We start from the raw sequence: 115343 nt of genomic DNA, 5'->3' as shown, positions 1-115343 counted from the left end.
GAGCACATCGTCGAGCAGCACCTCCTGGCCAATGAACTCATAGAGTTGCTTCATCTCCGCGAGTCGAGGCGGCGAGCCCGTAAAGCGCCGAGCCCATCCGGCGTTGGCGAGTTCGGCGTCCCGCGCACGTCGCACCTCCGAAACCTCCGCGTCCGGCATGCCGACCGCGGGGGTCATCGGCCCCATCTCGCTCATGCCGCCAGCTTCTCCGAACGGCGCTGCGCCAGGATGGCCGCTCCAAGGGCTCCGGTGAACTGCACCAGCCTCTCGGAGGGTACGTTGACCTGATCTCCCAGCCGCTCCTCCATGACGCGCACCATAGTCGAGAAGCGCATGATGCCGCCTACCAGCGTGAACTGCGGCTCCATCTGCACACGCTTCATGAGCCGAACCGAGCGTTCGACGAGGGACTCCATCGCACCGTGCATGATGTCGGCAGGCTGGACACCGTTGCTCAAGTGGTTGATCACCTCCGACTCGGCGAAGACCGCACACACGCCGGAGATCGGGACTGGATGCTTCGCATACTCCACGAGCGGGCCGATCTCCTCGATGCTGTATCCGAGGTAGTGGGCCGTCTTTTCGAGAAAGGCGCCGGTCCCCGCCGCGCACTTGTCGTTCAGCCGGAAGGAGCGGACCCGCCCCCTGTCGTCCAGCCGGATCGCCTTCATGGTCTGACCGCCCACGTCGAGTACAGTGCGCGTACGTGCGAAGAGGTAGCGCGTGCCCCACGCCTGCGCGGTGAGGTCGGTCGCCTGCACGTCTCGAAACGAGACCTGGGTGCGCCCGTACCCGGTGCTCGCGACGAATCGTACGTCACTGCGCCTGCCTCCGGCTTCCTCCAGCGCGAGCTGCAACGCAGCCCGAGCCGCATCGTCGAGCTTGAAGCCTGTCGCGAGAATCCCGGTTGCTGCCAGCCCCCCGGACTCCCCGATCAACACCGCCTTCGTGTAGGTCGATCCGACATCGATCCCAGCGTAGTACTTCAAGTGACGACCTCCCCGGTGAGAGCGTCAACCTGAGCAGCCTCGAGCCGCTCCAGCGCGAGAAGCGCGGCCCCCAGCGCTCCGATGAAGTGCGATTCGTCGCTCACGTTCAGTCGCGTGTGGAGCATATCTTCGAGCACGGCGACCATGGCTTCGTTCTTGGTCACCCCGCCTGTGAACGTGATTTCGCCTTCAATGCCGACGCGGCGTAGCAGCGCGATCGAACGTGACGAGATCGAGCGATGCACGCCGAGCAGGATGTCCTCCATTTTCTTGCCGCGCGCGAGCCATGAGAGCACCTCGGACTCCGCGAAAACGGTGCATGTGGTACTGATCTTCACGGGCCGCTGGCCCCGGAGTGTCATGGGTCCGAGATCATCGAGTTCGAGCTCGAGCGCGGCGGCAGCCGACTGCAGGAATCGTCCAGTGCCGGCCGCGCACTTGTCGTTCATGCAGAAGTCGATCACGTCGCCACCCTTCTGGATGCGGATCGCCTTCGTGTCCTGGCCTCCCATGTCGAGCACCGTCTCGGTCTCGGGGAACATGTGTGCGGCTCCCCGGGCATGGCAGACGATTTCGGTGATCTGCGCGTCACCGAACTCCACGCGATAGCGACCGTACCCCGTACCGATCACGAAACCCACGTCCTCTTCGTGAACGCCGCCGGAAGCCAGGGCTTCCTGAAAGGCATGCTCTGCGACCTGCACGACGTTGGCGCCTGTGGGTAGGAGCGCGCGTCCGATGATGGCCTGCGCTTCGTCGATCACGACTGCCTTGGTCTGCGTGGATCCGACATCCACTCCAGCGGCATAGGACATCAGCGTCCTCCTCGAGCGGCCGGGGCGGGTTTCGCGGCTCCCGCGACGGGGGTCCCGGACGCTTTGCGGATGCGGCGGGACTCGAGTCCCTCGAAGAACGCGTCGATGCGGTTCTTGAGCTGAGCCTCGGACACGACCCGCTTGTCCATCATGTCCGACTCGATGTAGAGGCAGAGCACGTCACGTGCGGCGAGAACGACGCGACGGCTATCGGCCAAGCCGGTGGAGACCGTTCGGCAGCTCTTGACGGGGTGGTATACGACGCCGTCGGCCGCGAAGTCGTCGATCGACTCGAGCAGGAAGCGATCGTGGAAGAGCATGGAGTCGCCCGCCCGCTGCACGCTCAGAAGCACTCCCTCGGCGAGGCTCTCCAACGGGTGATCGAGGTCGTACTCGAAGTCCAGGTTGAGTCCTCCGGAGGCGAACCACGTATACGTGGAGCTGACGAAGACTCCCCCCCACTCGCTGAACATCTGGTAGAAGCGCCGGAAGATCGGATAGCACGGTACACCGACGAAGATCAGCCGGTGCTGGTGTGCTCGACCCACGAGCGGGCTGATCCCGTGCTTCGCCTTGTAGCTCATCTCCTCCACGAGATTCTCGAAGTAGACCGCGCCTTCTTCCGTGCCCCGGAGCGCGTTGGCGACACCTAGGAAGATCGTTCCTTCCATCATCGAGTCGAAGACAGCGGGTCGGCTGCGATTCAATTCCAGGACACGCCGCCAGGCGCGGCCCATGCGATTGGTGTAGTCGAGGACCTCGCGTAGCCGGTCGACATCGAACGCCTTGCCCGTCAACTCTTCCAGGTGACCGATCAACTCCGTGATCTGATACGCGACGTACTGTCCGTCCCGGCGTGCCTCCTCCGGATCGGGAGAACCGGCTCGCTGGGCTGAGCGGCTCCCGGGCACGTCCACGGTCACGATCGGGATGTGGTACATGCGCTCCCAGATTTCGCCCCACTTGAGGTAGGTGTTGCAGGCGTTGGTGAGCACCGCGATCGAAGGCGGTGGGATCGTGCCCATGGGGTGCTCACCATGCCGCAGTTGCAGCGCGTAGTCGGCTTTCAGGTATCCACACACGTCGGGGCTGAATCCGTGGTCTTCGGCGAGGCTCAGGTACTCGTCGGAGCAGCGGCGGACCGCGGTCTGGAGCGAGTTGATCTCCGGGAAGACCGTGTGCAGGTCGAAGGTCCGCAGGATTTCCGCCAAACTCCCCATGACGAAGACGTACGCGGCTTGCTCGCCGTTGGCGGCGGCGGCAGTGAGCTGGTCGTACCAGTCGCGGAAGAGAATGCCGCCGTCTCGGGCCCCACGCCCGAGGAGTTCGTTCGATGGAGTCGCGTTCATTGTCATTCGAATAGAAGATTCTCGACGAAGGTCTCGAGTTGGATCTGCAAGTGATCGAACGAGCTCATGCGCTCTTCGAACTCGGTGACGAAGTGCGGTATGTCCACCTCGTCGAGCATTTGGGAGTAGGCGACCTGCTCGTCGAGACCGGGTTCGCACATCTTCGCGGCGGACACGATCGCGGCCTCGGCATCCGCGTTGCGGATCCGCTCCAGCAGCATCTTTTCCTTGGGCTTCCGGAGATCGTGCTGGACTGGGCTGTATGACGAGTCGTCCAGATAGGCTGTCGCGAGGTTCGCGACCGGGTCTCCCTCGGTGGGCACGTCGGACAGGATCCAGCGGAATCCGATCATGAAGTCGTCGTCGACCACGTAGCAGAACTGCGCGATTTCCCGCAGGAGATCGAGCGGTGGCTGCTCACAGAATCCGCCTTCGAAGACGACGCGGATCTTGTCTTGCCGGTGGCGGTCCCGCCTACGGATCCGCGGCAACACCCACGACAGCAACTCGTTGTGCTCCTCACGTGTGATCAACCCGGCCAAAGCCACAAGCACGTACGCCTCGTGCATCGGGAGAAGCCACGGGGTCTCTCTCTTGACCTGGTACAGCTCGCGCAGGAGGCGCCGGTTCTCGTTGAAGACGTCGAGGGAGTTGCGGAGCTCCTCGCCGGTGACGCCGTGACCCGTGACCTGCTCGAGCTCGGTGAGCACACGATGGTACTCCCCCGTCAGCCACGTCGCGGAGAACGCGGAATTCGGGTTCTGCGGTAGGTACAGGATCCGCGCTGGTTCGGGCCGGTTCCGGCTCCAAATGCCCGCCAGGTTCCGGGCGCCGTCGCAGATCGGATGGGTGATGAACATGTCCATCTCGAGACGACCCGACATGGCGATCTCGAGGGAGCTCCGGAGGATGGAGCACAGGTATGAGCCGAAGCGCGAGTCGGCCAACTCCCGCTCCACGGGCGCCCCCCGGATCTTCACCGGCAGAGCACCGGCGGCGTGCGCGAGCTCTTCGGGGAAATACACCTGGAAGTGACCGAGCACCTTGCCGCCGTTCTCACGCCACCGACGGACCGTCGGGAAGTCGTAGTCCTCCAAGACCTCGCGACACTCGTGTAGGACTTCGTCGAGGCCCGCCTCGAACGGAAGGTCGAGTAGCTGAACGAAAGCGCGGCCATCTCTAGGTTGAGGTGCCTGCTTCATCACGCCCCTTTCCACACGGGCGGACGCTTCTCCGTGAAGGCCGCGAGGCCCTCATGCGCGTCGTCGAGGCGCATGAGGTCGTCGAGATAGAGGCGGTTGGCATTTCGGAGAGCCTCCGCCAGCGACACCTCGAGCCCCTCTACCATGGCACGCTTGGTCAGCCGAAGAACGGGGGGACTGAGATCGGCCAGCTGATGTGCGTATGTGCGCGCGGCCTCGAAGAATCCCTCTTCCGGGTAGACGTGCTGCACGAGGCCCAGACCGAGCCCGTCCCTCCCCGTGAAGGTCCGACCGGTGAGGCAGAGGTCGAGCGCGCGCGCCCGACCCAGCAGGCGGGGCAATACAGCTGCGGCGAAGGGAGGAAAGACACCCAAGCGGATCTCGGGCTGACCGAGCTTTGCGTCCTCCCGAGCGACGATCACGTCACATGCGAGCGCGAGCTCGAGCCCTCCACCCAACGCGGCTCCGTTGAGCGCGGCGATGACTGGGACGTCGAGCTCCATGAGCCCCGTCAGCGCGTGGTGAAGAACGGCGATCATCTGATCCACCCGGTCCGCGGCATGGTCCGCGACATCCACGCCGGCACAAAACGCCTTCCCCTCGCCGGTGATGAGCAACACGGCCGCGTTGGGGTCCCGGCCGACGTCGGAGACCGCGCTAGCGAATTCCTGGAGCATCACGATGTCCAGGACGTTGAGCGGTGGCCGATCCAGAAAGAGTACCCGGAGGGCGCCGTCCTCTTCGAGTCGCATGTGTTGGAAGGTGCGCCCACCGTCCACCTCGGCGGTCATGGTCCGGCCTCGACCCCGACCGGTGCCAGAGCTTCACCACACGCTCCACAGAACTGGAAGCCGGCCGGGAGCCCCTCGGCTCCGCAGGCGGGGCAACAAGCCGCGGGAGGCCCCCACAGGAACTCGCTCGAACCGCGCTCCGCGGCGTCCTGCCGGATCTCCATGTACCGCGGCGGCCGCTTTTGCACGAAGGCCCGCATACCCTCCCAAGGCTCCCGGCTCGTGTAGTGCGTCGAGAGCCAGTCGCGGGCGTGGCCGATGGTCCCGTGCCAGGCAAGATCCTTCCAGAAGTTCACCTGTTGTTTTGTATAGCGGACGCACTCGGGGAACTGAAGTAGAAGCTTCTCTACGAGCTCGCTTACGGTCTGGTCGAGTCGATCCAGGTTGATGGCGTAGCCGTCCTGGCCCTTGCGCGCCTTCTCGATCTCCGCTTCCGTGGCACCCTCGACGAAGTCGCCGTCCTTTGTGACCGACGGCACGACCCGGTTGACCAGACCCCACTCCAAGCACTGCCGCGCGGGGATCTGGCCGTTGAAGAACAACATCTCACGGGCCCGTCGGTCGCCAATCATGATCGGCAGCCACTGGGTCGCGCCGCCTGCTGCGACGCTGCCGACCCGAGTGCCTACCTGACCGATCCAGGCGTGCTCAGCCATCACGGCCAGGTCGCACGCCATCTGAGACTCGTTCCCGCCGCCGACCGCCATCCCGTTCAGGCGCGCGATCACAGGCTTGCCCGAGTTCACGATGCTCTCGATGTACGCCTGGAAGAGCCCCATGTACTTCCAGTAGTCGCGAGGCTTCGTCGTGTAGAGGGCCTCGTACTCCTTCACGTCGCCGCCTGTGCAAAAAGCGCGGTCGCCGGCTCCGGTGTAAACGATGACGCCCACCTCGTCGTCGAAGGACGCGTCCCGGAACGCAGTGGCCAGCTCCTCTAACGCCGGTGTCGAATACGCGTTGTAGTTGTGCGGTCGGTTGAGCGTGATTCGCGCGACCCAATCGCGCTTGTCGTAGAGGATATTCTCAAAAGCGAAGTCATCAGCCGGGCGGGTGTCGAAGAGTCCCATCCTGTCCTCCGTCGTCGGCGGGCGCCGACCTGGTGTTCGAAGGCGCTTCGGGAGCGGTCACGCCTCAGTGCAAAAGTGACATACAGGTCATTCGAGCGATGGCGTTGGTGCATGAACCACTGCACCAACGCCCAGTCTGCCCTTTTTGCCTCGGCGTGGCGGTTCCGCCGGACCCGCCACACGGGCTCCAGTGAACGTTTACCAGCCTGGATCCAACCGCCTCAGAACTGCCGCTCGCTGATTGATGTCCAGGTTGGGGGAGGAGACCAAAGCCCTTGCCTTCCCGGCGAGTTCGCGAGCCGACCAACCGTCTCCTGTCTCCTGCGCCACGATCGCCGCGTCGACGAAGGTCATGGCCGCGCCGTACGTATCACCCGTTGCCTCAGCTTGCTGAGCCGCTTCCTCCAGGTATGCCCGGGATGCGTCGGCATGGCCCAACGCATGGAGTATTTGGGCTTGTTGGAGCAGGCATTCAAAGCGCCGCGCGTCGTCCTCTGTACGCAGCAGCGAGACGAGGCCATGTCTCCAGGCGGCCTCTTCCAGACCCCCCTTGGAGGGAGTGTAGTGGGCCATGGCCGCGTCGTGCTGGCGGTCGAGGTAGGGATACCATCTGGTGGCCTGCTGGTCGACATCCTGACCGGCTACTCCCTGAGCCATGAGCATCGCCAGACCGCAAACGGGGAGTGTCCAGGCGCCGAGTCGGTGTAGGGGTCTCATTCCGTTGCCCTCCAATAGCAGTAGCATGACTGCTTCGGCTGCCCTCAGCCGGAGCAGTGAACGGCTGGTCGTGCACCGGCCCGGAATCGCCGCATGCCGGCGCTCGACAATGGAACGCTACCAATTCCCTTCACGGCACGATCTCGGGAATCTCCCGCGGGCCCGTGTGGGGAATTTCCCCTGCGGATGCCCAACCGTCATCCGTCGGGATTTCCCCCACAGCCGTGCACCGGTGTTTCCCCACAGCGTCGGCGACGCGCCTCGTCTATCCTGACTGACCGATCGCAAGGTCGGCTCTGGGTTGCCTGTTGGCGGGAGGGTCGCAGGCACCCAATCGGCCCGGTGAGGCGAAAGCCTTGCCGGGCCGCAGTTTGTTCCGACGAAGTAGCTCTACGCACGGACGCGGGATGCGTCAACTCGGGGGGGGGCCGGATGGGTGCACCGATCGGTGCACCCATCCTCTCGCATCGTGTTGGAGGATGCCCCTTACTTAGTTGTTCTCTCCTTCATCAGCCGCTACGCGGGCTGTTCTCTCCAGCACGAGCCTGTCGTAGGCCTCTTGCGTGAGGGTCGTGACACCGATCCACATGTGTCCCATCTCGTCCGCCGCCCGGTCGCCCCACGTCACGAAATCATCGGGATGGGGGTTCGTCGGATTGTCCGCAGTGTTGTCGTACCACATGTTGAACTTGAGGACCGTGCCCTTCGGCAGAAGCGGCGCGACATGGTCCGCGTAGATGTAGTTGGTGTGCCAGTTGAACTGGAAGTTGTCGATGACGCTGAACAGCTCCTTCCGTCCGTCCGGGTAGATCGCCTCCATCGACGCCCCCTTCCCCCTCAGGTGGAAGTGGGCTTGGAAGCTCTGGATGCGAACGGGGTCCTGCATGACCCACTCGTTCTCGTACATCGGCGTCGAGTGCGGAGGGATCTCCAGAGTGCGCTGTGGGGCGACGTTGAACATCCTCAGCACCGTCGGGAACTCCGGCTCATAGCCCTCGGGGTAAAGCCAGATTCCCAGAGACACTTGGTCGGCCGGGGCCGCCGTGCCGTTGGGGTAGTAGTGGACCTCGAAGCGGATCTTCCCGTTGGCCTGCAGCAGCTTCCCGGTCCCCTCTTGATATTCCTCACCCACCTTGCCGAGCGCCCACTCGGTCAGCAGTCCGCCAATGCTCTCCTCCTGCACCGCGGTCGCCAGGAAGTGGTGCGTGACCCCACGCCCCAGCGGATAGGAGGGCAGTACCTCCACCGCTCGGACCCAGCGGTCGGTCTTCAGCCCCGTCTCGGCAGTAGGTCGCCACCACTGGTCGTTTCCGTGGGAGGGGACGTCGAACGGGTCGGTCTTGATCACGAGATCGGGCGGCCCGAGCTTCGGGAGCATCAGGAAGTGCTCGCCCGTGGGCCACTCGACCGGTGCCGGCAGGTCGGCCGGATCACCCTCCGGGGCGCCTGCGTCTACCCACTGCACGATGGTCGCGATCTCCTCCTCGGTCAACGACCCGTCATTCTTGAAGTCCTGGATGCCGATGTGCGGGTTCACGTGCCAGGGCGGCATGAGCCGCTGGGACACTTTGTCGCGGATGCGCCGTGCATAGCGCCGAGCGTCTGAATGCGTCATCAGCGACATCGGACCGATGGCACCCTCCTGGTGGCACTGCTGGCAGTTCTCCTGCAGGATTGGGGCGACGTCCCTCGAGAACGTGACCTCACCGCCCTCCTGAGCCAGGACGTCGCCCTGGAATGAGAGCAGCGCGACGGCGGCCAGGAATGGCATCGCCAGCCACCGACTCCACCGCATGCGGGATTCGTCGTTTGTGTTCACTCCGTTCATGATGCTTCTCCTCTTGCGATGGTACCGAGTTAACGCGCGACGGTGACGCGAACGTAGCCGTTGGTCCAACAGCACTGCTCCATGCCTGCGGAAGCCACCCTCGTATCGGTATGACCGGCCCGCACGAACACGACGTAGTTCCCCGGCTCGCTGAACGAGGCGGTGGTCGTTGCCTCGACGCTCCCCTCTGCGATGGCCATCTCCTGTTCCTCGAATGTCACCTCGCCCGGACCGTCGTACTTGAACCAGCGCAGGTTGACCTCCCTCTCATCCTCATCCCATGCCGTGACGGTGAGCGACAACGGCTGACCGACTCTGGCGGCGAGCGGCCCGATCCACACTCCGTTGGGTCCCCTCGACTCCTTCCCTCCCTCCTCGAGAACGACGACCGGAGGATACCGGTCCGTTCCACGGGCGTAGAGGTTATCGGTCTCGTAGCTCGAGATGAGCCCGCCGGGGATCCCGTACCGTTCGCCGTTGGCTTCGAGGGTCCACGTGACACGCTCCTCCGTGCCGAAGTCGGCGGGCACGGTGACCGTGAACAGGCCGTAAGTGCGGCGCGGGATGAAGTGCGTGGGCTGTCCCTGGTCGAAGGTGCCTGGTGAGACGGAGTTGTTGGAACCGGCGGGGATGGTGAGGATCTGCTCCGTATTCCGGTTCATGAAGCCCCACGACAGCGTGTACGTACCATCCGGGTTCTCGTACCAGCCCTCGAATGTAGGACTGACTCCGAGACCCTTCGGCTGCAGACGAGCGGCGGGGTTCTGCTGCGCCTGGAGCGATTCTCCCGCGCCGAGAGCGACTGCCAGGACCAAAACCCCCGCGATGCGTCCCTTGTTCATTGCCCGACTCCTTATCGCGAATTACGGTCCTTCGGGAAGAAGAAACAGTAAGAGACGCGAAAATGCTCTGGGACCGTGAGGTCCGGGAGTCGGGAAGTCTACGCGTCGGGCTGTAGGGGATTTCCCCACACGGCCCTCGCCGACGAGTTGACCACATCGAGCGTGCCCTGGTCGACAGGCCTGTGCGGCTACCGGACCATCAGTCCATCCGTGCTCTCGGAAAGAGGATGTTGTTCTCGAGGTGGATGTGCTCGTGCATGTCGGTCTCGAACTGCTCGAGGCCCACCCAGAGCGCGCGCCACGTGTTGCAGGCGCCTTCGGGAGCAGTGTAGTCGTTGGTCAAGTGTCGCAGCCGTTCGAGTGCCCGACCCGCCGACTCGTGCTCATGCTCCATCACCGACATCGGAGCCGAACTACGCGCTCCCTGCCCGCTCCGGATGAGCGGGAAGAGGATCTGTTCCTCCTTCATCATGTGGGCGTCCAGCTCCGCCTTCAGTTCGACGAACGTCGAGAGGAGCTCGGGCAGCACGTCGGGCATCTTGTCGCCGTGAGCGCGATTCACCTTCCGTGCCATGAGCTCGAGCCGGGGGAGTTCCTCGCTCAGGGGACGGTGATACGCGGTGATGATATGGTCGATGAGGTCGCCCAGCTCCGCGCGGTCCCAACGCACTGAGCAGCTAGGGTCTTCGGTCAGCTCGGCCCGGATCTCATACAGGATCGACTCGACATCGAGGCCCTTGCGTTCGCAGACGTCCTGAAGCGGCCTGCCTCCGCCGCAGCAGAAGTCGATGCCGTGGCGCGCAAAGACTCGCGTGGCCATGGGATGTTCGGCGGCGATTTGCCCGACCTTGGTCTCGTTTGTGATCAGCATATGTGGCTCCATAATTTTTAGTGTCTCTTGAACAGCGTCATGAGCGCTCGTAGTACACGATCCGATGCGGCCTCCATGTCTTCCGTCGCGAACCGCTGCGCGCCACGGGCCCCAATGAGCACATGCACCGTCCCGACGAACGGGACCAACAGGATTTGTGGTTCGATGTCGTTGCGGATGCTCCCCTCGGCCGCGGCCTCACGCAGCGCCTCCAGGATGTAGCCTTTAGATCGGGCTACCACCGCGCGAATCGCGGACACCGCCGCAGGCGGCAGCGTCAGCAGCGCCTCCTCCGAGCGCAACAGCCAGGCCAGACCCGGGTCGGACCCGAGGAGTCGGATTCTCCGCTTGGCCAGTTGCAGCAGTCGTTCCACCGGTGGCGTGGAGTCGTCGGGGTAGGTCGCCTCGATCCTGGCCAACCCCAGACGCACCGCGGCCTCCAGCATTTCTTCCCGTGACGAGAAGTGTCGAAAGAGTCCGCCGGACGTCAGACCGACCTCCGATGCGATCACGTTCATCGTGACCGATGGGAGTCCCCGTTCCCCGATGATTCGGAGGATCGCCTCGGCGATCTCTACTCGCCGTTGGGCTGACGGCTTTCTCACTTGTGTCCGCATCGATGCAATGTAAGTAACTATTTACTTATAACAAGATCCCCTGTGGGACCCGCCCGTCTTGAGGGGGAATTCCCCACGGATCGCACCGGAAATGGCCCGACGGACCGAACCCCTTCCAGGATTTAGGATATGTACATGCGAAATGCACAATCCGATCCGCCACGGCTTCCGCTGCTGTCTCAGACCGCTGAGCACGCGCTGAGGGCGGTCCTTTACCTGGCCCGACACAGAGCCAAAGGGCTGGTGGCGGCGAGCGAGATCGCTCGAGCACTCGGCGCACCAAAGAACTACCTGAGCAAGACGTTGCGGCGTCTCGTTCAGCGAGGGCTACTTAGGAGTGCGCGCGGACCCAAGGGCGGTTTCGAGCTACTCGTTCACCCAGCGTCCCTTCCCGCCTCCAGGGTGCTCGAAGCCGTAGGCGAGTCGGTGCAATCATCGCCGACGTGCCTGCTCGGCGATCACCCCTGCGATCCGAGCGATCCATGCGAAGTGCACGTCCGGTGGATCACGCTCGTCGAGCAGGTCCTCCGGCCCATGGAAGAGACTTCCGTGGCCGACCTCCTGGGCGGCGAATTCGAGGCCGCCCCCAACGAAAAACCCGAGGCCGAACAGCCTCTCGAGGTGATATCACCATGACGAAAAAAACCAAGCGCTCCGGGTCGTTCTGGACGCTTCTCGTCGGACTGACTACTCTGTCCGTACTGCTTCTGAGCTTTGCGCGGGGTGAGGAGCCGGCGGGCACCGCATTTTCCCTGGACGCGCCGAACCTCCCGTCTCTCCGAGGCTCGGAGACCGCTTTTCTCACCGACGCCCCGCTCGTACCGCCTCCCATCACTCGGGACTACGCCACCAGGGTCGTGGTCAAGCTGGAAACCGTGGAGGTGAAGAAAGAGATCGCGCCCGGCGTGGAGTACACGTTCTGGACGTTTGGCGGCTCTGTCCCGGGCAAATTCATCCGAGTCCGCGAGGGCGACGAGGTCGAGTTCCACCTGAGCAACCACCCCACGAGCGTCGCGGCGCACAACATCGACCTGCATGCCGTGACGGGGCCGGGCGGAGGAGCCAAGGCGACCTTCACGGTTCCCGGTCAGGAGACGTCCTTCACGTTCCGCGCCATCAACCCGGGTCTGTACGTCTATCACTGCGCGGTCGCACCGGTCGGCATGCACATCGGGAACGGCATGTACGGCCTCATCCTGGTCGAGCCCAAAGAGGGACTGCCCGAGGTCGACCGTGAGTTCTACGTGATGCAGGGCGAGTTCTACACCGAAGGCAAGACGGGTGAGGCAGGCCACCACGCCTTCGACTACGCCGAGGCCCTCACCGAGATCCCCGACTACGTGCTGTTCAACGGGTCACTGGGATCGATGGTCGGTGACAAGGCTCTTCAGGCCCGACAAGGCGAGCGGATCCGCCTGTTCGTCGGAAACGGCGGGCCGAACCTCGTGTCGTCGTTCCACGTCATCGGGGAGATCTTCGACAACGTCTATGCCGGGGGCGGGACCACGGTGAGCAATAATGTTCAGACCACCCTCATCCCGGCCGGTGGCGCAGCGATCGCCGAGTTCCGCGCCGACGTTCCAGGCACCTACATCATGGTCGATCACTCGATCTTCCGTGCGTTCGACAAGGGTGCGCTCGGGATGATCGAAGTGACGGGAAGCACGACCCCGATCTTCACCGATGGCGCCGACTCCCCGGCCCAGAGCCACTGAGCTCCAGGAAGCCAACCTCAAGAGAATCAACAGGAACATGAAGAACTATCTGCTCATTCCGGCGGTCGCGATCACTTTCGCCGCGTGTGGCGGCGGAGACGCCGGCGACGCCGGCGCTGCGGACGCCGGCGCGGTGTCTCAGCCGGTTGTCGCTCGCCCCGCGGCGCACGCCGCGCCCACCGGCCCGATGACGATGCCCGACTGGTACGGCGTCGACCACACCGCCAGGACCGTGCACTTGACCGTCACCGCCGGCGCGGTTCCCGACAACAACTACTGGAACTTCAACGGCTACATCAATGGCGAGCTGGCGATCACGGTTCCCGAAGGATACACGGTCACGATCGCCCTCGTGAACGAGGACCCCATAATGGCGCACAGCCTCGGCATTTCGCCTGAGCTCGCCAACTTCGCGACGCCCCCAGCGCCCGAGCCTGTCTTCGCAGGTGCCATCACGGAAGACGCGCAGTCGATGATCGACGCGACCATGCCCGGTGAGACGGACACGATCCAGTTCGTGGCAGACACCGCAGGCGAGTACTCGCTGGTCTGTTACATCGCAGGGCACACGACCATCGGCATGTGGCTGTATTTCAACGTGTCGGGGAGTGGGAAGGCTGGAGTTCAGGGCGGCCTGTAGTGCGGGGAGAGAGCGCCGTCCTGACCGGGCGGCGCTCTTGTCGTTGTCGGGGATTCTCCCACGGGTGCCCGCGGATTGATCCCTACAGCGCGCGCGCGTGGCGCTGTGAAGGTTGCTCCGATATTGACTCCGGTCCCGCCCCGCAGTGACCGACGCTCAAAGCACAGCCGAAATGTTTACGAATATGATGCTGGCCACCGGAGTCCTCATCGGCGCGGTGGCCGTCCTCGTCGTAGTCGGCTGCATCGTCTACCACAAGACGGCTGGAGACAGACAAGAGACCGAAAAGGTCTGGCCATGACAGACATCGAGTCGAATCGAGCCGTCCATATTCACCATGGAGCTGGCTGCTAAGGGCTCCTGGATCTCTTGGATGTAAAGGAATCTCCCACAGGTTCGTCGGCGTATCCCCCACTTGCGCTGAGGCGGACTCCCCGACATCGGGCTTGGTCCCGATGGGCAAGAATGGAGGCGACTGGGAGGAACAATGTACAGACAGATCGTGGTGCCTCTCGACGGATCGACGTTCGCCGAGGCCGCTCTCCCTCTCGCTCTGGCCCTGTCGAGGAGGACGGGAGCGAGGCTCCACCTGGTGACCGTCATCGAACCGCTTCGGACGTTCGTGTACGCGGACGTGTACGCGGAGTGGGAGCCGACGGCGAAGGAGTGGAGTGGGGAGTATCTATCTGCCGTCAGCGAGCGCATCTCCGCGCACGCCGGTGGAGCGGTGACCACGGCGCTCCCCACGGGCCACGTCGTAGAGACGCTCCTCACCGAAACCCAAGCCCGTGAAGCCGATGTCGTCGTCATGGCGACGCATGGCCGCGGCGCGCTTTCGCGGGCGTGGCTCGGGTCGGTCGCCGACGGGTTCTTGCATCACGCGGACAGGCCTGTCCTCCTCATACGGCCAAAGGAGGGCGAGCATCCCCCGGCAACGCCGGCAGACGGCTTCGAGACTCTGCTGGTTCCGCTCGACGGCTCTGAGCTGTCCGAGTCCGCGCTTGCTCACGCGATGGAGTTAGGAGAGCTCTTCGGCTCGGCGTACCATCTGACCCGGGTGGTCTCCTACCCCCACGACATCGCTTCGCCGTACCGGCCCCACACCGTGCGAACGAACCAGGACGTTTTGGGCGAGGCGAAGGCGGACTCGGCAGAATACCTGGAGGGACACGCCGAGCGTATGCGTCGACGCGGCCTCCGCGTCACGACGTCCGTTGCCGTCGATGTCCAGGCCGGGCACGGCATTCTCACCGAGGCGGAAGCCGTGGGCTGCGACTCCATCGCCATGGCGACGCACGGACGTACCGGCGTCCGCCGACTCCTTCTCGGGAGCGCAGCGGACAAGGTCCTTCGCGGCACGCATCTCCCACTGCTGCTCTATCGACCCACCAAGATTCCCGCCTGAGGGATGAAGAAAGGAAGGTGATCGTGCTCGCGGTGTGCGATATCATGCAGACGGACGTCGTAACCGTGACGACGTACACAACAGCTCGGGACCTGGCGCGTCTCCTCTCGGACGAGGAGATCAGCGGAGTCCCGGTGCTCGACGGGAGCGGGCACCTGGCGGGCGTGGTCTCGTCGACCGACCTGGTGCGCCTGGCCGCGGAGGACTCGTGCGTCCAGCTCACCGCGTCTGTCCTGCGCACCGAGGTCGAGCGCATTCACGATCCGGACGCGGACGAGGTCGAAGCCCATCCGCACGGGTTCTTTCTCCGGGAGGATTGGCTGTTCGACGGCCGGCGCTTCCTCGATCAACTCCCCGAGAGTGACTTCGACACGGTTCTGGTCCGCGACATCATGACCCCCGTGCCGTTCTCCGTGGAACCGGAGATGCCGCTATCCGAACTGTGTGAGCTCCTGGTGCGTGGACGAATCCACCGGGCCGTGGTCGTCGAGAAAGGACAGCTCCTGGGAATCGTAACGTCGGTAGATGTGCTCCGAGCGGTCGCAGAACACGGGGTGGAGGTGTAGCCCCCGCGTGGAATCGTGACCGCATCGACCCATGACTGGGGGCAGGTCCTCGAGGATCTCGCCCGCTTCGATCGCCCGGGACCGCGCTACACCTCCTATCCCACCGCAGTCGAGTTCCACGAAGGCGTTGGGTGTGAGGAGTACGGGGCTGCGCTCGCCCGCGCCGACGTCGAGCGGGCAGAAGAGCCGCTGAGCTTCTATTCGCACCTCCCGTTCTGCGAGCACCGGTGCCTCTTCTGCGGATGCCATGTCGTCATCACGCCGCACATGCCGGTGGCGAAGAAGTACCTCGAGTACTTGCTGCGGGAGATCGACCTGGTTGCCGAGCGTCTCCCAAATCGCCGCGAGATCGTGCAGATGCACTGGGGGGGAGGTACCCCCACGTACTATGACGCCGAAGACCTCTCGACGTTGTTCGGGAAGATCCGTGAGAACTTCGACTTCTCGCAGGGTGCGGAGATCGCCATCGAGGTCGACCCACGTGTCACCGACGAAGAGCAACTCGCGACGCTGTCGGAGCTGGGGTTCAACCGCTTGAGCCTGGGGGTCCAGGACCTCACACCCGAGGTCCAGGCCGCGATCACGCGCAATCAGACGTTCGAGCAGACCGAGCAGCTCATTGAGGACGCGCGAGGGCACGGCTTCTCCGAGGGCATCAACGTCGACCTGATCTACGGTCTACCGAGACAGGAACTCGCTTCCTTCGGCGAGAGCATCGAACGCGTGATCTCGCTCCGTCCGGACCGCATCGCACTCTACTCGTTCGCGTACGTGCCCTGGATCAAGGGACACCAGAAGAAGATCGACCCGAAGCTGCTGCCGCCCGCCGACGTCAAGGTGCAGCTCTACCTCGAGGGCATGAGGAGATTCCTGGACGCCGGGTACGTCCCCATCGGGATGGACCACTTCGCGCTCCCGGACGACGAGCTCGCCCGCGCAGCGGAAGCCGGGCGGCTCCACAGGAACTTCATGGGCTACTCGGTCATGCCCGCTCCGGACATGATCGCGACCGGCATCTCCGGCATCGGTGAGGTGGGGCACGGCTTCTTTCAGAACCGTAAAAAGCTCTCCACGTACTACGCCGACCTGGACGCCGGCCGCCTTCCCGTCGCGCGAGGATACGCGCTGGACGAGGACGACCGGATCCGCCAGCACGTGATTCGCGAGCTGATGTGCAACTTCCGCGTGGACCGGCTTGAGGTCGAACGCGTCTTCTCCATCGACTTCGCGGACTACTTCGCCTCGGAACTGGACGCCCTGCGCCCGCTCGAGGACGCCGGATTCGTCTCGGTGACCGACACGGACGTGCGCGTGACCTCACCCGGACGCCTTTTCGTGAGGAACGCGTGCATGGAGTTCGACCGGTACCTCAAACGCCCGAAGGCCGAAGCGCCCGTCTTCTCGAGGACGGTCTGACGTGAGCGAGCCCCACGTCGTCGTCGTCGGAGCCGGGATCGCAGGCCTCGCTACCGCGTTCCGGGTCGAGAGGGCCCTCGCCCGAAGGCGGATCGGGGGGTCGGTGACCGTGCTGGAAGCGGCGTCCCGCGCGGGCGGCAACATCCGGTCGGAGTCGGTCGAGGGATTCACCGTGGAGTGGGGTCCCAACGGGTTCCTCGACAACGTCGATGCCACGCTCGAGTTGGCACACGACCTGGGACTGCGGGACGAAGTCCAAAGAGCGGACTCGAAGGCGGCCACGCGGTACCTGTGGCGTGCCGGCTCTCTGCACGAGCTTCCGGGCGGTGCGTTGGCCTTCGTGAGGAGTCCGGTTTTGAGCCTACGCGGACGCCTTCGCGTCCTGCTCGAACCGTTCCAACCGCGAGGACCGATCACGGAAGACGAGTCGGTCCACGCGTTCGGTGTGCGCCGCATCGGCACCGAGGCGGCGCATGTGCTCCTCGACGCGATGGTGTCGGGGACCTTCGCCGGTGATGCGAAGAAGCTCAGTCTTCCGAGCGCGTTCCCGAAGATGCGGGCCATGGAGGTGGAGCACGGAAGCTTGGTCAGGGCCATGATCGCGAGGAAGCGGAGCCGGAGTGGTGGAGGCCCTGCCGGGCCGGGAGGGACGCTGACATCGTTCCGCGGCGGCATGGAGACCCTGCCGCGCGCCCTGCACGAGCACTTCGGTGCCCGGCTACGGCTGAGCACGCGGGTACGAAGAGTGCGACGCGCGGATACCGGCCGATGGACGCTCACCCTATCCGAACATGAGCGCGTCGTGGCCGACCACGTCGTGCTGGCTGTTCCCGCACCCGCTGCTGCCGCGATGACGGCGCACCTCGACCCCGAGCTGGCTGAAGTACTGGGTCGCATGCCGACCGCGGCCGTCGTGGTCGTGGCGCTGGCGTATCGAGAGTCGGACTTGGCCGGGGCGCCCGACGGATTCGGCTTTCTCGTGCCGCGCTGCGAGGGAATCCGGATGCTCGGGTGTTTGCGCGACTCGACAATCTTCCCCGGTCGAGCGCCCGAGGGGAAGGTGCTGCTGCGTGTCATGGTCGGCGGGGCGCTCGATCCCGGGGCGATCGAGCTCACGGACGAGGAGCTCGAGGCCGTGGTGCGCCGTGAGTTGGACACGACCCTGGGGGTGAGGGCCAGCCCCCTGCTGACGCGCGTGATCAGACATCCTCTGGGCATCAGTCAATACACGCTCGGCCATGAGAAGCGGGTAAGGAGGATACGCAACGCGCTCGACACGCATCCCGGCTTGACGGTGGCGGGAAGCTCGTACATGGGTGTGAGCATGAACTCCTGCATCGAGCGTGCGGGCGTCGATGCAGAAGCCGTCGTCGACCACCTCGTCTCGGCCCCGGTCGAGGGCGCAGATATACCAAGCCGCGAACCCGATCTCGTAGGATGACCACGCCCCAGACCAACCGCGGAGGGCCCACCGGCATCGTGATGATGAACCTCGGAGGGCCTAAGACTCTCGACGATGTCGGGCCGTTCTTGATGAAGCTCTTCGAGGACCGGGAAATCATCCAGCTGCCCGTCCAGAACTTCCTGGGTCCCTTCATCGCCAAGCGACGGACACCGTCCGTCCAGAAGCTCTACGAGGAGATCGGTGGCGGCTCTCCGATTCTCGAGTGGACGGAGCTTCAGGGCCGTGCGATGGTCGCGCGCCTCGATCGCATGTCGCCCGAGACCGCCCCTCACCGCTTCTACGTCGCCTTTCGCTACATCGAGCCGCTCAGCGAGACTGCGCTGCTGCGGATGAAGGCGGACGGGGTGCGCCGTGCAGTGGCGTTCACGCAGTATCCCCAGTTCTCGTGTGCGACCACAGGTTCGAGCCTCAATGAGCTCTGGCGTGCGGCCGAGCGGTTGGGGCTCGAAGACGAGTTCGGGTGGAGCGTCATCGATCGCTGGCCGACGCACCCCACTTTCGTCGAAGCGATGACCCAAACCGTGCGTGCGGGCCTAGCGGCCTTCGACCCGCACGAGCGGGACGACGTCGTGATCGTGTTCAGCGCGCACTCGCTCCCCATGAAGGTGATCAATCGGGGAGATCCGTACCCGCAGGAGATCGGCGCCACCGTCCACGAGGTCATGACGCGCCTGGGCTTCTCGCACGAATACCTGCTCTCGTACCAATCCGAGGTCGGTCCCGTAGCCTGGTTGGGCGCGAGCACCGCAAAAGTCATCCGCATGTTGGGCCAGAAGGGACGGAAGAATGTGCTTGCGGTCGGCGTCGCGTTCACCACGGACCACATCGAGACCCTGTCGGAGATCGACATCGAATACCGTGACCTCGGCCGGAAGGTCGGCATTACGAACTTCAAGCGCGCGCCCGCGCTGAACGACGATGCAGTCTTCCTCGACGCACTCGCCGAGATCGTTCACGAGCACCTCCAGCGCGGCGAGGCCTGCACGAAGCAGTACGGCTTCCGATGTCCGGGCTGTGAGAACCCCGAGTGTCGCCGTGTGCTCAACCCGGTCGCCGGGTACGTGCGCCGTCCTCTAGAAGGGAGCGACTGATGGGGATCCTGAAGAGGCGTATGCCGGCGTCGTTGTGGCGAGCTTCGCTGCTGGGCCTCCTGCTCGGCCTCCCATCCGGGATGTCGGGTCAAGAGGTCGCGGTCAGCTCCGGCCGCGTCTCGAGCTGCACACTGCACCGGCGCGGCCTTCGAACGAACTGACGACGATGCGCCTGCGGATCAGGGTCGTAGCGGAACCCGAGTCCACTGTAAGGATCGTCGCCGAGCTGCAGGACGTGCGGACGTGGGGGGAGGAGCGGAGCACTCTGACCGACTACAGCGCCGACAACCTCGACCTCCATCAGGGGTTCTTCGACGTGACCCTGAGCGAGCAATGGTCGGCGCGCATCGGACGGCAGGAGATCTCCTTCGGTGGTGAGCGGCTGATGGGTGCGGTGGATTGGACCCAGCAGGGCCGCTCTTTCGATGCGGTCCGCACTACGCTTCAGATCCCTGATCTCACCGTCGATGTATTCCGAGCCCAACTGACCGAAGAAGCCGTCGACGCGGGGGAGGACTCGGCTCTGCTCGGGATCTACGCGGTGGCATCCAGGAGAAGCCACAACTTGGATGTGTTCGCTTTCTTGGAGCGGTCGCCTGCGGCTGATCTGCGGCAGTGGACTTCCGGCCTGCGTGCCCACGGGCTGCTCGGGCTGTTGGCGTATCGCTTCGAAGGCGCGGCACAGCTCGGTCGGCGATCCGGCGCGCGCGTGCGCGGTTGGATGCTCGGGGTGCGCCTGGGACGTGGGCTGCCGAAGCCGCTCGGCGATGTGTCACTCTGGTACGACCACCTGTCCGGCGACGCCGCCCCTGATGATGGCACCGTGCGGACCTTCGAGACTCTCTTCGCCACGAACCACAAGTTCTACGGCTTCGCCGACCTGTTCCTGAACATCCCTCGGGACACAGGGGGCAGGGGCCTGCGGGACCTGGCGCTGAAGTGGAAGCTCGCTGGTCCGGCCGGGACGAGCATCGGGGTAGATCTCCACGCCTTCCGATTGGCGGAGGCGAAGGGGCTCGGGACGGCGAGGTTTGCCGAGGAGGTCGATGTCACGCTTGGCTATGGAGTCAACTCCTCGCTGCGGTTGACCGCCGGATTCTCGCACGTGTGGGAACGCCTCGGCCTGGGCGAGATCGGCCGAAACGCCGGGCGGCACACCTTCACCTATCTGATGACGAGTGTCGTTTTCTGACAACTCGGCGGTCTACAGCTCCACCCAGACGCCGGCAGGGCCGGCGTTCACGATACGTGTGTCGCCGACCCAGGACTCCTTGGTCCAGCACGAGTGGATGTGGCCGCACACGACCAGGCGTGGCCGTGCGCGCTCGATCGTTTCCAGGACTGCACGGCTGCCGAGGTGGCGCCCGCCTGTCTCGTCGACGTGACCCAAGGGTGGCGAGTGCGTGACCAGGATCGCGCCCTCAGGGCACCCGCTGAGCAGCATCCTGGCGTCGTCCTCACCGAGGTCGAAGCTCCACGAGCCGAAGGGGGTCACGGGGACGCCGCCGCCCAGGCCCCAGAACGACACGCCGTCGATCTCGCACCCGGAGCCGTGAAGAACGTGCGCGTTCGCCCATCCGGCGCAGGCGGCGGCGAGTTCCTCGTCGGACTCCCCGTTTCCCGCTACCAGCACCGTGGGCGGTGCCGCTGCAGCCAGGATGTCCACCGGCTTCTGGAGACCCTCCCGCATCACCGCCAGGTCCCCCGCGCAGACGAGGACATCGGCATCTGCAGAGCACTCGACGACGCTACGGGCTGCGTCGGCATCGCGGTGAATGTCGCTGAAGAGGAGGAGCCGCATGCGGACCTTGCCTGTCAATGGGGGTCGAGCGGCTCGAGGCCCATGCGCCGGCTGTCTTCGGGCGTCACGGGCCGACGACCGGCGAATCCCGCGGTGATCTCGTGCCAGTGGGCTACGGTCGGCTCTGCCCTCATCCAGCAGAGGTAGACCCAGCGGCCGTCCAGGGTCGTCGGGAAGTCCAACAGACCGTGCTCGAGGCCCCCGGACGGGAAGCGAATGCCTCGGGCTAGGATCTCGTCGTTGACCACCTCCTCGATGCGCTTCGTGATCGCGTCGATGGCCGCCCGGTGCCGCAGGAGCTCTGCATGGTCTGGGTTCCCTTCCTCCAGGACCTTCGGTCCCCAGAGCGCGTCGAGGATCTGGAGCTGCTGTTCGTGTTCCTCGAGCTCCCGTCGGAGGCGCTCGACCTCCGCCATGACATCTTCCATCTCAGGGAGGAGTCGGTTGGCTTCGGCAATCGTGAAGGCGTGGCTGTGGAACGGCTCGGTCATGACAGGATGCGACGGCGTTGCGGTGATTCGGGATGACCCCATACGGAGTATGCAACGAGCTTCAAGAAGTGGAAGCAGCGTCCACTCTTGCACGGCAGTGAGGTTGAAGTTGAACTACCAGACCAGGCGCGTCGTGATGAATACGTTCGTCGTCCGGGAGCGGGCCACGGGTGTGGCCAGCCCATCTGTACGCAATCGGGCTTCTCGAGAACCCTGACGTTGGAGAAGTGCAGATGGATCCACGCGGTGTGTGGCGGGAAGTTGTCCTGATCGGGCTGCATCGTGTGGGCGACGAAGTGGAACTCCGTCTCGTTCGAATTCACGAACCCGGTTAGGTCAAGGTCGGACTGGCTCACGACCCCTTCTTTCGGCCATCATCCGTACCGGCCTCACCCCAACGAGCCAGGAACGTCGACACGAATTCCTGGACTCGAGCGGGCTCGACCGTGAGAGGCGCCAGCGTGAGCGCCACTGTCAATGCGACGTGGTACCCTTCCGACCGCGAGGCGAGAGCACGCTCGTACGCGGGGTGGGCTTCGTTGACCCACACGGTCGACTCCACGAGTCGGCCCAGTGCCGGATCGTCGGGGCGGCTCTCGAACCGGAGCGAAAGGCTGTATGTTGCCGGCTTTTTCCGCGTCTTGCTTCCAGGCAGCGAGGCGTCCCCCGTACGGTCAGCCTCAGTGGTCTCGTGCCCTCGTTCCGGCGCGCCGGCCTCGTGGCCGAGTGCCTCGTCGGGGGTCGGCGATGTGCCCTCGGCCGACGGCGTGGCTGCGCCGCGGTCTGCCTTGAGTGCGGGACTGACACCCTTGCCGGGCGATCCCGGTTCACCCAGTGCGAGACGACGTTGACCGCCCGGGCGGCGCTCGACGAGCGTGGCGATCAGCGGAAAGTCTCCCGAGAGATCTGCAAGGACGGACCCCAGGTCCCGCTCCAGCGACCGTGTCCGGGGCCGGCGCGAGGCCGACGGGCGGGGGGCATTCCCCCATTCGACCAGCAGCTGCGCCACCGGCTCCTGAATCGCCTTACGATACGCCAGGAATATCGCGCCCTGCTGGCCGGTACGAATGAAGTCGGCCTTGTTCAGCGTCAGGACTTCCGCGAGCGCGGGCACCTCAATCAGGCCCGTAACGGACGCGGCCTCGCCCGGAGCGAGCCCCAGCCAGTCCCAGCCTCGCTTGATGACCTTGCCCAAGGTGCTGATCGCGATGCCCCTCTCGTGGTCCGCGACGTCGGGATCCTTCAGGACGTAGCCTATGCCGGACGGTTTCCGCTGCCTCCCGAGGCGGATGCGGATGGTCGTTCTGCCGGGCTCCGGCGCCGTGCGCGGCATCTCCCTGCCGTTCACGAGAAAGCGGATCCCGTGTGGGTAGACGGACGCGAGGATCTGGTCGAAGTGCGGATCCAGGAGCGGTCGAAAATGGTCCAGCAGCACACCCTCGATGAAGCCGAGGTCGAGAAGCGGCGACAGCGGGTTCGTCAAGTAGAGTCGCAACGCGGTGCCCGGGGTCGGACCCTGGCCGTCGTCGCCCCCGCCGTGGAGGATCCCTTGTGGGTCAATCCAACGCCATGGCGCCCGGTTCTTCGACGTCAGCCGCCACGAGGTGGCGAGATGGGTCCGCTTGTTGCGGCTCTCCGTGACGACGTCGTCCGAGATCAAGAGCCCCAGCTTGATGCCGACCCCGGCGAATCCGATGCTCCGCCCACGCCGCTTGCTCGTAGACGCCAAATCGTGATAGCGCGACATGGCCGAGCGGCTCATGCCCTTGCCGTCGTCCGTCACCGTGACTGTGCCAGCCACGGGGTCGGTCGAGAGGGCGATTTGGCGCGCGCCCGAGTCGAGCGCGTTCGCCACCATCTCGGTGACGATCGTCTCCTCCAGGGAACCGGGGTACGCGTCGCGGAGGTCCCCGAGGAGGTGCGCCAGGTTTACGCGGGTTTCACCCATGTGGCGACAATACGGGGCAGCTGGGGGACGCGCACGGGCATGCCGATCACGAGACGTGCGGCTCCGCGACTCTTCAAGAGGTATAACCTCACGTGAGGCTCAGCCGCGATCTTCCGCAGAAGCCTGGGCCGCGACCTCCACCCGGCCCCGAGGATGAGCCAGCGCTTCAGCGGCCATCTTCTTCCTGCTCCCAGACTCCACCTCCCGGGAGCTCGATGCGACCACCCAACTGGAGGATCAGCGGGACGCCGTCCACGTAGTCCGCGGCCCGGATGATTCGGCCTCCCTCCATCTCGATAATGGTCACGCCGTTGAGCACCACCTCATTGCCCGAGGCGACCGGGAAACGATCTCCGATGGGGCGGCTCTGGATTGCGGAGAAGATCCATTCGCCGATGGCCCCGGTCGAGCTCGTGTGAACGCGACCGAGGTTCATGTAGACGTCGTCGCCCCACTCGTGCACGGCGGTCAGGTACGCGACGATCTCTTGAATGCCCTGGTACGTCTGCTGGCCGGCGAAGTCGTCATAGGTGGCCTCGGGCCAGAAGAGCTCGAGAATCACCGCGGTGTCTGCGGTCGCGATCGCGGTGGTCAGCAACTGAATCGTGAGCTCGGCTTCTGACGATCCGGACGGGTCGGCACTCGGCGCGCCACAGGACAGCGTCCCGAGTAGCACCGCGAGCGCTAAGAATGTGGCTCTGATCATGACGTTCCGCGTGGCGATGGTCCCAGGACGGCCCTCGGAAAATCTAACGCTGCCACCCCCAGTAGGCTCTATTGCCGTACACAGGCCAAGAGAGGCACGCGGTGGATACGACCATCAGAGCACTTACGCGCTTCGGGCTCGGCGCCCGGATCGGGGAGCCTGAGAGCGTCGGGGACGGTAGACAGTGGCTTCGCGCCCAGCTGGAGCGGCCCCAACCCACGCTCGCGGGTGCGGAACTGGCCGAGATCGCCTCGGTGATCCGGAAGCTGCGGGAGGCGCAGCGCGCGCAGGACCGCGAACAGCTCATGGCAATGCAGCGGCGGGTCCGTGAGATCCAGAGAGGTGAGATGAGCACGATGCTGTCCGCCCGCGTCACCTCGGACACGCCGTATGTCGAGCGCCTGGTTGCGTTCTGGTCGAACCACCTGTGTGTTTCGGTGATGGCCTCGCGGCAGGTCGCCGCGCTCGCGGGGCACTACGAGCGAACTGCCATCCGGCCGCACGTGCTCGGCAACTTCGCCGACATGGTGATGGCGTCGGCGCAGCACCCGGCGATGCTCTTCTATCTCGACAACGTACAATCGATCGGACCGGAGTCCGGTGCGGGCCGACGAAGCGCGCGCGGTAGACGGGCCCGTGGGCTCAACGAGAACTACGCCCGCGAACTGCTGGAGCTGCACACCGTGGGGGTCGGAGGTGGATACAGTCAGCAGGACGTGGAACAGCTCGCGCGTATCCTGACTGGCTGGACCACGACCGGCGCCGGACCGGGGTCCCGAAGCGACGAGCCGCTCGGCTTCATCTTTCGGCCGTTCGTACACGAGCCAGGGGCGAAGACGGTACTGGGCAAGCGCTATCAGCCGGGCGGAATCCGTGAAGGCGAGCAGGCGATCCGTGATCTGTGTGCCCACCCGTCCACGGCGAGCTTCGTGGCGGGAAAGCTCGTCCAGCACTTCGTGGCGGACGCGCCGCCGCCCCGTGCCGTGGACGAGATCGCGGGGGTCTTCCGCGACACCGGCGGCGACCTGGGAGCGGTATCCCTCGCGCTCATAGACCTCGAGGAGGCGTGGAGCCCGAAGTCGAAGAAGTTCAGGACGCCCCAGGACTGGCTCGTGGCGGTCTTCCGGGCGTTCCGCGCGCAGGAAGCCCCTGAGCCGATGGGGCAGCTGCTACGCCAGCTCAGACACGCGCCCTGGGCTCCAGCCGCTCCGAAGGGATACGGCGATATGGAGCGTGAGTGGGCGGATCCCGACTCCCTCATGAACAGGGCCGAACTCGCGCGCAGTCTGGCGCGCCGTTGGGGCAGACGCGGGCTCGACCCGAGCCGACTGCTCGAGGTGGTCGACGTGCCTCCGGGCGACCCGCTCAGGACGTTGCTGGCGGATCGTGACATTCCGGTGCCTGAGCGCCTCGCGCTCGCCGTAGGCGGCCCAGCTTTCCAATGGAGGTGATCATGGATCGCAAGACGTTCATTCGGGGGATGTGCTACGGGGGCATCGCGACCTTCACGCTTCCCATGGTCCGCTTCGCTCAGGTGCCTGGGCGGGGCAAGATGGTGTTCGTCCTGCTGCGGGGCGGCTTCGATGGTCTCGCCGCGCTGGTCCCGATCGGGGACCCCGACTACGCAAACGTCCGAGGCCATATGGCGTTCGGCCCCTCCGACCTCGTCAAGATCGGCGACGAGTTCGGGCTCGCCCCCGGCCTCGCGCCGTTGCGGGCGCTGTGGGACGACCAGGAGCTCGTGGCGTTGCACGCGATGGCGATCCCCTATCGTACTCGGTCCCACTTCGATGGCCAGGCGATTCTGGAGACGGGGCTCGACCGTCCTGACGGTGCATCGGACGGCTGGCTGAACCGACTACTACAGATCATGGACGGAGAGCGTTCGGGCATAGCGGTAGCGGCCGGCATGCCGCGCTCGCTCTCGGGGGAGCACCAGGTGACCTCATGGTCACCCGCAGAGTTGGGCGCCGTGGACGATGCCTACGTCGAGAGGCTGAGTCTGTTGTACCGATCGGATCCCGACCTGCACGAGCGATTCGAGGCCGCGCTACAGATGAAGGACTTGGCACCCGACATGGGGGGGACGCCTGGCCGCGGCCCACGCGGACAAATGGCGCCGATCATGAGCGCCGCCGCGAAGTTCTTGCGCGAACCCGGAGGCCCGAACGTCGCGGCGCTCGAGTTCAGCGGCTGGGACACGCACGCCAATCAGGGTCTGATCGGGGGTCGGCTCGACCGATTGCTCGGCGAATTGGCGCGTGGAGTCCTGACCTTCCGCGAAGAGATGGGCGACGAGTGGGCCAACACCACGGTGGTCATCATGACGGAGTTCGGGCGCACCGCCCGACCGAACGGGACGCGGGGTACCGACCATGGGACCGCAGGCGCGGGCTTCGTGATCGGGCCGAACGTCGCCAGGAGCGCAGTGATCTCCGACTGGCCGGGCCTCGCGGAGCGTTCGCTCTTCGAGAGCCGTGACCTGCGCCCGACCCTCGACACCCGCTCGGTGCTCAAGGGTGTGATCGCGGGGGTTTTCGATCTCACCGCGTCCCAAGCGGATCGGGTGTTCCCGGGCTCCGAGAGCACGCGCGGACTGTACGAGCTGATGGGTTAGGGCTCACACCTCGCCCTCCTCGAGCTCCAATCTGATCCCGGTCTCGGTGATCACCAGCGTCGGCAGGACCGTGCGCACGGACCGACCGGCGAGCGACGCGAGCGCTTCTTCGGTGGTCCCGTAGTCGCGCAGCTGTTCGAGCGTCTTGATGGTTGGGAAGATCATCGGCAGCGTCCCCTCGTCGCTGCGAGCGAGGGCTGCGTCCGGTGTGATCCAAACGGCGTCGGTCATTTCCCGAGGATCCACGATCGGGGTGGCGCCCTCACGAACTTTGGCGGCGAAGAAGCGCGTGTCGTACCGGCGCGGTTCCGGCTCCGGCGTGATCCAATGTGCGAGGTACTCGACCGAGGCGCCGTCGATACGGCATTCGAGCCGTTCGAGCGCCTGTGGGAACGAGATCCGATCCTCCATGAGGTCGTCCCTCGTGGCATCGACTTGTTCGTCTTCTGCCGCGGTCGCGGGCTCCATGCCGCGCACGTCTCGTCCCACCAGGATGCCGGTCTCCTCGAACGCCTCGCGGAGTGCCGCCAGGTAGTAGGCGATTGCGGGTGGGTCCCCGTCGAATAGCCCTAGGCGGTGCGCGGCCCCGTCCGGGGTCAGTCCGTCCAGGAACGCCAAGGTTTCGTCCGCGGCGTCAGTTCCGTCGACTCCCCCGCCGGGGAATACATAGGCTCCCGGGACGAAACCGGCGCTCCGATTTCTGCGCAGGAGAAGGACCTCCACGCCGGCGTCTGCGTCGCGCAGGAGAACGATTGTGGCGGCGGGTCGGGGCTCGACCGGCTGGTCGGGCGGATTCTCGTGAGCGATGCGGTAACCTCAGCTCGAAGGGCATGAAGGTGACCAGTCCGTCGCCGCGAAGTAGCGTGAGATCACCTCGTGCAGCCTGGGATCGTACTCGAGCAGCTCGTCCCGGGTGTCGACGTGGTTGTGGATCCCGTCCTGGGGGCCCTGGTTCGCGTTGAACCACGACTGCACGCCTTCGGCCCAGTACTCCTGCCGACTGATATGCGCGAAGGTGTCGACCCAAAGACCTTCCGCTCGAGCGAGAAGAAAAAGCGAATCGAGCTCGGCGTCGAAACCCGGGTCGATGATATTGATCGCGAGCGCGTGCAGGCTGTGCGCGAACTCGTGCACGAGAATGCTCTCACCCGCGTACCGGTCACTTTCACCACAGAGCAGGTTCTCCTCTCCGATCGTGGTGATCGGATTCTCCGGAGTCGCTGCGAGGCCCCGCGCGCGCGTATTCCAATCGATGTCGGGATCGTCCTGCAGGAAGCGGTGCTCGGGGATGTCCGTCGTCACTTCGTTTCCGGCCATCACCGCCACAAAGGCCTCGGCCTCGACCAAGAGCGGCCAGATGTCGATCCGGGCGGCGATCATCTCTTCCACCACCTCGACCGCGAGTTCGAGCGCTCGGTCCTGCACCTGATGTGAGCCTACGATCGCGACCTGGTTGGTGACGATGATCTTCCGATAGAACTCGTGCATGTCGTATATGCCGAGCAGCGATTCGCGGCAGTACGGACCGATGCAGGGAGCCCGGGGTCCGAGTGTGTCCTCTCCCGGCACGAAGATCCGGGGAGGCGCGACTGCCTCTCCATTGCACGCAAGCGCGAGCCAGATCGGCGCCCACCAGATTGGCGCCCAAAGGCGCGCAGAACGCAGAACGCGGCCGATCCTTCCGGGACGGCCGTCAGCGCTAGTGCCCCGCGGCCATCCCATCTTTTCTCGGGTCCGAACCGGCCGCCCATCCCTCGGCGAGCTTGAGGATCGCTTGGCCACCGCCGAACGCGACACCGTCAGGATCGCATAGTTCGTGGCCGAGCGCTTGGAGGGCTGCCGCGACCTCGGGGTCGAGGTTCTCGATCGCGACCGTGGTGCCGCTGAGGTGACGGAAACGCGCGGCATCGATCGCTTCCTGGGGGTCCATGCCGAACTCGACCATGTTGAGCATGACCTGAACGTGGCCCTGGGGCTGCATGGAACCACCCATGACACCGAAGGAGAGCCAGGGTGCGCCGTCCTTGGTCGCGAACGCCGGGATGATCGTGTGGAAGGGTCGCTTGTTCGGCGCGATCTGGTTGGGATGACCGTCCTCCATCGTGAAGCCCGATCCGCGGTTCTGTAGGACGAGTCCAGTACCCGGCACGACGACTAGCGAGCCGAAGTGTCCGTACAGCGAGTTGATGAACGAGATCACGTTGCCGTACTGGTCCGCCACGGTCAGGTAGATCGTCTCGGAATCCGTAACGAGACGACCAGCGTCCGGACGGTCTGCCGCGGCCGTGGAGTCGATAAGACGTGCTCGACCCGCAAGGTAACCGACGTCGAGCAGCGACTCGGGCTGCACTTCCATGTGGTCGGGGTCGGCGATGTAGCGGGCGAGATCGGCGTGAGCGAGCTTCTTCGCCTCGATCACTGTGTGCAGGTAGTTGGCGGAGTTGTGGCCCATCGCCTGCAGGTCGTACCCCTCCAGCATCTTCAACATCTGGAGCGCGGCGATGCCCTGACCGGCGGGCGGCAGCTCGTACAGCGTATACCCCTTGTAGTCGATGCTCATCGGCTCGACCCAGCGGTAGTCGTGGCGGCGCAGGTCCTCGACGGTGAGGAACCCGCCGAGCTCGTCCAGGCCGGCGACAATCTGTTGTCCGAGCTCACCACCGTAGAAGGTCTCGATGCCGTTCTCTGCGACGCGCGTGAACGTGCGTGCGAGGTCGGGGTTCTTGAACCACTGTCCGGCCTCGGGCGCTTCATCGTCGATCAGAAAAGCGGATGCGGCACCGGTGTCTCCGCGTAGCCCGTCAACCGAGCCCGCCCAGTCGTGCGCGATGATCGGGCTGACAGGGAAGCCTTCGTCCGCAAGGCGTATCGCGGGCTGAAGCGCTTCCGCGACCGTCGTGGTGCCGTAGCTCTCGAGGAGCGCGTTCCAACCGGAGAGCGCGCCGGGCACCGTCACCGAGCGCGCGCCGTTGCCGGGTACACCCTCCGCGCCCTCAGCGATCAGTTGCTGGACGTCGATCTTCGAGCCCGACTTGCCGGTTGCGTCGAGCCCGACGAGGCGGCGTTCGTCGGCATGCCAGAGGATCGCGAACATGTCGCCGCCCATCCCAGTCATGTGCGGCTCGACCACGTTCAGCACCGCAGCCGCGGCCACCGCCGCGTCGATCGCGTTGCCGCCTGCCTCGAGGATATTGAGCGCGGCTCCTGTCGCCAGCGGGTGGCTGGTGGCTGCGGTCCCGCGCGGCGAGTACACGGTCGAGCGTCCCGAGCTCGTCGCCGGACTCGTCAGCCCACTCTGTCCAGGATTATGACCTCGCCGGAGAAGAGATCGTTGAGGCGTTCGACGTCCCGTCGCTCTCCGTGCGGCTCGCCCCAATGAATCGGGATGATCGTTTCGGCTCCGCACGCCTCCGCTGCTCGAGCGGCGTCGTCTACGCCCATCGTGTAGTGGCCGCCGCACGGTAGGAAAGCGACGTCGCATCGGATCCCGAACATCGAGGGAAGGAAGTCGGTGTCCCCGGCGTGGTAGAACGTGGTGTCTCCGACGCTGAAAACGTAGCCGAGCCAGCCGTCGGCGGGAGTGTGGAACTTCTTCTCCACGTTGTGGGCCGGCACCGCGAGCACGTCGAAGCCTTCGAGCTGAAGCATGTCGCCCGGTCGCATGAAATGGTCGGCGTCACCGAGCTGCTTCTTCATCGTCACGGGGGCGATGATCAACGTCTCAGGAGTGCGCACCCTCGCGATGTCGTCCTCCGAGAAGTTGTCGTAGTGGGGATGCGTAAGCAGGACGATGTCCGCCGTGGAATCGTCGGACACGTGGATCGGATCCACGTGGATCTCCAGGCCCGTCCGTCGTATTCGCACGGAAGAGCCACGGAACCAGGTAACGCCGTTGAGCTTGTCGCTCATATGGATCCCGGGCGGTGGCGCAAGGAGGAACGAGGTGCCAACCTAACTGCCCCCGCCGGCGTGAAAAAGTGGCGTGCCACAGAAGACGGTGGCGGCCAGTCTGGCAGCTTTTCATGCGATCGGGGCACGGATTGGTGCGTTGCTGGTGGCAAGGATCCTGCACCTACGCTTGCGCCGCTTCCGCGCATCGACTCCAGGTCGGGCGTCGAAGTGTCGATGCTGATCAATAAAGGGTTGCCTTCGTCGCTGGACGAGGGCGAAGAGGAAGAGAAAGGGCACTCCATGGGCGAGCGATTTACGCTTCCGGTCCTACCACTCCGGGACACAGTCGTATATCCGGGGGTCGCTGTACCCATCTCAGCCGGGAGACCCGGAACCGTCGAGGCCGTCCAGGCAGCCCTGGACGGTGATCGTCGCATGTTCGCCGTTGCCCAGAGAGAAAACGTAGACGATCCCCGTCCTGAGTTCCTGTACAACATCGGAACCGTAGTACGCATCATTCAGACGCACCGGGTGCGTGGGGGCGTCCAGCTTCTGGTACAGGGGGAGGCCCGTGCACAGGCGCTGACGTACCACGATGAGGGGCAGGCGATGTTGCAGGCGGTGCTTCTCGAGATGGTGCACCAAGAGCCGCAGAACCCCGACGATCCCGCCTTCCAGGCACTCGACCGCGAATTGAGGGATCGCGCAGCCGAACTCGGTACTCGACGCGGGGTGCCCGCGGAGGCGCTGAACCAACTCATCCAGGGCGTGGATGAGCCCGGGCCGTTCGCCGACCTCGTCGCGTTCTACCTGGAGCTGGAGACGCCGAGCAAACAGGAGCTTCTGGAGACGCTCGACGACGAGGCTCGCATGCGTGCTTGTCTTCTTGCCGTGGAGCGCGAACTCGCGCGCATAGACGCTCAGGAGGACATCCAGGCGAAGGTGCAGTCGGAGCTGGGCGAACGTCAGCGCGAAATGCTCTTGAGAGAGCAGCTCAAGGCGATCCAAAAAGAGCTCGGCGATGGGGAGGAACGTGACGACGTCGAAGAGATGCGTGAACGCATCGAGGAGCTCGAGTTGAGTGAGGAGCAGCGCTCCGAAGTCGATCGCGAGCTGAGGCGTCTGGAGCGTACGAGCCCGCAGTCCGCGGAGTATCAGGTGATCCGCACCTTCCTGGAGTGGGTGACCGAACTGCCGTGGAGCGAGCGGACCGAAGAGAAGATCAACCTCGCTCGGGCGACGAAGATTCTCGAGGAGGATCACCACGGTCTCGACGACGTGAAGGACCGCATCCTCGAGTTCCTCGCCGTACGCAAGCTCAAGATGGACCGGTCCAACGGAGTTGGTTCCGAGGAGGCTGACGCGGACGCCGAGGCGAGTGGCTCGTCGAGCGCGAACGGAAAGGACGATGTCGAGTCGGACGACGTCGACGACACGCTGACGGGTCGTGGGCCCATTCTACTCTTCGTCGGACCGCCCGGCGTGGGCAAGACATCGATCGCGCGGTCGATCGCACGTGCGCTCGGCCGGAAGTACGTGCGGATCTCGCTGGGTGGCGCGCGCGACGAGGCGGACGTGCGCGGGCACCGGCGCACGTACGTCGGTGCCATGCCGGGCCGCATCATCCAGGGCATGAGACAGGCCAAGACCAAGAACCCGGTCTTCTTGCTCGACGAGGTCGACAAGCTCGGGGTGTCGTTCCAGGGCGACCCGAGCTCCGCCCTCCTGGAGGTGCTCGATCCGGCTCAGAACTCGTCGTTCGTCGATCACTACCTCGGCATCCCGTTCGACCTCTCCGAGGTGCTCTTCATCGCGACGGCGAACTACCTGGACCGGATTCCTGGTCCGCTGCTTGATCGCATGGAACGTGTCGACTTCGCCGGCTACACCGAGCTCGAGAAGCTCCAGATCGCGAAACGCTATCTGCTGCCGCGTCAGCGAAAGGAGAACAGCCTCACCGAGGACGAGCTGCAGATGGAGGACGACGCGGTTCTCAGCGTGGTGCAGAGCTACACGCGCGAGTCCGGTGTGCGGCAGCTCGAGCGGGAGCTCGGCAGATTCGCACGCAAGATCGCGCGCCGGATCGCTGGCGGTAAGCTCGAGAAGATCGGAGCGACCAAGGATGATGTTCGGGAGCTACTCGGCCGGCCCCGGGTCCACCCGGAGCGCATCGCCGACGAGGACACCGTGGGTGTCGCGACGGGCATGTTCTACACACCCATGGGTGGTGACATCATGTTCGTCGAGGCGAGTGTCATGCCCGGTGAGGGCAACGGTGGTCTCATCCTCACCGGCCAGCTCGGCGATGTGATGAAGGAGTCGGGTCGCGCGGCACTCTCCTTCGCGAAAGCGCACTGGAAGCAGCTCGGGATCGCGGAGGACTCGCTGCGGGGCCGTGACGTGCACATCCACGTTCCGGCCGGAGCGATCCCCAAGGACGGTCCGTCGGCGGGTATAACGATGGCGACGGCGCTCGTTTCGGCCGTGTCGGGCCGAAAGGTCCGACGCGGCGTGTCGATGACGGGAGAGCTAACGCTCACCGGACGGGTGCTCCCGATCGGCGGCCTGAAGGAGAAGGTGCTCGGTGCCGTGCGTGCGGGCGTCACCGAAGTCATCCTCCCGATCGACAACGAGGCGGACCTCGAGGACATCCCCGACGAGGTGCGCGAGAGGACGACGTTCCATCTGGCTGAGACGCTCGATGACGTGATCTCCACCGCCCTCGTCGGCGGCAAGAGCACCGCGAAGACGATTGCGCCGACGCCATCCGGGACGAAAAAGGCGACTCGGAAGAAGAAGGCGGGCCCGAAGAAGAAGGCGGGCTCGGCGAAGAAGGCCGCCTCTAGAAAGAGGGCCAAGAAGGACAGCCTCGCTAGCTGACGTGGATCGGCTCGAGCAACTGACGCATCCGTGGGGACGGTACGAGCCAGGTCCCCTGCGCGGTTGGTTCATCCGCCTGTGTCGGTCGATGCCGCCCAGATGGGCTGGCGAGCGGGCTTCCCTGCTGCTACGCCGGGTGGCCCGTGCTGCCCTGGACACTCCGCTGGACACGGAGGTGTGGGGTCTGAGGCTGCGGCTATTCCCGTCGGGCAACCTCGCGGAGGCTCGGATCCTGTTCATGCCGCAGCAGTGGGACTGGCAGGAGCGGGAGCTGTTGGCGCTTCGCGCGAAGGCCGGCTTCGTGTTCGTCGACGTCGGCGCCAATGTCGGGGGATACTCGTTGTGGATGCACAGCGTCCTGGGTAGCGATGTCACGGTCGTCGCGATCGAGCCGGACCCCCAGCTCGTTGCCGGGCTCGAAGCAAACCTGTCCTGGAACGCGTGCGAGAATGTGCGCGTCGTTCGTGCGGCTGTCGGCGTGTCGGAGAGTGAGGGCACGCTGTTCGTGCGCGCCGGAAACCTGGGCGAGAGCAGCCTCGAACGGCCAGACGTGCCTGACTCGGCCATCGTTCGAACGGAGACCGTCGCTGTGCGACCTCTCGCGGCGGTGCTCCAGGCCGAGGGCCTCACCTGTGTCGACGCCCTCAAGATCGACATCGAAGGCATGGAGCTTCCGGTGATGGAGGCATTCTTCGGTGAAGCGCCTGATGGGCTCTGGCCGACGCTCATCATCACCGAGTTCAAGGAGACGGCGCGGCACCGGGATCTGCGCGAACTGCTCGAGCGGAACGGTTACGGAGCGCTGCTCAAGACGAAGTTGAATCTGGTGATGGAACGGCGGCCGAGGGGGCCTACTCGACCCTGATCCGCCCCGCGCCGCCCTCCACACCCTCCACACCCTCCACGACCTCGCCGATCACGGCTGCCACAGGGCTCCGCCCATCCACCAGGTCGAGCAGCAGCGGCTCGACGGCATCGGGGGACACGCACATCAGCAACCCGCCGGAGGTCTGCGCGTCGCCGAGGAGCGTGCGGGTGAAGTCGTCGACGGAGTCGGCGAACGATACGCTATCCGCCAGGTCTTCCAGGTTGCGCGTGGTGCCTCCGGGCACGTGTCCGGCTTCGACCAACTCCCGCGCCCCCGAAATGATGGGGACGTCGGCCGAGCGCAGGGTGGCCGCGACTCCCGACGCTCGCAGCATGTTGTGCAGATGACCGAGAAGACCGAATCCGGTCACGTCGGTTCCGGCGATGACATCGGCGTTTCGCATGGCCTCCGCGGCGCCCGCGTTGAGGGTCACCATGACCTCGACGGCTCTTGTGATCACATCGTCCGGCGCCGCGCCCTGTTTGATCGCCGTAGCGATCACCCCGGAGCCCAGAGGCTTGGTGAGAACAAGGACGTCACCCGGCTTGGCCCCGGCATTCGTGACCATGTGGTCCGGATGCACTTCACCGACCGCCACTAGGCCGTACTTCGGCTCGGCGTCGTCGATCGAGTGGCCGCCCAGAGTGGGAATCCCGACTGATCGGGTCAGGTCACTTCCCCCGCGGAGGATCTCGTCGAGAATGCCGTCCCCGAGGAGCTCCCTTGGAAAGCCGACCAGGTTCAGCGCGAAGAGCGGCGTCGCGCCCATGGCGTAAATGTCCGACAAGGCGTTGGCCGCGGCGATGCGTCCGAAGTCATATGGGTCGTCGACGATGGGCGTGAAAAAGTCGGCCGTCACGACCAGGGCACGGTCGTCGGCTAGACGGTACACGGCAGCATCGTCGCCCGTCGTATGCCCGACGAGCACGTTCGGATCTTCCACCGGCAGGACGTGACGCAGAACCTGCGTCAGTTCGGACATCCCGAGCTTACAAGCTCAACCGGCGCCGTGACTGAGCTGGGACAGCCGAATCTTCGGCCTCTGGTCCCGGGGCTCGTTGGTCATGGCCTCCTCGCGGTTGGGGGTTCATGGAGCATCGAGTGTTGCGGTCGCGCACGTTCGCGGGCAAGATGGGCGCTCACCCTCCCGGGCGCATCCCGACCTTGATGACAAACTCGCGCGACCGGTGTCGGATGTCTCCTGACGGCGGTCTGAAGGCGGGCGACACTTGATTGAGTTCGCGTACTTCCAGTCGTGCAGACCACCCTCGCTTGATGGATATCTCGACGCCGGCTGCGGCTACGAGTGCGAGCACTTGCGACGCGGGCTCAATGAACAGCGGCGCGAGCTCCGCCGTGGAGCGTGTGCCGAGGTCCGACTCGCGCGCGAATCCAAGCGATGCGTAGAGCGCCGCTGGACCGAGTTCGAGTCTTCCGGTAGGCAGGAGCGCGAAGCTCAAGTAGTCGACTCGGGCGGTCTGCGTAGCCGGGCCGCCGCTCGTCTCGGTCTCATAGTCTCCGCCTCGGCGCGCGAGGGAAGCTTCCAGCACGATGTGTAGCCACGAGATCGGCGTGGTCAAGTCGGCGAACGCTCCGAGAACGACGTCGGTGCGGGTCTCCGTGTCGATGTCGTGGCTATGGAGTTGGCGGGACTCGACCTGGCCGACGAAGCCGCCGAAGGTGGCGGTGCCCTGAGCGGCGGCGGGTGGCGCTATTATGAGACCGAGCAGGGGACCGAGCGTGAGCGCGAGACACAGAGGCTTGGGGAGTCGAATGGCTGGCTTGAAGAACACGGGTCGGCACGGCATGCGGATACGATGACCGCGGGAGGAAGGGCGGGCAACAGTCTCGAGTGGAAACCACGACTCCACGCAGGGTACTCATGTGCCCGCTCCCTTGGGATCGGCCAACATCATCCACCGTCGCGTTAGACGAACAAGTTTCGGACCCGTGAGCATACCTACCGTCACCCCCCGCCGACTCCTCGCGGACGAGATCGCCCGAAGCGAATGGGAGATGAACCTCGCGCGCGCGTTGCTGCTCGTTGCCAAGGAGGAGTACCCCCAACTCTCGGTCGAGCTCTACTTGGCCCGCCTGGACCAGCTCGCGGAGGAAGTGAAGGACCGGCTCGCGAATGAGACCGCGCCACTCGTAGTCCTCGACGAGCTGCTCGCCACGCTCTACGTGCGTCGCAAGTTCACGGGGAACCGGAAGGCTTACTACGACCCACGGAACTCCTTCTTGAACGACGTGCTCGATCGCGGACTCGGCATCCCGCTCACGCTGGGAATCGTGACGCTCGAAGTCGGATGGAGGCTCGGTCTGCCGCTCGAGGGTGTGAGTTTCCCCGGCCGCTTTCTCGTCCGCTACAAGGGCGACGCGCTCGACCTCTTGCTCGACCCGTTCGACGGCGGCAAGGTCCGCTTCGAGGACGAGGCCCAGGAGCTTCTCGACGGCGTCTACGGGGGCGTTGTCCAGTTGAAGGATGCGTTCATGCGCAAGGCCACCCGCCGCGACATGCTCGTGCGGCTGCTCACCAACCTGAAGGGGATCTACCTGAACGTTGGGGATCACGCACGGGCCCTGGCGGCGGTAGAGCGAATCCTGCTCGTGACTCCCATGGCTCCGGTGGAGAACCGTTCCCGCGGAGTGCTGCTCGCGCGCATGGGCCGCCACGACGAGGCAGCCGAACAGCTCGAGGAATACCTGCAGGTATCGCCCGCCGCGGCCGACGCCCGGCGAGTCGAGGAGGTCGTACGTGATCTGCGCGCCGGGATCATGCCTTCGGACGACTTGGAGGGAGTGTGACTGCCGAGCGCGTGAGCCCCCTCTGGGATGCGATGGAAGCGGCCGGCGGCGTCCCTGCCGACTACCACGGTCGCCGCCTGATGCGCCACTTCGGTGATCCGGCCGGTTCGTACGAGGCGGCCACGTCGCTTGCGGCGGTCTTCGACCGGAGCCACCGCACACGGCTTGCCGTCACGGGTCGTGCACCCGGCCAGATGCTCGGCGGAATCCTCAGCGGCCGCATGCCCGAGGCGCCCGACGAACACGGCGACGAAGTGCTGGGTGGCGAAGCGACGTACCACGCGGTGCTTACCGTCAAAGGGAGGATGCTCTCCGACCTGTGGGCGATGCTGCGCGGAGACGAAGAGTCGGCGGGCTTCCTGCTCGACGTCCCGGTCGCGGGTGTGTCCGCGCTTCTCGAGAACTTCACGAAGTTCTTACCGCCCCGATTCGCCGTGCTCGAGGACGTGTCCGCCTCCACGGCGATGATCACCGTGGCGGGCCCCGAGTCGGCGACTGTGCTCTCGCGCCTGGCACTCGGCCTGCGGGTTGGTGCCGACGAGCTCTCGGCGTTGCGCGAAGGCGAGTGGCGGCTCACCGGCTCGTCGGTCGTGGATGGCCTCGCGGTCATCAAGACCGAAGAGGTGTGGCCGGAAGCGTACTCGGTCGTAGGACCCGCGGCGTCGGTGACCGCGCTCTGGAAAGCCGTCGTAGCCGACGGCGTCCGTCCGGCAGGTCACGGTGTGTGGTCCACACTGCGGGTCGAAGGCGGGCGCCCGGCATTCGGCAGCGACATGGACGAAACCACCATCCCCATCGAGGCCGGAATCCACGACCGGGCGATCGACTATGACAAGGGGTGCTATACGGGTCAGGAAGTCATCATCCGCATCCGCGACCGTGGGCACGTGAACCGACAGCTGCGGCAGTTGCGGTTGGGGGACGTGCCGACGCCCACCAAGGGGACCGAGCTGCTCGCTGACGGCTCGGACAAGGTCGTGGGGTGGATCACTTCGGCGGTGCAATCGCCGAAGTACGGGGAGACGCTAGCGCTCGCGTACGTCCGACGTGGTGTGGAAACCGTGACGCTGGACGGGAGAGTCATCGCGGTTCCGGCCGCAGGGGACTAGCGGAGCACTACACGCTCGGGACGTCCTTGTCTGCGACTAGGTACTAGGTCGGGTCGCTGCCCTCACATTCCCTCGATCTCCGCCAAGGCAGCCAGGATGTCCTCGTTCTCCGGACGGATCTCGTAGTTCACCTCAGTGAACTTCCAATGGACCCGTCCTTCCCTGTCGATTACATACGCCGTGGGGTGCGGAATAGCACGTCCACGCGGGTCGTCTTGGTTGAAGAGCCCGTACCGGTTGATGATCGCCGCGTCGGGATCCGAGAGCAGAGTGAAGTCGATGACATAACCGTCGGCCTCCTCGGCCACGCGGTCGACCATCATCTGGAGCTGTTCGGGGTCGTCCGAGGACAGCGCGAGGATCTCGGTCGTCTCGCGCTGCTCAGGCGTCAGGAAGTCTTGCAGCTCGCCGAGCTGCTTGGCGCAGAAGGGTCACCAGTGGCCGCGATAGAAGAACAGCACGACGTTCTTCTCCCCGCGAAATTGCGACAGCGTGACAACGGGGCCCGCCAGGGAAGTCGCTGAGAAGTCGGGTGCCATCTGTCCCGCCAACACACGATCGATGTCGGTCGGTGGTAGATCGTGTCCGTCCACCGGACCCAACACGACCTCGTTCACTTCGTCCATCGTGGCCTGTTCCGTCGCCTCATCCCCGCCCTCACACCCAAGCAAAGCGACGACGCCTGCCGCGACGAGGGTCAACGTGTATCGCCTTCGCATCCGGCTCTCCGTGCTCGTGCGTCCAAGTGGACTATCATGATCCTGACACTCTACGCCTGGATCCTGCTGAATGCCAAGGTGCTCCCACCGGTTCCCCGAGCGTTTGACGGATTCGGGCCTCGGGCCGATCTTGGCGTTCCCCCAGTTCTTCCAAAACAATCCAAGGGAGTGGACCATGACCGGTTCGCCCTTCCTCCGAATGAGCCTGCTGCTACTCGCTGCGACCTGGTCGCTACCTGCGGCTTCCGTCGCACAGGACGGCGACATGGCGGTCCTGAACCAATCAACGAACCCGCTGTTGCGCCCGTTCATGTGGAGGTCGATCGGCCCGGTTGGACAGGGCGGCCGCGTCGACGATATCGCGGTCGATCCGACTAACCCGTTCAGGTACTACGTGGGCTTCGCCACCGGCGGGCTGTGGAGGACCACGAACAACGGCACGACGTTCGAGCCGATCTTCGACGAATACGAAACCCACTCTATCGGCGCGATCGGGATCGCGCCTTCGAACACGGACGTGATCTATGTCGGCACGGGGGAATCGAACAACCGCCAGAGCTCTTCGTTCGGGGCCGGCGTCTACAAGTCTACGGATGGGGGAGACTCGTTCACGTACGTGGGGCTTCGTGAGACCCAGTCGATTGCGCGCGTGATCGTGCATCCCACGGACGCGAACACGGTCTGGATCGCGGCCAACGGTCACCTCTTCGGGCCCAACGCGGAGCGTGGGATCTTCAAGACGAGCGATGGGGGTCGGACGTGGAACCACGTTCTGCGCGTCGATGACAACACCGGCGCCACGGACCTGATCATCGACCCGTCGAACCCCCGCAAGCTCTTGGCCGCGACCTACCAGCGCCGTCGGAGCGGATGCTGCTTCGTGGGAGGCGGATCCGGGAGCGGCATCTGGATGTCCACGGACGGCGGCGAGAACTGGAACCGGCTAGAGGGCAATGGTCTGCCCAACGGCACGATGGGTCGGATCGCGCTCGCCACGACACCGGCGGACCCCAACGTCATCTACGCACAGATCGAGGTCGCGGCGGACAAGGAGCGTCCGCTCAGCGACGACGATCGTGCGGCGTGGCAGGCGCTGGCCGAAGAGGACGACCCCCCGCCCGACCACCAATGGAACGGCATCTGGCGTTCGACCGACGGTGGCGAGAGCTGGCAGTTTCGCAGCAACGAGAACGGCCGCCCGATGTATTTCAGTCAGATCCGCGTCTCCCCTGAAGACCCCGACCTGGTGTACACGGTCGATCAGCGGGTCGCGAAGTCACGGGATGGCGGCGAGAGCTGGGAGACGCTCGACGGCTTTGGCCACGTTGACCAGCACGCCATCTGGATCAACCCGAACAACCACGATCACCTGATGATCGGGAACGACGGCTCGATCGATGTCAGCTACGACCAGGGTGAGACGTGGGAGTCACTGCGCAGCTGGGCGATCGGGCAGCCGTATCACGCGTCGGTGAACATGCAGCGCCCCTACCGCGTGTGCACCGGCCTCCAGGACAACGGCACCTGGTGTGGTCCGAGCTCGGTCCGGTCCGGCCCGATCCTCGCGCAGGACTGGTTCCGTGTCGGAGGCGGCGACGGCTTCTACACGCAGCAGGACCCGACCGATGCGAACATCATCTACTCCGAGTCCCAGGGGGGCAACGTGAACCGGTACGACCTCGAGACCGGTGACCAGCAGAGCATCCGTCCACGCGGTCCGGGCGGCCGCGGTGGTCGTGGCGGCGGCCGCGGTGGCTTAGGAGGAGGCCGCGGTCCGAACATCGTTCCCGAACCTCCCGCAGAGACTCAGATTCGCTTCAACTGGAACACGCCCATCGTGCTTTCGCCCCACAACCCGAGCACGGTATACGTGGCGGCGAACCGCTTTTTCATCTCACGCGACCGCGGCAATACGTGGACGATGAGCCCCGACCTCAGCAAGAACGTCGACCGGGATGGGATCGATCTCATGGGCGTGGGGATCGACGTGCCGCGTTGTAGACAGCTCGACCGCGGCATCGACTGCAACCTCTCACGCAACGACGGCGTGTCCCAGTGGAGCACCGGCGTGTCGATCGCCGAGTCCCCGGTTCTGCCCGGGGTCCTCTGGTTGGGGACCGACGACGGCAACATCAACGTCAGTCGTGACGGCGGCGCGACGTGGACCGAGGTAAGTCGAAACCTGCCCGGTGGCACGACGGAGTACTACGTGTCGCGGGTGGAGGCGTCTCACTACGATGCGGCGACCGCGTACGTGTCTGTCGACGGACACCGCTCCGACGATCTCCGACCGTATGTCTACCTCACGCGCGACTACGGTGAGACCTGGGAGAGCATCAGCTCGAACCTGCCCGACTTCGGGAACGTGAACACGGTCCGTCAGGACCCTCGCAACAAGGACATCCTGTACGTCGGCACGGAATTCGGCTTCTTCATCTCGCGCGACGAGGGGCAGGAGTGGACGCGGTTCATGAATGGATTGCCGGTCGTGCGGATCGACGACGTGCTCGTCCATCCCAGGGACAACGACCTCGTGCTCGCGACGCACGGGCGCAGCGTCTACATCATGGACGACATCACTTCGTTGCAGGCCACCACCGGTGAGACCATGGCGAAGGATGTGCACCTCTACGAGCCGCGCGAGTCGGTCCAGTGGAGGAACCGCCGGACGCGGAGCCGGGCCGTCACGGGTGACAAAAACTGGCTGGGCGAGAACGCGCCGACCGGAAGCGCGATCGACTATTGGCTCAACGAGGCGGCCGAGGGCGATGTGAGCATCACTATCGCCAACGCCGTGACCGGCGAGGTCTTCCGGACCATGGAGGGCACGGGGATGGCCGGCCTCAACCGCGTACAGTGGAACCTGCGAGGCGATCCGCCCCCGGGAGGTCGAGGTGGTGGGCGAGGTGGTGGGCGAGGCGGAGGGCGAGGCGGAGGGCGAGGCGGAGGGCGAGGCGGCCGCCAGGGGCCGCAGGCCCAGCCGGGCGTCTACAACGTGACACTCTCTGTGGATGGCGAAGAGTACACGACGTCCGTGCGGGTGCTCGAGGACGACTGGATGAACTAGCGAGCGCCGCTGGGGACCGCGGCGATCGCCGGTTAGCCGTTCACCCAGCGCGTCCGGAGTTCACGCCTCGTCCCGTGCGGTTGCGTCCGGCAGGACTCGTTGATCGCGGATACTCCCAAGACTGGCGCGATCCGATCGCGCCTGGATGCTGGCGACTAATTCCGCCTGGCCGGCTGCCAAGGCCCGGCTCGCAAAAGTTACGCGGTCCCCACGCCAGAACGAGGGGTGCCACGCCAGGATCCGGGCCAATAGGCCCTTACGGGCCCAAAAGGCCTCTGGATCGCGCAGGCGCAAGACCACTGACCCGTAGGCGCCCGGCGAGACTGATGCGACCTCATCCCAACTGATCAACCCGTTGATACTTGGGTTCGTAATTCCTCCAAGACGCTTGTCCGCCGTGATCCCCCAATGGCTCAAGACGAGCGCGGGGCCAGAGTGCGCAAGCCGACGAGCCCACGAAAGGCCCGCGCCGGAAAACAGAGCCGCGCAGAAGGAGCCGAAGAGCCAACCGGGGACCAATCCAGCCGCGAACCTCTGATCTGGGACCGTCAGCGCGATGACGATACCCCCGGCGACCAATGCCAAGGAAAACAGGGTCCAACCGAGACACACGGATCGGTTAAAGTTGTACGCGACGTCGGGAGCGTTCGACATGCCTGGATCGCTCGTGGAGCTCATATGTGACCTCGATGCAAAGCCGGCGCGCTCGAGGAGTGTGAGGCGCGGCTACGTGGGGGGTGGGTCCCCTGACTCGATCACCGCCGTGTCGATCCGGTGGATCACGCGAGCTATGATATCCTCGAACTGCCGCGAACGCTTCCGAGTCAGCCTCGGTGGCGCGGTCGAGTATCTTGCCAACCTCCTAGAGCCCACCTGGCGAGTGGCGCATCCCTAGCGGGGATCTAGCCGAACAATGTATCTCGGCGGAAACCCGGTCAAGAATCGAAACACCACACCAAGGCTATTTTCGCCATTAACGCGATCGTGCTCCTCATCGGTTACTGGCACCGCCAGGTAGGCGCCTTTCACACCATCCAGAGCGACCTGCACATTCGGATTCTCTAAGGCCCGTTTGTACCAAGCTCGGGGCCAGTGGTTCGCTGCCACGAAGAGCTGGCCATTGCTCTCCAGGCGAGCCAGGACTCGGTCGTGCGTCGTGCCATCCTCGTCGGAGGTGGTGATAACTAGCGTACTTTGGCCTGCGGGCTGGAAATACCCGAGCAAGGACTCGAACGCGACGATGATCCCTACATAAGCGAGGAACAAGATCGCGATTAGCTTTACGGCTTTCACTCCGAGACTCCCATTGGGCTCGTATTCTCTCGTGGAATCACGCTTCGCTTACGCACTCGGAACCGATCCGTGCCTCCTGGGAAAGAGCGATCAGGACGCTTGTGACGACCACGAACATGCGGCAGCGCGCGTCACTACGATACTTCTGGTCGTTCGTTGCTCCGCCGCGAGGAGTCCAGGATGCTCAGGACGGGCGTCGGGAACGGCGGCTACAGGAGGAGGCCGGTGGCTAGCTGCCGTCCGACGTGCCGGCTGCCCTCGCCAGCAAGTCGGCCACAATGAGGTCGCCGTGCTCTCGGCCGTTCTCGATGAAGATCTTATTGGCGTTGTGTCCTGCCGCGATCACGCCCGCGATGTAGAGACCGGGCACGTTCGTCCGCATGGTCGCCTTGTCGTGCGTCGGAATGCCCGTCTCCGGGTCGATCTCGACGCCTAGCGTCTGAAGAGGCGTGTGGTCCGCCCGCCACCCGGTCATCGCGACGACGAAGTCATTCTGAATCTCCGTATCGGTGCCGGTGGCCTCGTCACGGACGACGACCGACGAAGAACGAATCTCGGCGACGCGGCTATTCCAATGCACGCCGATCTCGCCTCGCTCCAGGCGATTCGTGATGTCGGGCACGACCCAGGGCTTTACGCCTCGATCGATCTTGTCGAGGAAGTGCACCATCGTGACCCGCGCGCCGTTCCTGTACATGTCGAGCGCGGACTCGACCGCTGAGTTGCCCGCGCCGACGACGAGCACGTCCTGGTCGTGGTAGGCGTAGGGCTCGCGGTAGTAGTGGTGGACCCTGTCGAGATCCTCTCCCGGCACGCCGAGCAGGTTCGGCCGGTCGAAACTTCCGGTGGCGACGACGACCGCGGCGGCGTGGTATGTCTCCTCCGTGCCGTCCGCCTTCCTCGTTTCGAGCGTGAAGTCGCCCTCGCCGCCGTGGATCGCTTCGACCTTCTGGTACTGTCGCACATCGATGTCCCAGTGCTCGACGACCCTACGATAGTACGCGAGCGCCTCCCGACGGGTCGGCTTCGAGTTTGGGATGGTGAACGGGACACCGCCGACCTCCAACATCACCGCGGTGCTGAAGAAGGTCATGTAGTAGGGATAGCCCATGAGCGAGCTCGTAACGCACCCTTTGTCGAAGAGCACACACGATACCCCGGCCTTCTTCGCGGCCGCGCCTGCAGCGATGCCACACGGGCCTGCACCGATGACGATGAGTTGGAATCGCTGGTTCATGCGGGCAGACTACCCCCTTGGCTTGAGCGGTTCCAGCCCGCCCGAGTGGAGTGCTCCTGGCGCGACCCCTGCAACTGCATCCAGTTTTGCCACCTCCGAGAGCTGGTAAGGCCATACGATCACCCAGTGCGCCATGACATCTGCAGAATCCGAGGCACGCAAGTCGTTGAACCGGCTGCGCCGAGCCGCCGAGAAGGCGCGCCGAGAGCTCGATGCTCTCCGGGGAGCACTAAGAAAGGCTGAGGGGAGCGATTTCCCCCTCGGGACGTACGAGAAGGTGGCTGAGTCGCTGAAACACGTTCTCGACTTCACGGACGAAGAGGGTGCTCGGCTTCAGGAGAAGATCCTACACGCCGGCGGCCTCGAGCCCGGCAGAGTGAAACGCGGCGGATGAACAGCGATCACGGAGTGAGATCTTGAGACGCAGCACCTTCGTTCGAGCCGCCGCGGTAGCTGGCGCCGGCACTCTCTTGGCACCGAGCCTGGCATTTGGGCGCAGGCGGGCCGACTTGGTGCTGCGCGGTGCGACGGTGTTCGACGGCACCGGGCGAGGGGGGCGCGAAGTCGACGTGGGCCTCACCGGAGACCGCATCACGGATGTCGGAAAGAACGTCGGCACCGGGGTCATCGAGATCGACCTGCGCGGATTGGCGCTGGCACCGGGCTTCATCGACATCCACTCGCATGCCGACCTCTCTCTGCTCATCAACAACAACGCGGAGAGCCGGATTCGCCAGGGCGTGACGCTGGAGGTCGTCGGTCAGGACGGCGCATCGATAGGGCCCTGGTCCGACGCCGGTTTCGAACAAACACGCGACCAATACCGCGAGCGGTACGGGGTCGAGATCGACTTCCGTGACCCGGCGGGTTTCCTGGACCGCATGGACCGGGAACGCGCCGCGGTCAACCTCGCGACGATGGTCGGGAATGGCGCACTCCGTGGCCTCGTGGTCGGGAACGAGGACCGGCCGGCGACGGACGCGGAACTCTCCCGCATGAAGGAACTGTTGCGCGACCAGATCAACCTTGGGTGTGTCGGCTTCTCATCGGGACTCGAGTACACGCCAAGCGGATTTGCCGACGCGGCGGAGCTCGTGGAGATGGCCGCGGTGCTGGAGGGGACCGGGTACCCGTACGCGACCCACATGAGGAACGAGGACGACCGGCTTCTTGCCGCGATCGAAGAAGCGCTGCACGTCGGCAGGCTGGCAGGAGTGCCGGTGCAGCTGTCGCACCTCAAGGCTCAGGGTCAGCGCAACTACTGGAAGGCCGATGCCGCGTTGCGGCTCATCGAGCAGGCACGTGCGGACGGCGTCGACGTGCACTTCGACCGGTACCCATACACGGCGTACTCGACCGGACTCTCCAACCTCTTTCCAAGCTCCTTCCGCAGCGGCGGCAGTCCGGCGTTTCTGCGTCGGCTGCGTGATCCGGAAACGGCGGGTCGGCTGGAGAAAGCGTGTCGTGAGAAGGTCGCGCTGCTGGGCGACTGGAACTCCGTGCAGATCACGAGCACGAACGACGCGACTTCCTGGGCGCGCGGCCGCCGCCTCGGTGATCTGGCCCGCGAACGAAGCGTGGAGCCCTATGCACTGACGCTCGAGTTGCTCGAAGCGAACGGCGGGCGTGTCGGCATGATCGGTCACGGCATGGATGAGGAGAACACCGCGAAGATTCTGGCGCACCCGCTCGGCATGATCTGCTCGGACGGTGGGGCGTACGCGCCGTACGGCCCGCTCTCCGGCGGCTCGCCCCACCCTCGCGGATACGGGTCGTTCGCTCGCCTGCTCGGCCACTACGTGCGGGACACGAGGGCGCTCTCGCTCGAGTCGGCGATCCACAAGGTGACGGGGATGCCCGCCAGGAAACTGCGCCTGGAGGACAGGGGCGTGATCGGGTTGGGGGCATGCGCGGATCTCGTCGCGTTCGATCCCGGAGCGGTGGCGGATCAGGCCACCTTCGAGGATCCGCACCAGTACGCCGTTGGCATCCCGCTGGTGATCGTGAACGGGGTCGTGACGATTCGGGACGGTGAGCACACCGGAGAGCTCGCGGGACGCGCCGTGCGAGGAACCGGGGGAGCCTGAGTATGTGCGACCCGACTCAGAACCTATACACGTAGTTCATCTTCACCGACCCGCCGCGCGACAACGTGATCAGGTCGCGGTCGTCCAGGATATTCGCGCCGAGGTTCTGCCAGTTGTGGGTATAGACCAGAAAAAGGTCGTTGCCGGGCTTCAAGATCCAGCGGAGGCGCGCAAAGAGACCCACGAGTTGGGTCTGGTCGTCGTAGCGGAGTTGGCCGGTCGTGCTGATCCACGGAGTCGGACTCCAGTCGGTCTCGACCTCGTAAAGGTTCGCGTCGAAGCTCCCCTGCGGGAGTGCCACCTTGTTGATCTGGAGGTTGGTTCCGATGCTGACCCCCGGTCTTGGCCGGAATGTGATCCGGCCTCCGAAGTTAGTGCGGGTACCGTTCCAGAACCCAGACCGGTTGATGCCTCCAAAGACGGAAACCCGCCGCCGGCCCGCGGTCCCGCCTCGAACCGAGTACTCCCAGTTCGTGTATTCGCCGGGTTCGATCGAGATGCCCTCACTCACGTCGTACCCGAAATCCAGATACTCGTAGGTCCGCTTGACGCTGAAGTTGACGTTGTCTCCGCTCTCGAAGCGGACGCCGAGCACGGTGAAGTTCCACTCCCGCTCTTCCAGTACCCCTGTACCCAACTGGGTCTGGTTCCGGAATTGAGCCGAGAAACTCAGGCTGCGGATCCAGTCGATGCTCTCGGGGCGCGGAGAGTAGCCGATCCGAGGCTCCACACGCCGGTAATTCCTTCGAGTAACGAAGCCCAGGGTAGGTCGGTATTCGCTGCCGAACTCTCGATAGGACAGATGGCCGGACCAGACATCGTTTGGGAAGTTGAAGCGAAGGCCCCGCGCCGAAAGGTCACCGAGCGACAGGTTCTCGGTCGGATCTGGGTTCGAGTTCCAGACGGCGAACGCCTCGAGCTCGGCGTTGTTGTTGCCCATGAAACTGCGCGAAGCCATCTGGAGATCGATTCCCGCGGTGTGCCCGATCTCCGGTGTGAACCCGCTCGCGTCCTCCGACGTCGAACGCCGCGTATAGATCGCGCCGATGGCGGACTGCTCGAAGATGCGCCTCTTCACGCGGGCGGCCGTGAATCGCTCCGTGGGCACCAGAGTGTTGCCGTCCAGCTCGTCGAAGTAGGTCTCCTCCCCGGTCCCGATCTGATAGAAACCCACCTCGTACGGCCCCACCTGGCCAGTAACCCGCGTACCGTAGTCGATGGGGATCTGCTGCCCCGATTTGAGCCCGATTTGCCGGGAGAAAAACGGTTGCGGACCGCTGCGCGGCGCGAACGAGAAGACGCCCGATCCCTCCAGGAAGAAATCGCGCCGCTCCGGGAAACGCGTCGGGAAGCGCGTGAGATTCACGCGCCGCTGGTCACTCTCCACCTCCGCGAAGTCGGTGTTCACCGAGAACGACGCGCGCAGGCTGGACGTAACGCTGTAGTTCAGGTCCAGGCTGATGTCGCGCGGGTACGTCGTTGGGGTGGCATTCGTGGGCACGTCGCGCCACCCCACGATCGAGGACGGCACGGCCTCGAGTCCGAGTCCCTGGGACATGCCATGGAGGCCCCTCAGCTCGCCGGCGTACACGGGTCGGCGAAGTCCTTCGTTCCGACGCCACCCGCGCCAGAGGATCTCCTCGTTGCGGCGTCGGATGGTACGCTGGAAGTTGATGCCCCACGTGTCCGAGTTGGGGTCGAAGTTCAGCGTCCGGAACGGGATCCGGATCTCCGCGGACCATCCGTCGGGACGGCGGGCCGTGCGGGCCTCCCAGATGCCGTCCCACGCTTTGCTGGAGCTGCCGCCGCTGAAGCCGCCGCCACCGCCGCCACCGCCGAAGCCGCCTCGGCCGCCGCCACTGCCGCTCATGAGGCCGTCACCCATGAGTCCGGCCGCGTTGATCTCGAAGAAGTAGCCGGTGCGCCCGTCGCGGAACGTGTCGAGGATCCACATGAAGCGATCGTCGGTGCCGAGAGAGGCGTCACGCTCGCGCTGAAAGGCGAGGATGCCTTCCGGGTCGTCATAGATGATCGCCCCGATGTACAGGTTGTCCTCGTCGTAGACGACCCAGACCTCCGTACGCTCGGACGGTTCGCCGCCCTCCACCGGATCCTGTTGCGTGAAGTCCGAGATGGGTACCGCTCTCGACCAGAACTCCTCCACGATCCGGCCGTCGAGCTGGACGTCCGTGCCGTCGGTCAGCCGGTACGCCTCCAGCACGGGAAGCTCGTCCTCGTCCGACGGTTGGGCGGCGGCACTCGACTGTTGGGCGGCGGCAATGGAATACGCACCCGACAGCGCGAGGCATATGGTGGTCACGGCTGGCAGCGCCGTTCGCTTCATTCGGTAGCTCCGGTCACGATTCTCCCCAGGAGCGCGTTCGCACCCGGGGACATCATGCGAGACACGTACGGGTGTGTCGTTGTTGGGCTCCTCCGGGTGCGCGGGGGAAGGGACTCGTACATTTTCGAGCATGACGCTAAGCGAGGGGACGAGCCCGAAGAAGGCCGGGTCGGCTGCGGTCGACTTCGACGCACTGGCGACGGAGTTGGCTGGGCGTTTCTCCGCGGGTGTGGAATCACCGTGGAGCGATACCGACTTCGGGGCCCTCGCGCTCCAGGTCTTCGAGTATCAGTTCGCGCACAACCCGACGTACCGGCGCTATAGTGAGCGACGCGGTGCGACTCCGAAAACGGTGCGAGCGTGGCGGGACGTTCCGCTTGTCCCGACAAGCGCCTTCAAGCATCTGGATCTGGTGGCAGGTGAAGCGCACACGGTGGAAGCTGTGTTCCACACCAGCGGGACCGACACGCAAAGTGGCGCGCCAGGACGGCACCTCATTCCGCGGCTGTCGTTGTACAGGGCGTCGCTGCTTCCGCCCTTCAAGGCGAACTTGCTGCCCGACGCGGACAGGCTCCGGTTCATTTCGCTCATCCCCTCACCTGACGAGCTGCCGCGATCATCGTTGTCGCACATGGTAGGAGCTGCTGCGCAGATCTTCGCGAGCGACGTGCACTGGGTGGTCGACGGCTCGGGTGTGCTCGATCGTGAGCTCCTCACCGGCGCGATACACGACTCGAGCAGGGAGGGTGAAGCGGTCCTACTGCTCGGAACCGCGTTCGCGTTCGTGCATGCGCTCGACCAGGATGCGCTCGGCTCGCTGCCTCCCGGCAGCCGGATCATGGAAACCGGTGGCTTCAAGGGCCTTTCCCGGGAGGTTCCGAGCGTAGAGTTGTACGGGGCTCTCTCGTCGGAGACGAGGGTCACCGTCGACCACATCGTGAACGAGTACGGCATGACGGAGTTGCAGTCCCAGCTCTACACGCCTGTGATGCGCGAATGTGGGCACGGCGCCGGCACGCACGTGTTGCCCCCGTGGATGCGGGTACGCGCGCTCGACCCCTCGACGCTGGAGGAAGTGGAGGAGGGTGCCGAGGGCCTGCTCGCGTTCTTCGACCTGGCGAACGCCGGTTCGGTGTGTCACGTGCTCACCGAGGACGTGGGTTCCGTCAGACGCGGCCGAGTCCGTCTTGCGGGTCGGGTCGTCGGGGCGGAGCCACGCGGCTGTTCGCGGGCGATGGACGACCTCATGGCCGCCTCAGACGTTTCGCGATGAGCCACGTCTTCGACGCATGGGCCCTGCCGCCCGGGGTCGGCCTTCCCGAACGGCCGAGCTTGTCGTTCGAGAGTGGGTCGATACAGGTCCGCTACCTCGACGCCGATCCCGATTGGTTGGCGCGCGTGCTCGACGCGCTCGTTGATTCGCGATCCGGGCTCGTGGATCGGCGCGCCGGCGATCTCTGCGTGAAGCTCGGCGCGGTCGGCGCGCGATTGCTCGACCCTCACGACACGCTCCGGATGAAGGCGCTCGAGTACCTGCCTGCCGATTCGGGGCTGTCGCCCGAGATGGCGACGGTCGTACTCGACGGCATGGCCCGCGACTGGGCGGAGGACCGCCTGCGAGCGCTACTCGACGCGGAGTTCGGCGACGTCGCGTATCTGGATGGCTTCGTCGAGCGGGAGGGTCGGAGCTCCATGGCGATGGGTCCTGGTCTCTGCTTTCAGGTCATCGCGGGTAGCGTGCCCGGCGTTGGGGTATCAGCACTGATCCGGAGCCTGCTCGTAAAGTCACCCACGCTGCTGAAACCGGGTCGGGGTGACTCCGTACTTCCGGTCCTGTTCGCTTCGGCGCTTCAGGAGGTAGACCCGGAGCTCGCCGCCGCCCTCGCTGTAGTGTATTGGCCGGGTGGCAGCGAAGTCCTCGAGAACGTCGCGCTCCTGCGGGCGGATGCGGTCGTCGCATACGGGGGCGACGAGACCGTGGCCGCGCTTCGCGGCCGAGCGCCGGTTACGACCCGCTTCGTCGCGTACCACCATCGCTTCAGCGTCGCCGTCGTGGGAGTCGAGGCACTCGGACAACCTCAGGCCAAGGCAAGCGCTGCGTCTCTCGCGAACGCTGTGGCGATCTTCGACCAACGCGGCTGCGTCTCGCCTCGGGTCGTATACGTCGAGGAGGGTGGAACGGTCAGCCCACGGGCGTTCGCGAGCCTGCTGGCACAAAGCCTCGCTGGCCTGGAACGCGATCTCCCCAGTGGGACACTCGACAGAGCCGAAGCCTCCGCGCTTCACCAGGTCAGGGGAACCGCCGAGCTGATGGTAGCCTCCGAATCCGGGGCGGAGATCCATCACGGAGGTGAGGCCCCCTGGACGGTGATCTTCGATCGTGGGCCCACGGCCATTGCACCGTGCTTGGGCCGGACGGTTCGGGTGGTTCCACTCACGGACTTGGAGCAGCTTCCCGACCTACTAGCTCGTGTGGGCGCACACCTACAGACCGTGGGGACCGCGGGACTCGGAGATCGCGAAAAGGGACTCGCGTCGCGCTTGGGCCGCGCCGGGGTCTCACGGGTGGTACCGCTTAGTGAGATGCCCTTTCCTCCCCCGTGGTGGCATCACGATGGAGGAAGCCCGCTGGGAGATCTGGTGCGGTGGGTCGATCTCGGAAGCGGATGAGGAGGATGAGGAGCTGTGCGCTCTATTCATCCTCCTCGGGCTGTTGCTCAGTCCGCCATATGACCATTTGACGCCCCCCGCGCGGATTCTCTTCAACGCGGACGGTCAGGGTGTCCCCCTCATCGATCCCCAAGTCTTCCCGCATATCCTGGGGAATCGTCACCCGCCCACCGACGCCGACTGTGACATCGGTATAGTAGAGGGTACGAAAGATGGCCATTCAGCCTCCTCGTGTTTCGTTCCAGAGCCACATAAGTTAAGCAAAAGCGCAATGGCTCTGAAGAGAGTCGCCGTGGCCGGCGTACTGCACTGCGAGAGCTGAGAATGGGGCCTCCACCCACCCTGTTCCGTCCCTTCAGATGAGCGTGACCAAATGAGCGACAACGGTTTCGCGGTGAGGCTAGAAGGCGTTACGAAGCGCTTCGGAAAGCACGCCGCGGTCTCCGACTTCGACTTCGAGGTTCCACGAGGCGTGATCTGCGGACTACTTGGCCCGAATGGGTCGGGCAAGACGACGATCCTGCGGATGATCATGGGCATCTTGCACCCGGACGAGGGTCGGGTCAGCCTCTTCGGCTCGGATCCCGACGTCACGCGGCGAACCAAGGTCGGATATCTGCCGGAGGAACGGGGTCTCTATAAGAAGATGAAGGTCCTGGAGTTGCTCATCTTTCTGGCTGAAATCCGGGGTGTGAAGCGGTCGGAGGGTCGGAAGCGCGCCAGTGACTGGCTCGAGCGCCTCGGTCTGACCGCCTGGGCCGACAAACGGGCGGAGGACCTCTCGAAGGGCATGCAGCAGAAGGTCCAGTTCATCGGAACGGTCCTCCACGAGCCTGAGTTGCTCATCCTCGACGAGCCGTTCAGCGGACTCGACCCGATCAACCAGGACGTGCTCGAGGAAATCGTGCGCGATTTCCATGCGAAGGGAACGACGATCCTCTTTTCGACGCACCTCATGCATCAGGCCGAACGGCTGTGTGAGCGGGTCTGCATGATCTCGAACTCGAAGAAGGTCTTGGATGCCGAGCTCAAGGAGCTCAAGGTCGCTGAGCGGAAGGGAGTCGTCGCGGTCGAGTTCGAGGGTCCGGATACGTGGATTCATGGCCCCGAGGTGGATCATGTGGAAGAGGTCGACGGAGCACTCCATCTGATCCTGCGAGATGGGGCTGATCACCAGGCGATTCTGGCACGCGGCGTTCAGTCCGAAGCGCGCATCCTCCGCTTCGACCTCGTCGAGCCGACGCTGCACGAGATCTTCGTACGTCACGCGGGCGCTGACGCCGTCGGTGACGCGGGCATGCCCCTCGGTGCGGGCATGGGTAGCGCGTGATGTGGCACAACGTCTGGGCGGTCATCCGCCGGGAATATTTGCAACGGGTACGCTCGAAGTGGTTCATCATCGTGACGCTTGCGGCCCCGATCTTGATGATCGGGATGATCGTCGTGCCCGCGTTCATCACGGCACGCGGTGATCAGGCCGACCGCAACATCCTGGTCGTGGACGGCTCGAACGTGCTGTACGAGCGACTTGTATCCGACCTCGAGGCCGGCGGCTACACCGTCGCCGAGGAGCGGTGGACGGTCGACGTGATCACCGATCTGCGGCGGCAGGCCTCTGATGGGGACATAGGTGGCTTCCTCGTACTCGACGAGCTGACGCTCGAGACGGGCGAAGCCGTGATGTATACGAACGATCGGCCGTCCACGATCCGTCGCGTGATGCTGCGTAGCGCGATCGTGCGCGCCGCGCTCGAGTACCGGCTAGAAGAGCAGGGTCTCGACGCCGGCGCGATGCTGGCGGGCGGCGAGCTCCGGGTCGAGATGCTCGTCGAAGACGGCTCCGACATGGACGATCCGCAGTTCCTCGTGGCCTACATGGGGACGCTCTTCCTCTACATGGTCATTCTCATTTACGCGGTCTCCGTGATGCGCGCGACGCTGGAAGAGAAGACCACTCGAATGGTGGAAGTGATCATTTCCTCGATGAAGCCGTGGCATCTGATGCTGGGCAAGATTGTCGGTGTGGGCGCGGTGAGCCTCACGCAGATGGCGGTGTGGTTGTGCATGGGAGTCCTCGTCGTCGGCGCGGGCGTTCCCATGTTGATCGCCGCGCGGCCAGAACTGGCATCGCTCGAGAACGTCGTGCAGGTCCTGCCCGGCCTCGCGCTGCTGCTCTTGTTCGTTGGCTTCTTCCTGTTCGGGTTCTTCATGTATTCGGGGCTGTACGCCGCGGTCGGGGCGATGTGCAGCACGGAAGAGGAGGCTCAGCAGGCACAGTTTCCCGTCATGATGTTCCTCATAGTGCCGATCCTTTTCGTCATGCAGGCGATCCAAGATCCGCTGGCACCTCTCGTCACCGGACTCTCGCTCTTCCCGCTCTTCACACCGGTGCTGATGTGGGCGCGCGTGGCCGGGGGAGGTGTTCCGGGATGGCAGGTCGGGCTCTCGTTCGTGCTGATGGGCGCCACCGTCTTCGGCGTGGCGTGGGTGGCAGGTAGGATCTACAAGGTCGGGATCTTGATGGCCGGGAAGAGGCCCAGTCTGCCGGAGCTGTGGCGCTGGGTGAGGGAAGCGTGAGGGGGCCGGGCATGAGCTCGTTTCTGGCGGTCACGCGGCGGGAGTACCTGCAGCGGGTGCGGTCGAAGTGGTTCCTCTTCGCCACGCTCGGCGGGCCCTTGCTCATGGCGGCGATGATCTTCGTACCCGCCTATTTCCAGGCGCGCAGCGCGACCACGGATCGTGACCTGGTCATCGCCGACGCCACGGAGCGCCTTGCGGAGCGGGTCGCGTCGAGGCTCGAGGACGCAGGCTATGCGGTGCGGATCGAGCGCTGGAGCGAAGGTGTGAGAGAGCGGCTCTCTCAACAGGCGATAGACGGCGATTTCGGGGGGTTCATTCTTCTGGACAGCGAAACGCTTCAGACGGGGACGGCGTCTCTCTACACCACGTCGCGGCCGTCGTCTCTACGCCGCCTGATGATGCAGTCGCTCATCACGCGGTCGGTGCTGGAGGCGGCGCTCGAGGTCGATGGGGTCGACGCCGGCGCGTTGCTCGATGGTGGGGACCTGCGCATCGAGTTGCTCAACGGCGATCAAATCTCCGACGACTCGCCGGAATTCCTAATCGGGTTTATCGGCTCCATGATGCTCTACATGGTGATCTTGCTCTGGGCGGTCGCGGTCATGCGTGCCACGCTCGAGGAGAAGACGAGCCGCATCGCCGAGATCATCGTTTCCTCGATGAAGCCGATGTACCTGATGCTCGGAAAGATCGTCGGTGTCGGTGCCGTGGGGCTCACGCAGATGCTCGTGTGGGCCGGGTCGTTGGCGGTCATCCTCGTTGTCGCGCTACCCGCGATCGTTGCGGCCCGCCCGGAGCTTGCGGTGCTGGAGAGAGTCCCTGAGATGCTTCCGGGCCAGGGGGCCTTGGCGCTCTTCGTCGGCTATTTCCTCTTCGGTTTCTTCATCTTTGCCGGCATGTATGCTGCGGTCGGCGCGATGTGCAGCAGCGAAGAGGAGGTGCAGCAGGCTCAGATTCCGGTGCTCTTCTTGATCATCACGCCGATCATGTTCCTCTCCACCGTCATCGAGAACCCGACGAGCACCCTGTCGGTCGGTCTATCCCTCTTTCCGTTCTTCTCGCCGATTCTGATGTGGCCACGCGTGGTCGCCTCGGCAGCACCTGTGTGGCAGATCGCCGTGTCGTTCATCCTCATGCTGGGCGCTCTGTTCGCCGTCGCATGGCTCGCAGGAAGGATCTATAAGGTCGGCATGCTCATGACCGGCAAGCGGCCGACGCTCCCCGAGCTACTGCGATGGGTGAGGGAGGCCTGAAGGACTATGCCTCGTCATCCGGTAGAGCGGACCGGAGCAGCCCTTCCAACTGACGGTCGTCGAAGCTGCGTGCCTTGGCGACTGCCTCCTCATAGCTCTGCTCGATGACGATGACGGTTGTCCTTACTGGCTCCTTCGCGAAGTCGCTCGAGTCGGCGGCGTCGAACCGAAGACGTGCGCGGTAGAGGTCCGGCCGATGGGGGTCATCGTCGAACTCGAGGTATGCGTCCCAGATCCGTCTTCTGTGCGCGATCGTCGCGACATGGAGACCGGGGACAGACCCGGGGGCGGAGCGGTGCTGACCAGGCGTCATACTTAGACCATACGTGCCGTGGTCCCGTGATGGTAGGTCACCCTCGTGCGCGCAGGGTCTTCCGCGCGACCCCGAGCGCTTCGCTCAGCTCGCGAAGCTCCGACTCACCAAGCACTTCCTGCCCGTACCGTGCGCGTAGGTACAGGTCGACAACGCGTTCCGCGGCTCGTCCCGCGGTCGCTCGGCGCTCTCGGACTCTGGCCACCAATGCCAGCGGCGTCAGCCCCGCGGTGATGCCCAGCTCCGCACGCGCGCACGCTTCCCGCAGCTCAAGGTACGCGCGCGTCGCGGGCGCTAGCTCACGGCCGCCACGGCGAGCCCAGAAGAGGCCTGCGACGAGGAGAAGCAGGAGCAGCGCTACACCGAGGGGGCTTCGCCCAGATTCGCCGCCCGCGCCGGTCAGGGAGTCACGCGTCCTGCTTCCCAACAGTCCCGACCAGCGATCGAACATGCCTATCTGATCCTCCAAATCGTAGTTGAGCACCCACTTGCTCCACCGGTGCTGGAGTCCGTCGAAGAAGATCCGCCCCGGCCAGAACCAGGAAGTGAGCTGGGCCGACGATCCGGAGCCGGCGGGCGTCGGGTCGAACATCACCCAACCGTAGCTCGGGAACCAAACCTCGACCCAGGAGTGCGCCTCGTTCTGCGTCACGACCAGATAGTCGCCGAACCGGCTCCACTGACCGCCCAAGAACCCGTTCACATTTCGGGTCTGCACACCGAGTGTGCGTAGCATGACGGCCATCGCAGTGCTGAAATACTCGCAGTGGCCGGCTTGCCGCTCGAAGAGGAAATAGTCGAGCGTCGCCTCGCGCGCGGTGGCGGGCAGCTCACGCGTGTACTCGAAGCTTTGCAGATACCGTTGGATAGCGACCGCCTGGTCGTACTGGTTGTCGATTCCGGCGGTCAAGGAGTCCGCGAGGGCCGCGATGCGTGGGTCGAGATCGTTCGACAGCTGCACGAAGTGCCGGGCGCGGGGGGTATAACCCTCAGCGACCCGTAAGGAATTGGGCCCGGGCGGCTGAGATCGTGAGTATGCGGTATACGAAGGCGGGCCGCGGCCCCAGTAGAGGTGGTCGCCCGCGTTGTCGAAGAGGGCTTGGATCCCGTTCTCCCCTTCGATGTTGATGGCGGGGTGGAGTGCAAAGAGCACACGCACGTCGAGCGGAGCAGCGAAGATCCTCTGCTCGATGAGGCCACCGCTCCACCGTTCCCGATAGAAGCCCGGCAGCGCCGACGGAGGGAGGTCCCTCGAGCGCACCCAACGGATGCCGTCGAAGAGGTCGTACGAGCGACCACGCCAGTGCAGCGAGGCGATGTCCTCCGGCGGACCCTCCGGGAACTCGACCCGGAGCACGATCTCCGGGTTGCCGAGAATCGTCGAGCCGAACTGTCCGAGCGAGATCTGATCACTGAAACCCGCGATGGACGTAGCCAGCGTCTCACCGCGTCCCGCCCATCCCTGAGACACGCGAGGGAACGCGACGAAGACGACGAGCGCCACCATCAGGATCACCCCGGCGAGTGCTCCCGTAGTGGCAACGAGTTCTCGGCTGAGCGGAAGCTCCCGAACCTTGTGGGCCTCGGCCTCCCGGCGCAGGTGCCCGACCATGAGCGTGAGCGTCGCGAGACCGATGTATGCGACAAAGGCGATCAGGAAGACGATACCGGGGCGATACGCGGTGGACGCCAGGATCAGCGCGAAAGAGAGCGCGTAGAGTCGGACATCATTCGGAGCGTCGAGCGACCGCAACGCTTCCGCCGCGAGCAGCAGCAGCAGCAGATCGACGACCGGGATCACCACGTCGTCCTGGATGACGAAGACGTGGATCAGCGCGCGGGCCACGAGCAATACTGCGAGAGGTAAGAAGGCCTTCTCCATGCGCGCGGAGAGGTCGCGATCCGGGTGCCAGAAGAGGGCAGTGGCGAGCGCGAGCGCGGCAAGCGCAGCGGAGATCGGCTCGAAGCCTGCGCCACCCGCGAACGCGAGCAAACCGGTGAGGCCCATGGAGACAGCGAGCCGTCGGTGGAGCAACCTCAGACTCACGCGGCCTCCTCGACGTGCATGTGCGCGTCCCTGCCCACCGCGAAGACGTCGCCGAAGCTGCCGCCGCCCTCGACACAGACGAGGATGCACGACGCAGGATCCACTGGAGGGGCGGGCGCCGGGTTCGTCGGAAGGAAGTCGACCCGAGCCAGAGCATCGAGGATTCGCTCGAGTTGACCGGGGCCCTCGGCGGGCTCGAGGACGACGTCTCCAGCCACGAGCGCTACGGGCCTGGCTTCGGCAATGGCGCGAGCGGCCAGTGACGCAGCGACCTCGACCGCTACCTCGGCCGCGTCCGTCGGTTCTGTCCGCGTATCGAGGCAGATCCAGCGCGTTTCTGCCCCGTCGCGCTCATACTCGCGAATGACGGGTTCAAGCAGCCGTGCGGAAGAACGCCAGTGGATGTCACGGGGGTCGTCGCCGGGTCGGTAGGCTCTCAGGGTACGGTACTCGCCGGTGGTGCCGAGGGCGCCCCGGGCCGAAACGCCGACCCTGGGTGCGCGCCCACCGCCAGGTGACGGTGCGCGCACCGGCCGGTCCGAGCGCGGCCACACGACGACCTCTCCGGCGACCTGGATGTCCCGCTGTTTCACAAACATCCCGAATGGGAACGCCGTCGAGAGCGTCACGGTCCCAAGTGGGTAGATACCGCGCCGCAGGAAGCTGTTCGTCGAACGAGCCTCCGCGGTGCCGCCCGCCGGAACGTACGCCAGGAACGCGCCCTCCGGCAGGCCCTCCTCGAAGATCTCCACCGTGAGGCTCGGTAGCCGCTTCTTGAGGTTGCGCACGTGGTAGCCGAGTCGCATCGGTTGCCCCACCGTGACCGTGCGGGGCAGGTGGCGTTTCACGCGCAGCCCCGAGATCGCTTGCTCGGAGAGCCACCCGCTCACGGCGATGAAGCCGAGCATCGACCCGAGCAGCAGATAGAGCAGGTTATTGCCCGTGTTCATCGCCGCGAAGCCGACCGCCAAGGCGCCGATCGTGAAGGCGAGCCCGCCCGACGTGAAGCTGATGCGCCGCCAGGCCCGGAATTTCCGCCATGTCTCTTTGATCCCAGCGAACAGCGCGGAAGTCAAACCGGAGCCTCCACCTCGTCGAGAATCCCCTCGAGTATCCGGGTTGCCTGTTCGTGCGCGTCCAGGGTGGAGCCGGTGGTGCCCGTGGGCAGAATTCGGTGAGCGAGGCACGGCACGACGAGTTCACGGACATCGTCCGGAACGAGGTACGTGCGGCCCTGAGTCAGCGCGTGGGCCCTGGCCGCGCGGAAGAGGTGGATGTTACCACGCGGGCTCACGCCCATACGCAGTTGAGACGACGTGCGCGTTTTCTCGACGATCGCCATCAGATAGTCGAGGATGGCATCGTCGACTTCGACGTCCTCGACGCGCTCTTGCAGCGCCAGCACCTGTGCCGTGGAGAGAACGGTCTGGAGGCGATCCATGATCGGCTCGGTCGCTGAGGACTCGGTCAGGATGCGCCGTTCCGCTTCGGGACCCGGATACCCGATCGTGATGCGCATCAGAAACCGGTCGAGCTGACTTTCGGGCAGCGGATAGGTGCCGTGATGCTCGAGCGGGTTTTGCGTGGCCATGACCACGAAAGGCTTCGGTAGCTCGTGCGTCTGGTCGTCGATGGTGACGCTGCCCTCCTGCATCGCCTCGAGCAGGCCACTCTGCGTTCGTGGGGGTGCGCGGTTGATCTCGTCCGCGAGCACGACGTTGGTGAAGAGGGGGCCACGACGGGTCTCGAAGTCGGCGGTCTTGGGGTTGTACACCGAGACTCCGATAACGTCGGACGGCAGCAGGTCGGCGGTGAACTGGATACGACGGAAGCCCACGCCCAGCGTCTTGGCGAGCGCATGCGCAAGCGTCGTCTTGCCCACTCCCGGTACGTCCTCGAATAGCACGTGTCCACGCGCCAGCACACAAGCGAGCGCGAGCCGGACGACCTCGCTCTTTCCGTGGAAGACCTTCTCGACTTCCTGCACCAAACGGTCCAGGAGCTCCAACGAGGGTTGGGTCGCCCTCGATGGTGCGGGCGCCGTCGTTTCAGGCATCGGAAGTCACGTAGTGCGGTACCAGGGTCGGGAACGATCCGCCGACCCGCGTTGTCGCGGGCCCAAAGATAGCCCGCATCGGGGGTGTTCGCTCGCCTCGAAAATCAGGTGGGCCAAAGTGGAAAAAGTATAACACCCACGCGGAGAAAAAGGTTTCTCGGAGGGGGTCTCGACCGTCTTGACCCTACCCCGATCGTTCACGTAGCTTCAGGCCGCATTTAGGGCTTGTTCCGATCTGTCACAAGGAGTCGATGGATCGCAGAAGGGCCCTTCCGGCGCCCCTCGTCCGGGGGCGCTCTGCTGCCTTCAGGAACAAGGTCCGCATGAGAAAGCGTTGGCTCATAGGCGGGCTGGCCGGCGTTTTTGTGCTTGCCGGTCTCGCGTTCGTCCAGGGTGGACGTAGCCAGGGCGCAGAGGGAGTCGAGAGTCCGTCCGAGTCCGGGCAGCCCATCGCATTCCCCCACAATCAGCACGCCGGCAGCGAGCCTGGGCAGAACAACATGGACTGCCAATTCTGTCACTTCTCTGCAGAGCGTTCCGTCGCCGCGGGCATCCCGTCCGTCGCGACCTGCTGGGGCTGCCACGTGGCGATTCCCGGCACGAACAATCCGGACGAGGTGGCCAAAATCCAAGGGTATATGGAGCGCGACGAGCCGATTCCGTGGGTCAGGATCTACAAGATCTCGGACCACGCGCACTTCCCGCACATGCGGCACATCAACGCCGGTCTCGAGTGCCAGCAGTGCCATGGTGAGATCCAGGAGATGGAAGTGCTGAGCAAACCGGACGGATGGTGGGTTCCAGTGAAGGAGTTGTTTTTCGGACAAGATCCGGTCTGGGGTGGTGACAACATGGGGTGGTGTGTGGACTGCCACCGGCAGCCGGATGAGAACGGCGAGCCGCAGGCGTCCACGGACTGCGCCGTCTGCCACTACTAGAGGGCGGAGATATCCAACACATGACCGATGGCATCAAGCGGCGTGACTTCCTGAAAGTCCTCGGCGTCTCGGGCGCCGGTGCCACCCTCGCAGGGTGCTCCACCAAGGACGTCGAACGCCTGCTTCCATATGTAGTGGCCCCCGATGAGATCACACCGGGTGTCGCGACCTGGTACACGACGGTATGCGGCGGCTGTTCCGCGCAGTGCGGCATGTGGGTGCGCACGCGCGAGGGTCGCGCGGTAAAGGTAGAGGGCAACCCCAACCACCCCGTCTCTCAAGGCGGTCTCTGCTCCAAGGGTCATGCGACGCTCCAGCACCTCTACAACCCGGATCGCTTCCCCGGCCCGATGATCCGAGAGGGCGGTAGCCTTCGGCAGGGTACGTGGGACGAGGCGGAGCAGTTGCTCGCGGCGCGAATCCGCGCGACCGGCAACGTGATGTTCATCGGTGGTCGCATGGGTCCCTCGATGAACAATCTGGTCGACCAGTTCGTCACGGCGGTGAACGGTACGCGCGTCGAGTACGACGCGGTGTCCGACGCACCGCTTCGAGAGGCGGCCCGCATCGCATACGGCGCGGCGGGACTGCCACGCTACGACATCGCCAACGCGAGGCTGTTGCTGTCGTTCAGCAACGACTTCATCGAGACCGGTTCCTCGCCCGTTGCCCACAACAAGGGTCTCGCTCGGATGAGCGCGGTGGATGCGGCGGGCTCGAAAGGACGCTTCGTATACCTCGGGCCGCGGCTCTCGACGACAGGGCTGAACGCCGACGAGTGGATTCCCATCCGACCGGGCTCCGAGGCTGCGGTCGCGCTCGGCATGGCCTCAGTGATCGCGGATGATGCCAGCGCCGCGGGCCCCTACGCCGACGTACTACGTTCGTACAGCCCGGCGGCGGCGGCTCAGGCAGCAGGCGTCAGCGAGGATTCGATCCGTGAGCTCGCGGAGCGCTTCGCTTCCGAGAGCCCGACGCTCGCACTGGGTCCCGGTGTGGGTGGTCACCATCGGAACGCGACCGCGGCGAACATCGCGGTCATGATCCTGAACGACGTCGCCGGCAACGTCGGTCGTACGGTCCACTATGATGCGGGCGTGACCGCCGCGGCGAGCGCGTATGCGGACATGGAGTCCGCAGTGAGCGCGATGGCCGTCGGCCAGGTCGGCGTCGCGATCGTGCACGGCACGAATCCCGCGTACTCGATGCCGGCCGCGTCCGGCTTCGTGGAAGCGTTCAATCAGGTGACCTTCAAAGTTTCCTTCGCTTCGGCGATGGACGAGACCGCGGGTCTGGCCGACCTGATTCTGCCGGACCGCCACTTCCTCGAGGCGTGGGGCGACTCGATGCCTCGACAGGGCGTGATGGCGCTCCAACAGCCGGTCATGCAGCCGGTTCCGCACTTCGACTCCAAGCAGGCCGGTGACGTGCTGCTAGCGGTGTCCGTGGAGCTGGGCAACGACTTCGGCGCGGCGACGTTCTACGACTTCATGCGCAACCGCCACATGGAGATGCACGACGCGTCCACGGGCGACTTCGAGACCTGGTGGCGCCTGGCGTTGCGCACCGGCGCGGTTGAACAAGAAATGGGATCGACGGCCGCGGCGTCGCAGCTACAGGCACCGGACGCCGCGCTCTCGTTCGACGCACCGACGCTCGATCTCGGTGGGGAGCTGACGCTTCTCGTCCACCCGTCGCCGCGCTTCGGCGGCGGTGAGTTCTCGAACAGCCCATGGCTCCTGGAGCTACCGGATCCGGTCTCGAAGATCACGTGGCACTCGTGGCTGGAGATGAACCCGCACACTGCGGAGCAGCGCGGCATCCGCGAAGGTGACATCGTCACCGTGTCGTCGCCGCACGGCACGGTCGACGTTCCGGTCTGGATCTATCCAGGCATCCGCGAGGACGCGGTCGCGCTCGCGATGGGCGGCGGTCACACGAACATGGGCCGCTGGGCCGACGGAAGCGGTGTGAACGCGTTGGCGCTCCTGCCGTCCGAGTCGGAGCAACCGTCGGGCGCGATGGTTACGCTCGCGACGACCGTCACTGTGACTCCCACCGGGGAGCGCCGCCGGATCGCGACTATCGAGGGATCAAACGATCAACACGACCGGCAGATCGCGCCCGCCGTGGCGCTCGCCGATCTCGGACACGCGGTGGAAGGCGAGCAGGAGGAGGGTCACGGCGAACTCCAGGAGCTGCAGGGCGCCGGTGGATTCGTGCCCGTGCCAGCCGAGGGCGGCGCGTCCACGGCGTTCCCGCTCGAGGGCGCCCGGCACGGTGAGTACGCCGATGCGCACGAGCGTCCGCGCTGGGGGATGGCGATCGACCTCGACAAGTGCACGGGATGCAGCGCTTGCGTGACCGCGTGCCAGGCCGAGAACAACGTGCCCTGGGTCGGTGAGGATCAGATCGTCATGGGCCGGGACATGAATTGGGTGCGGATCGAGCGCTACTACGAGCAGATCGACGCAACGCAGGCGGGCGATCTGGACGTGCGCTTCCTGCCGATGATCTGCCAGCACTGCGGCAACGCGCCCTGTGAGCCGGTCTGCCCGGTGTTCGCTACGTACCACACGCCCGAAGGGGTGAACGTGCAGATCTACAACCGCTGTGTGGGCACGCGGTACTGCGCGAACAACTGCCCGTACAAGGTCCGCGTCTTCAACTGGTATCGCTATACGGACGAAAACGTACCCGAGCCGATGAACTGGCAGTGGAACCCGGACGTCACCGTTCGCTCGAACGGCGTCATGGAGAAGTGCAGCTTCTGCATGCAGCGCATCCGCGAGGTCGAGAACCGTGCCGCTTTAGAGGGCGGTCGTGAGATCAACGACGGTGAAATCGTGCCGGCCTGTGAGCAGAGCTGCCCCGCCGAGGCGATCGTTTTCGGCAATGTCCGTGACCCGAACTCCCGCGTGTCGCAGGTGATTTCGAGCGAGCGCACGTACCGGGCTCTCGACGAAATCGTCAACACGCAGCCGGCCGTGCACTACCTGAAGAAGGTGACGTTCCACGAGTTGCCCGCGGGAGGGCACGAATAGTGTCCACCGCCACCAAAGACCCAATCGCTCGCGGAGCGCTAGCCCACCCCGACGTCACCAGGCTCGACGACGTCAACCGCGACGTCCTGCGAGCCCTCGAGACCCCCGGCAAGGGATGGTGGGCACTCTTCGCGGTGGCGGTGGCGGGCGTGGGCCTGTTGGGCATCAGTTGGGGTTGGCAGCTCTACAAGGGTATCGGCGTCTCGGGTCTGAACTCGCCTGTCGGTTGGGGCGTCTACATCACCTCCTTCGTCTTCTGGGTCGGTATCGCGCACTCGGGCACACTGATCTCTGCGATTCTATTCCTCTTCCGAGCGCCCTGGAGACAGGCCATCTACCGGGCAGCCGAGGCGATGACGGTCTTCGCGGTGATGACCGCGGGCCTCTTCCCGCTGATCCACATGGGGCGGGTGTGGCACGGGTATTGGCTCATGCCGTACCCGAACTCCCGGTTCCTGTGGCCGAACTTCAAGTCACCACTGGTTTGGGACGTATTCGCGATCACAACGTACTTCACGGTGTCCGCGACGTTCTTCTACCTGGGCACGATCCCGGACCTCGCGGCGGCGCGTGACCGAGCCACGGGGCTGAGGAAGAAGCTGTACCAGGTGATCTCGATGGGCTGGCGCGGCACCGACCAGCAGTGGCACCACTTCGGCAAGGCGTACATGTTCCTCGCGGCGCTCGCTACGCCGCTGGTGCTCTCGGTGCACTCGGTCGTTTCGTGGGACTTCGCCGTGACGATCGTGCCGGGCTGGCACGCGACGATCTTCGCGCCGTATTTCGTCGCCGGAGCCATCTACTCCGGCGTGGCGATGGTCATCACGCTCGTCGTGCCGATCCGGAAGGCCTTCGGCCTCGAAGCGTACCTCACCACGAAGCACTTCGACGCGATGGCCAAGCTCTGCTTGCTGACGTCGCTGATCGTGTTTTACGCGTACATCTCCGAGTTCTTCATGGCGTGGTACAGCGGTGAGGAAATCGAGCGCACCGCCTTCTGGAACCGCCTCTTCGGCACCTACTGGTGGGCGACCTGGATCATGCTGACGTGCAACGTCTTCGTTCCGGTCATGCTGTGGTTCAAGCGGGTGCGGCACTCGATCCCGGCGCTCTTCGTCATCTCGATCTTCATCAACATCGGGATGTGGTTCGAGCGTTACGTGATCGTCGTCACGTCGCTACACCACGAGTACGAGCCGTTCGCGTGGGGCATCTACCGGCCGTCCCTCACCGAGATGGGGATCTTGATCGGCAGCTTCTGCTGGTTCGGCTTCTGGTTCCTGCTCTTCACGAGACTCCTTCCGCCCGTCGCGATCCAAGAGCTCAAGGAGGTCCTGCCACCACCGATGCGTAGGCAGAAGGAGGCCCACTCATGAGTAGCACTGCAGGGCTCCTCGCCTCGTACGAGTACCTCGACTCCACGGTCGACGCGATCGAGCAGCTCAAGAAAGCCGGATTCAAGGGGGTGAAGGCGTACTCACCGTACCCCGATCACCACATCGAGCACGCGCTCGGTTACGACCAGAGCCCGGTTCGCGTCTGGACGCTGGTAGGTGGCCTCACGGGAGCCGCGACGGGTTTTGCGTTCACCACGTGGACCTCGATGGACTGGCCTCTGGTGGTAGGTGGCAAACCCATCGTCTCGATTCCGGCCTACATCATCATCGCGTTCGAGTTGATGATTCTCTTCGGGGCGTTGTCGACTTTGATCGGCCTCTTCATTCTCAGTCGCTTGCCCAATTTGAGACCCGCAGTGGTCTATGATCCCGAGTTCACGGCCGGGCGCTACGGCGTATACGTCGAGGCGGAGGGCGGTCGCCTCGACGAGGCGAGGAACATCCTGAACAGGCAGGAGCCGATCGAGCTTCGCGAGGGAGAAGGAGGGGCCGATGCTTAACTTCCGGTTCAGCCGCCCGCTCGTTGCGGCCCTCGCGCTCATGACGCTGGCCGGTTGCAAACCGCTCGACGACGTTGCGGTCCTCGTCTTCGGGCGCAGCATGCGCGATCAGCGCTCGTTCGACCCGTACGAGAACCCGCGCGGCGCGCCTGAGAACTCTGTGGCATTCGCGTCGGGCAACTATCCAGCCGCGCCGGGTGAGGTCAACCTCGGACAGCCGGAGGGCGTCGACGTGCCGCGGTTCACACAGTTGGATCTGGGCACCCCGGGTGAGGGCGGGCCGGTGATCCAGGGGCTCGTAAACCCGATGGATCCGAACGATGCGGTGTCGATGGCGCGTGGCGAGGAGATGTACATGCGCTTCTGCGTCGTGTGTCACGGCCCGGACGGGGTCGGCGCGAACGCGTACATCGCGGATAAGCACCCGTTGCTTCCGGCCTACAACGTCTCCGGTGAGCAGGTCGCCGCGTACAGCGAACAGTACATCTACGCGATAATTCGCGTCGGGCGCGGGCTCATGCCCGAGTACGGCAGCCGGATCACGCACTTCGACCGTTGGAGTGTCGTGAACTACGTCAGGCAGCTCCAACGGCAGGCGGGTAACACGCCTGCCGGAGGAGACGAGTAGTGGCTAACATCGACATCCCCTCGGAAGTTCCGGTCCGGTACCTGCCGCGTTCGAAGAACGCTTCGATGCTGGCGGGAGGCCTCTTCTTGGTCGGCCTCGCGGCATTCGTGATTCGGCTCGGCCAGGATCCGGAGTCGGCCTGGATCAGCTACGTGTCGAACTGGCTGTACTTCACGAGCATCTCGGTCGGCGGCGTGCTCTTCGCGTTCGTGACATGGATCACCAAGGCCAAGTGGAACTGGTCGATGCGCCGCGTCAGCCAGTCGTTCGTGGCGTTCCTGCCGATCTCGTTCCTGCTGATGTTGCCGATGCTGCTCTTCCTCCGGGAGAACTATTTCCCCTGGATCGAGATGATGGCGACGGACCCGATCGTGCAGAAGAAGGCGGCGTATCTGAACATGCCGTTCCTGGTCACACGGAACCTTGTGGGCGTGCTTCTGCTCTTCGGCATGGCGCTGTACTTCGTGTACCACGCGGTGCGCCCGGACATGGGGCTCACGAGGGGCGCCGAGGGAGGTGACCGGGCACGAGCGACGTGGCGCGAGCGCCTCACCCAGGGCTGGATGGGCCAGGAGCAGGAAGAGGTCAACAGCTACAAGCGCATGACCACGATCGCTCCTGCGTTTGTCATCGTGTACGCCCTCGTCATGAGCGTCATCGTGTACGACTGGGTGATGACGCTCGAGCCGCACTGGTACAGCACGATGATCGGTCCGTGGTTCTTCATGGGCGCGTTCTGGGGCGGGATCGCATGCACCGCGCTGTGGAGTCTTTACCTGCGGACTCAACACGACGACTTCAAGAACCACATCGGGCTGCAGCAGCGGCACGACATCGGCAAGCTCGCCTTCGCGTTCTGCGTATTCTGGACCTACCTGTTCTTCGGTCAGTACCTCGTGATCTGGTACGGCAAGCTGCCGTGGGAGCAGGCGTGGATCGTGACCCGGTCGGACCCGGCGTCGTGGGGCCCGTACTGGCTGATGGTGATCGTGCTCTGCTTCGTGATCCCGTTCGCAGGGCTGCTGGGCCGGAAAGCGAAGATGAAGCCGAAGTTGCTGGCGTTCTTCACGTCGGTGATCGTTGTGGGCCTCTGGTTGGAGCGCTACGGCTTGGTGGCACCTTCGCTGTGGCACGAGGGTGAAGAGGTCTTCCCGATCTGGCAGCCGCTGATCGGGTGCATGTTCCTGGGACTGTATCTGGGGGCGGTGCGGTGGTTCTTGAGCACGTTTCCGGCGATGCAGCTCTGGCAGCCTATGGTGGATCCGGAGGTTTTCGAGGCTGAGTTGGTGGCTGCGGACTAACCTCTGTGCAGGGACCGCCGGATGGGCTCTACTCGCCGCGCTTCGGCTTAATCGGGGTCTCTGGGGGACGCTGGCTGTGGGCGCTTGGTTTGGGTTCGCGGGGGGCTAAGCTCCTGCGCGGAAATTCGCTCGCTTTGCTCGCCCGGAGGCCGGCTTTGCCGGACTCCGGTTTCCGTCTTCGTCGCTTGTTCGCGGGGTACGCCTGCGCGCTCTGAGCAGAACCCATCCGTCGGTCTCATTACCGTTTTTCCTTGTTGGGTCGGGTGGGTGGCCGATCCTCGTATTCCGGTGGCTCGCGGGAGTGGCGAACATGGTTTGCGATGAATTCCAAGACCCGAGCGACACTCCCTGACTGGCTGCGGGAGCTCTTGCGGCGCCTCGACGACGAGATGGTGCTCCGCGGATATGCCCGACAAACACGATCGCTCTATTCCGCCCACGCGCGACGATTCTATGCGGGGAGAGCGGCCGAGGATCAAGTGGCCACGGACGGGGAGGTCCGCGCCTGGTTGCTGGGTATGCTCCGGTCAGGCTTGTCGCACAGCTATGCCAACCAAGCGCTGAGCGCTCTCAGGTTCCTGCACCGATACGTCCTGAACGCGCCTGCTCCCGTGGCCGGCATCCCACGGCCGAAACGCGGGAAGACGCTGCCCAAGGTTCTCAGCGCGCTGGAGGCACGTCGCTTCCTGAACGAGCTCGGGTCACCCAAGCACCGAGCCATCGCGTTCATTCTGTATTCCGCCGGGCTCCGCGTGGGCGAGGTCTCACGGCTGCGGGTGGAGGACGTCGATTCTCAACGAGGGCAGATCCATGTCCGACAGGGGAAGGGTCGCAAGGACCGCTACGTCATGCTGTCGCCGGTGGTACTCGGCGTGTTGAGGGAATACGTCCGCGTGGAACGACCCGCGCACTGGCTCTTCCCAGGCGGGCACAGACGGGACAGACACATCACCACCAGATCCATCCAGAAGCAGGTCGCCCGGGCCGGGAAGAGAGCCGGTATCAGAAAGCGGGTCACCCCGCACATGCTGCGGCATAGCTTCGCGACCCATCTCCTAGAGGGCGGAACGGACCTGCGGAGCATCCAGGAACTGCTCGGACACGCGAAGATCTCCACGACGGTCATCTACACGCACGTGGCCCAGCGTGATCTCCGGAAGATAAAGAGCCCCATCGACCAGCTCTTCGAAGACGACGAATAGGGCGGGTTGGGACGTCATGGATTGGGAGTGGCGCGACAAGAGGTGAATTGTCTGCCTTCGCGACCCGCTGCGCGATTGCCCCATTGGCGATCTTCGCGATTCTGGCTGTCAGGCCCAATAGGCGATACGGTTCGTGAGTTATCCGTTATATGGCATAGTCTGAGAGCGTATAGAGTTCGGAGCGGGGAGGGACGAAAGACATGCTGCTTCAGGTCGCCGTCGTGCTGTCGTCTGTGCTCCCCAGTCAGTGTTCATCCGAATCCGGTTCTCTGGGTCCAGCAGCGGGCGAATCAATCGTGCTCGCGGTTGCGACGGGCCGCGTCGAGTCCGTCCCGGTGCCGTGGGACCAGCTACTTATAGGTGCGGCAGATTCAAGCGTTGTCGCGCATGAGTTCGTCGTCCGTATGGCTAGTCGCCCCGACCCGATGCGCGATGCGTGGGGTACCCTAGCGCCAGCGGACACCTTCTTGGCGGTTCCCTGGGCGTATGACACGACATGTAACCGCGACGTCTGGGAGGAGTCTGGATGGGTACCCAGTGGAGCGGCGGTCGTCTTTCGAGTCGATGTAGCCCGGAAGCACGAGAGGAGGCGCGTGATTGATGTCTTGGGCTGGCATGATCCCTATCCGTTTGGAAGGCTGCTGGGTCGGGGTGACTCCCTGAATGCGCCCACCGACATCGACGAGTGGCTGCCTGCGTCCGTAGTATTTCAGATCCTGTCGAACGCCCCGCGTCCGGATAGCTCAGACACTCGTGCCGAGCAACTGAAGCGACTCGAAGATGTCTACCGGAGCGGTCCGATGGCGATGCTTGAGAGGTTCCCGGGGCCAGAGATCCTGCGGATCGTTCGGACATGGGCGGCAACTGGCTCATCGCCTAGCAACGACTAGGCTGGACGCCACAGGTACGGCTGCGCGAAGCACGGTGAAGTGGCAGGCGGACTACGCCCTATAACGCCTGACTCAAGCTCTCGCCTCAGGTCGCTTTCGCGATTAGGCTGATGTGACGTACCCTGAGCAACGGCTCGGCCGCTACGCGGACACTACGGAGGGCACTGACATGCCCTCCTCCGCGTCGTGAGTCCATTGTCCGTTATACGTCATTTCTGATGACGGGACGGTGGGATCGAGGAACGAGATGGCCGCGCTGCTCGGCAGAGTGCGTGGTCTTCGCAGCATAGTCCGCCATCATAAGGTCCCTCTGACGCTGCGGTTCTGTCCTGCAGACCTCTCCCGCGCACACTCTACTTCGGTGGCCTCAGCTGCCGGGAACACCTTGCACGCTTTTGTATGCAGCCATACTATGAATGCATAGTTTGTGTCGCAAGCCTAGGCTTGAGGGGGTGCCATGAAGCGGCACTGGTTCTTCGTTCTACTGTCCGTCTCTTCAGCGCCACGCTACGGAACCGCCATTCAGGAAGACGTCCGGCAGCTCAGCGACGGTCGGGTGCGCCTTTGGCCTGCGACACTGTACGGATCTCTCGAGGAGCTCACCGCCCTCGGGTGGCTTGAGGAGATCGACGAGGAAGAACGGCCGGCGGGAATCGGGGGGCGGGAGCGGTACTACCGGCTAACTGGGGCTGGGTGTACCGCCCTGGAGGCCGAGGTCGCGCGCATGCAGTCGCTAGCGGGTGTGGCGCGCGCGCGCCTCGAGCAACGTCGGGCGGGCGCGTGAAGGCTCGGGGCTCTCAGGAGTGGTGAAGCTGCTACGGATGAGCTGGGCGCGGATCTACCGCGTGGCCTTACGGGCGCTCCCGCCGGATCTCCGCCGCAAGCACGGCTCCGCTATGGAGGCGCTCTTCGCTCACGAGGTCAGGCAGGCCCGCGAAAGAGGACGGGTGCGTGGGGGGCTCGCCGCAGCAAGAGCGGTGTGGGACGTTGTTCAGAGAGGAGTCTACGAGCGGCTGAGAAGCCGCGGGGGCGGGAGGTGGAGCATGGACGGGCTCGGACAGGACGTTACGCGCAGTCTCAGGTCGCTGCTCAAGGCGGGCCACTTCACGACCGCTGTCGTCCTGACGTTGGCACTCGGAATCGGTGCCAACAGCGCGGTCTTCAGCGTCGTAGATGCGGTGCTCCTGCAGCCACTCCCGTTCCCCAACGCCGACCGTGTGGTGCACCTCGCCTGGGACGGCGGTACGCACGTCCAGTCGTACCTGACCCGCGGAAAGTACCAGTACTGGCACGACAACGTCCGTTCATTCGATGCCGTGGCGACGTGGCGGGACTTCCATGGACGTGTGGGCGAAGCCAGTCAAGTCTCGGTCGTCACTGGGCTGCGGGTCAGCCGTGAATTCTTGGGCGTCCTGGGCTATTCGCTTGGGCAAGGCCGAGATTTCATGGCCACTGAAGATGTTTCGGGCGGCGCGAAGGTCGCGATCGTTTCCCACGAGATTTGGCAGTCCCGTTTCGGAGGCGCGTCCGACGTCGTAGGTCGCATGCTCCATCTGAACGAGGAACCCTACGTCGTCGTCGGCGTGCTCCCCGAGAGCTTCCAGTTCCCATACGTCGACGAGCCCGTACGAGTCTTAGTCCCTCTTGGCCTCTCCGTCGATCCCATGGACGAGGGCGAGAATTGGCCCACGATCGCGAGCCTCCGCGAGGGCGTCCTGCGTCAGGAGGCCCAGACGGACGTGTCGTCGCTCACCGCATCCTTCGCGGCGGAGTACCCCGACCTCGTATACCGACGAGACCTCGGGATGAAGCTTGCGACGTTCAGCGAGCTTTACGTCGGCGAGTCAGCGAAGGCCCTATGGATCCTCATGGGCGTTGTCGTGCTGGTCTTTCTGATCTCCTGTGCCAACGTTGCGAACCTCTTCCTGGCGCGTGCAATGCAGCGTCGGGGTGAGACTGCGCTGCGGGCGGCGCTCGGGGCAAGTCGTGGACGCCTCGCACGCCTCGTCCTCACGGAGGCCGTTCTCGTTGCGTTGGCCGCCGGCTCACTCGGTCTCCTGATGTCAAGGTGGGCCGTGAGCCTCTTGGTCTCGCTCGCGCCCTCCGAGCTTCCCCGCATGGGGACGATCGCAGTCGACTGGCGGGTCATGCTGTTCACGTACGTCGCCGCGCTCGCTGCGAGCATCTTCTTCGGCGGGGCGGCCGCCTGGGCCGCCTGGCCTGCGGCTCGCGGTCGGCTCTCGGAGGTGCTTAAGCAGAGCGCTCGGGGAGCTTCCGGGCGCGGCCGCACCCGGGAGGGCCTTCTGGTCGTGCAGTCGGCGATATCGATGGTGCTGCTCGCCGGCGCAGGCCTCCTCATGGTGACGCTGTTTAGCCTGGCGCGTGTCGACGCGGGCTTTGACCCCGAGGGGCTCGTCGCCGTCCGCTTCCCCGTTAGGCCGCCAGAATACCAGTCGTCGCAGGACCTTTGGGATCTTCAGCAGCGCGTGCGAGAGCAGGTGCAGGGCTCCGCAGCGATCGCATCGATAGTCGGGGCGACCAACCTGCCACTCGAGCGTGGCATCAACTTCCCAATGACGATCGGCGGTCGCCCTGGCGACTTCGAAGGAGCGGTCGAGTGGCGGGCCGTGACGCCCGACTACTTTCGCACGCTCGGCGTTCCGATCGTCGCAGGTCGTCCATTCGAGGACACGGACGTCGAGAAAGGCCCCCCCGTCGTGATCGTGAACGAGGCCTTCGTTCGGCGGTACTTCCTTGACGAGAATCCGATCGGTCAACGGATCGAGATCGGTCGGATTCGAGATGAGTTCATCGATCCGTCGCTAGCTGGCCTGGGCGCCGAGATCGTCGGTGTGGTCGGCGACATCCGAGAGGTGTCCTTGCGTGCCGATCCGCGCCGGACGATGTACGTGCCGCAGGCTCAGGCTCCGACCCGCATCTCGAATGTGCTCGGTACGATGCCCGTCTTCATCGCTCAGGGCCGGCCAGGAGGCGGGAGCATCGAGCGAGCGCTCGTGGAGGCGTTCCGCGCTGTGGATCCGGCCCTCCCCAGACCTCAGGTCTTTCCGTTAGATGACGTGGTGACTCGCTCACTCGCTCGAGAACGCTTCGGCGCTGTGCTCCTCTCTGTGTTCGCCGCGCTCGCCCTCGCGCTGACCGCCGTCGGTGTCTACGGCGTGCTGGCCTACACCGTACGACAACGGTACCGCGAGATCGCGATCCGCATGGCACTCGGAGCCGGGGGGCTACAGGTGCGGCAGATGGTACTCCGTCAAGGGATCACGCCCGTGCTCGTCGGCCTCCTGCTCGGCCTGGCGGCCTCTCTCGGGCTTTCGCGGATCATGGTGCAATACCTTTGGGGCGTCACGCCGACCGACCCCGCGACGCTCGCCGCGGTCGCGACGATCCTCCTCGGTGTCGCGCTTGCCGCTAGCTGGATCCCAGCACGAGAGGCGGTGAGGTTGGACCCGGTCACGACCCTGAAAGCGGAGTAGCCCGCGGCGACCAGTCATTGGCCCAGTCTGCTGCGGGCCTTCAAACAAGGACTTGCTGTAGTCGCGGGAAGCTCATGTAGCCGCAAGTTACGTGCGCGGATAAGCTATCGTGTTCGCGCTACGGGAATCCAAAGGCGCTAGGTGAGTCTTCTTTCCGCGGGCAGTGAGAAACGACGTATAACGCCGGACTCACGCTCTCGCCTCGGTTGGTTACCTACGCGCTTCGCGCTTCGGCTGCTGTGACCGTATCCTAGACAACGGCTCGGCCGCTGCGCGGACACTCCGCTCGGGGCTAGCACCCCGAGCTCCGCGTCGTGAGTCCCTTGTCCGTTATCGGACATCCCAAACGAAGACATGTGGGGAGAGTAAGGAGCGGAGTCGATCGCCAAGCTGAATCACGGCGCGTCCAAAAGAGGAAGTAAGGTGGGGCGTCGACGCGCGATCCTTCATTCGAGCGGCGAATTCCTAGATCAGGTACAATCTGAGTTCAGGCTCCTCGCGAATCAGTAATCGCGCGCGGCGCTGCCGTCGTCACTGGCCGCGCCCTCGGTGGCCCGAAACTGGGTTCACGGAATCTCAGGGTTCGCTGTCCGCGCTCGACTCCTGTGGGCGGATCCCTTCGGCGGGCCGGGTGGTGAATGTTCGTGGATTGGGACATCCTGTAACGCTGCTCTCCCGCTCGGGCCCCAGGTACACTTCGCTGATTCAGCTGGTAAGGTGTACCATGCACCTAGGGCCCGGCCGCTTCGCGGACACTGCGCCCAGCATACGTACGATCGGGATGTATTCATACGTATATGTCGCTGGGCTCCGCGTCGGGAGCGCCTGTCCGTTGAGCGGCATTCCTGAGGAGCTTGGTGTAGATTCGTAGGAGTCCACGGAGCTCAGGGAGGAAGGCCGAGTGCCAACAGTTCTTCGGTCCGGCCCATATCGCTTCCATTTCTATAGTCACGAGCCGAACGAACCGCCCCATGTTCACGTGGACCGCGACGAGGCGACTGCCAAGTTCTGGCTGTCTCCGGTGAACCTGGCGTCAAGCCTGGGGTTCAAGTCGCATGAGCTTACGACGCTGTTCCGCTTGGTTCAGCGGCATGAGAAGGAATTGGTAGATGCCTGGAACGGCTTCTTCACATAGTGCGGGCGCCCGCGTGGCAAACGTTCAGTTCAGCGAGGACTCCATCCGAGTGGATCTCGCCGACGGGCGTACGATCTCGGCGCCGCTGGCGTGGTATCCTCGACTCCTGAACGCCTCGGATGCTAAGCGAGCCGACTGGGAGATCTCTGGCGGCGGCTACGCGATACACTGGCCATCGATCGACGAGGACCTGAGCGTCGAAGGCCTTCTTCGCGGAGCACCTTCTCCGGGTGTGGCAGTTTAAGGCGACGGGGCGAGGAACGCCGCTCAACGCCTGACTCAAGCTCTCGCCTCAGCTCGCTTTCGCGATTAGGCTGATGTGACGTACCCTGAGCAACGGCTCGGCCGCTACGCGGACACTCCGGCGAGGGCTATCATCCTCACCTCCGCGTCGTGAGTCCCTTGTCCGTTATCAGACATTGTGGAGAGCGTCTTTTGGATTCGAGGTGACGCGTGACCCCAACCGAATTCCTCGCGCCAGACTTCCTTAAGTTCTTTGTTCCGCTCGTTGGTGCTGTCGTAGCCTGGATGTTGAACGAACGGAGGCGATGGCGAGCCGAACAACATGCGCGGAAGGAAGAGCGGTACACGTCCTTTCTACAGGGTTTGCGAGGCTTCTATGTCGACGATCCCGACGGGACACTTGTAGATGAAGACGCGAAAGAGATCCATCGGCTTAAAAGACAGTTTCTAGACGAATTGAACATCTCGTGGCTTTACTGCCCCGATAAAGTGATAGACAAAGCGTACGCCTTTCTCGAGACCGTTCGCGTCGGAGCGACGGCGACAGCGAAGGAGAAAGCTGAGGCCGCAGGCGAACTCGTTGCGGCGATTCGGCACGACCTCCTCGGGCACAAGCTCGTCAAGAGGACATCTCTGACCGGAAAGGACTTCCAACATCTCGCGGTGTGGCGCACTCGGTCCTAAGACCGTGCGGATCACAACGCCTGCTAACGCCGCGCCCCCGCTCGGGCCCTTAGTGTATTTGCTGCGGACATCGTAGGTTGATCCCAACGTGGGCCCGGCCGCTTCGCGGACACTCCGCACCGCGTACGTACGATTGGCGTTGAATCATACGTATGGGTCGCGGTGCTCCGCGTCGGGAGCGCCTGGACCGTTACCAGACATCCCCGGAGGCGGAGTGATGAGTCGAAGGGGTAACCCCAATCCTCGGAGGCTCATCGATGTCGGACACTCCATCTGAGCTTGAATCGCGAGTTCATGACCTTGAACGGTCGCTGCGCGGGAGCCGCAGGTTCGTGGCTTTGCTCGGTTCATTGGTCACGATTCTCGTACTCAGCGCGATGCTCCCTCAAGAGCGCGACGAGCTACAAGGACGGCGACTCGTGTTGACCGACGCTGCCGGTACGCCGGCGGTTGTCCTGCTGGCTGGTCCCGAGTCAAGCCTCCTCATCGAGACTCCGGCAGGGCAAGAGGTGCTGCGCCTCGGGGGTCCGGCGATCAGGCGTATCGGGAACTAGACTGCGAGGGGTGGGGACGCCTGGTAACGCTGCTCTCCCGCTCGGGCCCCAGATACGCTTCGCTGATTCAGCGGGTCAGATGTATCATGACCTATCGGCCCGGCGCCGCCACGCGGACACTGCGGTGAGCACTGACATGCTCACCTCCGCGTCGGGAGCGCCTGTCCGTTGGACGACATTCCTGACGGCGGGCAGAGTGTGACGTGAGAAGTCTCTAGCCGCTCTACACGCGGGAGGGCATGTTCTTGCGACGTATGTCATGTATCGGGGCCTCCACGCTGAATTAGCGACCGGCCTCTTCGCGGCATATTGGATAGCTAGGCATCGCTCGGGCCACCCGCACACAACTGGACGAGCAACGTTCTCCAAGGCTGCGTACTGGATCCACGTGGAGAGGTCAGCCCCCGCCTCCGAGCAGCTCTCGCGCCTCACCTTCGGAAGGCCCCACCTCGGCCACGTCTTCACTGGCCTCGAGCAACTCTCGGTCCTCCGCCCTTCTGGCTAGGGCCAGCGAACCAGCGGCAGAGCCCGCGCCGGCCACCGCGAAGATGGGGCCCAAGACCACCAGGTTCCATAAGAAAGCGGGGTCCTCTGCAAGGGCCACGGCCAAGACAAAGATCGCGGACAGCAAGAAACCTCCGGCGGCCCCCCAACCAGCAAAGCGTGGAAGGGACATCTGATCAAACCGGCGACGGCCCTCAACAAGACCCAGGACCCCTGAGAAGGTGACGCCGGCAACAAAGCCGAAGGCGCCAAACCCGAGGGGATAGGGGACGTCGGCGCCGGTACTACCGGTTACCAGCAGAAGCCCCAGCAGCATGATCATGCCCGCGCCGAACCATGCTACTGCCCAGGTCAGGCCCATCCCGATGGCGCCGCGGATGCGTCTCAGCCACTTCTTCATTGCTACCTTCCTGTGTGCTTGGACCTTCTACCGCCGATTCTGCCGATCAGATCTACCTCACGAGAATCGACCATTGGAGGCCTCCGGCACGGGCAGATCGTGACTTCGGCCAAGGGGTATCGAAGCTTTACTTTACAAAGTACTCTATATCGTGGCAAATATTCCGGTCGGAATCTCTCAGCGGGCACCGCATCCAAGAGCGTACAATTGCGACACGCGATTGCTGCCGACGGATCTGGCTCCGAGGGCTTCTTCCTTGAGCTTCCGGGCGTTCGCTGGCATCCTGGTCCGCAGCAGAATCGCAACCCGTTACGGAGCCAGTGTTTGAGAATCGGAGCGGGCGGTGAGGAATGTCGTCCAACGCCTGACTTAAGCTCTCGCCTCGGATGGTTATCTACGCGCTTCGCGCTTCGGCTGATGTGGCCGTACCCTAGACAACGGCTCGGCCGCTTCGCGGACACTACGAAGGGCGATGACACGCCCTTCTCCGCGTCGTGAGTCCCTTGTCCGTTCTATGAGGGCCGTGGTTTCAGAGGACGGCCGATTCGAGCATGGCACTGGACTACTCGGCGGCGGTATCATGTGGGACCAAGCCCGAGGAGGCCCGGGGTGACAATAGATCAACTGGAAGCCGAGGCCCTGAAGTTGTCCGAGCCGGACCGAGCTCGCCTCGCGCAGCGTCTCATCGCGAGTCTCGACGCGGATTCTGAAATCGAGCAGGCCTGGTATGATGAGGCCGAGCGTCGTCTGTCCGATCTTGAGTCCGGCGATGCCGCGGAGATTCCGGCGTCGGAAGTCTTCGAATCGCTCGGCCTAGGTGGGACGCGGTAGCGATTGCTGGTCACATTCCATGATGCGGCCAGCGTCGAATTGGCTGAGGCAATCGACTTCTACAATAGTCAAGCGTCTGAGCTCGGCGACTCGCTGGGCGCCGAGGTCTATGACATCGTTGCTGGCATCGCCGAGAATCCGGCCGCTGGGTTCGTCGTTCGGCCCGGAGTGCATCGGCGTTTGCTCGCGCGATTCCCATATAGCGTACTGTACAAGGCCTCAGAGGGGCGACTTCGGGTTCTGGCGGTAATGCACCATCGCCGAGCTCCAGAGTATTGGGCCGACCGCGAACAGATGAGGGAACCAGGAGGGCTGGCGACGACCGCACCAACGCCCTATAACGCCGCGCTCCCGCTCGGGCCCTCAGGTACGCTTCGCTGATTCAGCGCGTAAGGTGTATCATGAGCAACGGGCCCGGCCCCTTCGGGGACACTGCGCCGAGGTCTATCAACCTCAACTCCGCGTCGGGAGCGCCTGTCCGTTGCCAGACAAAGCTCAGGGCTGTGTGTTCTGTTGACCTATTTTCAGTGGTCTGAGAGAATAGGGTATGGTCCAATTCGACGATTCTCGACTCGCCGCGATATGCCGGCGGCATGGGGTGACGCAGCTGCGCCTTTTCGGATCGGCTGCTCGCGGGGAGGAGACCGCAGAGTCCGACATCGACTTGATCGCAGATTTTGGCGGGCCGACCGGCTTTTTCGGGCTCATTCGCTGTGAGGACGAGCTGGCCGAGTTTTTTGGGCAGCCGGTGGATCTTCTCACGGAGGGCGGGCTGAGCCCGTACATGCGAGACGACGTCCTCGCTGAGGCGAGAGTGATCTTCCATGACACCGCCTGACGCTCTCTTTCTCCGCCATATGCTAGAAGCGGTTGAGCGAGTGATAGAGGTCACGGCAAAGACGACGAAGGCGCAGTTCGAACTGGATTGGATGATCCAAGACGTCCTGATTCGCGAGCTTGAGGTCCTTGGTGAAGCCGCCGGTCGCGTGACCCGCGGGCTCACCACGAAGCACACCGAGATTCCCTGGCGCGAAATCACGGGGCTCCGCCACAAGCTGATCCATGACTATTTCGTGGTCGCGCTCGACGTCGTCTGGGACACCGCCACCGTCGACGTGCCTGAAGTGCACCCTCTTCTCGTAGCGCTTCTGGAGCACGTACCAGATCAGGAGTAGGCGACCGGCGCTTCATCTGGTAACGCCGCGCTCCCGCTCGGGCCCTCGGGTACGCTTCGCTGATTCAGCGGGTAAGATGTATCATGAGCGACGGGCCCGGCCGCTTCGCGGACACTGCGGTGAGCACTCGCATGCTCACCTCCGCGTCGGGAGCGCCTGTCCGTTACCAGATATGAGCGATGACATTAGTGAGGAGCGTAGTTGGATCGACCTGAATAGTGGAAGTGGGACCTGCGCTTCGTCTCGCGTGTCGAGCGTCGCATGGAGGAGCGCGGATTCTCAGAAGTCGAGCTTCGGACCATGCTTGCCGACGCAACGGCGATCACATCTTCGCGACGCTCCGGGCGCTGGCTGATCTCAACGCACCTTGGCGATGCTCCGTGGGTAATAGTGGTGGAGCCGGACCCAGACGACCAGATTACGTATGTGGTGACCGCGTACCCGAAAGTGTGACGCCATGATCTCTCTCCAAGTCACGTACCGGAAGGGTCAGCCCTTCGCGGCGTACATCTGCCTCGACCATGCGCCGGGGCAGAAGGCCGTCCGATCGGAAGAGGTCGCACGGGAGATCGTGGTCGACTATGACGGGGATGAGCGGCCGATCGGTGTTGAGATCGTGAGTCCGGGCGCCACCAGCGTCGACGAGATTCTCGCCGTATTCGACGAGCTCGGACTGAGCCGGCCCGACCTGAGCGAATTAGCGCCACTTGTCGCGGCCTAGGCGGTAGGGCCGGACGGGCTGCTCACGTCTGGTAACGCCTGACTCAAGCTGTCGCCTCGGGTCGCTTTCGCGATTAGGCTGATGTGACGCACCCTGAGCAACGGCTCGGCCGCTACGCGGACACTGCGGTGAGCACTGACATGCTCACCTCCGCGTCGGGAGCGCCTGTCCGTTACAAGACATGCCCGTGAGCAGCTGGGTTCTTCAGAAGGGGCGGAAAGTATCCGGATGTTGATCCTACTCGGTGGGGCCCCTCGCGCTGGGAAGGGCATGATCTCAAGAGAGCTAGTCCAGAAGAGGGGGATCGCGCTCCTGTCTCTCGACGTGCTGAAGATGGGTTTGCACCGAGCCGTCCCTTCAATGGGCGTGGACCCAAACGCCCACTCGCGCGAGGTGGGCGAGAACATGTGGCCGCTAGTTCGGGCGATGGCCGAGAACGCGCTCGAGGCCGACGTCGACTATGTCTTTGAAGGGGACATGGTCCTGCCCAAGCAAGCCGCAGAGCTTCGAGGCCTTTCAGGTGCCGACGTGCGATCGTGCTTCGTCGGTTATCGCGATATCGAGCCGCAACGGAAGCTTTCCGATATCCGCCGCCATCGTGGGCACGCCAACGACTGGCTGAACGAGCAGAGCGACGAGGAGATCCTCGCGGTGGTCCAGTTCGGCATTGAATACAGTGCGTATCTCTCCGAGGAGTGCGACCGGCTGGGTCTCACGTACGTCGACGGCTCCACGGACTTCGAAGGAACCGTCGATGCTGCTGTAACGCACCTCATGTGGTGACCCTACTACGCGGGTGGGGCACATCTTGTAACGCCGCTCTCGCGCTCGCGCCCTCAGGTACGCTTCGCTGATGCGGCGGGTAGGTTGCACGATGAGCAACGGGACCGGCCCTTCGGGACGCTACACCCAGCGTACGTACGATCGTGACCCGCTCATACGTATAATGATCGCTGGGCACCGCGTCGGGAGCACCTTGGCCCGTTACAGGACATGCCGCGTAAGCTAGGGTGACGGTAGATAGTGAGGTGGAGGACCACAAATGAAATACCGAGGATTGATCGAGCAGGATGAGGACGGTGTATTCCTGGCGGCGGTCCCGAGTCTTCCGGGATGCATCACGCAGGGGTCCACGCGGGATGAGGCGTTGGCGAATTCTCGCGAGGCGATTGCTGCTTACTCGAGAGCCTAGAGGCGCATGGCGATCCTGTTCCCCTTCGATCAGCGAAGAGATCGTCGAGGTCTCTAGGATGCCCGCTAAGGTGTGCCTCAGTAGTGGTAGCGACACTGGAGGAAGTCGATGCGGTCGGTTCGCACCAGGTACACGAGGCGGTGTTCCTGTGTGATCCGGCGCGACCACACATTTGCTCCGAGGTGCTTGAGCGGCTCGGGCTTCCCGATTCCCTTGAAGGGATTTCGAGTGACGGCTTCCACTAGGTCCATGACCTTGAGTGCGATGCGCCGATTGGTGTCTATCCAGAACCGCAGGTCCTCTCTGAACTCGTCCTGAAAGAACGTGACCCGGGCTGTGCTGGCTTCCTTACTCGAGGCCAAACTTGGACCTCAGCGATTCGGGCGAGTCTGAGACGCCGCCCTCCTCAAGAGCTCGCTGGAGCGCGTGAAGTAGGCGCTGAGCGTTCTTCGGGGAGCGGAGCAGGTGTACGGATTCCTCAAGGCTACGGAGCTCGTCCGCAGGAATCAGGGCCATGTCTTCGTGGCCCCGCCTTGTAATGATGACGGGCTCCCGGCGCTCCTCGGCTTCCTGCAAAACCTTCGCGAGGTTCTGGCGCGCATAGCTATAGGTGACTTGCTCTAACATGGGGCACTCCTCGAATAGTTGTACAACTATACTGTACATATTTTCTTGGTGCAACAGAGCGGTGGTACGTGACGTTCTCGGGTAACGCATAACGTCGCGCTCCCGCTCGGGCCCCTCAGATACGCTTCGCTGATTCGGCGCGTAGGATATGTCATGACCAACAAAAAAACGGGCCCGGCGCCTGCGGGGACACTCCGGTGAGCACTGACATGCCCTCCTCCGCGTCGGGAGCGTCTGGTTCTGCAAAAGGCGCTGAGACGTGGCCGCGAACGTCCGCTAGATTTGAGATATCGAAACGGTGTGCCGGACGGTCTTCCTCCGGAGCTTGGCAATGCCCACTGAAAGTGAATCGGTACGAATCCGAGCTGCTCGCTTTGCACGGCGAACGCTCGAACTCGGAGTGTACGCGGTGGGCGCCGTGGTCGGGTCCCCCTACGCACGGCTGCTTGGCTTGCGTTCTGCTGCGGAACGGGCGCTGGCAAATGGTGACACGAAGGACGCGGAGTTCTTGGCGAAGGGACTACTCGAACTCGCAGGTAGGTATCGTGACGATTGGTACTACGGGAACGCGCTCCACAACGGCCACGAGATCCTCGGACTTGTTCACATGAAGCGAGGGGACCCTGTCGCGGCGGAACGCGAGCTGCTAAAGGCGGGTCAGACTCCGGGATCTCCGCAACTCAACTCCTTCGGCCCGAACCTGACCCTGGCTCACGATCTTCTGCTCGAAGGACGCCGAGAGGCGGTGCTTGAGTATCTAGAGCTGTGCCGTGGATTCTGGTGTCGCGAGACGAAGAACCGATCCTCAACGATGAGTGAGATTCGACTCGACAGCTGGATTGAGGAGATCCGCAGAGGTGCCGTGCCGGATTTCGGTCCTAACCTCGTCTATTGAGATCGGCGGCGGCACCTTCGCATGACGCCGCGCTCCCGCTCGGGCCCTCAGATACGCTTCGCGGGATGAGCGCGCAGGCACTATCGTGAGTACCCACAGCTACTAGTTCCCATCCGGGAATTCATGACTGCGGTAGGTGAGATCAAGTAACGGCGCATCCGTCGGTCGCCTTATCCATGCGAGCTAGATCGCGAAGTGTGCCGCGGTTCGAGGAGGAGAGGTGGAGGAACTTGAGAAGGTTCCAGGTGCCGACTTGGTGCCCTACGAGCCCGGATTGCCTCTGGAAACCACTATCAGGGCGAGTCTAGTTCGGTTCCTCCCTGGCAGCGTCATCAGCCTAGCGGCGGTGTTCGCGTTCCTTGGAATGGTTCCGGGCCCTGGGGAGTGGCTTGAGGCAATGGCAATGTTCGGAGCTGGTGTCGGGGCGCTCACTGGTGGCTTTGCCGTGGGGCTCGAAGCTCTCCGGCGTTGGCTCTACCCGGACGCCAAGGTCTGCGGCCGCCGCAGCTTCGTAGCCGGTCTCATGGCCCCTGCGGCCTTCTTCGCGGCTGGCGTCTTCGTCGGTCCGTTCACCAGCGGCCTTGGGTTGCTTGGGCTGATGTTCCTCGTAGCGCTCAGTACTGCGGTCCTTATGTTTTTCGCCTGGCTCACGCCGACCCCCGAAGAGATGCGAGACAGCGAGTATCAGTCGGACGGGGAACTGCTGGACGTCCTTGGTAGCTAGCGTGACCATGGTGGCGGGAGGCGCACGCCATGTAACGCCGCTCTCCCGCTCGTGGCGCGACAAACCTGCAGAGACAGACTGGAGGAGGAATTAGGAATGGACCTCATCGTGATCCCTCAGGCTCTACTGATCTTCTACGGCGCTCTCGTCTTGGGCTGCGGCTCGGTGCTCGGGGTCGTCCTCGGCCGGAACGTCCGGAAGCGGATGTCAGAACCTGAGCCGCCCGATCGTCTTGGGCGTCGCATTGACATCCTCGAAAGGGAGCTCGAAGACACGCGGTCCGACCTTAGGCGCCTGAGAGACGAGACGGCGTTTCTTCGGGAGCTGAGAGCCCCCCCACAACACCCCGAGGATTCGGGTACGGGCAGACGACGGATCGTCGCGTAACGCCGCTCTCCCCCACGGGCCCTCAGCTACGCTTCACTGAGAGAGCCCAGGCCTACCGCATGGGCGAGAAATCCGTCGCTTCGAGGAACACGCTTTCCAGGCCCACGATCAGGCGCCCGTCCCGTCGGGATTCCTCGGCCACGCTCTGCCATTCAGCGTCGCTTCCGAAGTTGCGCCAGGCCTCCTGGGCTGCTTCCCGCGAAGGATGTGCGAGCATGTAGATCAGCGTGTTCTGCGAGAGCGGCTCGTCCTGCGGAGTCCAGTACCCGACGTTCGTCATGCCGTGCTTCTCGAAGATCCTGAGCGTGTGGTTCCGGAAACGCGCCAGGAGGTCGTCGATCTTGCCGTCCGCAGCTGTATACGTCCTCAGTTCAAAAACCTGCGCTGTCTGGACAACCGGCGCGGCGCTCGCCTCGGCCTGAAGCACGAGATCTCCCTGGGTAGTCCCGAGCAGGTAGCCTGCGCCGAAGATGGTCGCCATTAGGGTGGGAATCAGAAGTCGCTTGGCAACCATTTCGTTCCTCCTCTGTGATCGCGGTGTGGGGCGCGCGGTGAGATGGCGCGATCCTCCGAAACATGTTGTAGCGGGGAAGCGGTCGGGGGCAAGCGAGATGATCACGCAACACCTTTCAACCGTGCCTCTTCGGTTGCCGGCCCGAGACGCCCGACGTACCGTCCTCGGGACTCTGGAACGCGGTCTCTCCACGCCTCCAGGGGCGCCTGGAACCCGTTCCGGCGGAAGGTGATGGCCTCGTTCCTCTCGAAGCTGAAGCGGCTGACTCAGATCGCTACCGAACGTGGTGTGGTGGACGTGGCGACCGCCAGCGCGCTTGTGACCCTGGCCGAGCAGCACGAGCGCGAGGGCGGAGTCCGAAGTCTGGCCTCTGTGCTCGGATCTCTCGGTGGTGGCATCGTAGCGCTCGGGGTGGTACTGCTCGTGGCGGCCAACTGGCAGGGGATCGGAGACGAAGCCAAGATCGCCGGATTCTTGCTGCTGCTCGGCGGGTCACACTCGGTGGGGTTCTGGATCACAGCGACGAACCGTCCGTACGTCCGTACCGCGGAGGGACTCCACTTCATCGGCGCCGGGCTGGTCATCGCTGGGGTAGGACTCATCTCTCAGATCTTCAATCTCGACGCGCGCCCTCCGAATGGCGTACTGATCTGGCTCGCAGCTATCGTCCCACTGGCGTACCTGCTTCGCTCTGCGCCTATCAGCGGGATGGCCGTCTTCGCGCTCGTCCTATGGGCACACATGGAGGGCAGCTTCGGCGGGTCCCCCATGGAAGTGCCGACGTTCGCAGGCCATCTGATGCTGGAGGTCGGTCTCGGGACTGCGCTGCTCGGGGCGTCGAGCGCCGTGCGGGACGCCGAGCCGGAGATCGCACACATCTTGCGCTCGCTCGGGGTGGCTCTGCTGGGCTACAGCATCTACGCCCTCGGCTTCTACCGCTATTTCTCCCGCTCGGTGACCGAGCCGGGCGGCGGGGCATGGGTCCTGCCGTCGGCCGCGCTGCTGCTAGGAGGCCTCGGGCTCTGGATTGCTCGTGAGAGCCTGGCGAAAGAGGCCCCGTGGCTCCGGGATCGCCTGAACTCGTTGCTCGTCATCCTGCTTTCGATTGCCGCGCTCGCGCTCGCGCTCGATCTCGGTGTCGTGCCATCCGGGCCCAATCTCTGGTTCTTCAGCTTCGGTGGCGGTGTGACGTTCTCGCTCGCGGAACTCCTGGTGACGTTTGCCGCATGGGCGATCTGGTTCCTGCTCGCCTTCTGGTGCGTCGCGTTTGGGACCCGCTCGGGCCGCAAGCGCTATCTCGACATCGGTGTTGCCGCAGTCGGCCTGGGCGTGGTGACGCGGTTCTTCGACCTCATCGGTGGGCAGACGGGCACTGGCCTGCTCTTCGTGGTCGGTGGCCTGGTCCTGATCTGCACGGCGTGGGCGACGGAGAAGTGGCGGCGCCAGGCGCTCGCACGGATGGGGGAGTCATGAGCCTCCGAGCCAAGGTCGCCGCCGCTTGGGTCGCAATCCAGCTCGGCTTTTTCGTCGGCTGGGCATCGCTGGAGGAGGCTCGCTTCGGACCGGACGTCGGAACCTCGATCCTGGTCAGGGTGAGACCCGTTGATCCACGCGACCTGTTGCGGGGTCAGTTCATGCAGCTGGGTTACGAGTTCAGTCGGATGGACTCGACGTTGGTAACCTCACCCCGCCCGGGCCCCGGCTCGAGCATCTGGGTGGTGTTGCGTCCCGACGGGGATTTTCATGTGCCCCAGAGAGCGCAGGCCGGACAGCCGGACCGGCTGCCACCGGGCCAGGTGGCCATCGCCGGAAGGGTCGAGCGAGGACTCTTCGCGTTCGGAATCGAGCGCTACTTCGTACCGGAGGGCACGGAGACCCCGAACTGGGCGGAGCTGACCGTGCGCCTTCGCGTGGGGCGCGACGGACGTCCCCGGATCGAGCAGGTCTACTTGAGAGGCGTGCCTTGGCCCTAGCTGGCCAGCTCCCGCAGAATCTCGTCGTGCAAGAGGCCGTTCGAGCTGACTCCCGATCCACCGTGCACAGTCGCGTCGCCCTCGAGTGTGGTGAAACGCCCCCCGGCCTCGGTCGCGATCGTGAGGAACGGGCCCGCATCCCACGGTGCCGTGACGGGATCGACCTGCGCCTCGATGCGCCCGGTCGCGACGAGCGCGTGTCCGTAGCAGTCTCCCCACGTGCGTGAGTACGAGCAGCGCTGCTGAAGGCGCCGCCATCCGTCTCCTTCGGGGCGAGACAGGATCCGCTCAACGTCCGTCGTGCAGATAACGGCGCTCTCGATCGCCTCGACGAGTGAGACGCTGCAAGGGTCTCCATTCCAGGTGCAACCGAGCCCCGCTCCAGCGGCGATGGTCTCTTGCAGGGGAGGAAAGTGCGCGACACCGACCACGCTCTCGGCCTCGATCTCGATGCCGATCAGCACGCCGTAGAGCGGGACACCACGCATGAAGGAACGCGTGGCGTCGATGGGATCGAGAATCCACCGAACGGGAGCACCCGCGTTGGATTCCCCGTACTCCTCGCCAAGGATCGAGTGCTCAGGAAACCGCTCCTCGACCCTCCGTCGAATCAGCTCTTCGGCTTCACGATCTGCGATGGTGACGGGCGAGCCGTCACCTTTCGCGTCGTGATCCACAATCCCTCCGAAGTACCGGAGTGTAAGTGCACCAGCCTCATGGGCGAGAACGGTAGCGAACTCCAACAGCTCGCGGACTTGGTCTGAAGATGGCACGGAGCTCTTCAGGGAGAAGCGGTTCGAGAGGCTCCGAGGCGGCGGCCTTTCTCCGAATACATGTCCATGTCGGCGGCCTGGATCACGTCCGCCGTCGACTTCATCGTCGCAGGGTCGAACTCTGCGAGGCCGATGCTCACTGAGAGGCCGTACTCGCCTATGATCGCATCGGTGTCGAGGCGCTCCTTGACACGGTGCACGTAGGAACGGGCCCCGTCCGCATGACTCTCCGAGAGCAGCGAAATGAACTCGTCGCCGCCGTACCGGCCGACCAGGTTCATCTCGCGGTTTTCGTCTTCGAGGATCTGTGCGAACGCGCACAGAATGTCGTCACCGACGAGGTGTCCGAGCGTGTCGTTGTAGTGTTTGAAGTTGTCCAGGTCGAAGAGGACGACGACCAGGCTACGACCCCGTCGCGCCGCGGCGACTTCCCTATCCAGATAAATCTGGAGCATGCGCCGGTTCGGAAGTCCGGTCAGCGGGTCGGTCAGAGAGAGCGCCTGCAGGTCGGCGTGCAGTCTCGCGTTTTCGAGCGCTACCGATGCCTGACTCGCCAGTCGCTGCAGAACGGCTGCGTCGTCATCCGTGAAGTGGCGCGGACGCCGGCTACCCGCGGCGAGTATGCCCGCGACCCGCCCGGCGATCATCAGCGGGGCACCTACGGCGGAGCCGGACTCCAGATGCTTGCGGAGGGCGTCGGGCACGAGCGGACTCGAGGCGAGGTCGTCGATGATGACCGGCTTGCTCATCTCCAGCAGTTTCTCGCCGAGTTCGTCGTCCAGGTCCCAGGTGAGGCCGACCGGCAGGGTGATCTCGCCTCCGGCCTCCGCGATACGCCCCACCCTACCGTCTGGTCCCTCACAGAGCCACACCGAGGCCCCATCGACGTCTAGCACGTCGAGTACCGCGGCGATGACCTTACCCAGCACCTCCGTCGCATCGAGCTCGCTCGTCAGCGCCCGTCCGATTTTTTCGATCTGTTCGGCCTCACGCCGGCGCTGCTCGAGCTCGGCGAACCGCTGAGCGTTGTCGATCGCGACGGCGGAAAGGTCCGCGATGCTCTGCAGCATCGTGAGATCGTCCTCCGAGTAGGCCTCGGTGTCGTAGCTCTGAGCGCTGATCGCACCGATCACGCGGCCCTTGTGAATCATCGGAGCCGAGATGGCCGAGCTGGTTATGTCTGTGCTGTCCTCTCCGAGCACGAGTAGCGACCTGTCGTCCAGGTGCTCGTTGACCATGGAGGCTCGCTGTGTGCGAATGACCTCAGAATCAGAGCCCCGGTACGACACGCCGACTCTACTGACTTCGCCCCTGTCCGCGAAGTAGACGATGGTCGCCAGGTCTCGCCCCTGATCGTAGAGGGAGATATAGAACCCGGAGGCTTCCAGGACCTCCTCGGTCTCCCGGTGGATTGCCGCGAACAGTTCATCCGAACTGAGCGTGCCCGTTAGGGCCCGAGTCGTATCGAGAAGAACTCGATAGCGCTCAGAGATACTCGCTGGATCGGTGCGAGCGTCCGGTTTGGGCATGGACAATGGATGATTCTGCGGCCGAGCTTCCATGGTCGCGGAGTAAACATTCCTGTTCGAACCATAATACGTCGGCGGCGGTAGGCCTCACAACAATGACCGCGTGCACGACACGGCGATTTTCCGGCCGAGCGGGAGGATCAGCGGTCCTGCAAGCGATCAAGGTAGTGCCCGATCTCGTAGCCGATGGCACCGAGTAGGCGGGCTTCCCGCAGGTCGGGTTCTGACCGGGAGATGATGGTGCGCAGTGTGCGCATCACCGCCGCTGGCTCCCTGGCTTTGTAGAAATCGATGCGGCCCAACCCGCGCTCGATCGCCGCGAAGGTCTCCTCGAGCTCCGCTTGGGTCGGTGGCCGCGTCGCCCTGCGGCCCTGCGGAAGGTCCGGGTCCGATGCGTCGAGGGCCAGGAAGACCTCGTACGCAAGCACGAGGCACGCCTGAGCCAGGTTTAGGCTCGAGTACTCGGAATCCGTGGGGATGATCGACACTGCGTGGCAGAGGTCCAGTCCCTCGTTCGTGAGGCCGCGATCCTCGCGGCCCAGCAAGATCGCGACCGTCCCGTCCTGAGCCCGTTCCGCTATTCTGGCTGCGGCTTCTCTAGGCCAGAGATAGCTACGACCGGCGGTGCGCGGGCGGGCGGTCGTTCCCAGGACGAACGATACGTCTGCGACCGCATCTTCGAGGGAATCGTGCCGCGTGGTCGCTTCGATGAGCTCGCCGCTCCGGTGCGCGATTCCCTCGATGCGGTATGCGTTGAATTCGTCGGGGTTCACGAGACGGAGTGTGCTGAGCCCGAAATTGTTCATGACTCGGATCACGCCGGCGATGTTCACTACGTCCTTGGGGTGATCGAGCACGATCACGACGTTGGAGAGACCGGTTCTTGGCATGGGCGGGAGAATGGCGCGGCTGGACCGGAGATGCGTAGGGGCGCCCAGGTGGCGAGAGCGCGGGGGAGACTACTGCCCTTCGTCTTCCGGATCTTCCGGGCTTTGCAGCTCGCCCTTGAAGTTACGGATGCCCGAACCGAGCCCACGGGCGAGCTGCGGGAGTTTCTTCGCGCCGAACAGCAGCATGATCACCATGAAGACCAGGAAGATCTCCCAGAAGCCGAACACGAAGAGCCCCAGGGATGGAGTGAGATAGCTCATCGCATGAGCGCCTTGGCAATCGTCTGCCTTTGCATGTTCGACGTACCCTCGTAGATCGTACCGATCTTAGCGTCCCGATAGAGCTTCTCTACCGGGTACTCCTTCGTGAATCCATACCCACCATGCAGGTCGATGCACAATGACGCCACCCGCTGGGCCATTTCGGACGCGAAGAGCTTCGCCATCGCCGCCTGGGTGAGGAACGGCTGACCCGCATCTTTCAGGCGTGCGGCGTTGTATACCAAGAGCCGCCCGGCCTCGACTTCCGTGGCCATTTCGGCCAGTTGGAACTGAACGCCTTGGAACGACCCGATCGCTCGCCCGAACTGCTCTCTCTCCTTCACGTAGCGCACGGTGTGGTCGAGCGCCCCCTGCGCGAGCCCGACCATTTGGGCGCCGATGCCGATGCGTCCTTCGTTGAGCGTCTCGATCGCGACCTTATACCCTGAGCCGACCTCGCCGAGCACGTTGTCGGCAGCGACTCGCACGTCTTCGAGGATCAACTCCGTGGTCGAGGACGCGCGAATGCCGAGTTTGTCCTCCTTCTTGCCGACCGTGAATCCGTCGGAGTCTCGCTCGACCAAGAACGCAGTGATTCCCTTGTAGCCGGCATCAGGGTCTACGGTCGCGAAGACGATGAACAGACCGGCCTCGGCTCCGTTCGTGATCCACATCTTCTGGCCGTTGAGGATCCAGCCGTCGTTGTCCTGGGTTGCCCGACACGCCAGCGCGAATGCGTCCGAGCCGCTACCGGCCTCGGAGAGCGCGTACGCACCCACGGTGTCCGAAGCGAGCTGGGGATAGTAGCGAGCCTTCTGATCGTCTGATGCCCAACGTCGGAGGGCATTGGTGACCAAGGTGTTCTGCACGTCGACCAAGACCCCGATCGCGGGGTCGGCCTTCGACAGCTCCTCCACGACCAGCACCGACGTGAAGAAGTCCGCTCCGGTTCCCCCGTACATCTCGGGGATCTCGACACCCATCAGGCCGAGCTCGAAGAGCTGATCGATCAGCCCCTGGTCCATCTGTTGGGCCTGATCCATAGCCATCGCTCTGGGGGCTACCTCAGAGACGGCGAAGTTGCGCACGGCCTCCTGGAACATCCTTTCTTGTGCACTGAGGCTCGTGAGCGCACGCTGGGCATCGTGGATCAGCGTTTGCATCGTGTGGTCGTTTTTCCCGTTCGGCGAAAAGAGGGTAGAGCGGAACCCCCTAAAATATAGCCATGGTGTGCGACGCACCCATGGCGTGCACTCGCGCGCCGGCGTCGGCCCCGGTTGACCTTCGGTCAAAAGCCCGTCATCCTCAGGGCTCCTGAGCCCCGAGAAAACGTTGGAGAAGGCGCATGTCCGACATTCCGAGCGACCTTCGGTATACCGAAGAGCACGAGTACCTGAAGGCGGCAGGTGACGATGGAGTCTACGTCGTGGGCATCACGGAATACGCCCAAGGGGAGCTCGGGGACGTTGTCTTCGTGGAGCTGCCGGAAGCGGGATCTTCATTCAACCGGATGGAGGTCTTCGGCACGATCGAAGCCGTAAAGGCGGTGAGCGACCTATACTGCCCGGTGGACGGTACGGTCGTGGAAGTGAACGCCGCCCTCGATGACGACCCGTCGTTGGTCAATTCCGACCCCTACGGCGCGGGGTGGATGATCAAGCTGAGGGTCGATGATGACGAGGAAGTGCGCGGGCTGCTGACTTCGGACGGCTACGCGGACCACGTCAGCTGACGGCCCGCTCCCCTTTCCCGCTGCCCTTCTCGGCCGCTCGATGACGCGGATCGATGCCCCCGCAGACTTCGAGGCACGCCATCTAGGGCCCGACGTCGCCGACGTGGCCGCGATGCTCGAGGCGCTTGGATACGACTCGCTCGCCAGCCTTGTGGACGACACGGTCCCGACCTCCATCCGTATGGAGGGTGAGCTCCGGTTGCCCCCGGCTCTGACCGAGGCGCAGCTGCTGGCCAGGCTGCGCGAGATCGCTTCGACGAACCGCGTCTTCCGGTCCTATCTCGGCATGGGGTACAGCGACACGTTCGTGCCAGGGGTGATCCTGCGGAACATCATGGAGAATCCTGGCTGGTATACGCAGTATACGCCCTACCAAGCCGAAATCGCCCAGGGCCGTCTGGAAGCGCTGCTCAACTTCCAGACGATGGTGATCGATCTCACAGGCCTCGACATCGCGAACGCGTCGTTGCTCGATGAGGCGACCGCCGCGGCGGAGGCGATGCACCTCGCGCACGCCGAAGCCAAGGGGGACGCAAACACCTTCTTTGTCTCCGAATCGTGCCACCCACAGACGATCGAGGTCGTGAAGACACGCGCCTGGCCGCTCGGGATCGAGGTGGTCGTGGGGGATCACGACGTCTTCGGGCTGCACGACGGCGTCTTCGGTGTGTTGCTCCAGTATCCGTGTACGGACGGCAGCGTGATCGACTACCGCCCGTTCGTGGCTCGGGCCAAGGCCCTCGGTGCGGTCATCGTGGCAGCGAGCGATCTCATGGCGCTCGCGTTGCTCACTCCACCTGGGGAGTGGGGCGCCGACGTCGTCGTTGGCAACTCGCAGCGCTTCGGCGTGCCGATGGGCTTCGGGGGGCCGCACGCCGCGTTCATGTCCGCCACGGAGTCCTTCAAGCGGAAGATGCCCGGCCGCATCATCGGGGTCTCCGTGGACGCCGACGGCAACCGGGCGCTGCGCATGGCGCTGCAGACCCGTGAGCAGCACATCCGTCGGGAGAAGGCCACGTCGAACATCTGCACCGCGCAGGTGCTGCTTGCCATCATGGCTGGTGCGTACGCGGTGTACCACGGTCCGGACGGTATCAAGACGATCGCTGAACGGATCCGCGACCTGGCAGGAGTTCTTTCGGCCGGACTCGGCTTGCTCGGACACGAACTGCTTACGGAGACGTTCTTCGACACCGTTCGCGTGCGTCCGAAGTTGGATGCTGGCGACGTACTCGCGCGTGCGGTCGAGGCCGGCATCAACCTGCGGGACTTCGGTGACGGGTCGCTGGGTATCGCCCTCGACGAAGTCACGACCGCCGACGACGTGGACGACCTCTTCACGATCTTCAACCGTGGCTCGCAAGCGGAGTTTTTCGCCCGAGACCTTGCGCAGCGCGGAGGGGCCCCCGAGTTGCCTGTTTGGGCTCGTCGAACCACGCCGTATCTCGAGCACGAGGTCTTCAACCGGTACCATTCCGAGACCGAGATGCTGCGGTACCTGCACAGGCTGGAGTCGCGCGACCTCTCGTTGAATACGAGCATGATTCCCCTCGGTTCGTGCACGATGAAGCTGAACGCGACCAGCCAGATGGCCGGCGTGACGTGGCCTGAGATCGGCCGCCTCCATCCCTTCGCGCCGGTGGACCAGGCTCGAGGCTACGCCACGCTCTTCGCCGAACTCGAACAGTGGCTCGCGGAGATCAGTGGTTTCGTCGCCACGTCACTGCAGCCCAACTCGGGCGCACAGGGCGAGTACACAGGCCTGCTGACGATCAGGGCGTACCACGAGGACCGGGGTGAGCATCACAGGAATGTTTGTCTCATCCCGGCGTCGGCCCACGGAACGAACCCCGCGAGCGCGGTCATGGCCGGGATGAAGGTCGTCGTCGTGAAGAGCACGGACGAAGGCACGATCGACGTCGCGGACCTGGAGGCCAAGGCGAGCGAGCACGCCCACGACCTCGCGGCGATCATGGTCACCTACCCCTCCACGCACGGTGTCTTCGAGGAAGAGATCCGTGACGTTTGCCGCATCGTCCACGAGCACGGAGGACTCGTCTACCTGGACGGAGCCAACCTGAACGCACAGGTGGGCCTCGCGCGTCCCGGCGACTACGGTGCGGACGTGTGTCACATCAACCTGCACAAGACGTTCGCGATCCCTCACGGCGGGGGCGGCCCGGGCATGGGTCCGATTTGCGTGAACGAGAAGCTCGCGCCGTACTTGCCGCGCCACCCGATGCACAAAGTAGGCGGGGAGAAAGCGATCGGCGCGGTGTCGGCGGCTCCGTGGGGAAGCGCGAGTATCCTCGTGATCTCCTGGGCCTACATCGCCATGTTGGGCCCGAACGGTGTACGCCGCGCCTCCGAGCTCGCGATTCTCAGTGCCAACTACATGGCGAAGCGCCTCGAGGACCACTTCGACATCCTGTACCGGAGTGAGAACGGGCTCGTCGCCCACGAGTTCATCGTTGACCTGCGCCCGCTCAAGCGCGCCACGGGCATCACAGAAGAAGACGTCGCGAAGAGGCTCATCGACTACGGCTTTCACGCGCCGACGGTATCGTTTCCGGTGATCGGCACGCTAATGATCGAGCCGACCGAGAGCGAGCCGAAGGAGGAGTTGGATCGCTTCGTCGACGCACTCATTTCGATTCACGCGGAGATCCAGCAGGTCGAGATGGGCATCGCAGACGCCAAGGACAACCCGCTCAAGAATGCGCCGCACACCGCCGCGATGTGTACGGCGGACGAGTGGGTCCACGCGTACTCGAGGTCCCAGGCGGCCTACCCGGCTCCGTGGACGCGCGAGTTCAAGTTCTGGCCGCCGGTACGACGCGTGGACAACGCGTACGGAGACCGGAACCTCGTCTGCTCGTGCCCACCGGTCGAGGTGTACGCGGAGACCGAGGGCGTGTAGGAGCCGACGACGTGCGCGGCCGGCGGCGTGCGACCGTAATGCCTTCCGCCCAAAACAGCTTGTCGAGGGGGTCGCCTTCCTCATCGACGGATTCCAGCGCGACCAGTTGGTGAAGTCGGCGCGACGTCAATGGCCGGTTCATTACCAGCGTTGCCGCCGACTCGCGCGAACTCCATCTTCCCATCAAGGCTCACCCCCAAGCCACGTTCGGAACTGCTGCTCAATGGCCAAGCTTACCTTCTACGGTCACGCCACCTTCGGGCTCGAGACGGACGACGGCACGAGGCTCGTGATCGACCCCTTCTTCGGGGACAATCCCGCGTGCGACGTATCGCTGGACGACGTGGGAGCCGACTTCATCTTGCTGACCCACGGCCACTATGACCACGTGGCGGACGCGATTCCCCTCTCCGAGAAGACCGGCGCGACGATCATCGCATCGTTCGAGATCGCGACCTACATGGAGGAGAAGGGACGGTCCGTGAGTCCTCAACATATCGGAGGAGGCGTCGAGTACCCGTTCGGCTACGTGAAGATGACGCCCGCGCTGCACGGTGGTAAGCTCGATCTCCCTGGCGGCGAAGCGTTCACCACAATGCCCGGAGGCTTCCTCATCAACCTCGCGAGCGGACAGCGCTTCTACCACGCTGGGGACACGAGCCTGCTCACGGATATGCAGCTGCTCAAGGGCCTGGTCGACGTGGCTGTTCTGCCCATCGGCGACCGCTTTACGATGGGTCCGGCCGACGCGGTCCGAGCCGTCGACTTCATCGAGCCGGACGTGGTGATCCCGTGCCACTACAACACGTGGCCACCGATCGAACAGGACGCCGAGGCGTTCGTGGATGCCGTCGGTGACCGCGCGCGCGTTGAAGTGATGACGCCCACGGGTCTCTTCGAGTTCTGATGGCGAGTCCGGATGGGAGCGGCCTCACCTGGCGCGTGATCTTCGACGAGCCGGGGTCCGGCGCGCACAACATGGCGCTGGACCACGCACTGGCCATGTCGGCGCGACGCGGAGACGGCGTGCTGCGACTGTACTCGTGGTCGTCCAAGACCGTGTCGTTCGGCAGACACGAGCCGGCGAACGAAGTCTACGACAGGAGTGCCGCAGATGCGGCCGGGATCGAGTTCGTGCGGCGGCCGACCGGCGGGCGGGCCGTTCTTCACCACGCCGAGCTGACCTACGGGTTGGTGCTTCCCGACCGGACCTATGGTGGGCCGAAGGGCGTGTATGCGAAGATCCACGAGGGCCTGGCGCACGGCCTGAAACTGTTGGGGGTCGATGCTGAGGTCGCGGCAGGCGGCGTCGTGCTCACGCCGGACGCGGGCCCGTGCTTCAAGGTCCCGGCGCCGGGGGAGGTCGTGGCCGGTGGACAGAAACTCGTGGGCAGCGCTCAGGTCAGGATCGGGAACGCCCTACTCCAGCACGGTTCGATCATCTTGGACGGGGACCAGAGCGAATTGAATCGGCTCAATTCGGCTGCTGGTCCGATCCCGACTCCCGCGACGCTTCGAGCGTTGGTCGGGAAGGTGAGCACCTGGGACCTTGCCGAAGCGATCACAAACGGACTTCAAGTTACGTTGGGCGGCGAGTGGAACGAGGGTGAGTATCGCTCGGGCGAGCTCGAAGAGGCTGAATGGCTGGAGAAGGAGCGTTACGGAAAAGACGAGTGGACCTGGCGACAGTGACACCTTGTGAGGACGGGATGAGAAAGCCCATTACGCTCGGGGCCGCGATCTTGTTCGCTGCCTGCGGTGGTGACGGAGGCATCGATCTCGCTTCGGCCAGCCCGTTTTGCCAGCAGGTCATTCCGGCGGTCGAGGCGTTCATGTCTGAGACAGAGGCCGCCCGTCCGACACCGTCGGATGACCGCTACGGCGGGACGGTCGTCGTTGGCGGACGAGCCGAACTGGTGGGCGGGATGAACGCGGCGGGGAGTATGGACTACCACGCGCTCCAGCATCAGCAGTTCGTGAACCTGATGACGTTGCTCGACTACGATCGCGACGCGACCCCCCGCCCATACCTCGCGGAGTCGTGGGAAATCTCCGACGACGAAAGCGAGATCACCTTCCACATCCGGCGTGACGTTTTCTGGCACGATGGCGAGCAGACGGATGCGCACGATGTGGCGTTTTCGTACCGGTTGTTCACGAATCCCGTGGTCGGGTTTGGCAACGCGGGTTTTTGGGATTACTACGAGCAAGGTGAGGAGGGCGTCGAGGTCGTCGACGACTTCACCGTCAAGATCCGCATGCGGCCTCACGCGGACTTCCTCGACCCGTGGCGTGTAGTGGGCATGCTGCCCGAGCACCTGCTGGGCGACGTGCCGCCGCAGACGCTGGCTGAGCACCCGTACGCTACGGAGTGTCCCGTCGGGAACGGGCCCTTCGTCTTCGCGTCGCACGCGCCGCAAGACCGCTGGGTCTTCACGGCGAACCCCGCGTTTCCGGAGGGCCTGGGCGGCCGCCCGTTCATCGATCGATACGTCTACCGGATCATCCCTGATCAGACGACGTTGTTGACCGAGCTGCTCATCCAGAACCTCGACGTGTACATCTCGGTACCGCCAGGTCAGGCCCAGCGGATCGTCGACGATCTCGGCGTGGATATCGTCAGCTTCCAGCCGCGACACTATGACTTCGTGGCTTGGAACTCACGCAGGTCCCAGCTCGCCGACGCTCGTGTACGCCGGGCGCTGACGTTGGGTATCAATCGCCGCGAGATCGTTCGAGAGATCCTGCTGGGCTATGGCACCGTCGCGTACTCGGGGGTACCGCCGTCGCACTGGGCGTTCGATCAAGACGCGGCCGCGTCGGTCGGCTACGATCCACAAGCTGCTGCTGCTCTCCTGGACGAAGCGGGTTGGCGTGACCGGGATGGAGACGGGGTCCGGGAGAGCGATCAGGGCGCACGACTCTCAATCTCGATCAAGTTCAGATCGGGAAGCCAGTATCAACGATCGCTCGTAGAAATCATGCAGTCGCAACTCGCCCGGATCGGCGTCGAAGTGCGAGCCGAAAATGTCGAATGGGGGACGTTGCTCGACCAGATCAGTGTTACGGCGGAGCGTGACTTCGACGGCGTGTTATTCCGCTGGGTCCCGGACTACCGCCTAGACGAGACCGATCTCTTCCATTCGAGCCGCAGCGACTACCCTTGGGCGCTGTCCGGCATCAGCGACCCCGAGGTCGACCGTCTGCTCGGGGAGCTCAGTGCCACCGTGGATCGTGACGCCGCGCGGCCGCTCTGGGCTGAGTACTACCAAGTCATGAACGAGGTGCACCCCTACACATATCTCTTCTTTCCGACACTCATTCACGGAGTCACCAAGCGGCTGCGTGGAGTGGAGATGGATGCGCGTGGGGATTTGCTGAACATCAAAGACTGGTACCTGGATCCCGCGAGCCGGTGAGACGGACGCGACCGCGTCCGCGTCCGCGAGACGGGTGGCATAGCGACAGTGAGTAGCGCGTGACGAGGTACGTCGTTCGCCGCGTCGTAGGGTCCGTGCCTCTGGTGCTCGGCATCGCCACGATCATTTTTTTCGTGGTGCATGCCGCTCCAGGTGACCCCGCGACTACCTTGGTAAGGCCGGGCCTCACCCCGGCGGCGGCGGCCCAGTTGAGGGCGAACTACGGGCTCGATGACCCGATCCCGATCCGCTACGTGAAGTGGCTCGGCTCGATGCTCACGGGGGACTTCGGGCACAGCATCACCTATGGCCAACCGACGCTCGACGTCGTGATGGACGTCTTGCCCAACACGCTACTGCTCTCCGCGTGCGCCCTCTTCGTCGCGTTCCTCTTCGGGATCGTACTCGGGGCGATCCAGGCCGTACGCCAGTATTCAGCGTTGGATTCGACCCTGAGCGTCGTGCTGCTCTTCTTCTACTCGATGCCGTCGTTCTGGCTCGCGCTGATGCTCGTGCTCTCGCTCAGCCTGTTCGCGCGCAACGTCTGGGAGTGGCCGCTGTGGTTCCCGGCGTCGGGGATGTACTCGACCGACTACGACCTGTTGTCCTTCGGTGCGCAAGTGAAGGACCGGCTCTGGCACCTCGTGCTTCCCACGATTTCGCTCGCGCTCGCGCTCAGCGCCGGCATTGCCCGGTACATGCGGGGCAGCATGCTCGACGTGATCCGGCAGGACTACGTGCGTACTGCCCGCGCCAAGGGCCTGCCCGAGAGCAGCGTGATCTTCAAGCACGCCCTCAGGAATGCGCTGATTCCGATCGTGACGTTGCTCGGGCTGTACATCCCTGTGCTCTTTAGCGGGGCCGTCCTGATCGAGCACGTGTTCGCCTGGCCCGGGATGGGGCGCCTCATGGTGGACGCGATCGCATCGCGCGACTACCCGCTCGTCATGGCGTGCAGCTTCATCTTCGCGATCTTGGTAGTGCTCGGGAACCTGCTCGCGGACGTACTCTACGCGGTCGTCGACCCCCGCATCCGGCATGAGTGAGTCAGTGGCGGCGCGAGCCCGCGTCAGAGGTGGACCCGGCCTCTCTGCCGTCCTGCCTGGACTTGGGCAACTGCTCGCCGGCCGCTGGGGCGTCGGAACCATGGCGTTGGCGATATGGCTCGGTCTGGTTGGAGTGCTCGTTTCTCACTGGCGCCTCGTCTTGCAGGCGATCTCGGGTGGCTGGGACGAGCGTGTCGCGGTTGTTTCCCTTGCAGCAGGCCTGGTCGCAGTGTGGTCCTGGTCGTGGCGGGATGTGGGACTAGTCGGCAGAAGGGCGCAGGTAGGGGTGGGGCAGTGGCACCTCACCGTCCGGGCGTTTTCCAAGGACAGAACCGCTGTCGTGGGCCTGATGGTGGTGGTCGCGATCTATCTGATCGCGCTCATCACTCCGCTGATCACGCCGGCTGAAGCGCTCGAGCAGGGTCCCCTTCAGTTTCGCCTCCAGGGTATGTCCGGAGCGCACCCACTCGGGACCGATCACCTTTCGCGGGATGTGCTCGCCCGCGTGCTCTACGGCGCTCGTATCTCGCTCACGATCGGCTTCGTGGCTGTGGGGATCAGCGTGACGCTGGGCACGCTCTTGGGCGCGGTGGCCGGGTACGTGGGCGGCATCGTCGACGGCCTGATCATGAGCTTCGTCGATATGGTCATCTCGTTCCCCCGCCTGATTCTGCTCATCATCATCGTAGCGGCATTCGAGCCCTCGATCTTCCTCATCATCGCCGTGCTCGGTCTCACGCTGTGGCCCGGCACGGCGAGAATCGTGCGGGGGGAGGTGCTCAGCCTCAAAGAGCGGGAGTTCGTGCAAGCCGCGGAAGCTCTGGGCTACTCTCGGCGGCGGATCATTTTCCGCCACCTCATCCCCAACGCGCTAGGTCCGGTGATCGTGGCGGCCACACTCGGCATCGGGAATACGATCGTACTCGAAGCGGGGCTCTCGTTTCTCGGCCTGGGGGTGCAAGCGCCCACTCCCTCGTGGGGGTCAATGCTCGCCGACGGGAGAAATTTTCTGTTGGACGCGTGGTGGCTCTCTACGTTCCCGGGGCTCGCGATCGTGCTCACCGTCCTGTCGTTCAACCTGGTCGGCGACGGTCTTCGGGACGCGCTCGATCCGAGGCTACGCTCGTGAGCGAAGCGTTGCTCTCGGTCACCGACCTCCGCAGCTGGTTCTTCACGGACCAAGGTGTCGCCAAAGCGGTGGATGGCGTCTCGTTCGATGTGCGCGCGGGGGAGACGCTGGGCATCGTTGGGGAGTCGGCGTGTGGCAAGACCGTGACCGCCCTATCGGTGCTCGGGCTACTACCTCAACCCCCTGCCCGCATCATGGAGGGAAGCTCGATCCGCTTCCTTGGCGAGGAGCTGGTCGACGCGGGCGAGGCGAGGCTGCGTGCGCTCCGGGGCAACGAGATCGCCATGGTCTTTCAGGAGCCGATGAGTTCGTTGAATCCAGTGTACTCCATCGGAAATCAAATCAGCGAGGTCCTCCGGCTCCACCGTGGCCTCAGCCGGAAGGCGGCGCGTGCGGAGTCGGCTCGCCTCCTTCAGGAGGTCGGGATCCCCGAGGCGGCAGCGCGGCTCGACGAATACCCGCACCAGCTGTCCGGTGGCATGCGCCAACGCGTGATGATCGCGATGGCGCTCTCGTGTGAGCCCAACCTGTTGATCGCCGATGAGCCAACGACGGCGCTCGATGTCACGATCCAGGCACAGATCCTCGAGTTGCTCGCCGAGGTGAGGGAACGACGAGGCATGGCGGTACTGCTGATCACGCACGATCTGGGCGTCGTCGCGGAGGTATGCGACCGGGTCGTCGTGATGTACGCCGGGCAAGTCGTGGAGACCGGCTCGGTTCGCCAGGTGCTCAACGATCCACAGCACCCGTATACGAGAGGGCTGCTCGAGTCCGTCCCTTCGCTCGAGAGGAGGGGTCGTCGCCTGATCCCTATCCCCGGCACGGTGCCGAGCTCGACGGCGTGGCCGGACGGCTGCCGCTTCGCGGAGCGCTGTCCGTTGAACGGGCCGGGATGTGAAGAAGCCCAGTCACTCGTAGAAGAGGGTGGGACCGGGCGCACCGTCCGGTGCTGGAGGTCTGAAGCAATGCACGAACACGATGAGGAGGGGCCGTGACCTCTGACACCCTGAACACGCGTGAGTCAGCTTCCGGCTTGCTCGCTCGAAGCGAGATCGACCGGAGCATCGAGCCACTACTCTCGGTGCGTGGACTGAAGAAGCACTTCCCGGTCCGGAGGGGCACATTTGCGCGCGCGCATTCCGTCCTGAAAGCCGTGGACGGGGTGAGCTTCGATCTCTGGCGCGGAGAGACACTCGGGCTCGTCGGAGAGTCGGGTTGCGGGAAGACGACGACCGGGCGTGCGGTGGCCCGGCTGATCGAACCCACGGAAGGCGAAGTACGATTCGACGGGATCGACGTAGGTTCTCTGGATCGGAACGGCCTACGAGCGCTGCGCAGACGCATGCAGTTCGTGTTTCAGGATCCGTTCGGATCGCTAAATCCACGCATGTCCGTCGGTGCCATGCTCGTGGAGGCGCTCACCGTGCATGGGCTCGGACAGCCCGACCCGCGCGCGCGGGCGATCGACTTGCTCGAGAAAGTCGGCCTGAGCGCGGACCACATCGACCGGTACCCACATGAATTCAGCGGCGGTCAGCGGCAGCGGCTCGGCATCGCTAGGGCGCTCTCGGTCGAGCCTGAGTTCCTGATCCTCGACGAGCCGGTCAGCGCGCTCGACGTATCCGTCCGGGCTCAGGTGGTCAACCTGCTCGAAGAGCTGCAGCGTGACCTGGGGCTGACGTACTTGTTCATCGCACACGACCTCGCGCTGGTCGAGCACGTGAGCGATCGCATAGCGGTGATGTATCTAGGGCGCATTGTGGAGGTCGCGGACGCAGCCGATCTGTACCGGAATCCGAAACATCCCTACACGCGGGCGTTGCTGTCCGCTGTACCGCGGGTGGATCCGGATCGACGGGACGATCGGGAACGGATCGTCTTGCCGGGAGATGTCCCCAGCCCGGTGCACCCGCCGGCCGGATGCGCCTTTCACACCCGGTGCCCGCACCCCGCGAAGGACGGGTCTTGCATGCGGTCGGTACCTTCCTTGGAGACCAAGGGCACAAGGCACTTCGTGGCGTGTCCCAAGGTCTCATAGGCGGTCGAAACAGGCTTGACACCCCTCTGGACGCAGACCATAATCCGGACCTCTAGAAAATCTCGCCCTTCCATCGCTCTGCGCGGCGGAGGGGCGAAATAACGCGAAGCTGGAAAGAACTCTTGGCTGGAGGTCGGTTTGGCGATTCAACTCTACGGTGCGCTTCTTCAGATCCCGGGCGTGGAGGTCGAGCCTTCCATGACGGAATATTTGCTCGAGCTCTGGGAATCCACGGGGTGGATGATCTGGCCTCTCGCCTTCTGCCTGGTCGTGGGCATCGTCGTCATTATCATCAAATTCATCAGCCTTACGAGTAAGGCTGTGAAGACGACGAAGATTCTCAAGGACGTGGATGAGCTGCTCACGCAACAGCGCATTCGTGAGGCTCTCGAGTTGACGCGTGACACCGACACGCCGGCCGCCAACATCCTCTACGCTGGCCTTGAGCGGCACGAGGAGGGCACCGAACGCGTGATGAAGGCCATCGAGAACCAAGGCCTTCTCGAGATGAGCAAGCTCGAGTCGGGACTGACGATCCTCGCGACGCTGACCAACATCGCGCCGCTGCTCGGCTTCCTCGGCACCGTGATCGGGATGATCGTCGCTTTCCAGTCGATCGAGGCCGCCGGCGAGGTCGAGGCGACGCTGGTGGCGGGTGGTATCAGGGTCGCGCTGCAGACGACGGCCGCGGGCCTGATGATCGCCATTCCCGTTTCGATCGGGCACAACTACTTCGTCGCCAAGATCGACGGTCTGGTCGTCGATATGGAGGAGTCGGCCCAGAAGATGGTCGATACGCTGCATGCCATCGAGCACGGCCGGAAGAGCTGACGGCAGGCGCCGCAAGGCTACAAGAGGCCGCCCCAGACGGGGCGGCCTCTTTTTTAGCACTATCCCAAAGGGCTGTGTCTTAGCTTTGAACTCATGACGATCCGATTCTCACTTTGCGTCCTGGCCGTCGCCGCGGTTTCCGCTGCCTCGAGCCCTACCCGCGTCGTTCGGGGGGTGCCGATGCCGACCGCGTCCGATTCGGCGATCGCCGAGTTCGAGGCAGGGCGATTCTGGCACTCGGCTCGCATGCTGCGGGCCGAGGGATCCGCGAACGGCGAGCCCGCCGACGTCTTGTTGCTGGCTCGGGCGGAAGCGGGCTGGAACAACTGGCCGGCGGTCGAGAGTCTGCTAGGCGGCGCCGGCTGGCTCGATGATGTGTGGGGGGGTGGCGGACTGTACCTGCTGGGGCGGGCCCAGGAAGACGCGGGAAGGTGGCAGGCGGCCGCCGACTCCTACGAGTCGTACAGGCTGATCACGCCCGCCGCCGCGAGACGGCACCAGGCTGCGTCGGTCCGGAGAATCCGCGCGCTGTGGAAGGTCGACCAGCGGTCGCAGGCCCAGGCCCTCACGGGGCTCACCAGTCTGGCCTACGCGCCCGAAGCGGCCAGTTGGATCGCGCTCGAGCTGGCTCAGCAGATGGCCGAGGTGGGTGACCTCGACGCGTTGGAGTCCTTGCTCGAGCATGTGAGCGATCCGCTGCCGCTCGACGAAGCGTGGCGCATGCGCGCCGATGCCCTGCTCGCGGCCGGCGACTCACTTTCAGCGGCGGCGACCTTCGAGTCCATTCGCGCCGGAACCAGCGGGAGTCGTCGTGCCGTCGTGACGGTCGAATTGGGCCGCCTCAGGCTGGCGGCCGGTGACACGATGGAGGCGCGACGGTGGCTGTTGGAGGGCCTCGAAAACACGCCCCGAGCGTCCCAAGCCCGCGCGGCGGCCTCGCTTTCGGACATGGGTACCTCGGACCGAGAACTGACGCTGCGTATCGCGCGGCTTTTGGATCGAGCCGGAGATGGCAGGCGGGCTCTGCGCGGCTACGACCGTGTGATGGCGATGTCCCGAGAGGAGGGCGGGGAGCCTCCGCTCGCGATGCGCGTCGAACGGGCGCGGCTCATGGGTACGGTGCGGGTTCGCCAGCAAGCCGCGATCGAAGAGTTCCGCGCGATCCGGGAGGCGGCGGATGACGTGTCCATCGGTGCACGTAACCTGGAGTTGTGGGCACAACTGAGGCGTCGCCAGGGCCTGAGCAACCAGGTGAGCACGCTGCGACGGTGGCTGATCGAGGAATATCCGAGCAGCGGACAGGCGGCCGAGGTCGTGTGGTCTCGCGCCAGCTCCGCGGACATGAGAGGCAGCGTCGACTCCGCGCTCGCCCAGTACGCCTTCCTCGCCGAGAACGCCCGCACGCACGCGCGGGCTGGCCAAGCGCGAATGCGCTCCGGGCAGATCCATCTGGGACAGTCGAACCTGGCTGGCGCGGTGCTAGTCTACGAGCAGTACCTGGCGGACTTTCCGAGCGGGCGGAGGTGGCAGGAGGCTTCGTACTGGGCCGGACGCGTCCGTCTCGAGTTGGGTGATACGGCCGAAGCGCAGGCGCACATCGATCGCGTCTGGGCCGGTGACCCAGTCTCCTACTATGCGGTAATGGGTGCGGACCTGCTCGGCGTGGAATACGAGATGGACCTGCCCGACGCGGAGGCACCACCGGCTCCGACCTGGTTGAGGGACGGTCTTGCACAGCTGGATCTGTTCACCGAAGCGAGCCTCGCGCGCGCCGCGAGCGCTGAAATCGGACGGCTGACCGATCTCGCCGGCAGCTCGCCGCACGACATGCTGAGCCTTGCCGAGGCACTCATAGACCGTGGCCATACCATCGACGGGATCAACCTTGCTTGGGCGCTTCGCGACGACGGGCATGAGTGGGACGCGCGCCTCATCCGAGTGGCCTTCCCGTTCCCGTACCGGGAGCTGGTGCGCAGGGAGGCCGAAGAGTGGGACCTCGACCCGCTCGTGATGGCAGCGATCATCCGGCAGGAGTCGGCGTTCAAGGCGGACATCGTCAGTCAAGCCGGCGCGGTCGGCCTCATGCAGGTCATGCCGCTGACGGGTGCCGAGCTCGCACGGACACACGGACCGCGCGGCTTTCGTCCGGCGAACCTGACGGCTCCGGAGGTGAGCCTGCACCTCGGTGCCGCGTTCTTCGTGGAGATGAGTGCCCGCTACGACGGCGACCTGCCGCTAGTGCTCTCGGCGTACAACGCTGGCCCGACACGCGCGAACCGGTGGCGGCGCTACCCGGAGGCCTCCGATCCACTCCGCTTCACGGAGCGGATCCCCATCGTCGAGACCCGCGGCTACGTCAAGAACGTGCGCCGAAATCTCGGTCTTTATCGCGTGCTCTACGGGCGAGACTGATCGCGGCCGGCGACGCGCGACGTGCGATCTCCGCTTCAGCGCTCGCGCGCAGGTCGCTTGCCGCCGCGTGGATCGCGTCCTAACGTGGATCACCGCGTGAAGCGCGGAGGTATAATACTCAGTCGGAGGTAGAAGCATGAAGGGGACCGTAAAATGGTTCAACGACTCGAAGGGGTACGGCTTCATCCAACACACGGAGGGTGACGACGTATTTGTCCACTTCTCAGAGATCGTCGGTGACGGGTTTCGGACTCTTCACGAAGGCGACGCTGTGGAATTCGAGGTCCGCGAGTCGGAGAGGGGTAAGCAGGCGACCAACGTGATTCGAGCCTGACGCTCTCTTCCGAATAGGTCCCAAGCGCCCTCGGCCAAAGCCGGGGGCGCTTTTTTTGACACGCACTCGAGGCCCAGAAGGCTGTTGAAGATCCCCCCCAAGACCAAGCCTCGCATCTTTCTCATCGATGCGTATGCGCTCATCTACCGATCGTATTTTGCGTTCATTCAGCGGCCCCTTACCAACTCCGCCGGTGAAAACACGTCGGCGCCCTTCGGGTTCACGCGTTTCCTGCTCGACATCCGCGAGGACTTCGAGCCGGACTACCTGGCCGTCGTTTTCGATGCGGGAGATTCGTTCAGGGCGCAGGAATATCCGGAGTACAAGGCGACACGAGAGAAGATGCCCGACGACCTGCGCTCCAGCCTCGGCCGGATCCGTGACATCGTGGAAGCGTTCAACGATCCGATCGTCGAGCTCGACGGCTACGAGGCCGACGACGTCATCGGGACGCTTGCTATGCGCGCGAGGGATGCGGGACTCGAGGTCGTGATCGTATCCGGCGACAAGGACTTCTATCAGCTCGTGGGGCCGGACATCCACCTGATGAACCCGGGGAGAGGGGGCTCGAGCGGGGTCGCGGCCGACTGGGTCACCGAGGAGAATGCAGATGAGAAGTTCGGTATCCCACCTTCGCAGGTGGTCGACTATCTCGCGTTGGTCGGGGATTCCTCGGACAACATCCCCGGCGCGCGCGGAGTGGGTCCAAAGACCGCGGTGGCGTTACTGCAGCAGCACGGGGATATCGAGGCGCTGATCGCGAATGCAGAGGGACTGAAGCCGCCGCGTGCGTCCAAGTCGCTTCGGGAAAATGCTGAGGCGGTCCGGCTCTCGAAACGGCTCGTCACGATCATGACCGACCTCGACGTCGAGTTGGATCTCGAGTCGCTCAAGGTCGGGGAGCCCAACAACGAGGCGCTGCGCGACATCTTCGTGGAGCTCGAGTTCAGATCGCTCGCCGAGCAGTTCGCTGCGCTTGCGCAAGTCAGCGGTGTCGCGACGGCCGAGCTCGAAAGGGCCGAAGTGACCTACTCGGTGGTGGACGAGCTGTCGGAAGTCCAGAATCTCATCGATGTGATCCGGGCCGCTGGGCGGGTGGCGATCGCCGCGGAGCCGGCCACGGAAGACCCTCTTCGTGGGGAGCTGGTGTCTGTCGGACTCTCCCTCGAAGGCGGTACGGCGTGGTATCTACCCTTCGCTCACCACCTGCCGTTCGAGCTGACGTTCGAAGGGGAGGGGTCTGGGGAGGTCCGAAACCTGCCCAGCTTGGCGACCAGCGAGATGTCCGGGCTCAAGGCGTTGCTGGAAGATCCGAAGGTGGCGAAGGTCGGCCACGACCTGAAGCGTACCGCGCTCACGCTCTCGCGCGCTGGAGTGAAGCTCGACGGCATCACATGCGATGTGATGGTCGCGAGCTACGTGCTCGACCCGGGGCGGCGAGGCCACGAGCTCGCGACACTCTCGGTGGAGATTTTCTCCCACAAGCCGGTCTCGTACGCGGACGTCGTAGGTAGCGGCCGCAAGAGGGTGCCGTTCGCAGAAGCACCCATCGAACGCGCGCGGGACTTCGTGTGCGAGACGGTGGATCTGTCGTTCCAGCTAGCCCAGCACTTCGACGAGCAACTGGACGAGCAGGGACTCACCGACCTCATGGCCGATCTCGAAATGCCGCTGCTGCCGATCCTGACGCGCATGGAGCTCGCGGGCATCGGCATCGACGAAGACTTCTTCCGCACCATGCGGTCGAGGCTGAAGCGCGAGCTCGATCTGATCCAAGAGGAGATATTCAAAGTCGCGGGCGGCGACTTCAATCTGAACTCGACGCAGCAACTCCGGCAGCTGTTGTTCGAGAAGCTGGATCTGCCGGTCCTCAAGAAGACCAAGACCGGCCCGTCGACGGATGCGTCGGTGCTGGAGGAGCTGGCAGAGCAGGGTCACGAGATCCCGAAACTCATGATGGAGTACCGCGAGCTCGAGAAGCTGAGGTCGACCTACGTGGACGCGCTGCCGCAACTGGTGAACAGCCGAACCCATCGTATCCACACGAGCTTCAACCAGACCGTAGCCGCTACTGGACGGCTGTCGTCGAGCGACCCGAATCTCCAAAACATCCCCATTCGCACCGCTATGGGACGTGAGATCCGGAAGGGCTTCGTCGCAGCACCGGGTACGGTTTTCCTCGCGGTCGACTACTCACAAATCGAGTTGCGCGTGATGGCGCACTTCTCGGGAGACGAGGCCTTCGTCACGGCCTTCACCCAGGGCATCGACGTGCACCGGCAGACCGCGTCGGTCGTCTTCGAAGTACCGATTGACGACGTGACCGCGCACATGCGCGCACAGGCCAAGACCGTGAACTTCGCAACGCTGTACGGTCAGGGGCCGTTCTCTCTCGCGCGACAGCTCGGCATCACGCGTGAAGAGGCCAAGGAGTTCATCGCCACGTACTTCGAACGCTTCAGCGGCGTCCGTGACTTCCTCGACGCCCAAGTCGAGATGGCCAGGGAACAGGGGTATGTGGAGACGCTCATGGGGCGGAGGCGGTACGTGCCCGAGCTGCGGGCCGAGAACTGGAACGTACGCCAGTTCGGTGAGCGCGTGGCCCAGAATACGCCGATCCAGGGCACCGCCGCGGACCTCATGAAGAAGGCCATGATAGACGTGCAGGCCGCGTTGGACGGAGCCGACACAGGAGCGGAGATGCTTCTGCAAGTGCATGATGAGCTGCTTTTCGAGGTGCCAGAAGTCGAGGTCGATGCCGTCCGCGATCTCGTGATCGCCCGCATGGAAGACGCCGTTGAACTGAACGTGCCGCTCGTGACCGACTGGGGTATCGGTGCCAACTGGTACGAGTGCAAAGGCTAGCAGGCCGTGGGGGATCGCGATGTGCGCTCCCCACTTCGCTCAGGGATCGCTTTCCCTTCCTCCCGTTTCCCCGCCGCGATCCAATGTCGCTGCGTGGGGAGCGCACACCACGACCCCCGCGGGCTAGTGAGGTTGAAATAGTCCCGTTCCACCATCTGCCCGCCCCGATTCCGCCCCCATCCTTCGGTCGCAGGGAACGCTCGGGGATCGCTCCGAGCAGGTCGAACCAACAGCGGAGGGATTCGCATGAGCCGGTCCGTGAACAAGATCACTCTCATCGGGAACGTGGGGCGTGATCCGGACATCCAGCAGACCAAGAGCGGCACGAAGGTCGCCCACTTCTCACTGGCGACGAACCGCCGCAAGCCCGGGGACGCAGAGCAGGAAGAGCGCACCGATTGGCACCGGCTGACGCTGTGGAACCGTCAAGCGCAGTTCGCCGAGGACTACGTCCGGGTCGGCGATCGGATCTACGTCGAGGGCCGCCTCGAGTACGACTCGTACGAGCGCGATGGCGTGACGATTCCGACCGCAGAGATCATCGTTCACACGGTCGTCATGCTGTCGTCGAAGGTGGGCGTATCGGACGAGGAGCTAGAGGAGGCGGCGTAGCCCGTTTCCGTGGCCTGGCGTGGTACAGCGCCCCGCTACAGGGGCTCGAGAGTGTTTCTCTCGGGCCCCCTTCTTCATGGCTACAGCCACCCGCGGAACCGCGGCTCGATCGAGAAGATCAGCTCCCACTTTCCGTCGCGGAGACCGCGGCCCACGTCGAACCGAAGCACGTCCCACCCCAACGCGAGTCCGGCGCCCAGGGTGGCACGGAGGCCGTCCGAGTCTCTGGCCTGCCATTCGGTCGGCACGACGCGTGCATCGAGGTAGGTGGCTCCCATTCCACCGAAAATGCGCAGGCTCACCCACGGTGATCGCAGCGGGAACGTGCCCTCTGCTCGCACGAGCCAGAAGCGGTCTCCGACGAAGTCCCGGTAGTGGTAGCCAGGAAGTGTCTCCCGGCCACCGAGCAGGAAGAGCGCCTGGACGGGAGCCTCGTTGGTCACCAGCCCGGCGGAAGCGTGGAGCTCCGCGTGCCAGCGCTCATCCCGGTCTTGGAGCGTCCAGCGCGCGTTTCCCTGGAGCGTGGCGAACGTGTGAGTTTCGAAACGCGCTCCCGTTGCAGCGAGTGTGCCGGTTCCGTTCGCGGGAAGCCCGACGGGCAGTTTGACCTCCACCGCGCCCAGGATGCCCTCATCGATAGTGCGAACCGGCCGGAGGTCCGTGCCCGGCACCTCCGACACGACGTCCTCCGCAGATTCGTGACGCTCCCACCGCAGAGCCACGCTCGGCGTCCCCGCCTCACGGGAGTTGAATGCGAGGCTCATTCCGCGCGAGAAGAAGGGATCCAGGTAGTCGTTGATGCCGGCGCTGGCAGCGAGTGTGTTCGTGAACCCGGAGGCCGTCCTGGCCGGTCCGAAGTCGCGGATCCGATTCCAATACACCTCCACCGTCGGTACCACTGGATCGGGCCCGCCCGTCATCGTCATCGCGAACGAGGCTTTGCGGCGTCCCATCGCGTAGCCTGCGGATGCCCTCAGCCGCACGTCGCCGGTAGTGCGCGCGGTCACGCCGGCCCCAAGATAGCTCCCTTCTGCCCGGTTATAGCGGGCCGCGCTGGACGCCGATCCGAGATACAAGCGTAGCGGACCGAGGCCACTGAGGTAGCGATCCTGAAACGCCTGTCTGGCCTGTGCCCGGATCTCCTCCATTGTCGGTGACGGCGCGAGGCCGTGGTCGTCGAGGTCGTCGAAGAGGCCCCGTTCGAACGGGAATGCCTCCAACTGCTCCTGGGGTAGCGCCGTCACGCGCTGGCCGAGCAGCGCCGGATTCGTGATCTCCGCGTTGAACTCGTAGCGGCCGATCTCGTACCGGCCCCGGATGATGCTACCCACCATGAAGTCGAGCTCGGGCAGCTCTCGGCGAAGCTCGGCTTCCTGTCGATAGGGAAGCCAGTACTTGCCCTCCCACAGTGAGTTGTCGAGCGAGATCCGAATGTAGTCCAGGTACGGATCGACATAGGACGCGGGTGTGAACGTGAAGTTCATGCGCACAATCGATGACGTTCCGCGGTCGAGAAATATCGACCCGATGAGCCCGGGTCGATTGTACTCCTTTGGGCGCACGCGGACTTCGTACACGCGGGTTTGTTCGACGCCGTCCCCATAGCCGATCGAGAGAGAGTCCGCCAACAGGAAGTCGTAGACGCTCTCGGCGTCCGGACCCAGCGGGTGGAGAACCTGCTCGACCTCGTCTCCGTCCCCCAGACGGATGAAGTCGCCGAAGTCGTCCTGCACCACGGTGAGGTGATCGAGGTGGTACCTGATGTTCGTTGGTAGCATCCTCTCGTCTCTGCGTCCAACGATCCGCTGGCCGGTCTGGTGGGGCGCCCGCCAGAACACCTCCAGCGCGATCTGGTCCGCCTTCAGGAGCGTACGCTCGTTGGAGTCCGGGCGATCGATGAAAAAGTAGACGTACCCTCTCGCCTGACCCACGTAGGACCGAAACGCGGTGTCGACCGCCACCGAATGCCTCTTGGCCCGCGCCTCACCGATCAGCTCGAGTACTCTGGCATCGTTCCAAAGCTCGGCGCGTTGCGCGGCGGCGGCGCCGTTCCATCCCAGAAGAACGGCCGGGATGTACCAGAGGAGTCGCGAGGATGGCTGCTTCAAGGACCTTCCCGGTCAGGGGAGGACGTGCACGTTTGGTACGCTCGCTCGCCGAGGCCGGTTCCCAACGCGACGGGCCCCGTCCCGGAGGACAGGGCCCTTTCGTGGATCGTCTTGCCAGCCTGGTCTCAGTTGGGCGTCCAAAAGCCCGAGAGCGACTCCCCGTGCGGGCTCTCGCGCAGCTTCTCGAAGGCACGGTTGCGGATCTGGCGGATCCGCTCGCGCGTGACGCCGAGCAAGGATCCGATCTCTTCCAGTGTCCTCTCTTCACCGTCGTCGAGGCCGTAGTAGAGATAGAGGATCTTCCGCTCCCGCTCGGTCAAGTATTGCTCGAACATCGTCTCAAGGAAGTCGCGACGAGCGATCGCTTCGACGTCCTCTTCGATGTCGGACGCCTCGGTCCCGGAAAAGCGCTCGCCGAAGCTGGCGCTGTCACGGTCGCTGCGGTCGATGGGGGCGTCGAGGCTCAGCTCGGAAGCTGCCACGCGTCGGAGCGCGCGGATGGTGTCGACCGGCTCCTCCATCTCCTTCGCGATCTCCTGATCGGTGGGAGTCCGGCCAAGCGACTGGGTCAGCTGCGTATTCGTGCGTGCGAGCTTCGCCAGATTCGAGTTCTGATTGAGCGGAATGCGTACGGATCGCGTCTGCTCTGCCAGCGCCTGAAGGACGGTTTGGCGGATCCACCAAACGGCGTAGGAAATGAACTTCACGCCCTTGTCGGGATCGAACTTCTTCACCGCCTTGAGAAGACCCTCGTTGCCGATGCACACGAGCTCGGCCAGGCCAAGGCCCCTCCCCTGGTATTTCTTCACATAGGAGATGACAAAGCGGAGGTTGGCCGTGACCAGACGCTCGGCGGCTTCTTTGTCGCCGACACGCGCCCTACGCGCAAGCTCTCGCTCTTCGTGGGGGTCCTGAATGAGGGGGTACTTCTCGACGTCCTGCAGGTACTGATCGAACGAATCCAAGCCACGGGAGGAAGAAAACATCCGTTTTTATCCGTTCCTCGTCTGAGGGTCGATGAGGACCTGACTCTACGATCCCGACCCCAACAACCCGCGTCCTGCTTGGGTTACGGAGGGGTCGGGATCGCTGATCCCAAAGCTTCAGAGTGAAGAAGAAGGTATAAAAGCCTGTTTCCGCGGTAAAGGTTTTTCTTCGGGGCTGCGGCCGCGCATACGAAGATGAACTCTACCCGCAGGCTGTCGGCACTCGGGCCGTCCAGCGCGAACCAAGATCTCCGGGGGGAGATCGGAGAGCACCGGCCCTACCTCCCCCGCTCGGTAACGAAAAAGTCCGGGCCGATGCGGCTCAGCCTAGTACGCTCGAGTTGGCGGTCCGAGAAGCCGGGACCGATACCCAGTAGCTCGAACAGTGTGATGCGGAACACAGGACCTTGGGTGTTCGTGCCACCGAGCGGGAACGCAAGCTCGATGCGTCCCACTCCTCTCGTGCGGGCCGGCACGCCGATTCGGAGCCCGAAGCCGAGCGCGCCTTTCCATCCCGAGTCGGCCCCGTACGGGACGTCTCCCGCCCAGACACGCCCGGCGTCTGCAAATAGCGTAAATCCGAAATCGAGCAGGTCCGGCGCTGGCCACTTGAGGAAGATCCGGTCCTCGAACGTGAAGAGTATCCGGCGGGCACCGGGCGCCTCCTCTTCGTGGAAGCCCCGCACGGACTCCCTCCCACCGAGAGTCAACTGGAACGGACTCTCCACGGACCAGCCTCCGCTGGCTGAGGCGCGGAGGAAGAACGTCTGCCCCGGAATCCTCTCGGACCGCACGTAGCTGTACAGATCGAACTCCCCGATCACGTCGCGCCAGCCGTGGTCCTCAGTTCTCAGGCGACGACCCTCCGCGGCGAAGCGGGCGAAGACGTACGAGCTACCCGGGTCGTGCCCCGCGAAGATGCGCACCCTGCCCAGGAGGTCAGCGGGGGAAGGGACGCCTTCCAGGGAGAGCGCACCGACACTCCGGCCCACCGTAAGCCCGACATCCGTGCCGAGCTGGACGTCCAGCTCACCGTCGAGAGCATCCAGGCCCCGTACTCGGGTGAAGCGGAGGTTCCTCTGCCCGACCATGAGATTCACGCGGGTCGCGGTGCGGACGCCTGTCTGCGTCGCGACCACGTCGTGGACTGCGGCGGACGCAGGGACCGTGTTACCGAAGTCGCTGTCGATCGCGACCTCGACATCGTCTGGAAACCCCCGGAAGACGAGGCGTTCACGGGTGAATCCGACGCCGAATAGGGTCAGGTTTCCGGGCCGCCCCAAGCGGGCCGCGCCGGAGAGTTCGGCCCACTCCTCCCGGTAGGGGAGCAACGCGTGTGTGATCTTCGGATCGTTCGCTGCGGAGTACCTGAAGACACGGTCCCGACGGTTGTAGATCTGTCGCACGGCGAAGCGCCCGACCTCACCGACGAAGGGATAAGTGACTTCCTGCTCCAGAAAATTGCCAACACGGGTCCTCCCCCAGCCGAAGTGCGCGTCGGTGCGAGTGCCAAGGAGACGAGGCTGGCGGAGCCGGAGTCCTGCGTCGCGCTGCTCGCGGCGCCTGCGCAGGAAGAGCTGAGCCAGCACGCCGCGTCCCAGAAGGTTCTCCTCGGTCAGATCCATGCGGTCGAGCTGCAATCCCTGATCGAACGATACGCCCAGGTCGAACTGGAGCGTCCACTCGTCCTGGGTGTCGATCACCACGTGATAGGTGCCGTCGAGCTGAGCGACCGGGAAGACGTCTGCCGTCGAGATGAACGGATACGACCTCAGAATTCGGGCCGACTCCTCGAGCAGCAGCGGATCGAGGCAATCCCCTTCGGCGAACAGGATTTCGCGCAAAATGAAGCTGTCGCGCGTCGTGATGTGAAGCGAGTTCGCCAGCCCAAAGAACCCGCGCGCCCAGCCGGGGAAGTCGTCGAGCTGGAAGATGGAGCGGTTGTCGACGAAGATGTTGGAGATCCGGCCGGTTTCGCACACCGTTGGGGAATCGGTGACCTGGGATAGCACGTCTTGCGGGACCGACGCTGTGATCGCCGTGCAGCCCAGCACCCCAAGAATGAAGACCCGCAGGGCGGGTGTGGCGGTGCGGTTGCCGGGCTCAGGGCTCGTGGGGATTGGGTGCTCCCGGGATCATCGGTCGTTTGCATGGTTTCGCGGGCTCTTCTACGCTTCATTGGAGCACCGGCCCCACATTCGGGAGTAGGAGTAAAGGTAAGCATGCCGAATCGGCGCAAGGAGGCCCTCGACTATCACATGCAAGGGCGTCCGGGGAAGATCGAGGTCGTGGCGACGAAATCCGTGGCGACCGCGCGGGACCTTTCGCTCGCGTATTCGCCGGGCGTCGCAGAGCCATGTCGCGAGATCGAAGCGAATCCCGACGACGTCTTCAAGTACACGGCGCGGGGCAATTTGGTTGCGGTCGTCTCCAACGGCACTGCCGTGCTCGGCCTGGGCAACATTGGGCCGCTCGCAGCCAAGCCGGTAATGGAGGGCAAAGGAGTCCTCTTCAAGCGCTTCGCCGGCATCGACGTCTTCGACATCGAGGTCGACTCCGAAGACCCCCAAGAAATCATCCGCTTCTGCGAGCTGTTGGAGCCCACAGTGGGTGGCATCAACCTCGAAGACATCAAGGCTCCGGAGTGCTTCGTCATCGAGCGCACGCTCAAAGAGACCATGGGCATCCCGGTCTTCCACGACGACCAGCATGGCACCGCGATCATTGCCGGGGCGGCGCTCATCAACGCGCTCGAGGTCACCGGCAAGAAGATCGATGGCGTGCGGGTCGTGTTCAGCGGTGCCGGGGCCTCTGCCCTCTCCACGGCCAGCCACTTCCGGCGCCTGGGCGTATCCCGGGAAAACATCCTGATCACGGACTCCAAGGGCGTGATCTACGAGGGTCGCGAAGCGGGGATGAACGAGTACAAGGAACCCTTCGCGATCCACACGGAGACGCGCACGCTCGAGGAGGCGCTGATAGGGGCGGACGTCTTCATCGGGCTCTCGGTGAAGGGGATCATGACGCCCGAGATGGTCTTGTCCATGGCGAAGGACCCTATCATCTTCGCGCTCGCGAATCCGGATCCTGAGATCCTTCCCGAAGAGGTGGCCGAGGTGCGCGACGACGCGATTATGGCGACCGGGCGCTCGGACTATCCGAATCAGGTCAACAACGTGCTCGGCTTCCCGTTCATCTTCCGGGGTGCGCTGGACGTCCGCGCGAGGGGCATCAACGAGGAGATGATGCTGGCCGCGACCAAGGCCCTGGCCGCGTTGGCGCGCGAGGAAGTTCCCGACACTGTGCGCGGCGCGTACGACGGCTCGGAGCT

Annotated in this window: 108 protein-coding genes and 1 pseudogene (2 of these 109 cut by a window edge); 64 read left to right on the top strand and 45 right to left on the bottom strand. The window is 64.4% G+C overall.

Translation table 11 applies throughout. The annotated features are described in order from the left end of the window. The 12 genes from IIB36_00785 to IIB36_00730 all read right to left on the bottom strand — a co-directional run. Positions 1-195: the 5' portion of a hypothetical protein gene (locus tag IIB36_00785; GenBank protein ID MCH7530279.1), read on the bottom strand. Its footprint begins 105 nt before the window's first position; 195 of the gene's 300 nt are visible here — the first part of the coding sequence; its start codon is at positions 193-195; the stop codon falls past the left edge of the window. After that, positions 192-989: a 2-hydroxyglutaryl-CoA dehydratase gene (locus tag IIB36_00780; protein MCH7530278.1), complete on the bottom strand. Its 798-nt coding sequence runs from the start codon at positions 987-989 to the stop codon at positions 192-194. The genes IIB36_00785 and IIB36_00780 overlap by 4 nt, the downstream gene beginning before the upstream one ends. After that, positions 986-1804 carry a 2-hydroxyglutaryl-CoA dehydratase gene (locus tag IIB36_00775; GenBank protein ID MCH7530277.1) on the bottom strand — a complete coding sequence of 273 codons (819 nt, stop codon included), beginning with the start codon at positions 1802-1804 and terminating at the stop codon, positions 986-988. Before IIB36_00775 ends, IIB36_00780 begins: the two co-directional genes overlap by 4 nt. Then, positions 1804-3153, bottom strand: coding sequence for a 2-hydroxyacyl-CoA dehydratase (locus IIB36_00770; protein MCH7530276.1), 1350 nt, complete (start codon positions 3151-3153; stop codon positions 1804-1806). The genes IIB36_00775 and IIB36_00770 overlap by 1 nt, the downstream gene beginning before the upstream one ends. Before the next feature lie 2 nt (positions 3154-3155). After that, positions 3156-4355, bottom strand: coding sequence for a 2-hydroxyacyl-CoA dehydratase (locus tag IIB36_00765; GenBank protein MCH7530275.1), 1200 nt, complete (start codon positions 4353-4355; stop codon positions 3156-3158). After that, positions 4355-5146 carry an enoyl-CoA hydratase/isomerase family protein gene (locus tag IIB36_00760; protein MCH7530274.1) on the bottom strand — a complete coding sequence of 264 codons (792 nt, stop codon included), beginning with the start codon at positions 5144-5146 and terminating at the stop codon, positions 4355-4357. The genes IIB36_00765 and IIB36_00760 overlap by 1 nt, the downstream gene beginning before the upstream one ends. Beyond that, positions 5143-6213 (bottom strand): enoyl-CoA hydratase/isomerase family protein, encoded by a 1071-nt coding sequence (locus IIB36_00755; GenBank protein MCH7530273.1) that lies wholly within the window; start codon positions 6211-6213, stop codon positions 5143-5145. The genes IIB36_00760 and IIB36_00755 overlap by 4 nt, the downstream gene beginning before the upstream one ends. 198 nt (positions 6214-6411) lie before the next feature. Continuing rightward, a complete protein-coding gene (locus tag IIB36_00750; protein ID MCH7530272.1) occupies positions 6412-6930 on the bottom strand; it encodes a hypothetical protein in 519 nt (172 codons plus the stop codon). 490 nt (positions 6931-7420) lie between these two features. After that, entirely contained in the window at positions 7421-8758 is a 1338-nt protein-coding gene (locus tag IIB36_00745) for a cytochrome c (GenBank protein ID MCH7530271.1), read from the bottom strand. Between the two features lie 29 nt (positions 8759-8787). Then, complete coding sequence (locus IIB36_00740; GenBank protein ID MCH7530270.1) at positions 8788-9600, bottom strand: hypothetical protein; 813 nt, start codon at positions 9598-9600, stop codon at positions 8788-8790. Between the two features lie 199 nt (positions 9601-9799). Then, complete coding sequence (gene ric / locus IIB36_00735) at positions 9800-10471, bottom strand: iron-sulfur cluster repair di-iron protein (protein ID MCH7530269.1); 672 nt, start codon at positions 10469-10471, stop codon at positions 9800-9802. A 17-nt stretch (positions 10472-10488) separates the two neighbouring features. Next, complete coding sequence (locus IIB36_00730; GenBank protein ID MCH7530268.1) at positions 10489-11076, bottom strand: TetR/AcrR family transcriptional regulator; 588 nt, start codon at positions 11074-11076, stop codon at positions 10489-10491. A gap of 147 nt (positions 11077-11223) precedes the next feature. On the opposite strand from IIB36_00730, the gene IIB36_00725 reads away from it, so the two are divergent. The 9 genes from IIB36_00725 (at position 11224) to IIB36_00685 (ending at position 20578) form a co-directional block, all read left to right on the top strand. Then, on the top strand, positions 11224-11724 hold the full coding sequence (locus tag IIB36_00725; GenBank protein ID MCH7530267.1) for an Rrf2 family transcriptional regulator: 501 nt from the start codon (positions 11224-11226) through the stop codon (positions 11722-11724). Continuing rightward, a complete protein-coding gene (gene nirK, locus IIB36_00720; GenBank protein MCH7530266.1) occupies positions 11721-12803 on the top strand; it encodes a nitrite reductase, copper-containing in 1083 nt (360 codons plus the stop codon). The genes IIB36_00725 and nirK overlap by 4 nt, the downstream gene beginning before the upstream one ends. A gap of 37 nt (positions 12804-12840) precedes the next feature. Continuing rightward, positions 12841-13443, top strand: coding sequence for a hypothetical protein (locus IIB36_00715; GenBank protein MCH7530265.1), 603 nt, complete (start codon positions 12841-12843; stop codon positions 13441-13443). A 487-nt stretch (positions 13444-13930) separates the two neighbouring features. Then, the gene (locus IIB36_00710) at positions 13931-14848 is read left to right on the top strand and encodes a universal stress protein (protein ID MCH7530264.1); all 918 of its coding nucleotides are present in this window, start codon (positions 13931-13933) and stop codon (positions 14846-14848) included. 17 nt (positions 14849-14865) lie between these two features. Next, complete coding sequence (locus IIB36_00705) at positions 14866-15414, top strand: CBS domain-containing protein (protein ID MCH7530263.1); 549 nt, start codon at positions 14866-14868, stop codon at positions 15412-15414. A 15-nt stretch (positions 15415-15429) separates the two neighbouring features. Further along, a complete protein-coding gene (gene hemN / locus IIB36_00700) occupies positions 15430-16830 on the top strand; it encodes an oxygen-independent coproporphyrinogen III oxidase (GenBank protein MCH7530262.1) in 1401 nt (466 codons plus the stop codon). Position 16831: 1 nt separating this feature from the next. Beyond that, positions 16832-18271 (top strand): protoporphyrinogen oxidase, encoded by a 1440-nt coding sequence (gene hemG, locus IIB36_00695; GenBank protein ID MCH7530261.1) that lies wholly within the window; start codon positions 16832-16834, stop codon positions 18269-18271. After that, complete coding sequence (gene hemH, locus IIB36_00690) at positions 18268-19386, top strand: ferrochelatase (protein MCH7530260.1); 1119 nt, start codon at positions 18268-18270, stop codon at positions 19384-19386. Before hemG ends, hemH begins: the two co-directional genes overlap by 4 nt. A gap of 34 nt (positions 19387-19420) precedes the next feature. Next, on the top strand, positions 19421-20578 hold the full coding sequence (locus tag IIB36_00685) for an alginate export family protein (protein MCH7530259.1): 1158 nt from the start codon (positions 19421-19423) through the stop codon (positions 20576-20578). A gap of 12 nt (positions 20579-20590) precedes the next feature. Here IIB36_00685 and IIB36_00680 read toward each other — a convergent pair whose 3' ends face one another. The 4 genes from IIB36_00680 to IIB36_00665 all read right to left on the bottom strand — a co-directional run bounded on the left by IIB36_00680 (position 20591) and on the right by IIB36_00665 (position 24332). Then, the gene (locus IIB36_00680; GenBank protein MCH7530258.1) at positions 20591-21187 is read right to left on the bottom strand and encodes a metallophosphoesterase family protein; all 597 of its coding nucleotides are present in this window, start codon (positions 21185-21187) and stop codon (positions 20591-20593) included. Positions 21188-21201: 14 nt separating this feature from the next. After that, positions 21202-21678 carry a DUF2203 domain-containing protein gene (locus IIB36_00675; protein ID MCH7530257.1) on the bottom strand — a complete coding sequence of 159 codons (477 nt, stop codon included), beginning with the start codon at positions 21676-21678 and terminating at the stop codon, positions 21202-21204. Positions 21679-22030: 352 nt separating this feature from the next. Continuing rightward, positions 22031-23626, bottom strand: a complete 1596-nt coding sequence (locus IIB36_00670) for an ATP-binding protein (protein MCH7530256.1) — start codon at positions 23624-23626, stop codon at positions 22031-22033. 166 nt (positions 23627-23792) lie between these two features. Continuing rightward, positions 23793-24332: a nuclear transport factor 2 family protein gene (locus tag IIB36_00665; protein ID MCH7530255.1), complete on the bottom strand. Its 540-nt coding sequence runs from the start codon at positions 24330-24332 to the stop codon at positions 23793-23795. 101 nt (positions 24333-24433) lie between these two features. On the opposite strand from IIB36_00665, the gene IIB36_00660 reads away from it, so the two are divergent. Further along, on the top strand, positions 24434-25783 hold the full coding sequence (locus IIB36_00660; protein MCH7530254.1) for a DUF1800 domain-containing protein: 1350 nt from the start codon (positions 24434-24436) through the stop codon (positions 25781-25783). 2 nt (positions 25784-25785) lie between these two features. Then, positions 25786-26949: a DUF1501 domain-containing protein gene (locus IIB36_00655; GenBank protein MCH7530253.1), complete on the top strand. Its 1164-nt coding sequence runs from the start codon at positions 25786-25788 to the stop codon at positions 26947-26949. Between the two features lie 3 nt (positions 26950-26952). Here IIB36_00655 and IIB36_00650 read toward each other — a convergent pair whose 3' ends face one another. The 4 genes from IIB36_00650 to IIB36_00635 all read right to left on the bottom strand — a co-directional run bounded on the left by IIB36_00650 (position 26953) and on the right by IIB36_00635 (position 30858). Beyond that, entirely contained in the window at positions 26953-27672 is a 720-nt protein-coding gene (locus tag IIB36_00650) for a hypothetical protein (protein ID MCH7530252.1), read from the bottom strand. A 93-nt stretch (positions 27673-27765) separates the two neighbouring features. Further along, entirely contained in the window at positions 27766-28671 is a 906-nt protein-coding gene (locus tag IIB36_00645; GenBank protein ID MCH7530251.1) for a hypothetical protein, read from the bottom strand. Next, positions 28649-30202: a gamma-glutamyltransferase gene (gene ggt / locus IIB36_00640; GenBank protein ID MCH7530250.1), complete on the bottom strand. Its 1554-nt coding sequence runs from the start codon at positions 30200-30202 to the stop codon at positions 28649-28651. Before ggt ends, IIB36_00645 begins: the two co-directional genes overlap by 23 nt. A gap of 32 nt (positions 30203-30234) precedes the next feature. Next, complete coding sequence (locus tag IIB36_00635; protein MCH7530249.1) at positions 30235-30858, bottom strand: MBL fold metallo-hydrolase; 624 nt, start codon at positions 30856-30858, stop codon at positions 30235-30237. Between the two features lie 282 nt (positions 30859-31140). Here IIB36_00635 and lon point away from each other — a divergent pair, with 282 nt between their 5' ends. Together lon and IIB36_00625 are read left to right on the top strand one after the other, a co-directional pair. After that, on the top strand, positions 31141-33720 hold the full coding sequence (gene lon, locus IIB36_00630) for an endopeptidase La (GenBank protein ID MCH7530248.1): 2580 nt from the start codon (positions 31141-31143) through the stop codon (positions 33718-33720). An 88-nt stretch (positions 33721-33808) separates the two neighbouring features. After that, positions 33809-34585 carry an FkbM family methyltransferase gene (locus IIB36_00625; protein MCH7530247.1) on the top strand — a complete coding sequence of 259 codons (777 nt, stop codon included), beginning with the start codon at positions 33809-33811 and terminating at the stop codon, positions 34583-34585. Here IIB36_00625 and selD read toward each other — a convergent pair. Then, on the bottom strand, positions 34572-35570 hold the full coding sequence (gene selD / locus IIB36_00620; GenBank protein ID MCH7530246.1) for a selenide, water dikinase SelD: 999 nt from the start codon (positions 35568-35570) through the stop codon (positions 34572-34574). The genes IIB36_00625 and selD overlap by 14 nt on opposite strands. A gap of 157 nt (positions 35571-35727) precedes the next feature. Further along, on the bottom strand, positions 35728-36381 hold the full coding sequence (locus tag IIB36_00615) for a hypothetical protein (GenBank protein MCH7530245.1): 654 nt from the start codon (positions 36379-36381) through the stop codon (positions 35728-35730). 157 nt (positions 36382-36538) lie between these two features. Between IIB36_00615 and IIB36_00610 the strand changes: the two genes are divergently transcribed. Next, positions 36539-37396 carry a tetratricopeptide repeat protein gene (locus IIB36_00610; protein ID MCH7530244.1) on the top strand — a complete coding sequence of 286 codons (858 nt, stop codon included), beginning with the start codon at positions 36539-36541 and terminating at the stop codon, positions 37394-37396. After that, complete coding sequence (locus tag IIB36_00605; GenBank protein MCH7530243.1) at positions 37393-38505, top strand: aminomethyl transferase family protein; 1113 nt, start codon at positions 37393-37395, stop codon at positions 38503-38505. The genes IIB36_00610 and IIB36_00605 overlap by 4 nt, the downstream gene beginning before the upstream one ends. A gap of 62 nt (positions 38506-38567) precedes the next feature. On the opposite strand, the gene IIB36_00600 is transcribed toward IIB36_00605, so the two are convergent. Together IIB36_00600 and IIB36_00595 are read right to left on the bottom strand one after the other, a co-directional pair. Continuing rightward, positions 38568-38909 carry a redoxin domain-containing protein gene (locus IIB36_00600; protein ID MCH7530242.1) on the bottom strand — a complete coding sequence of 114 codons (342 nt, stop codon included), beginning with the start codon at positions 38907-38909 and terminating at the stop codon, positions 38568-38570. A gap of 27 nt (positions 38910-38936) precedes the next feature. Then, positions 38937-39224: a redoxin domain-containing protein gene (locus IIB36_00595; GenBank protein ID MCH7530241.1), complete on the bottom strand. Its 288-nt coding sequence runs from the start codon at positions 39222-39224 to the stop codon at positions 38937-38939. 175 nt (positions 39225-39399) lie between these two features. Here IIB36_00595 and IIB36_00590 point away from each other — a divergent pair, with 175 nt between their 5' ends. Then, complete coding sequence (locus IIB36_00590) at positions 39400-42291, top strand: hypothetical protein (GenBank protein ID MCH7530240.1); 2892 nt, start codon at positions 39400-39402, stop codon at positions 42289-42291. A gap of 60 nt (positions 42292-42351) precedes the next feature. Here IIB36_00590 and IIB36_00585 read toward each other — a convergent pair whose 3' ends face one another. The 3 genes from IIB36_00585 to ypdA form a co-directional block, all read right to left on the bottom strand. Further along, on the bottom strand, positions 42352-42969 hold the full coding sequence (locus tag IIB36_00585) for a hypothetical protein (protein MCH7530239.1): 618 nt from the start codon (positions 42967-42969) through the stop codon (positions 42352-42354). Positions 42970-43182: 213 nt separating this feature from the next. Then, complete coding sequence (locus IIB36_00580; protein MCH7530238.1) at positions 43183-43584, bottom strand: nitroreductase family deazaflavin-dependent oxidoreductase; 402 nt, start codon at positions 43582-43584, stop codon at positions 43183-43185. 229 nt (positions 43585-43813) lie between these two features. Further along, positions 43814-44821, bottom strand: a complete 1008-nt coding sequence (ypdA, locus tag IIB36_00575; GenBank protein MCH7530237.1) for a YpdA family putative bacillithiol disulfide reductase — start codon at positions 44819-44821, stop codon at positions 43814-43816. 133 nt (positions 44822-44954) lie between these two features. On the opposite strand from ypdA, the gene IIB36_00570 reads away from it, so the two are divergent. After that, entirely contained in the window at positions 44955-45215 is a 261-nt protein-coding gene (locus tag IIB36_00570; GenBank protein MCH7530236.1) for a hypothetical protein, read from the top strand. A 22-nt stretch (positions 45216-45237) separates the two neighbouring features. After that, positions 45238-46908, top strand: coding sequence for a D-aminoacylase (locus tag IIB36_00565; GenBank protein ID MCH7530235.1), 1671 nt, complete (start codon positions 45238-45240; stop codon positions 46906-46908). 16 nt (positions 46909-46924) lie between these two features. On the opposite strand, the gene IIB36_00560 is transcribed toward IIB36_00565, so the two are convergent. Continuing rightward, complete coding sequence (locus tag IIB36_00560; GenBank protein MCH7530234.1) at positions 46925-49252, bottom strand: carbohydrate binding family 9 domain-containing protein; 2328 nt, start codon at positions 49250-49252, stop codon at positions 46925-46927. A gap of 130 nt (positions 49253-49382) precedes the next feature. On the opposite strand from IIB36_00560, the gene IIB36_00555 reads away from it, so the two are divergent. After that, complete coding sequence (locus tag IIB36_00555; protein MCH7530233.1) at positions 49383-50525, top strand: long-chain fatty acid--CoA ligase; 1143 nt, start codon at positions 49383-49385, stop codon at positions 50523-50525. After that, positions 50522-51922: a hypothetical protein gene (locus IIB36_00550; protein MCH7530232.1), complete on the top strand. Its 1401-nt coding sequence runs from the start codon at positions 50522-50524 to the stop codon at positions 51920-51922. The genes IIB36_00555 and IIB36_00550 overlap by 4 nt, the downstream gene beginning before the upstream one ends. A gap of 22 nt (positions 51923-51944) precedes the next feature. Here IIB36_00550 and IIB36_00545 read toward each other — a convergent pair whose 3' ends face one another. Then, positions 51945-52142 carry an AbrB/MazE/SpoVT family DNA-binding domain-containing protein gene (locus IIB36_00545; GenBank protein ID MCH7530231.1) on the bottom strand — a complete coding sequence of 66 codons (198 nt, stop codon included), beginning with the start codon at positions 52140-52142 and terminating at the stop codon, positions 51945-51947. 153 nt (positions 52143-52295) lie between these two features. On the opposite strand from IIB36_00545, the gene IIB36_00540 reads away from it, so the two are divergent. The 3 genes from IIB36_00540 to IIB36_00530 are packed head-to-tail and all read left to right on the top strand — an operon-like array spanning position 52296 to position 55755. After that, positions 52296-53252, top strand: coding sequence for an ATP-binding cassette domain-containing protein (locus tag IIB36_00540; protein MCH7530230.1), 957 nt, complete (start codon positions 52296-52298; stop codon positions 53250-53252). Then, complete coding sequence (locus tag IIB36_00535; protein MCH7530229.1) at positions 53252-54499, top strand: ABC transporter permease; 1248 nt, start codon at positions 53252-53254, stop codon at positions 54497-54499. The genes IIB36_00540 and IIB36_00535 overlap by 1 nt, the downstream gene beginning before the upstream one ends. 11 nt (positions 54500-54510) lie before the next feature. Next, on the top strand, positions 54511-55755 hold the full coding sequence (locus tag IIB36_00530; protein ID MCH7530228.1) for an ABC transporter permease: 1245 nt from the start codon (positions 54511-54513) through the stop codon (positions 55753-55755). A gap of 4 nt (positions 55756-55759) precedes the next feature. Here the strand turns inward: IIB36_00530 and IIB36_00525 are convergent, their stop codons facing one another. From IIB36_00525 to IIB36_00510, 4 genes are read right to left on the bottom strand one after another with little or no spacing between them, the layout of a single operon-like run. Continuing rightward, complete coding sequence (locus IIB36_00525; GenBank protein MCH7530227.1) at positions 55760-56068, bottom strand: hypothetical protein; 309 nt, start codon at positions 56066-56068, stop codon at positions 55760-55762. Between the two features lie 37 nt (positions 56069-56105). Then, positions 56106-58115 (bottom strand): DUF3488 domain-containing protein, encoded by a 2010-nt coding sequence (locus IIB36_00520; GenBank protein ID MCH7530226.1) that lies wholly within the window; start codon positions 58113-58115, stop codon positions 56106-56108. Beyond that, positions 58112-59191 carry a DUF58 domain-containing protein gene (locus IIB36_00515; protein ID MCH7530225.1) on the bottom strand — a complete coding sequence of 360 codons (1080 nt, stop codon included), beginning with the start codon at positions 59189-59191 and terminating at the stop codon, positions 58112-58114. The genes IIB36_00520 and IIB36_00515 overlap by 4 nt, the downstream gene beginning before the upstream one ends. Continuing rightward, positions 59188-60171, bottom strand: coding sequence for a MoxR family ATPase (locus tag IIB36_00510; GenBank protein MCH7530224.1), 984 nt, complete (start codon positions 60169-60171; stop codon positions 59188-59190). Before IIB36_00510 ends, IIB36_00515 begins: the two co-directional genes overlap by 4 nt. A gap of 323 nt (positions 60172-60494) precedes the next feature. Between IIB36_00510 and IIB36_00505 the strand changes: the two genes are divergently transcribed. The 14 genes from IIB36_00505 to IIB36_00440 all read left to right on the top strand — a co-directional run bounded on the left by IIB36_00505 (position 60495) and on the right by IIB36_00440 (position 76181). Next, positions 60495-61109, top strand: coding sequence for a cytochrome c3 family protein (locus tag IIB36_00505; protein MCH7530223.1), 615 nt, complete (start codon positions 60495-60497; stop codon positions 61107-61109). Positions 61110-61129: 20 nt separating this feature from the next. Further along, positions 61130-64153, top strand: a complete 3024-nt coding sequence (locus IIB36_00500) for a molybdopterin-dependent oxidoreductase (GenBank protein MCH7530222.1) — start codon at positions 61130-61132, stop codon at positions 64151-64153. After that, a complete protein-coding gene (gene nrfD, locus IIB36_00495) occupies positions 64153-65529 on the top strand; it encodes a polysulfide reductase NrfD (GenBank protein MCH7530221.1) in 1377 nt (458 codons plus the stop codon). The genes IIB36_00500 and nrfD overlap by 1 nt, the downstream gene beginning before the upstream one ends. After that, positions 65526-66050 carry a DUF3341 domain-containing protein gene (locus tag IIB36_00490; GenBank protein ID MCH7530220.1) on the top strand — a complete coding sequence of 175 codons (525 nt, stop codon included), beginning with the start codon at positions 65526-65528 and terminating at the stop codon, positions 66048-66050. The genes nrfD and IIB36_00490 overlap by 4 nt, the downstream gene beginning before the upstream one ends. After that, positions 66043-66678 carry a c-type cytochrome gene (locus IIB36_00485; GenBank protein MCH7530219.1) on the top strand — a complete coding sequence of 212 codons (636 nt, stop codon included), beginning with the start codon at positions 66043-66045 and terminating at the stop codon, positions 66676-66678. Before IIB36_00490 ends, IIB36_00485 begins: the two co-directional genes overlap by 8 nt. Continuing rightward, complete coding sequence (locus tag IIB36_00480; GenBank protein ID MCH7530218.1) at positions 66678-67979, top strand: hypothetical protein; 1302 nt, start codon at positions 66678-66680, stop codon at positions 67977-67979. The genes IIB36_00485 and IIB36_00480 overlap by 1 nt, the downstream gene beginning before the upstream one ends. A 320-nt stretch (positions 67980-68299) precedes the next feature. Next, positions 68300-69181, top strand: coding sequence for a tyrosine-type recombinase/integrase (locus IIB36_00475; GenBank protein MCH7530217.1), 882 nt, complete (start codon positions 68300-68302; stop codon positions 69179-69181). A gap of 200 nt (positions 69182-69381) precedes the next feature. After that, positions 69382-70071, top strand: a complete 690-nt coding sequence (locus IIB36_00470; GenBank protein MCH7530216.1) for a hypothetical protein — start codon at positions 69382-69384, stop codon at positions 70069-70071. Positions 70072-70528: 457 nt separating this feature from the next. Further along, positions 70529-70855, top strand: a complete 327-nt coding sequence (locus IIB36_00465) for a helix-turn-helix transcriptional regulator (GenBank protein MCH7530215.1) — start codon at positions 70529-70531, stop codon at positions 70853-70855. Positions 70856-70877: 22 nt separating this feature from the next. Continuing rightward, positions 70878-73565, top strand: a complete 2688-nt coding sequence (locus tag IIB36_00460) for an ABC transporter permease (GenBank protein ID MCH7530214.1) — start codon at positions 70878-70880, stop codon at positions 73563-73565. Between the two features lie 901 nt (positions 73566-74466). Next, positions 74467-74700 carry a DUF4160 domain-containing protein gene (locus tag IIB36_00455; protein ID MCH7530213.1) on the top strand — a complete coding sequence of 78 codons (234 nt, stop codon included), beginning with the start codon at positions 74467-74469 and terminating at the stop codon, positions 74698-74700. After that, entirely contained in the window at positions 74675-74944 is a 270-nt protein-coding gene (locus IIB36_00450; GenBank protein ID MCH7530212.1) for a DUF2442 domain-containing protein, read from the top strand. Before IIB36_00455 ends, IIB36_00450 begins: the two co-directional genes overlap by 26 nt. 209 nt (positions 74945-75153) lie before the next feature. Beyond that, a complete protein-coding gene (locus IIB36_00445) occupies positions 75154-75627 on the top strand; it encodes a hypothetical protein (GenBank protein MCH7530211.1) in 474 nt (157 codons plus the stop codon). Positions 75628-75959: 332 nt separating this feature from the next. Continuing rightward, positions 75960-76181 (top strand): hypothetical protein, encoded by a 222-nt coding sequence (locus IIB36_00440; GenBank protein ID MCH7530210.1) that lies wholly within the window; start codon positions 75960-75962, stop codon positions 76179-76181. 397 nt (positions 76182-76578) lie between these two features. Here the strand turns inward: IIB36_00440 and IIB36_00435 are convergent, their stop codons facing one another. Further along, on the bottom strand, positions 76579-77085 hold the full coding sequence (locus IIB36_00435) for a hypothetical protein (protein ID MCH7530209.1): 507 nt from the start codon (positions 77083-77085) through the stop codon (positions 76579-76581). A gap of 609 nt (positions 77086-77694) precedes the next feature. Here IIB36_00435 and IIB36_00430 point away from each other — a divergent pair. The 7 genes and pseudogenes from IIB36_00430 to IIB36_00400 all read left to right on the top strand — a co-directional run bounded on the left by IIB36_00430 (position 77695) and on the right by IIB36_00400 (position 81158). Further along, entirely contained in the window at positions 77695-77916 is a 222-nt protein-coding gene (locus tag IIB36_00430) for an addiction module protein (GenBank protein ID MCH7530208.1), read from the top strand. A gap of 3 nt (positions 77917-77919) precedes the next feature. Continuing rightward, complete coding sequence (locus IIB36_00425) at positions 77920-78297, top strand: type II toxin-antitoxin system RelE/ParE family toxin (GenBank protein ID MCH7530207.1); 378 nt, start codon at positions 77920-77922, stop codon at positions 78295-78297. Between the two features lie 166 nt (positions 78298-78463). Beyond that, the gene (locus tag IIB36_00420) at positions 78464-78754 is read left to right on the top strand and encodes a nucleotidyltransferase family protein (protein ID MCH7530206.1); all 291 of its coding nucleotides are present in this window, start codon (positions 78464-78466) and stop codon (positions 78752-78754) included. Continuing rightward, on the top strand, positions 78741-79091 hold the full coding sequence (locus tag IIB36_00415; GenBank protein MCH7530205.1) for a DUF86 domain-containing protein: 351 nt from the start codon (positions 78741-78743) through the stop codon (positions 79089-79091). Before IIB36_00420 ends, IIB36_00415 begins: the two co-directional genes overlap by 14 nt. Before the next feature lie 457 nt (positions 79092-79548). Next, on the top strand, positions 79549-79812 hold the full coding sequence (locus tag IIB36_00410) for a DUF2283 domain-containing protein (GenBank protein MCH7530204.1): 264 nt from the start codon (positions 79549-79551) through the stop codon (positions 79810-79812). Between the two features lie 228 nt (positions 79813-80040). Further along, entirely contained in the window at positions 80041-80595 is a 555-nt protein-coding gene (locus tag IIB36_00405) for a zeta toxin family protein (protein MCH7530203.1), read from the top strand. 259 nt (positions 80596-80854) lie between these two features. Further along, positions 80855-81158: pseudogene (locus IIB36_00400) on the top strand (type II toxin-antitoxin system HicB family antitoxin). Here IIB36_00400 and IIB36_00395 read toward each other — a convergent pair. Then, the gene (locus IIB36_00395; GenBank protein ID MCH7530202.1) at positions 81082-81366 is read right to left on the bottom strand and encodes a Txe/YoeB family addiction module toxin; all 285 of its coding nucleotides are present in this window, start codon (positions 81364-81366) and stop codon (positions 81082-81084) included. The pseudogene IIB36_00400 and the gene IIB36_00395 overlap by 77 nt on opposite strands. Next, positions 81353-81631 (bottom strand): type II toxin-antitoxin system prevent-host-death family antitoxin, encoded by a 279-nt coding sequence (locus IIB36_00390; GenBank protein MCH7530201.1) that lies wholly within the window; start codon positions 81629-81631, stop codon positions 81353-81355. The genes IIB36_00395 and IIB36_00390 overlap by 14 nt, the downstream gene beginning before the upstream one ends. 331 nt (positions 81632-81962) lie before the next feature. Between IIB36_00390 and IIB36_00385 the strand changes: the two genes are divergently transcribed. The 3 genes from IIB36_00385 to IIB36_00375 all read left to right on the top strand — a co-directional run bounded on the left by IIB36_00385 (position 81963) and on the right by IIB36_00375 (position 83637). After that, positions 81963-82526, top strand: a complete 564-nt coding sequence (locus IIB36_00385) for a hypothetical protein (protein ID MCH7530200.1) — start codon at positions 81963-81965, stop codon at positions 82524-82526. Positions 82527-82746: 220 nt separating this feature from the next. Next, on the top strand, positions 82747-83250 hold the full coding sequence (locus IIB36_00380) for a hypothetical protein (protein MCH7530199.1): 504 nt from the start codon (positions 82747-82749) through the stop codon (positions 83248-83250). A gap of 96 nt (positions 83251-83346) precedes the next feature. Beyond that, the gene (locus IIB36_00375) at positions 83347-83637 is read left to right on the top strand and encodes a hypothetical protein (protein ID MCH7530198.1); all 291 of its coding nucleotides are present in this window, start codon (positions 83347-83349) and stop codon (positions 83635-83637) included. A 52-nt stretch (positions 83638-83689) separates the two neighbouring features. Here IIB36_00375 and IIB36_00370 read toward each other — a convergent pair whose 3' ends face one another. Continuing rightward, complete coding sequence (locus tag IIB36_00370; GenBank protein ID MCH7530197.1) at positions 83690-84118, bottom strand: NIPSNAP family protein; 429 nt, start codon at positions 84116-84118, stop codon at positions 83690-83692. A gap of 264 nt (positions 84119-84382) precedes the next feature. On the opposite strand from IIB36_00370, the gene IIB36_00365 reads away from it, so the two are divergent. Further along, a complete protein-coding gene (locus IIB36_00365; protein MCH7530196.1) occupies positions 84383-85624 on the top strand; it encodes a DUF2157 domain-containing protein in 1242 nt (413 codons plus the stop codon). Next, positions 85621-86124, top strand: coding sequence for a GDYXXLXY domain-containing protein (locus IIB36_00360; protein ID MCH7530195.1), 504 nt, complete (start codon positions 85621-85623; stop codon positions 86122-86124). The genes IIB36_00365 and IIB36_00360 overlap by 4 nt, the downstream gene beginning before the upstream one ends. On the opposite strand, the gene IIB36_00355 is transcribed toward IIB36_00360, so the two are convergent. From IIB36_00355 to IIB36_00335, 5 genes are all read right to left on the bottom strand, one after another. Beyond that, positions 86121-86897, bottom strand: coding sequence for a histidinol phosphate phosphatase (locus tag IIB36_00355; protein MCH7530194.1), 777 nt, complete (start codon positions 86895-86897; stop codon positions 86121-86123). The genes IIB36_00360 and IIB36_00355 overlap by 4 nt on opposite strands. Positions 86898-86905: 8 nt before the next feature. Then, positions 86906-88432, bottom strand: a complete 1527-nt coding sequence (locus tag IIB36_00350; GenBank protein MCH7530193.1) for a diguanylate cyclase — start codon at positions 88430-88432, stop codon at positions 86906-86908. Between the two features lie 134 nt (positions 88433-88566). Then, entirely contained in the window at positions 88567-89316 is a 750-nt protein-coding gene (locus IIB36_00345) for an RNA methyltransferase (protein ID MCH7530192.1), read from the bottom strand. Between the two features lie 69 nt (positions 89317-89385). Continuing rightward, positions 89386-89577 carry a twin-arginine translocase TatA/TatE family subunit gene (locus IIB36_00340; GenBank protein ID MCH7530191.1) on the bottom strand — a complete coding sequence of 64 codons (192 nt, stop codon included), beginning with the start codon at positions 89575-89577 and terminating at the stop codon, positions 89386-89388. After that, positions 89574-90740 carry an acyl-CoA dehydrogenase gene (locus IIB36_00335; GenBank protein MCH7530190.1) on the bottom strand — a complete coding sequence of 389 codons (1167 nt, stop codon included), beginning with the start codon at positions 90738-90740 and terminating at the stop codon, positions 89574-89576. The genes IIB36_00340 and IIB36_00335 overlap by 4 nt, the downstream gene beginning before the upstream one ends. Before the next feature lie 182 nt (positions 90741-90922). Between IIB36_00335 and gcvH the strand changes: the two genes are divergently transcribed. The 14 genes from gcvH (at position 90923) to IIB36_00265 (ending at position 108918) form a co-directional block, all read left to right on the top strand. After that, the gene (gcvH, locus tag IIB36_00330) at positions 90923-91309 is read left to right on the top strand and encodes a glycine cleavage system protein GcvH (GenBank protein ID MCH7530189.1); all 387 of its coding nucleotides are present in this window, start codon (positions 90923-90925) and stop codon (positions 91307-91309) included. A 40-nt stretch (positions 91310-91349) separates the two neighbouring features. Continuing rightward, entirely contained in the window at positions 91350-94229 is a 2880-nt protein-coding gene (gcvP, locus tag IIB36_00325; protein MCH7530188.1) for an aminomethyl-transferring glycine dehydrogenase, read from the top strand. 223 nt (positions 94230-94452) lie between these two features. Continuing rightward, positions 94453-95136, top strand: coding sequence for a metal-dependent hydrolase (locus IIB36_00320; GenBank protein ID MCH7530187.1), 684 nt, complete (start codon positions 94453-94455; stop codon positions 95134-95136). Next, on the top strand, positions 95136-95921 hold the full coding sequence (locus IIB36_00315) for a lipoate--protein ligase family protein (GenBank protein ID MCH7530186.1): 786 nt from the start codon (positions 95136-95138) through the stop codon (positions 95919-95921). The genes IIB36_00320 and IIB36_00315 overlap by 1 nt, the downstream gene beginning before the upstream one ends. A gap of 17 nt (positions 95922-95938) precedes the next feature. Then, positions 95939-97648, top strand: a complete 1710-nt coding sequence (locus IIB36_00310) for a hypothetical protein (protein ID MCH7530185.1) — start codon at positions 95939-95941, stop codon at positions 97646-97648. Positions 97649-97707: 59 nt separating this feature from the next. Further along, positions 97708-98694, top strand: coding sequence for an ABC transporter permease (locus tag IIB36_00305; GenBank protein ID MCH7530184.1), 987 nt, complete (start codon positions 97708-97710; stop codon positions 98692-98694). A 100-nt stretch (positions 98695-98794) separates the two neighbouring features. Then, positions 98795-99823 carry an ABC transporter permease gene (locus IIB36_00300; protein MCH7530183.1) on the top strand — a complete coding sequence of 343 codons (1029 nt, stop codon included), beginning with the start codon at positions 98795-98797 and terminating at the stop codon, positions 99821-99823. Next, positions 99820-100821: an ABC transporter ATP-binding protein gene (locus IIB36_00295; GenBank protein ID MCH7530182.1), complete on the top strand. Its 1002-nt coding sequence runs from the start codon at positions 99820-99822 to the stop codon at positions 100819-100821. Before IIB36_00300 ends, IIB36_00295 begins: the two co-directional genes overlap by 4 nt. A 68-nt stretch (positions 100822-100889) precedes the next feature. Next, on the top strand, positions 100890-101864 hold the full coding sequence (locus tag IIB36_00290) for an ATP-binding cassette domain-containing protein (protein ID MCH7530181.1): 975 nt from the start codon (positions 100890-100892) through the stop codon (positions 101862-101864). Between the two features lie 138 nt (positions 101865-102002). After that, complete coding sequence (locus tag IIB36_00285; GenBank protein ID MCH7530180.1) at positions 102003-102695, top strand: MotA/TolQ/ExbB proton channel family protein; 693 nt, start codon at positions 102003-102005, stop codon at positions 102693-102695. Positions 102696-102875: 180 nt separating this feature from the next. Continuing rightward, positions 102876-105107 carry a transglycosylase SLT domain-containing protein gene (locus tag IIB36_00280; protein ID MCH7530179.1) on the top strand — a complete coding sequence of 744 codons (2232 nt, stop codon included), beginning with the start codon at positions 102876-102878 and terminating at the stop codon, positions 105105-105107. A gap of 136 nt (positions 105108-105243) precedes the next feature. After that, positions 105244-105441, top strand: coding sequence for a cold shock domain-containing protein (locus IIB36_00275; protein MCH7530178.1), 198 nt, complete (start codon positions 105244-105246; stop codon positions 105439-105441). Positions 105442-105525: 84 nt separating this feature from the next. Next, the gene (gene polA / locus IIB36_00270; GenBank protein ID MCH7530177.1) at positions 105526-108306 is read left to right on the top strand and encodes a DNA polymerase I; all 2781 of its coding nucleotides are present in this window, start codon (positions 105526-105528) and stop codon (positions 108304-108306) included. A 246-nt stretch (positions 108307-108552) separates the two neighbouring features. Further along, a complete protein-coding gene (locus tag IIB36_00265; protein MCH7530176.1) occupies positions 108553-108918 on the top strand; it encodes a single-stranded DNA-binding protein in 366 nt (121 codons plus the stop codon). An 80-nt stretch (positions 108919-108998) separates the two neighbouring features. Here the strand turns inward: IIB36_00265 and IIB36_00260 are convergent, their stop codons facing one another. The 3 genes from IIB36_00260 to IIB36_00250 all read right to left on the bottom strand — a co-directional run bounded on the left by IIB36_00260 (position 108999) and on the right by IIB36_00250 (position 113994). Then, the gene (locus IIB36_00260; GenBank protein ID MCH7530175.1) at positions 108999-111026 is read right to left on the bottom strand and encodes a hypothetical protein; all 2028 of its coding nucleotides are present in this window, start codon (positions 111024-111026) and stop codon (positions 108999-109001) included. A 125-nt stretch (positions 111027-111151) separates the two neighbouring features. Beyond that, positions 111152-112012, bottom strand: a complete 861-nt coding sequence (locus IIB36_00255) for an RNA polymerase sigma factor RpoD/SigA (protein ID MCH7530174.1) — start codon at positions 112010-112012, stop codon at positions 111152-111154. 278 nt (positions 112013-112290) lie between these two features. Beyond that, complete coding sequence (locus IIB36_00250) at positions 112291-113994, bottom strand: hypothetical protein (GenBank protein ID MCH7530173.1); 1704 nt, start codon at positions 113992-113994, stop codon at positions 112291-112293. Positions 113995-114234: 240 nt separating this feature from the next. On the opposite strand from IIB36_00250, the gene IIB36_00245 reads away from it, so the two are divergent. After that, a protein-coding gene (locus tag IIB36_00245; protein MCH7530172.1) for an NADP-dependent malic enzyme crosses the window boundary here: on the top strand, positions 114235-115343 show its beginning. Its footprint extends 1159 nt past the window's final position; only the first 1109 of its 2268 coding nucleotides appear in the window; the start codon lies at positions 114235-114237; its stop codon lies off the right edge, out of view.

The organism is Gemmatimonadota bacterium (assembly GCA_022560615.1).
Classification (GTDB): Bacteria; Gemmatimonadota; Gemmatimonadetes; order Longimicrobiales; family Gaopeijiaceae; genus UBA1138.
The sequence above is the reverse complement of the archived record's forward strand: the minus strand, read 5'-3'. Positions and strand labels throughout refer to the sequence as shown.

Coding starts and splice junctions, on each gene's coding strand:
- IIB36_00775 (MCH7530277.1), bottom strand. CDS start 1,804: ATGTCCTATGCCGCTGGAGTGGATGTCGGATCCACGCAGACCAAGGCA.
- IIB36_00770 (MCH7530276.1), bottom strand. CDS start 3,153: ATGAACGCGACTCCATCGAACGAACTCCTCGGGCGTGGGGCCCGAGAC.
- IIB36_00765 (MCH7530275.1), bottom strand. CDS start 4,355: ATGAAGCAGGCACCTCAACCTAGAGATGGCCGCGCTTTCGTTCAGCTA.
- IIB36_00760 (MCH7530274.1), bottom strand. CDS start 5,146: ATGACCGCCGAGGTGGACGGTGGGCGCACCTTCCAACACATGCGACTC.
- IIB36_00755 (MCH7530273.1), bottom strand. CDS start 6,213: ATGGGACTCTTCGACACCCGCCCGGCTGATGACTTCGCTTTTGAGAAT.
- IIB36_00750 (MCH7530272.1), bottom strand. CDS start 6,930: ATGAGACCCCTACACCGACTCGGCGCCTGGACACTCCCCGTTTGCGGT.
- IIB36_00745 (MCH7530271.1), bottom strand. CDS start 8,758: ATGAACGGAGTGAACACAAACGACGAATCCCGCATGCGGTGGAGTCGG.
- IIB36_00740 (MCH7530270.1), bottom strand. CDS start 9,600: ATGAACAAGGGACGCATCGCGGGGGTTTTGGTCCTGGCAGTCGCTCTC.
- ric (MCH7530269.1), bottom strand. CDS start 10,471: ATGCTGATCACAAACGAGACCAAGGTCGGGCAAATCGCCGCCGAACAT.
- IIB36_00725 (MCH7530267.1), top strand. CDS start 11,224: ATGCGAAATGCACAATCCGATCCGCCACGGCTTCCGCTGCTGTCTCAG.
- nirK (MCH7530266.1), top strand. CDS start 11,721: ATGACGAAAAAAACCAAGCGCTCCGGGTCGTTCTGGACGCTTCTCGTC.
- IIB36_00715 (MCH7530265.1), top strand. CDS start 12,841: ATGAAGAACTATCTGCTCATTCCGGCGGTCGCGATCACTTTCGCCGCG.
- IIB36_00710 (MCH7530264.1), top strand. CDS start 13,931: ATGTACAGACAGATCGTGGTGCCTCTCGACGGATCGACGTTCGCCGAG.
- hemH (MCH7530260.1), top strand. CDS start 18,268: ATGACCACGCCCCAGACCAACCGCGGAGGGCCCACCGGCATCGTGATG.
- IIB36_00680 (MCH7530258.1), bottom strand. CDS start 21,187: ATGCGGCTCCTCCTCTTCAGCGACATTCACCGCGATGCCGACGCAGCC.
- IIB36_00675 (MCH7530257.1), bottom strand. CDS start 21,678: ATGACCGAGCCGTTCCACAGCCACGCCTTCACGATTGCCGAAGCCAAC.
- IIB36_00670 (MCH7530256.1), bottom strand. CDS start 23,626: ATGGGTGAAACCCGCGTAAACCTGGCGCACCTCCTCGGGGACCTCCGC.
- IIB36_00665 (MCH7530255.1), bottom strand. CDS start 24,332: ATGATCAGAGCCACATTCTTAGCGCTCGCGGTGCTACTCGGGACGCTG.
- IIB36_00655 (MCH7530253.1), top strand. CDS start 25,786: ATGGATCGCAAGACGTTCATTCGGGGGATGTGCTACGGGGGCATCGCG.
- IIB36_00645 (MCH7530251.1), bottom strand. CDS start 28,671: ATGGGATGGCCGCGGGGCACTAGCGCTGACGGCCGTCCCGGAAGGATC.
- IIB36_00635 (MCH7530249.1), bottom strand. CDS start 30,858: ATGAGCGACAAGCTCAACGGCGTTACCTGGTTCCGTGGCTCTTCCGTG.
- lon (MCH7530248.1), top strand. CDS start 31,141: ATGGGCGAGCGATTTACGCTTCCGGTCCTACCACTCCGGGACACAGTC.
- IIB36_00625 (MCH7530247.1), top strand. CDS start 33,809: ATGCCGCCCAGATGGGCTGGCGAGCGGGCTTCCCTGCTGCTACGCCGG.
- selD (MCH7530246.1), bottom strand. CDS start 35,570: ATGTCCGAACTGACGCAGGTTCTGCGTCACGTCCTGCCGGTGGAAGAT.
- IIB36_00595 (MCH7530241.1), bottom strand. CDS start 39,224: ATGCGAAGGCGATACACGTTGACCCTCGTCGCGGCAGGCGTCGTCGCT.
- IIB36_00590 (MCH7530240.1), top strand. CDS start 39,400: ATGACCGGTTCGCCCTTCCTCCGAATGAGCCTGCTGCTACTCGCTGCG.
- IIB36_00585 (MCH7530239.1), bottom strand. CDS start 42,969: ATGAGCTCCACGAGCGATCCAGGCATGTCGAACGCTCCCGACGTCGCG.
- ypdA (MCH7530237.1), bottom strand. CDS start 44,821: ATGAACCAGCGATTCCAACTCATCGTCATCGGTGCAGGCCCGTGTGGC.
- IIB36_00570 (MCH7530236.1), top strand. CDS start 44,955: ATGACATCTGCAGAATCCGAGGCACGCAAGTCGTTGAACCGGCTGCGC.
- IIB36_00560 (MCH7530234.1), bottom strand. CDS start 49,252: ATGAAGCGAACGGCGCTGCCAGCCGTGACCACCATATGCCTCGCGCTG.
- IIB36_00555 (MCH7530233.1), top strand. CDS start 49,383: ATGACGCTAAGCGAGGGGACGAGCCCGAAGAAGGCCGGGTCGGCTGCG.
- IIB36_00550 (MCH7530232.1), top strand. CDS start 50,522: ATGAGCCACGTCTTCGACGCATGGGCCCTGCCGCCCGGGGTCGGCCTT.
- IIB36_00545 (MCH7530231.1), bottom strand. CDS start 52,142: ATGGCCATCTTTCGTACCCTCTACTATACCGATGTCACAGTCGGCGTC.
- IIB36_00540 (MCH7530230.1), top strand. CDS start 52,296: ATGAGCGACAACGGTTTCGCGGTGAGGCTAGAAGGCGTTACGAAGCGC.
- IIB36_00535 (MCH7530229.1), top strand. CDS start 53,252: ATGTGGCACAACGTCTGGGCGGTCATCCGCCGGGAATATTTGCAACGG.
- IIB36_00530 (MCH7530228.1), top strand. CDS start 54,511: ATGAGCTCGTTTCTGGCGGTCACGCGGCGGGAGTACCTGCAGCGGGTG.
- IIB36_00525 (MCH7530227.1), bottom strand. CDS start 56,068: ATGACGCCTGGTCAGCACCGCTCCGCCCCCGGGTCTGTCCCCGGTCTC.
- IIB36_00510 (MCH7530224.1), bottom strand. CDS start 60,171: ATGCCTGAAACGACGGCGCCCGCACCATCGAGGGCGACCCAACCCTCG.
- IIB36_00505 (MCH7530223.1), top strand. CDS start 60,495: ATGAGAAAGCGTTGGCTCATAGGCGGGCTGGCCGGCGTTTTTGTGCTT.
- IIB36_00500 (MCH7530222.1), top strand. CDS start 61,130: ATGACCGATGGCATCAAGCGGCGTGACTTCCTGAAAGTCCTCGGCGTC.
- IIB36_00490 (MCH7530220.1), top strand. CDS start 65,526: ATGAGTAGCACTGCAGGGCTCCTCGCCTCGTACGAGTACCTCGACTCC.
- IIB36_00485 (MCH7530219.1), top strand. CDS start 66,043: ATGCTTAACTTCCGGTTCAGCCGCCCGCTCGTTGCGGCCCTCGCGCTC.
- IIB36_00475 (MCH7530217.1), top strand. CDS start 68,300: ATGAATTCCAAGACCCGAGCGACACTCCCTGACTGGCTGCGGGAGCTC.
- IIB36_00470 (MCH7530216.1), top strand. CDS start 69,382: ATGCTGCTTCAGGTCGCCGTCGTGCTGTCGTCTGTGCTCCCCAGTCAG.
- IIB36_00465 (MCH7530215.1), top strand. CDS start 70,529: ATGAAGCGGCACTGGTTCTTCGTTCTACTGTCCGTCTCTTCAGCGCCA.
- IIB36_00450 (MCH7530212.1), top strand. CDS start 74,675: ATGCCTGGAACGGCTTCTTCACATAGTGCGGGCGCCCGCGTGGCAAAC.
- IIB36_00435 (MCH7530209.1), bottom strand. CDS start 77,085: ATGAAGAAGTGGCTGAGACGCATCCGCGGCGCCATCGGGATGGGCCTG.
- IIB36_00420 (MCH7530206.1), top strand. CDS start 78,464: ATGGTCCAATTCGACGATTCTCGACTCGCCGCGATATGCCGGCGGCAT.
- IIB36_00415 (MCH7530205.1), top strand. CDS start 78,741: ATGACACCGCCTGACGCTCTCTTTCTCCGCCATATGCTAGAAGCGGTT.
- IIB36_00410 (MCH7530204.1), top strand. CDS start 79,549: ATGATCTCTCTCCAAGTCACGTACCGGAAGGGTCAGCCCTTCGCGGCG.
- IIB36_00405 (MCH7530203.1), top strand. CDS start 80,041: ATGTTGATCCTACTCGGTGGGGCCCCTCGCGCTGGGAAGGGCATGATC.
- IIB36_00390 (MCH7530201.1), bottom strand. CDS start 81,631: ATGTTAGAGCAAGTCACCTATAGCTATGCGCGCCAGAACCTCGCGAAG.
- IIB36_00385 (MCH7530200.1), top strand. CDS start 81,963: ATGCCCACTGAAAGTGAATCGGTACGAATCCGAGCTGCTCGCTTTGCA.
- IIB36_00375 (MCH7530198.1), top strand. CDS start 83,347: ATGGACCTCATCGTGATCCCTCAGGCTCTACTGATCTTCTACGGCGCT.
- IIB36_00370 (MCH7530197.1), bottom strand. CDS start 84,118: ATGGCGACCATCTTCGGCGCAGGCTACCTGCTCGGGACTACCCAGGGA.
- IIB36_00365 (MCH7530196.1), top strand. CDS start 84,383: ATGGCCTCGTTCCTCTCGAAGCTGAAGCGGCTGACTCAGATCGCTACC.
- IIB36_00360 (MCH7530195.1), top strand. CDS start 85,621: ATGAGCCTCCGAGCCAAGGTCGCCGCCGCTTGGGTCGCAATCCAGCTC.
- IIB36_00345 (MCH7530192.1), bottom strand. CDS start 89,316: ATGCCAAGAACCGGTCTCTCCAACGTCGTGATCGTGCTCGATCACCCC.
- IIB36_00340 (MCH7530191.1), bottom strand. CDS start 89,577: ATGAGCTATCTCACTCCATCCCTGGGGCTCTTCGTGTTCGGCTTCTGG.
- IIB36_00335 (MCH7530190.1), bottom strand. CDS start 90,740: ATGCAAACGCTGATCCACGATGCCCAGCGTGCGCTCACGAGCCTCAGT.
- gcvH (MCH7530189.1), top strand. CDS start 90,923: ATGTCCGACATTCCGAGCGACCTTCGGTATACCGAAGAGCACGAGTAC.
- gcvP (MCH7530188.1), top strand. CDS start 91,350: ATGACGCGGATCGATGCCCCCGCAGACTTCGAGGCACGCCATCTAGGG.
- IIB36_00320 (MCH7530187.1), top strand. CDS start 94,453: ATGGCCAAGCTTACCTTCTACGGTCACGCCACCTTCGGGCTCGAGACG.
- IIB36_00315 (MCH7530186.1), top strand. CDS start 95,136: ATGGCGAGTCCGGATGGGAGCGGCCTCACCTGGCGCGTGATCTTCGAC.
- IIB36_00310 (MCH7530185.1), top strand. CDS start 95,939: ATGAGAAAGCCCATTACGCTCGGGGCCGCGATCTTGTTCGCTGCCTGC.
- IIB36_00300 (MCH7530183.1), top strand. CDS start 98,795: ATGGCGTTGGCGATATGGCTCGGTCTGGTTGGAGTGCTCGTTTCTCAC.
- IIB36_00280 (MCH7530179.1), top strand. CDS start 102,876: ATGCCGACCGCGTCCGATTCGGCGATCGCCGAGTTCGAGGCAGGGCGA.
- IIB36_00275 (MCH7530178.1), top strand. CDS start 105,244: ATGAAGGGGACCGTAAAATGGTTCAACGACTCGAAGGGGTACGGCTTC.
- IIB36_00265 (MCH7530176.1), top strand. CDS start 108,553: ATGAGCCGGTCCGTGAACAAGATCACTCTCATCGGGAACGTGGGGCGT.
- IIB36_00255 (MCH7530174.1), bottom strand. CDS start 112,012: ATGTTTTCTTCCTCCCGTGGCTTGGATTCGTTCGATCAGTACCTGCAG.